The organism is Bacillus mycoides, assembly GCF_001757995.1.
GTDB classification, from domain to species: domain Bacteria; phylum Bacillota; class Bacilli; order Bacillales; family Bacillaceae_G; genus Bacillus_A; species Bacillus_A mycoides_B.
In genome coordinates, this window is sequence record NZ_LXLV01000035.1 from 1 (window position 1) to 115,343 (window position 115,343).

General features: G+C 33.4%; 120 protein-coding genes, 7 pseudogenes, 2 riboswitches and 1 other annotated feature (1 of these 130 running past the window's edge). Of the genes and pseudogenes, 30 read left to right on the plus strand and 97 right to left on the minus strand.

The window, feature by feature from the left end; genetic code table 11:
• Positions 1–1,206 (plus strand): sensor histidine kinase (locus tag BWGOE10_RS12995; RefSeq protein ID WP_070168348.1); only part of this gene is annotated, 1,206 nt, incomplete at its 5' end.
• A 103-nt stretch (positions 1,207–1,309) separates the two neighbouring features.
• Here BWGOE10_RS12995 and BWGOE10_RS30010 read toward each other — a convergent pair.
• From BWGOE10_RS30010 to BWGOE10_RS13010, 4 genes are all read right to left on the minus strand, one after another.
• Positions 1,310–1,408 (minus strand): YjcZ family sporulation protein, encoded by a 99-nt coding sequence (locus BWGOE10_RS30010; RefSeq protein WP_016115012.1) that lies wholly within the window; start codon positions 1,406–1,408, stop codon positions 1,310–1,312.
• Positions 1,409–1,542: 134 nt separating this feature from the next.
• Positions 1,543–2,343: an energy-coupling factor transporter transmembrane component T family protein gene (locus BWGOE10_RS13000; RefSeq protein ID WP_070143183.1), complete on the minus strand. Its 801-nt coding sequence runs from the start codon at positions 2,341–2,343 to the stop codon at positions 1,543–1,545.
• A complete protein-coding gene (locus tag BWGOE10_RS13005) occupies positions 2,336–4,036 on the minus strand; it encodes an ABC transporter ATP-binding protein (RefSeq protein ID WP_070143185.1) in 1,701 nt (566 codons plus the stop codon). Before BWGOE10_RS13005 ends, BWGOE10_RS13000 begins: the two co-directional genes overlap by 8 nt.
• 10 nt (positions 4,037–4,046) lie before the next feature.
• Positions 4,047–4,595, minus strand: coding sequence for an ECF-type riboflavin transporter substrate-binding protein (locus BWGOE10_RS13010; protein ID WP_070143187.1), 549 nt, complete (start codon positions 4,593–4,595; stop codon positions 4,047–4,049).
• A gap of 140 nt (positions 4,596–4,735) precedes the next feature.
• Positions 4,736–4,855: riboswitch (SAM riboswitch) on the minus strand.
• 150 nt (positions 4,856–5,005) lie between these two features.
• On the opposite strand from BWGOE10_RS13010, the gene BWGOE10_RS13015 reads away from it, so the two are divergent.
• Positions 5,006–5,710 carry an aspartate/glutamate racemase family protein gene (locus tag BWGOE10_RS13015; protein ID WP_081338130.1) on the plus strand — a complete coding sequence of 235 codons (705 nt, stop codon included), beginning with the start codon at positions 5,006–5,008 and terminating at the stop codon, positions 5,708–5,710.
• Between the two features lie 423 nt (positions 5,711–6,133).
• Here the strand turns inward: BWGOE10_RS13015 and BWGOE10_RS13020 are convergent, their stop codons facing one another.
• The 5 genes and pseudogenes from BWGOE10_RS13020 to BWGOE10_RS13040 all read right to left on the minus strand — a co-directional run bounded on the left by BWGOE10_RS13020 (position 6,134) and on the right by BWGOE10_RS13040 (position 13,629).
• Positions 6,134–8,260: a peptidoglycan D,D-transpeptidase FtsI family protein gene (locus BWGOE10_RS13020; RefSeq protein ID WP_070143191.1), complete on the minus strand. Its 2,127-nt coding sequence runs from the start codon at positions 8,258–8,260 to the stop codon at positions 6,134–6,136.
• A gap of 184 nt (positions 8,261–8,444) precedes the next feature.
• On the minus strand, positions 8,445–10,232 hold the full coding sequence (locus BWGOE10_RS13025) for a PAS domain-containing sensor histidine kinase (RefSeq protein ID WP_070143193.1): 1,788 nt from the start codon (positions 10,230–10,232) through the stop codon (positions 8,445–8,447).
• 472 nt (positions 10,233–10,704) lie between these two features.
• Entirely contained in the window at positions 10,705–11,556 is an 852-nt protein-coding gene (locus BWGOE10_RS13030; RefSeq protein ID WP_070143194.1) for a Cof-type HAD-IIB family hydrolase, read from the minus strand.
• 177 nt (positions 11,557–11,733) lie between these two features.
• Positions 11,734–12,312, minus strand: a complete 579-nt coding sequence (locus BWGOE10_RS13035) for a cysteine dioxygenase family protein (protein WP_070143196.1) — start codon at positions 12,310–12,312, stop codon at positions 11,734–11,736.
• Between the two features lie 112 nt (positions 12,313–12,424).
• A pseudogene (locus BWGOE10_RS13040) lies at positions 12,425–13,629 on the minus strand (cytochrome P450).
• A gap of 155 nt (positions 13,630–13,784) precedes the next feature.
• Here BWGOE10_RS13040 and BWGOE10_RS13045 point away from each other — a divergent pair.
• Positions 13,785–14,282, plus strand: coding sequence for a PadR family transcriptional regulator (locus tag BWGOE10_RS13045; protein ID WP_070143198.1), 498 nt, complete (start codon positions 13,785–13,787; stop codon positions 14,280–14,282).
• 102 nt (positions 14,283–14,384) lie between these two features.
• Here the strand turns inward: BWGOE10_RS13045 and BWGOE10_RS13050 are convergent, their stop codons facing one another.
• The 14 genes and pseudogenes from BWGOE10_RS13050 to BWGOE10_RS13115 all read right to left on the minus strand — a co-directional run bounded on the left by BWGOE10_RS13050 (position 14,385) and on the right by BWGOE10_RS13115 (position 29,730).
• The gene (locus BWGOE10_RS13050) at positions 14,385–14,540 is read right to left on the minus strand and encodes a DUF1540 domain-containing protein (RefSeq protein WP_000046091.1); all 156 of its coding nucleotides are present in this window, start codon (positions 14,538–14,540) and stop codon (positions 14,385–14,387) included.
• Between the two features lie 81 nt (positions 14,541–14,621).
• The gene (locus BWGOE10_RS13055) at positions 14,622–15,242 is read right to left on the minus strand and encodes a Vat family streptogramin A O-acetyltransferase (RefSeq protein WP_070143199.1); all 621 of its coding nucleotides are present in this window, start codon (positions 15,240–15,242) and stop codon (positions 14,622–14,624) included.
• Positions 15,232–16,515, minus strand: coding sequence for an MFS transporter (locus BWGOE10_RS13060; protein ID WP_070143201.1), 1,284 nt, complete (start codon positions 16,513–16,515; stop codon positions 15,232–15,234). The genes BWGOE10_RS13055 and BWGOE10_RS13060 overlap by 11 nt, the downstream gene beginning before the upstream one ends.
• A 266-nt stretch (positions 16,516–16,781) precedes the next feature.
• Positions 16,782–18,017 carry a cytochrome P450 family protein gene (locus BWGOE10_RS13065; protein WP_070143203.1) on the minus strand — a complete coding sequence of 412 codons (1,236 nt, stop codon included), beginning with the start codon at positions 18,015–18,017 and terminating at the stop codon, positions 16,782–16,784.
• A gap of 160 nt (positions 18,018–18,177) precedes the next feature.
• The gene (locus tag BWGOE10_RS13070; protein WP_070143204.1) at positions 18,178–18,582 is read right to left on the minus strand and encodes a hypothetical protein; all 405 of its coding nucleotides are present in this window, start codon (positions 18,580–18,582) and stop codon (positions 18,178–18,180) included.
• A gap of 155 nt (positions 18,583–18,737) precedes the next feature.
• A complete protein-coding gene (locus BWGOE10_RS13075; RefSeq protein ID WP_070143206.1) occupies positions 18,738–19,742 on the minus strand; it encodes a DUF1835 domain-containing protein in 1,005 nt (334 codons plus the stop codon).
• A gap of 55 nt (positions 19,743–19,797) precedes the next feature.
• Positions 19,798–20,130: pseudogene (locus BWGOE10_RS13080) on the minus strand (DUF3995 domain-containing protein); the annotation flags it as partial.
• A gap of 88 nt (positions 20,131–20,218) precedes the next feature.
• Entirely contained in the window at positions 20,219–20,986 is a 768-nt protein-coding gene (locus BWGOE10_RS13085; protein WP_070143208.1) for a DUF3959 family protein, read from the minus strand.
• Between the two features lie 210 nt (positions 20,987–21,196).
• A complete protein-coding gene (locus BWGOE10_RS13090; RefSeq protein ID WP_070143210.1) occupies positions 21,197–23,593 on the minus strand; it encodes a pPIWI_RE module domain-containing protein in 2,397 nt (798 codons plus the stop codon).
• Positions 23,594–23,922: 329 nt separating this feature from the next.
• Positions 23,923–24,612: a thiaminase II gene (gene tenA, locus BWGOE10_RS13095; RefSeq protein WP_070143212.1), complete on the minus strand. Its 690-nt coding sequence runs from the start codon at positions 24,610–24,612 to the stop codon at positions 23,923–23,925.
• 127 nt (positions 24,613–24,739) lie between these two features.
• A riboswitch (TPP riboswitch) is annotated at positions 24,740–24,845 on the minus strand.
• A gap of 73 nt (positions 24,846–24,918) precedes the next feature.
• The gene (gene ddlB, locus BWGOE10_RS13100) at positions 24,919–25,833 is read right to left on the minus strand and encodes a D-alanine--D-alanine ligase (protein ID WP_070143716.1); all 915 of its coding nucleotides are present in this window, start codon (positions 25,831–25,833) and stop codon (positions 24,919–24,921) included.
• 4 nt (positions 25,834–25,837) lie between these two features.
• Positions 25,838–27,286 (minus strand): PLP-dependent aminotransferase family protein, encoded by a 1,449-nt coding sequence (locus tag BWGOE10_RS13105; protein WP_070143214.1) that lies wholly within the window; start codon positions 27,284–27,286, stop codon positions 25,838–25,840.
• Between the two features lie 89 nt (positions 27,287–27,375).
• Positions 27,376–28,401 (minus strand): homoserine dehydrogenase, encoded by a 1,026-nt coding sequence (locus BWGOE10_RS13110; protein ID WP_070143216.1) that lies wholly within the window; start codon positions 28,399–28,401, stop codon positions 27,376–27,378.
• 87 nt (positions 28,402–28,488) lie between these two features.
• Entirely contained in the window at positions 28,489–29,730 is a 1,242-nt protein-coding gene (locus BWGOE10_RS13115; protein WP_070143217.1) for an esterase/lipase family protein, read from the minus strand.
• A gap of 279 nt (positions 29,731–30,009) precedes the next feature.
• Between BWGOE10_RS13115 and BWGOE10_RS13120 the strand changes: the two genes are divergently transcribed.
• Complete coding sequence (locus tag BWGOE10_RS13120; RefSeq protein WP_070143219.1) at positions 30,010–30,351, plus strand: DUF3914 domain-containing protein; 342 nt, start codon at positions 30,010–30,012, stop codon at positions 30,349–30,351.
• Between the two features lie 66 nt (positions 30,352–30,417).
• Here the strand turns inward: BWGOE10_RS13120 and BWGOE10_RS13125 are convergent, their stop codons facing one another.
• The 5 genes from BWGOE10_RS13125 to abc-f form a co-directional block, all read right to left on the minus strand.
• Positions 30,418–31,089 (minus strand): lipoprotein BA_5634 family protein, encoded by a 672-nt coding sequence (locus tag BWGOE10_RS13125; protein ID WP_070143221.1) that lies wholly within the window; start codon positions 31,087–31,089, stop codon positions 30,418–30,420.
• Between the two features lie 68 nt (positions 31,090–31,157).
• The gene (locus BWGOE10_RS13130; RefSeq protein WP_070143223.1) at positions 31,158–33,089 is read right to left on the minus strand and encodes an FtsX-like permease family protein; all 1,932 of its coding nucleotides are present in this window, start codon (positions 33,087–33,089) and stop codon (positions 31,158–31,160) included.
• Entirely contained in the window at positions 33,064–33,834 is a 771-nt protein-coding gene (locus tag BWGOE10_RS13135) for an ABC transporter ATP-binding protein (RefSeq protein WP_070143225.1), read from the minus strand. The genes BWGOE10_RS13130 and BWGOE10_RS13135 overlap by 26 nt, the downstream gene beginning before the upstream one ends.
• A gap of 387 nt (positions 33,835–34,221) precedes the next feature.
• Positions 34,222–34,815 carry a GNAT family N-acetyltransferase gene (locus BWGOE10_RS13140; protein ID WP_070143227.1) on the minus strand — a complete coding sequence of 198 codons (594 nt, stop codon included), beginning with the start codon at positions 34,813–34,815 and terminating at the stop codon, positions 34,222–34,224.
• 75 nt (positions 34,816–34,890) lie between these two features.
• Positions 34,891–36,519: a ribosomal protection-like ABC-F family protein gene (gene abc-f / locus BWGOE10_RS13145; protein WP_070143228.1), complete on the minus strand. Its 1,629-nt coding sequence runs from the start codon at positions 36,517–36,519 to the stop codon at positions 34,891–34,893.
• 591 nt (positions 36,520–37,110) lie between these two features.
• Here abc-f and BWGOE10_RS13150 point away from each other — a divergent pair.
• Complete coding sequence (locus tag BWGOE10_RS13150; protein WP_070143230.1) at positions 37,111–38,100, plus strand: aldo/keto reductase family protein; 990 nt, start codon at positions 37,111–37,113, stop codon at positions 38,098–38,100.
• A gap of 90 nt (positions 38,101–38,190) precedes the next feature.
• Here BWGOE10_RS13150 and BWGOE10_RS13155 read toward each other — a convergent pair whose 3' ends face one another.
• The 5 genes and pseudogenes from BWGOE10_RS13155 to BWGOE10_RS13170 form a co-directional block, all read right to left on the minus strand.
• Positions 38,191–39,084 (minus strand): LysR substrate-binding domain-containing protein, encoded by an 894-nt coding sequence (locus BWGOE10_RS13155; RefSeq protein ID WP_070143233.1) that lies wholly within the window; start codon positions 39,082–39,084, stop codon positions 38,191–38,193.
• A gap of 164 nt (positions 39,085–39,248) precedes the next feature.
• Positions 39,249–40,232 (minus strand): sensor histidine kinase, encoded by a 984-nt coding sequence (locus BWGOE10_RS13160; protein WP_070143235.1) that lies wholly within the window; start codon positions 40,230–40,232, stop codon positions 39,249–39,251.
• Positions 40,229–40,936 carry a response regulator transcription factor gene (locus BWGOE10_RS13165; protein WP_070143236.1) on the minus strand — a complete coding sequence of 236 codons (708 nt, stop codon included), beginning with the start codon at positions 40,934–40,936 and terminating at the stop codon, positions 40,229–40,231. The genes BWGOE10_RS13160 and BWGOE10_RS13165 overlap by 4 nt, the downstream gene beginning before the upstream one ends.
• A gap of 135 nt (positions 40,937–41,071) precedes the next feature.
• Positions 41,072–41,149: pseudogene (locus tag BWGOE10_RS31530) on the minus strand (DNA-binding response regulator); the annotation flags it as partial.
• A gap of 131 nt (positions 41,150–41,280) precedes the next feature.
• Positions 41,281–42,393 carry an RNA-guided endonuclease TnpB family protein gene (locus BWGOE10_RS13170; RefSeq protein ID WP_070143238.1) on the minus strand — a complete coding sequence of 371 codons (1,113 nt, stop codon included), beginning with the start codon at positions 42,391–42,393 and terminating at the stop codon, positions 41,281–41,283.
• Positions 42,394–42,729: 336 nt separating this feature from the next.
• On the opposite strand from BWGOE10_RS13170, the gene BWGOE10_RS13175 reads away from it, so the two are divergent.
• Positions 42,730–43,158: a cell wall hydrolase gene (locus BWGOE10_RS13175; RefSeq protein ID WP_070143240.1), complete on the plus strand. Its 429-nt coding sequence runs from the start codon at positions 42,730–42,732 to the stop codon at positions 43,156–43,158.
• A gap of 61 nt (positions 43,159–43,219) precedes the next feature.
• On the opposite strand, the gene lysS is transcribed toward BWGOE10_RS13175, so the two are convergent.
• Positions 43,220–44,773 (minus strand): lysine--tRNA ligase, encoded by a 1,554-nt coding sequence (gene lysS / locus BWGOE10_RS13180; protein ID WP_070143243.1) that lies wholly within the window; start codon positions 44,771–44,773, stop codon positions 43,220–43,222.
• 83 nt (positions 44,774–44,856) lie between these two features.
• Positions 44,857–45,113: a binding site (T-box leader), on the minus strand.
• A gap of 366 nt (positions 45,114–45,479) precedes the next feature.
• Between lysS and BWGOE10_RS13185 the strand changes: the two genes are divergently transcribed.
• A complete protein-coding gene (locus tag BWGOE10_RS13185) occupies positions 45,480–46,382 on the plus strand; it encodes an SMP-30/gluconolactonase/LRE family protein (RefSeq protein ID WP_070143245.1) in 903 nt (300 codons plus the stop codon).
• The gene (locus BWGOE10_RS13190; RefSeq protein ID WP_070143247.1) at positions 46,379–47,083 is read left to right on the plus strand and encodes a class I SAM-dependent methyltransferase; all 705 of its coding nucleotides are present in this window, start codon (positions 46,379–46,381) and stop codon (positions 47,081–47,083) included. The genes BWGOE10_RS13185 and BWGOE10_RS13190 overlap by 4 nt, the downstream gene beginning before the upstream one ends.
• Before the next feature lie 61 nt (positions 47,084–47,144).
• On the opposite strand, the gene BWGOE10_RS13195 is transcribed toward BWGOE10_RS13190, so the two are convergent.
• The gene (locus tag BWGOE10_RS13195; RefSeq protein ID WP_070143249.1) at positions 47,145–48,071 is read right to left on the minus strand and encodes an NADP-dependent oxidoreductase; all 927 of its coding nucleotides are present in this window, start codon (positions 48,069–48,071) and stop codon (positions 47,145–47,147) included.
• Positions 48,072–48,304: 233 nt separating this feature from the next.
• Between BWGOE10_RS13195 and BWGOE10_RS13200 the strand changes: the two genes are divergently transcribed.
• On the plus strand, positions 48,305–49,159 hold the full coding sequence (locus BWGOE10_RS13200) for an alpha/beta fold hydrolase (protein WP_070143251.1): 855 nt from the start codon (positions 48,305–48,307) through the stop codon (positions 49,157–49,159).
• A gap of 130 nt (positions 49,160–49,289) precedes the next feature.
• Here the strand turns inward: BWGOE10_RS13200 and BWGOE10_RS13205 are convergent, their stop codons facing one another.
• Together BWGOE10_RS13205 and BWGOE10_RS13210 are read right to left on the minus strand one after the other, a co-directional pair.
• Positions 49,290–49,625: a hypothetical protein gene (locus BWGOE10_RS13205; RefSeq protein WP_070143253.1), complete on the minus strand. Its 336-nt coding sequence runs from the start codon at positions 49,623–49,625 to the stop codon at positions 49,290–49,292.
• A gap of 11 nt (positions 49,626–49,636) precedes the next feature.
• On the minus strand, positions 49,637–50,806 hold the full coding sequence (locus BWGOE10_RS13210; RefSeq protein WP_070143255.1) for a ParM/StbA family protein: 1,170 nt from the start codon (positions 50,804–50,806) through the stop codon (positions 49,637–49,639).
• 209 nt (positions 50,807–51,015) lie between these two features.
• On the opposite strand from BWGOE10_RS13210, the gene BWGOE10_RS13215 reads away from it, so the two are divergent.
• Positions 51,016–51,420 carry a hypothetical protein gene (locus BWGOE10_RS13215; RefSeq protein WP_070143257.1) on the plus strand — a complete coding sequence of 135 codons (405 nt, stop codon included), beginning with the start codon at positions 51,016–51,018 and terminating at the stop codon, positions 51,418–51,420.
• Between the two features lie 41 nt (positions 51,421–51,461).
• On the opposite strand, the gene BWGOE10_RS13220 is transcribed toward BWGOE10_RS13215, so the two are convergent.
• The 6 genes from BWGOE10_RS13220 to sleB form a co-directional block, all read right to left on the minus strand.
• Positions 51,462–51,998, minus strand: coding sequence for a DUF1697 domain-containing protein (locus BWGOE10_RS13220; RefSeq protein ID WP_070143259.1), 537 nt, complete (start codon positions 51,996–51,998; stop codon positions 51,462–51,464).
• 164 nt (positions 51,999–52,162) lie between these two features.
• Positions 52,163–52,660 carry a GNAT family N-acetyltransferase gene (locus BWGOE10_RS13225; protein WP_070143261.1) on the minus strand — a complete coding sequence of 166 codons (498 nt, stop codon included), beginning with the start codon at positions 52,658–52,660 and terminating at the stop codon, positions 52,163–52,165.
• 27 nt (positions 52,661–52,687) lie between these two features.
• Complete coding sequence (locus tag BWGOE10_RS13230) at positions 52,688–53,044, minus strand: DUF3862 domain-containing protein (protein WP_070143263.1); 357 nt, start codon at positions 53,042–53,044, stop codon at positions 52,688–52,690.
• Between the two features lie 104 nt (positions 53,045–53,148).
• Positions 53,149–53,745, minus strand: a complete 597-nt coding sequence (locus BWGOE10_RS13235) for a YhcN/YlaJ family sporulation lipoprotein (protein ID WP_070143265.1) — start codon at positions 53,743–53,745, stop codon at positions 53,149–53,151.
• Positions 53,746–53,771: 26 nt separating this feature from the next.
• Complete coding sequence (gene ypeB / locus BWGOE10_RS13240; RefSeq protein WP_070143267.1) at positions 53,772–55,112, minus strand: germination protein YpeB; 1,341 nt, start codon at positions 55,110–55,112, stop codon at positions 53,772–53,774.
• A 15-nt stretch (positions 55,113–55,127) separates the two neighbouring features.
• Positions 55,128–55,907, minus strand: a complete 780-nt coding sequence (gene sleB / locus BWGOE10_RS13245; RefSeq protein ID WP_070143269.1) for a spore cortex-lytic enzyme — start codon at positions 55,905–55,907, stop codon at positions 55,128–55,130.
• Between the two features lie 144 nt (positions 55,908–56,051).
• On the opposite strand from sleB, the gene BWGOE10_RS13250 reads away from it, so the two are divergent.
• A complete protein-coding gene (locus BWGOE10_RS13250; RefSeq protein WP_070143272.1) occupies positions 56,052–56,384 on the plus strand; it encodes a DUF3889 domain-containing protein in 333 nt (110 codons plus the stop codon).
• Positions 56,385–56,450: 66 nt separating this feature from the next.
• On the opposite strand, the gene BWGOE10_RS13255 is transcribed toward BWGOE10_RS13250, so the two are convergent.
• Entirely contained in the window at positions 56,451–57,074 is a 624-nt protein-coding gene (locus BWGOE10_RS13255; RefSeq protein ID WP_070143274.1) for a Pr6Pr family membrane protein, read from the minus strand.
• Between the two features lie 20 nt (positions 57,075–57,094).
• Positions 57,095–58,012 carry a serine hydrolase domain-containing protein gene (locus tag BWGOE10_RS13260; protein ID WP_070143275.1) on the minus strand — a complete coding sequence of 306 codons (918 nt, stop codon included), beginning with the start codon at positions 58,010–58,012 and terminating at the stop codon, positions 57,095–57,097.
• Positions 58,013–58,141: 129 nt separating this feature from the next.
• On the opposite strand from BWGOE10_RS13260, the gene BWGOE10_RS13265 reads away from it, so the two are divergent.
• A complete protein-coding gene (locus BWGOE10_RS13265) occupies positions 58,142–58,813 on the plus strand; it encodes a hypothetical protein (RefSeq protein ID WP_070143277.1) in 672 nt (223 codons plus the stop codon).
• 32 nt (positions 58,814–58,845) lie between these two features.
• On the opposite strand, the gene kynA is transcribed toward BWGOE10_RS13265, so the two are convergent.
• From kynA to kynU, 3 genes are read right to left on the minus strand one after another with little or no spacing between them, the layout of a single operon-like run.
• Positions 58,846–59,685: a tryptophan 2,3-dioxygenase gene (gene kynA, locus BWGOE10_RS13270; protein WP_002147441.1), complete on the minus strand. Its 840-nt coding sequence runs from the start codon at positions 59,683–59,685 to the stop codon at positions 58,846–58,848.
• Between the two features lie 31 nt (positions 59,686–59,716).
• Positions 59,717–60,346, minus strand: coding sequence for an arylformamidase (kynB, locus tag BWGOE10_RS13275; protein ID WP_070143280.1), 630 nt, complete (start codon positions 60,344–60,346; stop codon positions 59,717–59,719).
• Positions 60,347–60,348: 2 nt separating this feature from the next.
• Positions 60,349–61,635: a kynureninase gene (gene kynU, locus BWGOE10_RS13280; protein ID WP_070143282.1), complete on the minus strand. Its 1,287-nt coding sequence runs from the start codon at positions 61,633–61,635 to the stop codon at positions 60,349–60,351.
• 159 nt (positions 61,636–61,794) lie between these two features.
• On the opposite strand from kynU, the gene BWGOE10_RS13285 reads away from it, so the two are divergent.
• Entirely contained in the window at positions 61,795–62,406 is a 612-nt protein-coding gene (locus BWGOE10_RS13285; protein WP_070143284.1) for a TetR/AcrR family transcriptional regulator, read from the plus strand.
• Between the two features lie 35 nt (positions 62,407–62,441).
• On the opposite strand, the gene BWGOE10_RS13290 is transcribed toward BWGOE10_RS13285, so the two are convergent.
• A complete protein-coding gene (locus BWGOE10_RS13290; RefSeq protein WP_070143717.1) occupies positions 62,442–62,879 on the minus strand; it encodes an NUDIX hydrolase in 438 nt (145 codons plus the stop codon).
• Between the two features lie 93 nt (positions 62,880–62,972).
• Between BWGOE10_RS13290 and BWGOE10_RS13295 the strand changes: the two are divergent.
• Positions 62,973–63,314 (plus strand): annotated as a pseudogene (locus tag BWGOE10_RS13295) (hypothetical protein); the annotation flags it as partial.
• A 6-nt stretch (positions 63,315–63,320) separates the two neighbouring features.
• Here the strand turns inward: BWGOE10_RS13295 and BWGOE10_RS13300 are convergent.
• The 5 genes from BWGOE10_RS13300 to BWGOE10_RS13320 form a co-directional block, all read right to left on the minus strand.
• On the minus strand, positions 63,321–63,566 hold the full coding sequence (locus tag BWGOE10_RS13300) for a DUF3977 family protein (protein ID WP_002119911.1): 246 nt from the start codon (positions 63,564–63,566) through the stop codon (positions 63,321–63,323).
• Between the two features lie 113 nt (positions 63,567–63,679).
• Positions 63,680–65,530, minus strand: coding sequence for a sigma-54-dependent Fis family transcriptional regulator (locus BWGOE10_RS13305; RefSeq protein ID WP_070143286.1), 1,851 nt, complete (start codon positions 65,528–65,530; stop codon positions 63,680–63,682).
• 314 nt (positions 65,531–65,844) lie between these two features.
• On the minus strand, positions 65,845–66,183 hold the full coding sequence (locus tag BWGOE10_RS13310) for an NIPSNAP family protein (protein ID WP_070143287.1): 339 nt from the start codon (positions 66,181–66,183) through the stop codon (positions 65,845–65,847).
• A 27-nt stretch (positions 66,184–66,210) separates the two neighbouring features.
• Positions 66,211–66,753: a GNAT family N-acetyltransferase gene (locus BWGOE10_RS13315; protein ID WP_070143289.1), complete on the minus strand. Its 543-nt coding sequence runs from the start codon at positions 66,751–66,753 to the stop codon at positions 66,211–66,213.
• A 12-nt stretch (positions 66,754–66,765) separates the two neighbouring features.
• The gene (locus BWGOE10_RS13320) at positions 66,766–67,536 is read right to left on the minus strand and encodes a DeoR/GlpR family DNA-binding transcription regulator (RefSeq protein WP_070143292.1); all 771 of its coding nucleotides are present in this window, start codon (positions 67,534–67,536) and stop codon (positions 66,766–66,768) included.
• A gap of 250 nt (positions 67,537–67,786) precedes the next feature.
• Between BWGOE10_RS13320 and BWGOE10_RS13325 the strand changes: the two genes are divergently transcribed.
• Positions 67,787–68,278 (plus strand): hypothetical protein, encoded by a 492-nt coding sequence (locus tag BWGOE10_RS13325; RefSeq protein ID WP_070143293.1) that lies wholly within the window; start codon positions 67,787–67,789, stop codon positions 68,276–68,278.
• 49 nt (positions 68,279–68,327) lie between these two features.
• Here BWGOE10_RS13325 and BWGOE10_RS13330 read toward each other — a convergent pair whose 3' ends face one another.
• Positions 68,328–68,954, minus strand: coding sequence for a DUF4085 family protein (locus BWGOE10_RS13330; protein ID WP_070143295.1), 627 nt, complete (start codon positions 68,952–68,954; stop codon positions 68,328–68,330).
• 220 nt (positions 68,955–69,174) lie between these two features.
• On the opposite strand from BWGOE10_RS13330, the gene BWGOE10_RS13335 reads away from it, so the two are divergent.
• Complete coding sequence (locus BWGOE10_RS13335) at positions 69,175–69,771, plus strand: hypothetical protein (protein ID WP_070143297.1); 597 nt, start codon at positions 69,175–69,177, stop codon at positions 69,769–69,771.
• Positions 69,772–69,850: 79 nt separating this feature from the next.
• Here the strand turns inward: BWGOE10_RS13335 and lpdA are convergent, their stop codons facing one another.
• From lpdA to BWGOE10_RS13360, 5 genes are all read right to left on the minus strand, one after another.
• A complete protein-coding gene (lpdA, locus tag BWGOE10_RS13340) occupies positions 69,851–71,230 on the minus strand; it encodes a dihydrolipoyl dehydrogenase (protein WP_070143299.1) in 1,380 nt (459 codons plus the stop codon).
• A gap of 15 nt (positions 71,231–71,245) precedes the next feature.
• The gene (locus tag BWGOE10_RS13345; protein WP_070143301.1) at positions 71,246–72,445 is read right to left on the minus strand and encodes a dihydrolipoamide acetyltransferase family protein; all 1,200 of its coding nucleotides are present in this window, start codon (positions 72,443–72,445) and stop codon (positions 71,246–71,248) included.
• A 27-nt stretch (positions 72,446–72,472) separates the two neighbouring features.
• The gene (gene acoB, locus BWGOE10_RS13350) at positions 72,473–73,507 is read right to left on the minus strand and encodes an acetoin:2,6-dichlorophenolindophenol oxidoreductase subunit beta (protein ID WP_070143302.1); all 1,035 of its coding nucleotides are present in this window, start codon (positions 73,505–73,507) and stop codon (positions 72,473–72,475) included.
• Between the two features lie 17 nt (positions 73,508–73,524).
• Positions 73,525–74,523 (minus strand): acetoin:2,6-dichlorophenolindophenol oxidoreductase subunit alpha, encoded by a 999-nt coding sequence (acoA, locus tag BWGOE10_RS13355; protein WP_070143304.1) that lies wholly within the window; start codon positions 74,521–74,523, stop codon positions 73,525–73,527.
• A 169-nt stretch (positions 74,524–74,692) separates the two neighbouring features.
• Positions 74,693–75,172, minus strand: a complete 480-nt coding sequence (locus BWGOE10_RS13360) for a DinB family protein (protein ID WP_070143306.1) — start codon at positions 75,170–75,172, stop codon at positions 74,693–74,695.
• Between the two features lie 270 nt (positions 75,173–75,442).
• On the opposite strand from BWGOE10_RS13360, the gene BWGOE10_RS13365 reads away from it, so the two are divergent.
• Positions 75,443–76,288, plus strand: coding sequence for an oxidoreductase (locus tag BWGOE10_RS13365; RefSeq protein WP_070143308.1), 846 nt, complete (start codon positions 75,443–75,445; stop codon positions 76,286–76,288).
• A gap of 194 nt (positions 76,289–76,482) precedes the next feature.
• Here the strand turns inward: BWGOE10_RS13365 and BWGOE10_RS13370 are convergent, their stop codons facing one another.
• The 5 genes from BWGOE10_RS13370 to BWGOE10_RS13390 form a co-directional block, all read right to left on the minus strand.
• Positions 76,483–76,866 carry a DUF4181 domain-containing protein gene (locus BWGOE10_RS13370; protein WP_002142055.1) on the minus strand — a complete coding sequence of 128 codons (384 nt, stop codon included), beginning with the start codon at positions 76,864–76,866 and terminating at the stop codon, positions 76,483–76,485.
• A 165-nt stretch (positions 76,867–77,031) separates the two neighbouring features.
• The gene (locus BWGOE10_RS13375; RefSeq protein ID WP_081338133.1) at positions 77,032–77,349 is read right to left on the minus strand and encodes a DUF4181 domain-containing protein; all 318 of its coding nucleotides are present in this window, start codon (positions 77,347–77,349) and stop codon (positions 77,032–77,034) included.
• Positions 77,350–77,411: 62 nt separating this feature from the next.
• The gene (locus BWGOE10_RS13380; RefSeq protein WP_070143719.1) at positions 77,412–78,200 is read right to left on the minus strand and encodes a PP2C family serine/threonine-protein phosphatase; all 789 of its coding nucleotides are present in this window, start codon (positions 78,198–78,200) and stop codon (positions 77,412–77,414) included.
• A gap of 31 nt (positions 78,201–78,231) precedes the next feature.
• Positions 78,232–78,723: an HIT family protein gene (locus tag BWGOE10_RS13385; RefSeq protein ID WP_081338137.1), complete on the minus strand. Its 492-nt coding sequence runs from the start codon at positions 78,721–78,723 to the stop codon at positions 78,232–78,234.
• Between the two features lie 104 nt (positions 78,724–78,827).
• A complete protein-coding gene (locus tag BWGOE10_RS13390) occupies positions 78,828–79,001 on the minus strand; it encodes a septum formation initiator (RefSeq protein ID WP_070143312.1) in 174 nt (57 codons plus the stop codon).
• Positions 79,002–79,229: 228 nt separating this feature from the next.
• Between BWGOE10_RS13390 and BWGOE10_RS13395 the strand changes: the two genes are divergently transcribed.
• Complete coding sequence (locus BWGOE10_RS13395; RefSeq protein WP_070143314.1) at positions 79,230–79,466, plus strand: hypothetical protein; 237 nt, start codon at positions 79,230–79,232, stop codon at positions 79,464–79,466.
• Between the two features lie 47 nt (positions 79,467–79,513).
• Here the strand turns inward: BWGOE10_RS13395 and BWGOE10_RS13400 are convergent, their stop codons facing one another.
• Both BWGOE10_RS13400 and BWGOE10_RS13405 read right to left on the minus strand, forming a co-directional pair.
• On the minus strand, positions 79,514–80,350 hold the full coding sequence (locus tag BWGOE10_RS13400) for an ABC transporter permease (protein WP_070143315.1): 837 nt from the start codon (positions 80,348–80,350) through the stop codon (positions 79,514–79,516).
• A complete protein-coding gene (locus BWGOE10_RS13405) occupies positions 80,343–81,548 on the minus strand; it encodes a quaternary amine ABC transporter ATP-binding protein (RefSeq protein WP_070143317.1) in 1,206 nt (401 codons plus the stop codon). The genes BWGOE10_RS13400 and BWGOE10_RS13405 overlap by 8 nt, the downstream gene beginning before the upstream one ends.
• A 173-nt stretch (positions 81,549–81,721) precedes the next feature.
• Here BWGOE10_RS13405 and BWGOE10_RS13410 point away from each other — a divergent pair, with 173 nt between their 5' ends.
• Positions 81,722–82,579, plus strand: a complete 858-nt coding sequence (locus BWGOE10_RS13410; RefSeq protein WP_070143319.1) for a glycine betaine ABC transporter substrate-binding protein — start codon at positions 81,722–81,724, stop codon at positions 82,577–82,579.
• Positions 82,580–82,625: 46 nt separating this feature from the next.
• Here the strand turns inward: BWGOE10_RS13410 and clpP are convergent, their stop codons facing one another.
• Positions 82,626–83,207, minus strand: a complete 582-nt coding sequence (clpP, locus tag BWGOE10_RS13415) for an ATP-dependent Clp endopeptidase proteolytic subunit ClpP (RefSeq protein WP_070143321.1) — start codon at positions 83,205–83,207, stop codon at positions 82,626–82,628.
• A gap of 20 nt (positions 83,208–83,227) precedes the next feature.
• A complete protein-coding gene (locus BWGOE10_RS13420; protein WP_070143323.1) occupies positions 83,228–83,914 on the minus strand; it encodes an RNA polymerase subunit sigma-70 in 687 nt (228 codons plus the stop codon).
• 143 nt (positions 83,915–84,057) lie between these two features.
• On the opposite strand from BWGOE10_RS13420, the gene BWGOE10_RS13425 reads away from it, so the two are divergent.
• The 4 genes from BWGOE10_RS13425 (at position 84,058) to BWGOE10_RS13440 (ending at position 86,377) form a co-directional block, all read left to right on the plus strand.
• Complete coding sequence (locus BWGOE10_RS13425) at positions 84,058–84,378, plus strand: 2Fe-2S iron-sulfur cluster-binding protein (RefSeq protein WP_070143325.1); 321 nt, start codon at positions 84,058–84,060, stop codon at positions 84,376–84,378.
• A gap of 4 nt (positions 84,379–84,382) precedes the next feature.
• Positions 84,383–85,045: a ribose-5-phosphate isomerase RpiA gene (gene rpiA, locus BWGOE10_RS13430; protein WP_070143720.1), complete on the plus strand. Its 663-nt coding sequence runs from the start codon at positions 84,383–84,385 to the stop codon at positions 85,043–85,045.
• Positions 85,046–85,150: 105 nt separating this feature from the next.
• Positions 85,151–85,585, plus strand: a complete 435-nt coding sequence (locus BWGOE10_RS13435; protein WP_070143327.1) for a GNAT family N-acetyltransferase — start codon at positions 85,151–85,153, stop codon at positions 85,583–85,585.
• Positions 85,586–86,179: 594 nt separating this feature from the next.
• The gene (locus BWGOE10_RS13440) at positions 86,180–86,377 is read left to right on the plus strand and encodes a hypothetical protein (protein ID WP_070143329.1); all 198 of its coding nucleotides are present in this window, start codon (positions 86,180–86,182) and stop codon (positions 86,375–86,377) included.
• Positions 86,378–86,560: 183 nt separating this feature from the next.
• On the opposite strand, the gene BWGOE10_RS13445 is transcribed toward BWGOE10_RS13440, so the two are convergent.
• The 13 genes and pseudogenes from BWGOE10_RS13445 to BWGOE10_RS13505 form a co-directional block, all read right to left on the minus strand.
• The gene (locus tag BWGOE10_RS13445; RefSeq protein WP_070143331.1) at positions 86,561–87,757 is read right to left on the minus strand and encodes a macrolide family glycosyltransferase; all 1,197 of its coding nucleotides are present in this window, start codon (positions 87,755–87,757) and stop codon (positions 86,561–86,563) included.
• Positions 87,758–87,849: 92 nt separating this feature from the next.
• Positions 87,850–88,527, minus strand: coding sequence for a formylglycine-generating enzyme family protein (locus BWGOE10_RS13450; protein ID WP_070143333.1), 678 nt, complete (start codon positions 88,525–88,527; stop codon positions 87,850–87,852).
• A gap of 58 nt (positions 88,528–88,585) precedes the next feature.
• The gene (locus tag BWGOE10_RS13455) at positions 88,586–89,092 is read right to left on the minus strand and encodes a DNA topology modulation protein (protein WP_070143335.1); all 507 of its coding nucleotides are present in this window, start codon (positions 89,090–89,092) and stop codon (positions 88,586–88,588) included.
• Between the two features lie 23 nt (positions 89,093–89,115).
• Positions 89,116–89,502 carry a DUF2809 domain-containing protein gene (locus BWGOE10_RS13460; RefSeq protein WP_002127740.1) on the minus strand — a complete coding sequence of 129 codons (387 nt, stop codon included), beginning with the start codon at positions 89,500–89,502 and terminating at the stop codon, positions 89,116–89,118.
• A gap of 92 nt (positions 89,503–89,594) precedes the next feature.
• Positions 89,595–89,948 carry an MmcQ/YjbR family DNA-binding protein gene (locus BWGOE10_RS13465; RefSeq protein WP_070143336.1) on the minus strand — a complete coding sequence of 118 codons (354 nt, stop codon included), beginning with the start codon at positions 89,946–89,948 and terminating at the stop codon, positions 89,595–89,597.
• Between the two features lie 15 nt (positions 89,949–89,963).
• A complete protein-coding gene (locus BWGOE10_RS13470; protein ID WP_070143338.1) occupies positions 89,964–90,368 on the minus strand; it encodes a GNAT family N-acetyltransferase in 405 nt (134 codons plus the stop codon).
• A 35-nt stretch (positions 90,369–90,403) separates the two neighbouring features.
• Positions 90,404–90,820: a GNAT family N-acetyltransferase gene (locus BWGOE10_RS13475; RefSeq protein ID WP_070143340.1), complete on the minus strand. Its 417-nt coding sequence runs from the start codon at positions 90,818–90,820 to the stop codon at positions 90,404–90,406.
• 34 nt (positions 90,821–90,854) lie between these two features.
• Positions 90,855–91,226 (minus strand): hypothetical protein, encoded by a 372-nt coding sequence (locus BWGOE10_RS13480; RefSeq protein WP_070143342.1) that lies wholly within the window; start codon positions 91,224–91,226, stop codon positions 90,855–90,857.
• A pseudogene (locus BWGOE10_RS13485) lies at positions 91,223–91,423 on the minus strand (hypothetical protein); the annotation flags it as partial. The gene BWGOE10_RS13480 and the pseudogene BWGOE10_RS13485, both read right to left, overlap by 4 nt.
• Before the next feature lie 178 nt (positions 91,424–91,601).
• Positions 91,602–92,114 carry a GNAT family N-acetyltransferase gene (locus BWGOE10_RS13490; RefSeq protein ID WP_070143346.1) on the minus strand — a complete coding sequence of 171 codons (513 nt, stop codon included), beginning with the start codon at positions 92,112–92,114 and terminating at the stop codon, positions 91,602–91,604.
• 74 nt (positions 92,115–92,188) lie between these two features.
• The gene (locus BWGOE10_RS13495) at positions 92,189–93,196 is read right to left on the minus strand and encodes an HAAS signaling domain-containing protein (RefSeq protein WP_070143348.1); all 1,008 of its coding nucleotides are present in this window, start codon (positions 93,194–93,196) and stop codon (positions 92,189–92,191) included.
• Positions 93,183–93,530, minus strand: coding sequence for a PadR family transcriptional regulator (locus BWGOE10_RS13500; protein ID WP_033729277.1), 348 nt, complete (start codon positions 93,528–93,530; stop codon positions 93,183–93,185). Before BWGOE10_RS13500 ends, BWGOE10_RS13495 begins: the two co-directional genes overlap by 14 nt.
• Before the next feature lie 168 nt (positions 93,531–93,698).
• Entirely contained in the window at positions 93,699–94,031 is a 333-nt protein-coding gene (locus tag BWGOE10_RS13505) for a DUF952 domain-containing protein (protein WP_070143350.1), read from the minus strand.
• 82 nt (positions 94,032–94,113) lie between these two features.
• On the opposite strand from BWGOE10_RS13505, the gene BWGOE10_RS13510 reads away from it, so the two are divergent.
• Positions 94,114–94,530, plus strand: coding sequence for a hypothetical protein (locus BWGOE10_RS13510; protein WP_070143352.1), 417 nt, complete (start codon positions 94,114–94,116; stop codon positions 94,528–94,530).
• Between the two features lie 83 nt (positions 94,531–94,613).
• Positions 94,614–95,342 (plus strand): hypothetical protein, encoded by a 729-nt coding sequence (locus BWGOE10_RS13515; protein WP_070143354.1) that lies wholly within the window; start codon positions 94,614–94,616, stop codon positions 95,340–95,342.
• A 65-nt stretch (positions 95,343–95,407) separates the two neighbouring features.
• Here the strand turns inward: BWGOE10_RS13515 and BWGOE10_RS13520 are convergent, their stop codons facing one another.
• The 4 genes from BWGOE10_RS13520 to recQ form a co-directional block, all read right to left on the minus strand.
• Entirely contained in the window at positions 95,408–97,483 is a 2,076-nt protein-coding gene (locus BWGOE10_RS13520; protein WP_070143356.1) for a HelD family protein, read from the minus strand.
• A gap of 242 nt (positions 97,484–97,725) precedes the next feature.
• Positions 97,726–98,013 (minus strand): hypothetical protein, encoded by a 288-nt coding sequence (locus tag BWGOE10_RS13525; protein ID WP_070143359.1) that lies wholly within the window; start codon positions 98,011–98,013, stop codon positions 97,726–97,728.
• Positions 98,014–98,307: 294 nt separating this feature from the next.
• Entirely contained in the window at positions 98,308–98,688 is a 381-nt protein-coding gene (locus BWGOE10_RS13530; RefSeq protein ID WP_070143361.1) for a gamma-glutamylcyclotransferase, read from the minus strand.
• 27 nt (positions 98,689–98,715) lie between these two features.
• Complete coding sequence (recQ, locus tag BWGOE10_RS13535; protein ID WP_070143363.1) at positions 98,716–100,833, minus strand: DNA helicase RecQ; 2,118 nt, start codon at positions 100,831–100,833, stop codon at positions 98,716–98,718.
• Between the two features lie 1,334 nt (positions 100,834–102,167).
• On the opposite strand from recQ, the gene BWGOE10_RS13540 reads away from it, so the two are divergent.
• The 3 genes and pseudogenes from BWGOE10_RS13540 to BWGOE10_RS13550 all read left to right on the plus strand — a co-directional run bounded on the left by BWGOE10_RS13540 (position 102,168) and on the right by BWGOE10_RS13550 (position 103,868).
• Positions 102,168–102,791: an acetylglutamate kinase gene (locus BWGOE10_RS13540; protein ID WP_070143365.1), complete on the plus strand. Its 624-nt coding sequence runs from the start codon at positions 102,168–102,170 to the stop codon at positions 102,789–102,791.
• Between the two features lie 131 nt (positions 102,792–102,922).
• The gene (locus tag BWGOE10_RS13545; RefSeq protein ID WP_000606233.1) at positions 102,923–103,279 is read left to right on the plus strand and encodes a hypothetical protein; all 357 of its coding nucleotides are present in this window, start codon (positions 102,923–102,925) and stop codon (positions 103,277–103,279) included.
• Between the two features lie 136 nt (positions 103,280–103,415).
• Positions 103,416–103,868: pseudogene (locus BWGOE10_RS13550) on the plus strand (hypothetical protein).
• Positions 103,869–103,920: 52 nt separating this feature from the next.
• On the opposite strand, the gene BWGOE10_RS33415 reads toward BWGOE10_RS13550, so the two are convergent.
• Complete coding sequence (locus BWGOE10_RS33415) at positions 103,921–104,112, minus strand: hypothetical protein (protein ID WP_081338134.1); 192 nt, start codon at positions 104,110–104,112, stop codon at positions 103,921–103,923.
• Between the two features lie 642 nt (positions 104,113–104,754).
• On the opposite strand from BWGOE10_RS33415, the gene BWGOE10_RS13555 reads away from it, so the two are divergent.
• Positions 104,755–105,096 (plus strand): YolD-like family protein, encoded by a 342-nt coding sequence (locus tag BWGOE10_RS13555; protein WP_070143367.1) that lies wholly within the window; start codon positions 104,755–104,757, stop codon positions 105,094–105,096.
• A gap of 190 nt (positions 105,097–105,286) precedes the next feature.
• On the opposite strand, the pseudogene BWGOE10_RS33420 reads toward BWGOE10_RS13555, so the two are convergent.
• Positions 105,287–105,553: pseudogene (locus tag BWGOE10_RS33420) on the minus strand (N-acetylmuramoyl-L-alanine amidase C-terminal domain-containing protein); the annotation flags it as partial.
• Between the two features lie 17 nt (positions 105,554–105,570).
• Complete coding sequence (locus BWGOE10_RS13560; RefSeq protein ID WP_070143369.1) at positions 105,571–106,029, minus strand: DUF6884 domain-containing protein; 459 nt, start codon at positions 106,027–106,029, stop codon at positions 105,571–105,573.
• 316 nt (positions 106,030–106,345) lie between these two features.
• Here BWGOE10_RS13560 and BWGOE10_RS13565 point away from each other — a divergent pair, with 316 nt between their 5' ends.
• Entirely contained in the window at positions 106,346–106,534 is a 189-nt protein-coding gene (locus tag BWGOE10_RS13565) for a DUF4017 family protein (protein WP_070143371.1), read from the plus strand.
• 131 nt (positions 106,535–106,665) lie between these two features.
• On the opposite strand, the gene ppaC is transcribed toward BWGOE10_RS13565, so the two are convergent.
• The 8 genes from ppaC to BWGOE10_RS13605 form a co-directional block, all read right to left on the minus strand.
• Entirely contained in the window at positions 106,666–107,595 is a 930-nt protein-coding gene (ppaC, locus tag BWGOE10_RS13570) for a manganese-dependent inorganic pyrophosphatase (protein ID WP_070143372.1), read from the minus strand.
• Positions 107,596–107,813: 218 nt separating this feature from the next.
• Positions 107,814–108,329, minus strand: a complete 516-nt coding sequence (locus BWGOE10_RS13575) for a DinB family protein (protein ID WP_070143374.1) — start codon at positions 108,327–108,329, stop codon at positions 107,814–107,816.
• A 275-nt stretch (positions 108,330–108,604) separates the two neighbouring features.
• Entirely contained in the window at positions 108,605–109,108 is a 504-nt protein-coding gene (locus BWGOE10_RS13580) for a GNAT family N-acetyltransferase (RefSeq protein WP_070143376.1), read from the minus strand.
• A gap of 461 nt (positions 109,109–109,569) precedes the next feature.
• On the minus strand, positions 109,570–111,060 hold the full coding sequence (locus BWGOE10_RS13585; protein ID WP_070143377.1) for an alanine/glycine:cation symporter family protein: 1,491 nt from the start codon (positions 111,058–111,060) through the stop codon (positions 109,570–109,572).
• Positions 111,061–111,319: 259 nt separating this feature from the next.
• Positions 111,320–112,804 (minus strand): aldehyde dehydrogenase family protein, encoded by a 1,485-nt coding sequence (locus BWGOE10_RS13590; RefSeq protein WP_070143379.1) that lies wholly within the window; start codon positions 112,802–112,804, stop codon positions 111,320–111,322.
• 18 nt (positions 112,805–112,822) lie between these two features.
• Positions 112,823–113,719, minus strand: coding sequence for a 4-hydroxy-tetrahydrodipicolinate synthase (dapA, locus tag BWGOE10_RS13595; protein ID WP_070143381.1), 897 nt, complete (start codon positions 113,717–113,719; stop codon positions 112,823–112,825).
• 22 nt (positions 113,720–113,741) lie between these two features.
• Entirely contained in the window at positions 113,742–114,683 is a 942-nt protein-coding gene (locus BWGOE10_RS13600; RefSeq protein ID WP_070143383.1) for a proline racemase family protein, read from the minus strand.
• Positions 114,680–115,343 carry the 3' portion of a proline racemase family protein gene (locus tag BWGOE10_RS13605; protein ID WP_070143385.1) on the minus strand. Its footprint extends 374 nt past the window's final position, so the window shows 664 of its 1,038 coding nt (coding positions 375–1,038); the start codon falls outside the window, past its right edge; it ends in the stop codon at positions 114,680–114,682. The genes BWGOE10_RS13600 and BWGOE10_RS13605 overlap by 4 nt, the downstream gene beginning before the upstream one ends.

Consider the following 115,343-nt stretch of genomic DNA (forward strand, 5'->3'; position numbering starts at 1 on the left):
GTTTTTTATTTTATTTATGATAGTGGATACTTTAGGAAGAAATATAAGAAACTACTTATCATTCTTTGTACGAGCATCCCACTAATTTTATGTATGCGGTACCCCATCTATATGGATGAAAATTGTATTCACGATTTAAGACAAATCCCCTTTTTAATTGGTACACTTTATGGTGGATTTCCTGTCGGTATTGCATTACTCATGATTTTATTAATTACACGTTTTATGTTTTATGGTTTTAGCCTGTTAACAATCATTGTTTATGGAACGATGTTAATAATAACAGCATTCGCAACATCAAAATTTAAAATATACAATCGGAAAATGAAAGTAGCTTCATCTATGTTTTTAACTTTTTTCCTTGCAATATTTACAACAGTAATTGTTTTAACTCTATCAGATTTTGAAGTGAATAATTTGTACATTATTTATTTCATTCTATTACCAACTATTTTAATATTATTTATGATCTATTTTAATGAAGTTTTAAAAGATGCAACATTCATGCGATCAAAATTAATAAAAGTTGAAAAGATGGAGATTGTCAGCCAACTCGCTGCAAGTATTTCACATGAAGTAAGGAACCCATTGACTGTTGTAAAAGGATTTACACAACTTTTAAAAACGCCCAATATAACTCAACAATCCAGAGATGAATATATTGAACATATACTTGAAGAATTAAATCGTGCACAGGCAATTATTGATGATTACTTAACTTTTGCCAAACCAGCTTCAGAAAAATTAGATTGTATTTCAGTGGAGCATGAGTTACATCGAGTTATTAATATGATATTGCCTTTATGTAATATGAATAATATTAATATTACACAAGAGTTCTCTGAGGGAATAATTATTGGTAATACACAGCACTTCCATCAATGTTTTTTAAATTTAATAAAAAACAGTATAGAAGCAATGCCAAGTGGCGGTAATCTAATTATTTCTACAACTGTTAGTAATAATAAGGTCATAATAAGGATTCAAGATAGTGGAATTGGAATGTCGCAAGAGCAAATTAATCGATTTGGCGAACCATATTTTAGTACAAAAACGAAAGGTACTGGTTTAGGAACAATGGTTGCTGTAAAAATTATCGAAACGATGCGAGGTACATTGAAAATTCGAAGTGTTATAAATAAAGGAACTACTTTAACTATCACATTACCTAAATGCAGTAATGAGGAGATTTCGTATAATAAATGAAAAAGGAGCTATTAAGCTCCTTTTTCATTTATTACGATACAAAAAGTACCTACTATGTTTTTTAAGTTTACATTTTGTAAAGACTAATTAGAAATTAGTATCCTCAGCCCCAACAGCTGCATCCAACGATTATTAATAAAATAAATAATACAACTAATAAAGCGAAACCTCCACCAAAACCACAAGAACCACCGAAACTCATATTTTCTCCTCCTTTTGGTTTGAAAACTAATAGGTAGTTGATCATTTTAACTGGTTCGTATTATACAGTATGTGCATCCCCTTTTTTTGAGCATGTCCGCATAAAATTAGTAAAAGCACTCTATTGAGAGTGCTTTAAAATGGGTACCAAAAGCTTTGGAATACATTCAGTTTTAAGTACACTGCAATAATCAAAATAATAATACCAACAAAAAGTGTGATGTAATCCTCTTTTTGTGCGTCCTTTGCATAGTACCACGTACGTTTGTCTTTCTTTCCAAATCCTCTTAAATCCATTGCATTTGAAACTGTATCGATTCTTTCTAAAGAATGAATAATAAGTGGCCAAAAAATTAAAACACGGTTTTTCATACGAATCCACAAGCTCGCTTCTCCTTTTTCAAAAGGCGCACCTCTTGCTTCCTGTGCATGTTTAATGATTATATATTCAGATTGAATGTTTGGTATATAACGCAGTGCAATATTTATTGCATATGTAATTTTGTAATGAATAGCAAATTTATTTAAACTACTGACAAATTCACTTGGATGAGTTGTATAAATAAAAAGAAGTGTAAATGGTAATAACGTAAAATATTTTAATGAAAGTGTAGCGGCAAAAAATAATGTTTCGTATGTAATTGTTGCATAACCTATATGAAAAAAAGATGTGTATGTTCCTGTTAATTCTGATCCATGTGTTGGCGTAATAAAAAGAATCATAACAGAGTTTAATAAACTAAATGTAAATATAACGCTGAAAACAACAATAATTTTACGTAACTGAATTTTTGCAATTAAGAGGCCGATACATCCAATAATAAATAAAATTAGCAATATACGAAAATCAAAAAATAAAAAAGTAAGGGTCATACAAAATATAAATAAAGATAATTTAATTGCACCATCCATACGATGAAAATACGTATTATGCATACTCCTCCCTCCTATTAACCTCTATATAAAGTTTCACAAACATTTCCGGAGATGAAATTCCGCTTAGTTTCGCAAGCTTTATTAATGAAATCTCCCGTAGATTCGCTCTTTGTAACGTTCCTTGATCCCAAAATACAGTGGATACAGTATTGTCCGCTATAATTTTCCCTTCATGCAAAACTACCGCTCGATTTGCGTATTCTAAAGCAAGATTCATATCGTGTGTAATAAAAATAAAGGATATTCCTTTTTCAGCCAGTTTTCTTATAAACGACATAAATTGTTTGTAATGATAATAATCTTGTCCAGCAGTCGGCTCATCTAATATAATAAGTTTTGGGTTTGTTGTAAGTACAGAAGCAATAGTTAATCTCTTTTTTTGCCCGTAACTTAAAGCCTGAATTGGCCAATTACGAAATGGGTATAATCCACAAATTTTCAAAACATCTTCCACTCTACTGTTAATTTCTTCTTTAGAAACCTTTTTTAATTTTAATGTGAATGATACCTCTTCTAAAACAGTACGTTGTGTAATCATTTGATTTGGGTTTTGCATAACATATGAAATAACTTCCCCGCGTTTACGAATAGACCAAGAATTTATATTCTCTCCATTGAACATAATTCTCCCATTCTTTGTTTTATTTATACCTATAAGACTATGAGCTAATGTCGATTTACCTGCTCCGTTATGACCGAGAAGTGCTACAATTTCACCTTCGCCTATTGAAAGGTTAATATCTTCTAATACTGTATGTTTGTTATGGTACGAAAACGATAAGTTTTCTATTTGACATACTGCTCTTTTTTTATGCGTGTTTTTAATTGAAACTTGTTTCTGCATCCAGTTCTTTATTAGGCTATGAATGCGGTTATTATGAAGGTTTTCAATTGGGAATATCGCAACACTCTCATTGTCAAAATTTAATTTCTTTAATGCCTCTATATAAATAGGTTCTCTTAGCCCGATATTTGGTAATATATTAGACGCTAAAATTTTATCCGGTGAATCAATTGCAATAATTTCTCCCTCATCGATCAAAATAATTTTATCCACATCAAGATTTAAAATTTCTTCTATTCGATGTTCAATAATTATAATTGTTTTATTATATTTCTCATGTATATCTTTAATAAGATTTATAGTATTCAAACTGCTTGCAGGATCTAAGTTAGCTAATGGTTCATCAAATAATAATATATCTGCATTTACCGTTAGGAGCCCTGCAAGAGAAACTGTCTGTTTTTGACCTCCTGACAATTCATGAGGACTTTGTGCATGGAAATCCTGCATATGTACCTTTTTTAAAGAGTCAGTAACAATTCTTTTCATTTCTTTTTGATTTACACATTCATTTTCTAATAAAAATGCTACATCTTCTTCTACGGTAAGGCCAATAAATTGCGAATCTTGATCTTGTAATATTGTTCCTACATGTTTACTCTGTTCAAAAATACTGCCTTCTCTCGGATCCTTTCCAGCTATTAAAATGTTACCAGTACTTATCCCTTCATAAGAAAATGGGATTGGCCCATTTATACAATGAGCTAATGTTGACTTCCCTGAACCACTTCGTCCAGCTATTAGCACTTTTTCCCCAGGATATATTTGAAATGTAATATCTTTTAAAGTAGGCTGCGTGGCATGCCCATATTGAAAGGTAAATTGCTCAAAAGAAATAATTGGTTGCATGTATACATCCCTACTTTTCAATTTTTAAATGTGCATGTTTCTTATTCGCTTTAGCTAAACCGATTGTGATTGGTAAGCCAAGAACTAAAAATACGATAACGTCTGCAATGGTTGCTCCTAGTACTTGTATAACGATTTTATCGAACGGTTCTCCCATCACAATAACATCGAATGCCCCTGCAAATATAATGGCAATTACAATACCGAATAACCCCGCAATTGCAAAATAAGAAATATCACGGTTATTATACCTTCCATTTTTTACACTGAAACTAGATTTTTTTTGTATGAGCCCCATTGCAAAACCGATAATCCCTGAACTAAACACCCATCCCCACCAAATACCCCATCCAGCGATTGTATCTGTAACTGTATGACCGATGAGTCCTATTAATAGTCCTGCTACTGGACCGAATAACGCACCAAAAACTGTTAATATAACCAATGCTGGTTTAATAAATGTATTGGGTGCGATAGAAAATCCCCAAAGCCCTAATACTCCGTATAAAGCTGCTCCAATTCCGATTGCTACTACTAGTTTTGTCGTTAATTTGTTCATTACAATTCCCCTCTCGTATTATTCAGCTTTTAATACTCTATATTTGTTTTGAAAATGAATTATGCATCGACACGTCCTTTCTATACAACAAAAAATGACCCCTTAAATTAAGAGGCCATTTTCTTTCACGTACAAGAATCCTCTTATCTTTCAAAAGACATATAAATGTCCTCCGCGGAATTAGCACCTTCCTATGTGTAAATTACATAGGGGTTGCTGAGGTTTCATAGGGCCGTTCCCTCTACCTCTCTGGATAAGTATGTATTTGTAATCTGTATTATGGCATTAACAACAATTAATTTCAATACTTTTCTTACTATTTTTATTTTTCGATAAATAGCTCGTTTAAATCATTGTATTCTTATCGGAATTACGAAATAATGAATTCAAAATTACTACGGGAGGAATGCATGATGAAAGTAATTGGCTTAATTGGCGGACTAAGTTGGGAATCAACATCGTTATACTATAAACATATTAATACACTAACTCTCTCTCAATATGATCAAAATGCGAAGCTTGTTTTATATAGCATGGACTTTGGTGAGGTAACTACATTATTACAAAATCATCAATATGAAGAAGTGAAAAATGAATTAGTCACAGTAGCCAAAAAGGTAGAAAACTCTGGAGCTGAATGTTTACTAATGTGTTCTAATACTGTACATCTATTTGCTGAGGAAGTAGAAAAGGCAATATCAATACCACTCCTCCATATTGGAGATGTAAGTGCTAAAAAAGTGATAGAATATAATATTAATCGTATCGGACTTTTAGGAACAAAACAAACGATGGAACAAGACTTCTATAAATCAAGACTAGCAAATTACAACATTGAGACGATTATCCCAAATAAAGAAGATAGAACTTTCATCCATCATGTCATTTTACAAGAACTCAGTAGAGGAATTATTTCAGAAACATCAAAAGAAAGGCTATTACAAATCACAAATACATTAATTAAAAATGGTGCTGAAGGAATACTACTTGGCTGTACAGAAATTCCTTTGCTCATTTCACAAAGTGATCTATCGGTTCCTGTTTTTGATACCGCTTATATACATGCGAATACAGCTGTACAATTTGCGGATAACAATTTAACAGTGAAACTTTAATCAACGGCGGTTTTGTCCATACCCATTGGGCTTTACAAGCAATTGATTTCCCACTTAACTTCCTCACATTCACCGAATTTTGAGCTGGGAGTTTTATTGTCCAAAATAGCGAGATAAATAATTATCAAGCATTAACATAAAAAAGGCATCTACAAAAGTAGATGCTCAGCTGTGATAAGGAGTGTTCAGTGAGGTAAGGTACAAGCTTTTTTGCTTGTCCTATGCTATCAATATATGCATTTATATATAAAAGGTGAATACTTAATAGAATACTCTTGAACTAAATTACTTTATTCTTTTCAGTTGATCAAATGGATAATAAATTTTTTCTACTTTACCTATCAGATTTGATTCATCAATAAGTACGGGGGGTATTTAAAAACGTCTCTAGTCCATTGAAATACTAGAGACGTTTCATATTTTCTAATCCTCTTTTGGATTATCTACTTTTGTAGCCTCGCCATTTAATCGCTTATTTTTCAATTCAAAATAAGCATCTAAAACATCTTTCCCAATATCAGAGTTAATACCCGACTTATCATTTATAACCCATGGCACAACAACAGAAAATGCTACTTCTGGATCGTCATATGGCGCATATCCTGCTAATGTTAAATTATAACATTTCATACGTTCACCTTTATCATTTCTACCTATGTCACTTTCTCCACCATATACTGTCTGTGCTGTCCCCGTTTTACCAGCTGGTTTATATGGTACTTTTTGGAACGCCCTTACTCCCGTTCCATCTCCTTCTTGGAAAACTCTTCTAAACCCTTCTTTTACTTGATTTATATAATCTTCTTTCATATCCACTCTATTTAAAACAACTGGTTCTAATGAATGTACGACTTTACCGATTTCATCTTTTTGCACAGTTTGTTCTCTAATCTCTTGAATAATTTGCGGTTTCATACGATAACCACCATTTGCAATAGTAGAAATGTACTGTGCAAGCTGAAGTGGTGTATACGTATCGTACTGGCCAATAGAAAAATCTAATAAAAATCCCGGTTGATTATCTTTTCTCCCGATTTGTCCAGCTGTTTCATTCGGTAAATCAATACCCGTTGGAACACCTAAACCAAATTGCCTGAAATAATATCTCATTTTATCAAAATATTCTTGTTTAATATCTAGTGAACTATTTCTAACATAATCCACACCTGCAATTTTTAATGCTGTATTAAACATATAAACGTTAGAAGAAACTTGTAAAGCTCTTAGATCATCAATATTCCCGAAATCTTTCCAAGACTTCTTCTCCTTAGTTCCTTTAAATTTCATAGGCGCATCATAAAAGTAAGTACCTGGTGTTATAGCTTTCGTTTCGAAACCAGTCAATATTGTCGCACCTTTAACAGTTGATCCAAGCTCATATGAACTTGTCATCGTACCTAAAGCATAATCTTCAACTTCTGTTTTCCCGTCTTTTTCTACTAACTTTTTCCCTGCCATTGATAATACTTGACCATTTTTCGGATTTATCATTACAACGAAAGCACGGTCCAACATCGATTCTGAACCTTTATAGGTCTTTAATATTTTTTCTATGCTCTCTTCTACTTTTTTCTGTAATTCCATATCTATTGTTAAAGTTAAATTCTTACCGCTTTTCCCCTCAGAAACTGTTTCTGTTCTAATTGTATTACCTTGTTTATCAGCAATACTTCTTACTTCTTTTTTCGTGCCATGAAGCACATCTTCGTATTGCTGCTCGATGTAACTTTTCCCGACCCGATCATTCCGGCTATACTCACGCACTAAATAATAATCTAATCGTTCACGTGGTAGTCCTTCATCAGTATTCGAAACATTTCCAAGGACTGAACGGAATAAGCCATCATTTACATAGAGCCTTTCCCAATCAACGGATGCGTCTACACCTGGGAGATTTGCTAAATTTTCACTAATCACAGTATATTCTTTTTCACTAACATCTTTTTTAATAATTTGAGGTGCCATTTGATAACCTGAAGACATTTTACTTTTAATAGCTAACACTTCTATATCTTTTGCTGTTAATTCTTGAAGATTTTCATCTGTAACACGCTTTCTTTTTAACTCTTCTATTTTTTTGTCTAGCTCTTTTCCGGTAATATCCTTTTCTCTAAACTTATCTATTTCTTTTTTAGATACTAAATTTTGAGTAATTTTTGGATTTAATTGCATCCAAAAATCTTTTTTATCAGTCTCAGTTAACTTATCAATATCTTCTTGCGGCATTTCAATTCTTTCTGCAAGTTGTCTTGCAGTTTTTAACATTTCTTCCGCTTTTACACCTTTCACCTTTGTATATGTAATCGTACGTAAAGACTTATTGTCAACAACTGGATTACCCTCACGGTCATAAATTTTACCGCGTGGTACTGTAAGACTAACAGTTGCATTCTCTCTTTTTTCTACTTCGTTTTTATATGTTTCTCCATCGAAAATTTGCACTTTACCTAACTGTATTATAATTCCAGAAAATAATAAAAACACACAAAAGAATAAAATATTTAATCGTATAGGTAGCGCTCTACCGCTTTTCTCTTTTTTCTTTTTCACCTCGTAATAATCTCCTTCCAACTAAACTTTTATTATATTATATAAATATTAATATAATGTTTAAAACTTAATAGAAATTTAAAAAATAGTTAAGAAAAGGTAAAGTTTACTAAATTAAATATAAAAATATGCGATAAGAAAGGGCTTAGTTAACTAAGCCCTTTCTTATCGCATATTAAATTTATTAAGAGTTAGCAATAGAACGTAGCGTTACACATCTATCCTTACTCTTGGATTTAGATTTTTCACTTTGAATTTTTGGTAAAAAAATAGTTACCGTTGTCCCAACACCAACATCACTCTTAATACTAATGGTTCCTTGATGACTTTCGATAATTTTGTAACTTAACATCAATCCTATTCCAGTACCTTTTTCTTTCGTACTATAAAAAGGTTCACCCAACCTTTTTATTCTTTCCTTGGGTATTCCTATTCCTTCGTCGACTACATCTATAATTACTCCATCTTCATTCATTTCTTTCATGTGAATAGAAATTTTCCCACCATCTGGCATTGCCTCGATTGAATTTTGCAAAATATTAATAAATACTTGTTTCAATTGATTTTCAGAGCATTCAATAATAGGTTCATTGGAATCTACAAATAACTCAACTTGAATATTCGTCATAATTGCTTTTGTGTTAATTAAAGACACAACATTTTTAAATACTTGATAAATGTTATTCTTTTCAGTTGGGATTTCATCTGTTTTAGCAATCGATAAAAACTCTTGAAGTATCGCTTCAATTCTCTCAATTTCAGAAAGCATAAGGTCAAAGTATTTTTCTTGATCTTCTTTGTTGATTTGGAATAGTTGAATAAATCCTTTTATTACAGTTAACGGGTTCCTCACTTCGTGTGCTACACCAGCTGCTAATTGTCCAATTGCAGCAAGGGTATCAGATTTACTTAGCAATTCTTCTGCTTTTTTCCGCTCTGTAATATCACGTACAATAATCATAATTTTATCTTGTAATAATGGTAAACATCTAGCTTCAAAGAAATCGATGCTTCCATTAAGTGTTAAAGGATATTCTACAATTACATTCTTTCCTTCTTCTTTTAATTGGCGAATTGCTTCTTGAAATTGCTGTGCTACTGGAGACGGTAATATTTCGTAAAACTTTTTTCCCATAAAAGCTTCTGCGGGTACGTAAAATTTTGTAGGGGATCCTGCTTTATAATCTATAATTGTCCCATCATCTTCTGTTAAAAAACATAAATCTGGTAAAGCTTTAAAAATTAATTCTAATTCAGAGGTTTGTTGTTTTAATTGCTCTTCTATCGCTTTTAAATGTGTAATATCTACCCCAACAGCCCAGTAACTAAATCCTTTTACAGGAAACTGCTCTGATATATTGGACCACATTATCGTTTTAATTTCACCATTTTTACATGTTAAACGCATTTCCCAATCTCTAAAATTTTTTCCACGAGTTAAAAATTTATTTTGTATTTGATGGCGATAATTATGGTCAGGATACAGTAATCGAAGAGCGTTTGGGTTCCCAATTATTTCTTCAGCAGTATAACCTGTTACAATCTCGCATTCTCGATTCCACAAAACAAAATCTCCATTATAGTCAAGCGCATCAACCATAACAGGCATATTTTGTAAGATCGTATGTAATTCTTCCTCTTTTCGAGAAAGTAACGATGTATTTTTACTTTGAACTACTTTTTTCACCCCACCTATAATGAGGTTAGAAAGCATTTCAAAATATTTTTGGCAATTGAAAATTTCGCTTCTTTTGGACCATACAACAAAAGATCCTAAATATTGATTGTATAAGAAAAGGGGGATTTCAATTTTGGGAAGTTTACATACTTTCATTTCATTAATTCCAAATGAAAATATACATTCGTTTTCAGCATCAAGAAGTTGATGTGATATGTTGGTTAATTTATAAAATTGTTCTGCCATGGTTTCTATTGTACTCACATCAATAAGTTCCATTAGCCGCGCATTCATTCCTTTTTCACCTCGATATGTAAAATTTATACAAATTCAAAATTCATACTTCTTCATTATACGAAGAAAGTGCTCCTAGGTATATAGCTGTAGAATAATTATTCGAACAAATTCTATTTTTCAATTAAAAGCAGAAAATAATATACGTATGAACTGAAACTTTAATCAGTAAGTATTATTTATCTCTCATACATTATTAGCCAAACAAATCGTTATTATATAAACAGCGCGCGAACCTCCCTACATTAACCAAATTTTGATATGGGAGTCTTACGCGCCGCTAGTAACAGTATAAAAACACAATAAACATAAAGTTCACAAAATTTTCACAACTAACTTGAAAAATATAAACATTTATTCCAATATATTCTATATAATGAAGTGTAATAAGGCTTCTATGAATCTCATAGAATACCTTACCCCTAATAAAAAGAAAAAAAGAATCTATTTGGATTCTTTTTTTCTTTTTTTATTACATCACATATTTATATAAAGCATGTGCGACACCATGTTCTTCATTTGTTAACGTTTCGTATTGACACATCGCTTTTATTTCTTCAACTGCATTCCCCATTGCAATTGATATATTTGCTTTCTCCATCATAGAAACATCGTTTAAGCCATCGCCTATTGCTACAGTGTTTTCAACTGGAATATTAAGATGTTTTGCTAAAGTATATAATCCATTTCCTTTTTGAGCATCTCGATGATTAATCTCTAAATTATGCCAATATGAAGATGTAATTGCTAAATCGGTATTATGCAGAAACGTTTCTTTTAATTTTTTTAATTTCTCTATGTCATAAGAAAACGGTAAAAGTTTATGCACATGTATATCCATTTCTACAATTGGTTTACAACTTTCTGTACTATGAAATGCTGTATGCTCAAGATATAATGCAGCAATCGTCTCTAACTCTTTCAAATCGAAATTTTCTTTTGCATTCTTCACATACTCGATTTCATTACGTACACTCTCTACTCCATAATCCGGTACATACACACCTTTATTAGTATAAAGCTGATAATACAAGCCATTCTCTTCAAGATATTCTACAATCTCAAGTGCTTGCATATTTTGAATTGGATATCTCTTCATCATTTTTTTATCTTTATATATAAGTGCACCATTTTCCGCAATAATCGGACACTCTAAATCAACTTCTAACAATAGTCGTTCAATATCCACAATAGAACGTCCTGTACAAATTGCTACAACATGGCCAGCTTCCTGACATTTTCGAATTGCTTCTGCATTTTCTTTACTAATCATTTTATTCCCTGAAAGGAGAGTTCCATCTAAATCAATTGCGATTAATTTCATTATTTCTTCACCACTTTCTATAAATACACGAGTTTTTATTAAATAAAAGGTATCGTTTTCATACGAATCTCGTGAAGTACTCCTTATTTATAATTTATGAAAAGCGTTTCAGGTCAAGAAATAATTAAAAATAAAATCCAAAGCTGTTCTTTTTAAAGAAAAGCTTTGGATTTTAAGCTATGAATTATAACTAATATATTTTGTCTCACACATGTATACGTTTTTTTCTTCTGTTGGGATATATACTTTAAACTTTTCTAAACGTTTTCCGTATATATGAATAGTGATTACGCTTTCATTTTTGGCTATTTCTAGAATATGACAATCAGCTGGTGGAATTACTTTATCTGTTTCGCCTTCTCCCAAATAAAGATTTCCTGTATGTGTTAAATAAGAAAGTGAATTTCCAAGCTGCTTCGTTTGAACAAAGTTCTGCACCATTATCTTTCCTGAAAAAACGCCTTCTACTCCCCATGTGCCATCATGATCATGTAATGGTGTAGATTGTCCATCTTTCCATACGAGAGCTAATACTTCAAAACGTTTTAACGGATCTTCATACAGTAAGTGTCGTGCATATTGAGCCGAATTCGCCTTCTGTTTATCTAACGGAAGCCATGTTTTCTTTTCTAAAAGTTCTTCTAGTAATGTTTCAATTTCACACACGATTTGTTCTTCCAATAAATCACCATCTATTAAATCAGTTACAGCTTTAATAAATGTTTGAAACGTTTTACTCCCATTGCACGTTAACATAAGCATCCTCCTCTACTCTTTTTTCACACACCTCCATACTATAAAACACACTAAAATTTTACAATTGAGAAATAAAAAACAAGGTACAATACAATGTACCTTGTTGAACGTTTTATTGAGTTTTTAAGCGAATAGGTAAGTATTTTAAGGTTTGCTCATTTTCCAATATACATGTTTCTAAATTAAAAGATGGAGATAACTCTATTTTTTCGAAAGCATTTATAAAGGTACTTAATGCAATCTCAGCTTCTAAACGTGCAAGCGGTGCCCCTATGGACCTTTACCAAAGGTTAAATGTTTTTCATTTCCTATGCGGTGTAAATTATACTTAGAAGCATATGAGAATGTGTTCTCATCTAAATTTGCTGCACTAACCCACGCAACAATCATCTGATCCTTTTTCATTAAAGGTCCAAATATATTTGTATCTTCTGTAATCCTCCGAGCTAATGTAACAGGAAAGCGATAGCGTAATACTTCCTCAATCGCTTTTGCAACTAATTTAGGTTCTTCTCTTAATTCTTTATAAATTCCAGGTGAGTCCACTAAAAAGCAATAAAAACTATTAATAATTAAATTTGTAGTAGTTTCATTACCAGCCGCTAATAAACCTAATGAAAAAGTTACAATTTCTTCATCGGTTAATCTTTCGCCTTCATATTCAGCTCGTATTAAATCTGAAATAATATCATCGGTTAAATGATATCTTTTTTCTTGAACGATCGGTAAAAGATATGCTTTAAATTCATTTAATGCTATCCCTTTCTCGGCATCCAGATCATTAAACTTTTCTTTACTATACGGCATAAATAAAATATCAGACCATTCTTTAATTTGTTTACGGTCTGTAGTAGGTACTCCCAATAGATCTGATATAACGGTCACAGGTAAAGGTGCAGCAAATTGATTAACAATATTAACTTCATCATACTTTTTTATATTTTTTACAAGTTCGTCTGCAATAGCTTGTATACGAGGTTTCCACTGTTCTAAACTTCTTGGAGTAAATGCTTTAGAAACAATTGAACGTAAATTACGGTGTTCTGGCGGATCTGTAGAGTTTATATTTATTCTAGTTTCTAAAGGAGGGATTGAGAATTGTCTCCGCTCCCTTCTACTTGAAAATAAGCGATAATCTGATAAAACTCGATTTACATCATCGTATAAAAAAACATTCCATACATCTTGCTCTTCATCATAATGTACCGGATGATCATCCCTCATAAATTGATACCATCCATACGGATTCCACAACTCTTCTTTTGTTTTCAGCTTTGAAATTTCATGAACTAAAATAACATTTTCAGGTGAAGCCATAGTTCTTTCCTCCCTTTTCTTTTACAATAAAAGTGATAGGTCGGCAGTTCAAAGTTGTATAAACTAACATATGTTAGTTTAACATATGTTAGTTTAACATATATAAAGCGAAACTTTACAAATAAGAACTTGAGAAATATATGGGGAGGCTTTTTATGTACGTTGATATTTTATTACTTGCAGAATTAACGACAGGGCCAAAACATGGCTATGAAATAAAGAAAAATATTCAAAATCGGTTAGGCGAGAATTTCGAATTAAATCATAACATGCTTTACCCCACTCTTCGGCGTTTTGAAAATATGGGGGCTATAACGAAAAATGTACATAAACAAGTCGGAAAACCAAACCGAAATATGTACGACATAACAGAAACAGGAGAAGAAATTTTTTCTGAAATGTTAAGAGAATTTCCCGAAAAACTTGCGACAAACAATGCTGAATTCCTTGTGCGTATCGCACTATTTGAAAAACTGGATTATGATGCTAGAAAAGAAATTTTGAATATACGCCAAGACGTACTACATAAACAAATTACTGCTATTCAATCCCTAGATGTTTCTTCACCTTTTATTAATGAAGTCATTGCATTTAGTAAATCACGTATTGAACATGAATTACATTGGATTACATCACTCATGAAGAAAATATAAAAAAATAACAAGAAAAGTTAAAAACAATGAATGAAAATGAGATTTATTATCAATACTAGTATTAATAAAAGGGCAACCACGATTTGGCTACCCTTCAAAAATTTATACTTCTGGATCGAAAGTTTTACAATCTGTTTCTTCCGTTGTAGATGCTTGTTTACCTTTATGACTTACTACATAAATTGCATCTGCACTACATTTATTACCGTTAGCCCAAAATTTACAGTTGTTTACTTCACATAAAACGTCTTGTGCCATAGTATCACACCTCCTTGTTCTATTATCATTAACAAAATTCGGAGGTATGATACTCTTTGTCATCTATTTTTTATTACCTTTTTAGCTTCTTAATGATTCTATATCTCCTCGTACAATAGCATCGATATTTTCTGTTATCTTCTCAATGTCAAAATGCCACCATTGTATTTGCAATAATTCTTCTATTATTGCATTTGAAAATCTCTCTTTTATTTTATTTGCAGGGTTTCCACCAACAATTGTATATGGTGCGACGTCTTTAGTCACAACAGATTTAGCTGCAATTATTGCACCATCTCCTATTTTAATTCCGGGCATAATCGTTGTATCCATACCGATCCAAACGTCATTTCCTATAACTGTATCTCCTTTATACGGTAAATCAGACAAATCCGGTGTGAATTTCTCCCAGCCATTCCCAAAAATATTAAAAGGATATGCCGAAAACCCATCCATTCGATGATTCGCTCCGTTCATAATAAAGGTAACTCCAGATGCAATACAACAAAATCTCCCAATAATGAGACGATCTCCGATGAATTCATAATGATACAATACTCGATCTTCTAATGTTTCCCCATGTTTCGCATCATAATAAGAATAGTCACCAACGAGTATATTAGATTTCGTTATTGTATTTTTTATAAAATGAACATTTTGATTTCCTTCAATTGGGTACTTAACGTTTGGATTAGGATTCATGTTGCACAGCACTTCCTTTACCATTCATTTCATTTTCTACAGCTATTGCTGGTTTTAAATTGTATATAGGTAAAATAAATATTAATCCAATGATAAATAGTAGAGCCGTTCCCTCATACATCGTGCTTAATGAGAACATCTCCTTTAATGAACCAGCTATACTCATCGTTACTACCATTGATCCTGTAAATAGTGGACTTAAAATGCCGTTTACGCGACCAATAAAATCAGTATCGCTATTTTGAATAATGAGCGTATTAATACCTATTTGGATACATGGTAGAGCTAAACCACTAAATAATTGTGCTGTAAGTGTCACCCATAAATTTGTGGAGTAACCTATAATACCAATACCAATTGCCTGACCAAGCATACCGATAATTAACATCTTTTGCGGGGCAACGTTTTTCGCAAACATCATCGCTAAAGCGCCGCCGACAATCATCCCTGCGCCATTTACTGTTAATAACCATTGCAAGCTTTCTTTTGATAATCCTAATTGCTCAGTCATAATAAATATACCTAGTGGTTGAATTAATCCTATACCTAGTCCTGCAGCCATAAAACATAACCCAAGCAAAGTTAATGCTTTTTTCTTTTTGACGTACTTAATACCATCCTTCATTTCCTGTAACAAAGTGATATTTTTCCTTTCTGCTTCGTTTTCAAGATCTTTCGGAAGAAATAACAATACACCTGCCGCAAGTAAAAATGAGATACCTGTTATAATGATTGAAATATAAATTCCAAAACTATGAAAAATAAATGTTCCGAGAATTGGTCCTAACACCATAAATATTGCAAATATCGTTTGATATATTGACATCGCTAATTGAATTTGTTCCGTTGATAAATGCTGTTTAAACAACTTCATTCCAGATGGCTGAGAAAACTGCGAAAGGATTGCAGAAATAAGCGTCACAAAAAACACGATTTTCCACGTTCCAAACATGAGAGTAATTAATACAGCGAATACTGAAATAGAGCTTAACGTTTCACACCATATCATTGTCTTCTTTGGCTTCCACCTATCAGCAAAAGTTCCACCAATAAATGAGAAAATAAAAATCGGGGCAAATTCAGCAACTGAAATCATCGAAATAGCAAAAGCATCACCTTTCGTCATTTCCATTACATACAGTAATACCGCAAAGTTTCGAACCCATATTCCAATTTGTAAAAATAATGCTGATGCTAGAATCCCTTGCACAAATCGATTTTTTAATACTTGTGATACCCCATGATTTTGTTTCGTTTCTGCAGTCGTCGACATAAAAAAGCCTCCTATTTCGTGTTCTGAACAGGAGGCAGCACAAATCATATGAAAAGACTATATATTCGCAGTGCGAAACACATCCCTTTTCTATAAATGTACATACTAATCCTATTCAAAAGAATATTTCGTTTTTAACGAAGATCTCTTACAAATAGAATTAGTTGATCATTGGGATGTTTTCACCCTTCCGTTTCGAATTTAAATAACACATACATACTCTATGTGAATCATTTGTCGTGTATGCATGTCTCAATATAACTATTCTAAAAAGACAATGGTAATTCCTCTAAAGAACGCATTAAATAATTGCCTTGCCATTTAATGTCTTCACGATCGCCTTTTATTTGTAGTTTAGGCATCCGTTGAAACAGAGTAGTAATAGCAATCTTTGCTTCTAACCTAGCAAGTGGTGCTCCTAGGCAGAAATGACTACCATGCCCAAAGGCAATATGACGGTTATTTTCTCGTGTAATATCAAATACTTCTGGGTTTTCAAATACTGTTTCATCACGGTTTGCTGAAGCTAATGAAATAATAACCATGTCTCCCTTTTGTATTGTTTGGTCGTGAATTTGAAAAGGTTCAGCCGCCCACCTTGCAGTTGTAATCTCAACTGGAGAATAATATCGCAACCCTTCCTCGATAGCTGAATCAATTAGTTTTGGATTTTCTTTTAATAACTGTAATTGATCAAGATTTTCGAGAAGTGCTAATACCGTATTTGTAATTAAATTCACAGTTGTCTCGTGTCCCGCTACGATAAGTAACATAATCATTGAATATAGTTCTGGGGCACTAAGTTTATGTCCCTCACTTTCCGCAAGTATTAACGCACTGACCAAATCCTCTTTAGGATCTTGTCGTTTTACATCAACTATATATTGAAGATATGTAATAAACTCAGATAGTTGTTTTTCGGTTTCTTTTATTTCTTCAGATGTTTCTGGCGATGCAATGACAGCATGAGACCAAATTCTAAATTTCGCTTGATCCTCTTTTGGAATTCCAAGCATCTCACTTATTACAATAATCGGTAATGGGAATGAATAATCATCCACAAGATTTAATGTACCTTTTCGCTCTATCTCACTTATTAAATCATCCGCTACTCTCTGAATTCTTCCGTCTAATTGTGAAATCATCTTTGGTGTAAAAGCTTTTTGAACTAAAGATCGTAAACGACTGTGGTTAGGTGGGTCCGAATTTAACATGTGCGTTGTTAAATGATCACTATTGTCAACGGAAAGATACATGTTCTTTGTATCTTGAGGAAACACATTTTCCTGATCTTTTTTTAAGCGATTATCTTTTAAAAGTGGCAGAGCATCTTCATATCTTGTAATGAGCCATTCTTTACCCATTTCAACTTGATTTACAAATAATATAGGCTGCATTTTTCTCGATTCTTTATAAATTTCATACGCATCTTCTTTAAACTGAGCTGAAGCTAAATTAATGCCATCCTCTATTTTTCGGCCAACCTTATTTTTTATTGACATTGCATTCCCTCACTCTCAATTATTTGTGTAAATCAACCCAACATTTGAATTATACTTCAATAAAAACTAGAAAATTGTAAATTTTTAATTAAAATCTTACTTCGTATATTGAAAAATAAAAAAGTGAGAGAGTAAAATTATTCTACTCTCTCACTTCCTATTACGCGAAGCACATAAAATTGCTAATTTGTTGATATCGGTAACTTACTTTACGACGGCGACCACCTTGCCAAGTGTAACCTGAAACCCCGTTTCTTCTTACCTCAGTTGGAAAGAACCATAAATCTCTTCCGAAAGGACCAGGTCGATGTAAACGTAAATAGCCCCATCTTCCTAGACAGTTACACATCCATGATTTCATATTACCTGCTTGTGCTGGAGAAGCAAATGTGGACGGTAACGACGGAGCTTGTGACGGTGGTGGTGACGTTGGAGCATCTTCCGCATCATCTGGTCTGTAATCTTCTTGTTCAATATCTCTAAATTCATTTGTAGATTCATATCCGTAGTCTTGTGGGTTATAATACATCGTTTGATCATATGGATAATTTTGTTGGTTATACATATTAACAAATCACCTTCTTTTCATTCATTACCTTTAACATTCATATGTGATATAACACCTATAGGAAGCTTATGTATAGCCCAAATTAAACTAAAAAAATAAAGCTCGTATCTTTTTTTCAAAAATACGAGCTTTTTTATAAACGGAATATATTATTATTTTTTCAACTTCACACTATAAAAACGCATTTCTTCTAATAAACCTTCAAATTCAAATACCCCTTGTTTAATTAATACTTTCAAGCGATATTCTAAAAACGTATCCCCAACTAATTGCTCCACAAGCCCAAGTACTTCACCAATTACTCTTGGAGCTTTAAGGAAGTCTTTATCAGCATCTAGTCTTTTCGCGCATTCAATAATGAATGGATCAAAATAGTCTTCTTTCACTGAATGTACTACATTGTCTTTCCAAATTCTTAAAACATCTGTACTATTCGATAAACTATCCCATTCATGTTCAAACTTTTCTCTAGTCTCTTTAGTTAAATACGATAACTCTACAGAATTCCTTAAGAAAGTAGCTAAACTTTCGGGCGACAATTCACCAGTTCCACGTATATCATACTCTTGTTTTAATATTTCTCTATTCGCTTCGGATGTATTAATAATACGAATATTTTTCTTATCTTTTAATTGAGCCATTACAAAACAAAGGCCTACATATTCATGTGCGTTATCCGCCTTCCAGATGGTAATTGGTGTTTCATTTGGAATAGAATGTAGTTCTTCTAAAGTTTCCATAAAATTCAGTAGATATTCTTCTTCAAAATACCTATCGTAAGTGGTTAAATTGTTTAATAACCATCGCTGCCTTGCGATTTGTCCTTTATTCGTATGTAATTGATGTATCGGTCCAATTGAAAAGAATTCAGAGAATGAAACAACACTCTCCTCAAATAGTTCTTCTTGACTTAACATATGTTTTAAACATCCGCCTGTTGATTCATCAAAAGTGATATGAATATGTGTACTTTCTTTTACATTTTTTTTATACGATGTATTATTAGTCAGTTGCTTAGGTATACTCATCAAGTGTTTAATCGTATCTTCACTATAGTTCTCTTCTAATAAATCTAATTGTATAAGAATGCTTTGCAGTAAATGTTTTGCTTCATCCTCATACATTTCATCGACAACATTTTTAATTTTATCTATCATGTAAATCCCTCTATTCATTACTAAAATAACGTAGATTATAGTGTATCATATATTTTCACTTTATTATTACTATTAGGAATGTCAGAGTTAAAAAAAGACAAAGAGGAATATATAAAATAGTATCCATTCTAGCAAAATGCGTATCTTTTTTTCGTTTAAAGATACCAAAATAATAAAACTCACCAATTACTCTTATGAAAAACACAATCATACAAATCCAGGAACCCGTTTGAATAATTAAATGAGTAACTGCAAAATGAACAACATTTACTTGTTGTAATAAAATTATTGCTGCTATATTTAATAGTAACGCAATGAATAATGTCATTCCTCCCCGAGGCGTAAACGCTTTTTCTCCAGATTTAGTTGGAACAACACTATTTGTCCCCAACTAGCAACCTATATTTAATTACATAAAAAACCCCTTAATGATTAATCAATTTTAAGATAAATCATTAAGAGGTTACTAAATTTCATTATGCATTATACCTACTTCTTCGGCGTTCCATCCTTGTTTGCCCTTGAACAGTGCCTTCATTGTATTGATCTATTTGCTCTGTCATTTCATATTTCGCAACTGGTTCTTCGTAATTATGCTCATGGACTCTTTCTGGTGTTTTATGTTTAGATGCTTTTCCACGAAACTTAAATAATTTCATTTTAAGTTTCGGTAATCTTGGAAGGCGAATTTTAAAGGATAGCCTTTTACGTTTCTTTTTTTGTTTAAATAAATTAGTATTTTCTTTATCAGTGTCTTTCTCTTTACGGTGTAATAACGTCGCAAGTAATCCACCTAATATAAGTCCTCCAACCAAGAGTAGAAGATATACGTAATTGCTTGTCATTAAACTCGTCATACGCTCAAGTATGACTAACGACTGTACTTCTTTTATATCCCATAATAAAGCGGCCCATAATGAGAATAAACCTAGAGTAAGCCCGTATGTACGAAAGCGGAATATACAAGGTATTAAAGCGATACAAGCGGCAATTTTGGCATTTGCTATTATAGCACTTGTTGAAATATCCTGATTCCAAATAACTAACAGTAGTGTTATAAATGGTGCATATGCTATCCAGCTACATATACGTGAATATATCTTTTTCGCAAAGTAACTACCGAAACTAGTAAAAAATAAAAGTCCTCCAATATATAAAGATTGTTCAAGAGGGATTTGCTTTAACATTCCTGCAATTGGAAAGAGGCCGCTCAGTAGCATTAATAATACATCTAATTTCTTCACAATTCCCCATTCCTTTCAAATTTTCTTTTCAATTAATAAAAATTGCTTTTCCATATGATGTAGTTTTTGTATTTCTAAAAAACATCTTAATCCTGTATGTAAATAAAGTAAATACGTAAAAGAAAAGATACATGACAAAGGATAGCCTTATTTACATGAAAAAATGACAAATCCTGCTCATTATTACTAGCAGGATTTGTATACTATTATTTATATTAATATCAATGCATCTTCTTTTTCTAAAATTATTACATCTTCATCTAATTCGTCATTGAATTCTTTAAACTCCCTTGAATCAATATCGGTAGTATAATTTTTAATTAATTTAACCATATGCATTACATGCGTATTATGAATATTTTGTTCCGAGAGCAGGGTTGATTTACAGCACATGTAATGTATCATTTTGGCTATTTCTTCTCTTTCTTCAGATTTTACACCAAACGGGATAACTTCGAGTATGTACTGCTGTACTATCTCATTACAATTTAATTCGTATGCAGCCGTGCTATAGTAAATTCCCATTTGATCTACAAATAATCTCGTTTCATCCATAACATATTCTTGGTCTCTAACAATATAGTTCGGTACATCTGAGTTAGTATTAATTCTAATTATGTTTATATCCTCTTTAAAATTCGAGATTATTTCAGGTGAAACCCCAATATTAACGCTTTCATTTTGTAATTCCTCTATCCAATATTTCCTCATATTTGCATCTGCAATAAAATAAACTTCTTTATTTTGTTTATGTGCATCTTGCGAAATTCCAACTAATGTTTCTGACATAAATTGTTTAAAACTGACTCCTATATCATTCCTTTTTGATGGTTGTGGTAAAAACACTTTATTATTACCTATATTTAATAAAGTATGATCAATTGTGCCCCATTCTTCTTGACCATATAATTTATATACTATTTCTCTCCCATTTATTTTTGAAAAAATAGGTAAGAAATCATATTTAGACATTTTCTCAATTGATAAATTTACAATTATCCCCGGTAATTTTATCTTATTCCAACTACGCTTTAAGAACCCCTTTTGTTCTAACAAACTAAGAATGGCATTAATAATTTCTTTTTTAGATACACTTTGTCCGATAAATAAATTAATAAATGCTGAAATACGTTCCGTTCGAGCGAATCCTTCCCGAATAATTTGCTTTGGATTAATTTTTTCGCGACCATCACAATTTTTCATTGCAATTAATGCTAATTTCATTTCATATTGCTCACCTGCCGTAGCATGTACAGCTTTTACGACATCGTCTACTAGTTTCTTTTTGTTTTTATGGCTATATTGCATTCTATATGGATTTTGTAACACGTTTCCAATGTTATATCTAACTATTTTTAACAACACCGGATTGTCTGCATTTAATACATAGGAGGAATCCCTATTTTGAGCTAAAACTATTTTGCTACCTAATAACGCTTGTTCTATCTCTATTACTATATCATCTGACCATACTTCTAACGTAATTGAGTCTAATCCCTTTGGGGCAAATAAAGGTAATAACTCATTCTCATTATTAGTTAATACATTTTCACATTCTGGAAGTAATGTGAAATATGGGAAGCTTCGTTGGAATTCATTAAAAAGGTCCACTTTTTCTCTTACTTTTATACCAAATTTTATTTTTGTTCCTTGAACTTTATATATATTTTCGTTATATGGAAGAAGCACTCTTACATTAGTTCCTCTTACATTAGTTCCTCTAATATACTCTTTCGGACATTGGAGAATGTGCTCTAATTTAACCTCTCCCCCTATCCTATAATCATCTTTTAAATTTCTAAAACGTTTAATCCACTTTATTCCTTTTTCAGCTTGTTGCACTTTTAACTTTACAAATCTTTGCTTTTTATTATTTGATTCAAATTCAGGAGTTGAAATCAGTATTTGGCTCCGCTTTCGCCCTAAAAGTATAGAGATATCTTTATGATTATATTGTTGATAAAACCTCCTAATCCCTACAGATACTTTTAATAGCGGAATATTCTCACCTCCACGAGTTACGCATTCAAACCGATATACATAAGCAAAATAATCATGTGTTTCTTCATCTTTAATTGGCTCAGACATCGCTTCAGAAACATATTGTGATCGCAGTGGCGAAAAATATATTTCTTCCTCATTTTTATTTTCCATACGTAAAGGCTTTTCGCAAAAAATATGAGTAATTAGAGCTGGTACCCATTTAGAAAACGTTTTTTTATCATGTAATACTGGTAAATTACTAATTAAATCATGCTGCCATTCTAAATGTGGTGGATCTATTAATTTATTCGGTTTCCAATCATGAATAACCTCATACCAGCTTTGGAAAATATAGTCTAACTGTTCTTGTTTCATTGGTTCTTTTGCTACAATCCAGGGCGTATCTTCCTTTAATATATATGGATTATGCTGAATGAATAATATATCAGAAAACATTTCATACAATCTTTCATTTAAAAGTTTTAATTTGCTCGTTAATAAAAATGTTCTATAATGTATCTCTACAATCTCAAGCCATTCAATAGGAAAATAAATATACGATACTTTCTCATTATAGAGGGGTTCTACTATATTTTTAAATGCTAATAACCGTAATTTTTCCATATTATTAATACTTCCTCTCTTAATTTATATTGATCATGAATAATACTAGAAAAGATACTAATTTTTTAAGCATAAACGAATCAAATTTAAACCAAGCGCATTAAAGGAAATAACTAAATTTAATTTTAATATACAAATAATATGTTGTTAAAATATAACTAATAACAAGTTACTATTAACATATAACTACCTCCTTATGTCACTCTTTATATTACAAAATCATTATAATGCATTATTATTTTTTTATCTATGATTTACAAAAAAATTACAGAAACTAAATATTATAAAAGGTATCACCTCTTGATATAGCGATACCTTTTATATACTCTTTATCCAATTACATTTTTTACTTCTGTATTCACTGGCCATTTTTCTAAAGTGTAAGCCATTTCCCAAAATGAATATTCATATTGACTACTAATAATGAAATGTTGTCTCATACGATTACGGTCTGTCTCTGTTACTTTTTCAGCAATAGTATCTAATCGTGTGATTTGCTCTTCTACTAGAGTACGGAACCAATCAGATCCATATGCAGAAATCCATTCTTGATAAATTGGCTCTTCTGGCTGACACTCTTTTAAACGTTCACCAATTTCATAATATAACCAATAACAAGGTAAAATAGCTGCAATAATATCCCCTAAATGTCCTTCATACGCAGCTCGATACATATGTGAAGTATACGCATATGCAGTTGGAGCAGGGATAAAATGATCTTTTTCTTCTTTTGTAATCCCTAGTTTCTTGGCAAAATTCTCATGTAATGATAACTCAGCTTCATATGTATTTTGAGCATGATGTGCCATACGAGCTGTTGTTTCTAATTCAAGAGCCTTTGCAGCTCCTAAAGTTTGTACTCTAGCAAAATGACTTAAATAATACGAATCTTGAAGCACATAATAACGGAAACTAGCTAAATCTAACGTTCCTTCGCCAAGTTTTTTTACAAAAGGATGATTAAAACTTGCTTCCCAAATTGAATCTACTTCTTTACGTAATGATTGTGAAAAAGTCATTTAAATCCCTCCAATAAAGTATAAAATATAAGTATTCATCCACAATTATTAAATCTATAAAACAAAAAAACTTTCTTTACAGGCGTAAAGAAAGTGAAATTGACAGTATTTATATATTCATTAAATAGCAATGTCTTTCCCACTTCCCTACGCTGGCATTAACCAGATCAGGTACTAAGAGTCTCAAAAATTCATTTGATCTCAGCCTATAATAGGCCCCCCTAGTGGATAAATATTTAGTTGTCGTATTGTAATCATCATAGCATACTTCGTGGAACTATCAAAAGTTTTAATTGTACAATTATCTTAAAAACCTTCTTCTTTCCTTACTTTTAATGAAGTTTCAATTATCATATCTAATAGTTTACTATAATTAATTCCAGCCGCATCCGCACTTTTCGGCAGTAAACTTGATTGTGTCATTCCAGGTAATGTATTTACCTCCATTACATATGGAATTCCGTCCTTCACCATCATATCAACCCTTGCATAAACACTACATTTTAATGCTTTATAACAAGCCAATGACGCTTTATTTACACGTTCCTTAATTTCTGCTGGTAGTTCGATAACTTCCTCAACTGTACTAGTATCATCATATTTTGCATTGTAGTCAAAGAACTCGGCTGCATGTCGAATTGAAACTATAGGTAACTGTTTTCCATCAAAAATTGAACATGTAATTTCGTCACCTTTTATATACTTCTCAATTACTACTTCAGAATCCCATTCGAATACAGTTTCTAGCATTGAGATCAATTCATTTTTATTGTAGACGATTTTTACCCCGACACTCGATCCGCCAGAGTTTGGTTTTACCACTAATGGAAATCCTAACTTATCTAACTCTTCAAGATTTAGATCCTCCATTTTTGTAAGTTCAATCCAATCTGGTGTTTCTACACCTTCATAACGTAAAATCTTTTTCGAAATATTTTTGTCCATACATATACTGCTAGATAACATATTGCTTCCGCTATAAGGAATCCCTAAACTCTCCAGTGTTCCTTGAACTGTCCCATCTTCTCCGTATTTTCCATGTAATGCGAGCAGCGCAAAGTCAATGTCTTTCGCTTTTTCAATTAAATCCATTTTTTCATTTAATGTAATTGGAACTATTTCATACTTATTTTTATCTAAATGGGAAATCATTTCATTCCCCGTCATAATTGAAACTTGTTTTTCAGACGATACTCCGCCCATAATAACACCAATTTTCATTTTCTCAACTCCAAATTTCATTTTTTAATGTATCACCAATTATTTTAATTCCCCGAACTATTTCTTCTTCTTTCAAGCGTGAAAATCCTAATCGGAAAGTGTTCGCTCCTTCTCCATCAGAGTAAAAAACATCTCCAGGTGAAAACGTAACTCCTTCCTCATAACACTTTTGTAAAAGTGTGCGGGCATTAATATGCTCTTCTAGCTCTATAAATAAATGAAATCCACCATCTCCAGTCATTCTTTTGAAAGGAATGTACTGATTACATGCCCCGACAGCTAATTCATATTTTTTCTTATAAACAGATCTTGCTTTTTTTAAATATTTTTCAAAATATCCTTCATGTAAATATTGAAACAGTACAGCTTGATCTAGCGTAGAAGTGTGAATCGTTCTTGCTCTTTTTACACTTTCTAAATAATGTATCAGTTCTTTATCTGCAATGATCCAACCTACACGTAAACCAGGGAAAAGTACCTTTGAAAAGCTACTAATATAAATCACATTATTACCGGCCCCAGCAAAAGTTAATAATGGCGCTAAATGTGAACCTGAATAACGTAATTCCTCATTAAATCCGTCCTCTATAATAGGAATCTTATATTTTGAAAATAATCTCATCAATTCCGTTCTTTTCTCTGAACTCGTAACAATACCGGTTGGATTATGATAAGAAGGAATCAAATACGCAAAATCAAAATCTTTTTCACGTAAACTTTTTTCTACTTCATTCGTATCAATACCATCATCATTCATATTAATCCCATGAACTTCAAGTCCATGTAAGCGAAAAAGCTTCAGTGCAGCATGGTGAGTTGGATTCTCACAAATAACACGCCCTGATTTCTTCGATAACGAAGATAGTACAATATCTAATCCTTCTGTAAATCCATTTGTAATTAGAATATCTTTGTTCGAAATATCTACACCTTTCATTTCCATGTAATGTAGTAAATAATTCATTAACGGTCTATAACCTTTTGCATATCCGTAGTTCAATACGATATCCCCTTCAATGGACATGCGAGTAAGAAAAGCTCTTTTGAAATTTTCAACATCAAATAGCTTTTCATCCGGGGCTATACTATTAAAAACAATCATTCCTTTTTCCCAGCGAACACCATGTTTCATTAAATCTAATTCATCCGCTAATGTGGTAACTGTATTAAGTTTATTTTTCCAATCTATTTCAACAGACGAGGTGTTACTTATATCCACCTTCGCAACAAAATTTCCTTTTCCTTTAACTGCATAAATTAATCCTTCTTGTTCTAAATCTGCATAAGCAGCGAGTACTGTATTTCTGCTCACAGATAGTAATTCACTCAGTTCCCTTGTTGATGGGATTTTTTGGTTCCCTAACAAATGCCCTTTCATAATCATCTTTTTCAAATAATCCTTTAGTTGAATATAAACGGGACGATCTTTTACAACTTTAAAATCCTTAAACAATTCCTTACCCCCTGCAATTATTTTTGCATATTTATTTCATTCTCAAAAGGTCCACTACATATGTATTTTTTATTAATAGCGGTACGGTCTTACAAATCTTTACGATATAAGTTAATTACATCTTTTAAAGCTGCAGCAGCAGCTCCGCGTGGATTAGAGGCCCCACCTATTGTAGTAACTTGACCCATTGAATCTGTAAAAAATGTAATTCCTTTTTCTGTCCCATTTACTTTTGCTAACGGATGTTCTTTATCTATTTCATCCGGTTCAACATTAAGGTTCAAATTACCATCCTCATTTTTATACGCTGATGCAATTAATTTAATCACTTTATTTTCTTCCTTAGCATTTCGAATTTGTTGTTTTGTAACGTTCTCTATACCTTTTACATGTATATCTGTAAGCGAATTCTCTACTCCCATTAAACTGTTTGTCAAAAGTAACAATTTACACGCACTATCCGAACCACTTATATCTAATGTTGAGTTCGTCTCAGCAATCCCTTTATTTTGCGCTTCTTGTAAAGCCTCTTCAAATGCCATATCTGCTTCATACATTTTTGTAAGAATATAATTAGTTGTTCCATTTAATATTCCTTCTATTTTTTCAATATTGCAGCCAGCTAAGCTAAATTGTCCAATATCTAATGTCGGTAGAGCCGCGGCAGTTGCCCCACTATATCGAATGCGTACATTCGCCATTCTTGCTGCTTCATTTATTTCTCTCCAGTTTGTAACAAGGGCACCTTTTGAAATTGCTACTATATCCATCTGTTTCTCAATCGCTTGTTTTATATATTGTTTTCCTGGATTTCCATCTTTAAGGTTTGTAACTGTTGATTCTATCAATACATTACCACTTATGCTATTTGTTGCACGTTCCTTCGGATGATGTTCTATATATTTTTCAATTGCCGCACTACCGCTACCATACATTAATAAATGCTGAATAGATAATCCTTCCTCATTATGTATTGCAACATTTCTACCTAATACGCCGCTTACCACTAAATCTATTCCATATGTTTCATTTATATATAAATATTTTTCATTTAATAATTTTATAAACTCTCTTCCTACTGTCCCATATCCTGATAATACAACTTGAATTTTCATAATATCCCCCCATATCTTTCTACCAAAACCCTCTTTCAATATAATATAAAGCGCCCCCGAATTCCATCGAGAGCGCTTTATTATTACCTATTTCGGTAAACGTGATAACTTTTCTGCAATTGTTCTATAAAACTCTTGAATATTAGAAAAACCTAACGTGTCTGAAACGCTAAGTCCTACCATATCGAGATGGTCCCAATTTTCTTTCGTTTCAATATGATTCCATTTTCCAATCTGTAAAGACTCATTATTATTAACAGCAGTATTAGACGAAGGCGCAATCATAGAATTTGTATTTACTACACCGTCATTTTGCCACCAAGAAGTATCTATTAATGGTCGATTCTCTTCATACCTTACATAGGAACCTAAGAAAAATGCATTACCCATTAACACTTTGTTCATCGTAATATGAGGTAGTTGTAAACCTGTTATAGGTGCTGCTTGTGATGCATGTCCACTATACGATAAGTAATACACATCCGGTTGCGTCTTTACCCAATTATTTAACTCCTTTGCTCCATCAGTACTTAAATCCCATTGACTAATATCTTTTGTATTTCTCCAAATTGAACTATTTAGAATACGATCACTATATTGGAAAAAGGACTCTCCAGCATTCTTTTTTATACCCCATTGATCCAATTTAAAGTCATATAAAGATAAATTATTGTTTCCTCCTAAACTTGCAGCTGTAATGAGTAAATCTTTAACGAACGGCAACAGAAGACTTCCATCCGCAAGTGTTGTACCGTTGTGAGGAGTTGCTAAAGTGGTAACACTATGAACATATGATTTTCCACCCTCAAATAGCGGTGATATATTTGCGTTCGGATGATTTTTCACATGATTTTTTTCTTCAAAACTTCCTTCTTTTAATAGCTGTACTAATGTTCTCGTCGTTTGTCCTCCCATGCTATGTCCAACTAAATGAACTTTATTTATTTCACTCCAATCCGGCGCAAAGCCACTATAAGTTCTACCAAAACGATTATGTCCATGTTTCTCAGCATGCGCGGCACCGTAGTCTACTGTTCCGCCGTTAATTTGTGCATACAATTCACATGCCCGGTCCCAGTTACTAGAAACAGGCCCAACAGCAGCAGTATGTACTGTATAACCATTTCGTTTCAAATCTTCCTGTATATCATGAACACCACCCCAATATTTTACCCCTAGCATTTCTTCCCTACCCCATCCAGCAAATCCATTCACTAAAATGATAGGATAATTATTTTGTTGTCTCTCTTCAGCGTAAGTTGTTTTCGCTGCGAATGAACAAACAGTCACTAATGTGAAAAAACATACTTTTAAAAATAACTTCCCCATACTTTCTCCCCCTAATTAAACGCTTTCATTTTTCTGTGAAAAAGATTGACACAATCAGTTTTTAACTTAAACATAATGTAAAGTATTTTATATACGTTGTATATATAGACAACATACACAAATGTTGATAAATATTAATTCAAGTAAACATTTTCTTTTTACAATACAACTTGTAAATCTGATTATTTAAATTTATAATTAAACATAGTTTCCTCATGTTTATGGATTTAAAAATCATAAGAAAACTAATTTCATTGCTTGAAAAGGTGGAAAGAAAGCATGCAAATCGGATCAAACATTCATACATTAGCTAAACCTACTAAAATAACTCCATCTAATCTTGAGCATAATACTATCTCTTCTACTAAACTTGAAGGTAAGAAAGCAAATGATCCTATCAAGTTCGATATTCGTTCATCTGAAAAAGATATGAAACAGCCTGAGCATAAATTTAATGAATTAGATTTATGGAAGATGTTGAAAGATAAAGGTGTTCCTTTATGGATCATACTTGAAATGCTACAAAAATCCCGTAAAGAAAAAGAAGCTCAAAATAATTCGGTTCAAAATCCAATTGCGATTGAAGAAACGAGCGAAACTCGATTAAATGAAGTAATGTAATCTAAATGGCCTATAACTAAAAAGAGTTCAAGATTGATAAAGTTTTTATCAATCTTGAACTCTTTTTTAAGATTTTTCTCCAATAGTTACAAACTGAACTGATACTTTTCCATTCAAACCTTTCAATAGATTTCTTACTTTTATATTTTCATTAATCAATGTATTATCTGTCGACATTTTAGGTTCTTCATCACCTAAAGACTTTTTCAGATGTAGCAGTTGCATATTCGTTTCATTTGCTTTTATTTCTTTATACACACTATTTTTCGCCACAATTATATACCATAGTGCTCCATAGTTACGTTTATTACCAAGCCAAGCGTCACTATCATATTTAACTGGTATCTCTTTTCCTTCTATTTCAATACTTTTTATATTCTTTTCTTCTTCATTTATAAATAATAGTGAGCTTTCTTTTGGAAAATTCGGTAACGTATCTAACGGTTTAAAAAAGGATACATGATCACTTTTACGAAAAACCTTTGCTTTAATCATCGCTTGTGCAGTAGATTCATTTAATATTAGTACCTTCCCTTTTTCAAATCTACCTGTTTTCACTGGGAAAATTTCATGTTCTTTCGTATTTTCCTTATAACGATTCATAATTGTTGAAGTATAATTCTCATCTCCAATGATTAATACACCGTTAGCTGGAAATAATTCTTCATTTTTAGCACATGCACTTAAACTTATTAAAATTAATATACTTAATATAAAAATAGATAGTGTTTTTTTCATTACAGTTCCTTTCATAACTCACATTGTTTTTTTACATGCTTTTCTGCAATGTTACTTGCTGATATTCTCTACTGTGCCATAGTTTTATAAAGCTTTTGTAGGTAACGCCAACGAGTGATAAAGAAGTATAAAACTTGTATACATATAAATGAAATTAAAATAACGATAGAGCTATTTATTATAGAAAAATCGACTAATTGTTGTAATGCCATATAGGCGACTACAGTATGAATCACTGCAACGATAATCGGTAAGAAGAACATTAATAATAACTGTCTCGTTACAACTTTTTTCAATTCTCGTTTACTTAATCCCATTTTCGAAATCATTTTATATTGCTGTTGATCGCGATCCAAATCAGTATATAATCGGAAATAGATAAAACTAGCAGCAAAGGTAAAGAAAACAATTCCAACTAAAATACTGACCATAAGCAATAATCCATTTGTTTGCTTTGCACTCAACAAATCTATTGTTAGAGCCCGAAATTCAAAATTCCTTTCTCTAGTATCTTTATCGAATATACTAATTAATTGGTTTGAAATCTCTTTCGTTTTTATCCAATCGTCTACAACAAACCCATAAGTTCGATTTGGAGCACCTATATTCTCTGAGTCACTACTATAAGGAATTCCATCATACACATGATCTTGAACAGCAATATAAATACTTTTAGTATCATGTGGTAAAACTAAATTATCTACAGCTTTTTTCACACGAAATGTCTTTGTCCAATTTTTATAAATGACTTCAATATTCTTTTTATAATCACCATTTTTAAATTCTTGTTTTTGCGATACGACTCCAGGGATTAATAAAATTTCATCTTCTTTTTCAATCGTTTCTTGTTTATACCCAAGTGCCCTCGCAAGTTCGTTATATTCACTTAGCTTCATTATATATACATTGCTTTCTGTATATATATATGAAGATGAAGCCATTCGATACGGAATATTAGCATCAGAAAGATGTTTTTTTATAATAGAGAGATTTTTCTCTACCTCTTTGTCTTTTTCAAAACTTTCATACAAAAATGTATACGGATTTGTCATCCTTACCAAATCCTTATTTCCAAGAGCAGCTGTTGTACCAATTGCTGTAAATGCAACTGCTGAAATAATAGATACTATAAAAAACATTACTGCGTTATCTTTCATCCGATAAATTAATTCTGAAAATGTTAATATATTTGTTCTCTTTAAAAAGAAAGATTCACTCCTTTTAACAAGATGTAATATATAAACGCTACACTGCGTAAATAAAAAGTACGTTCCTATAATTACTAGAAGTACACCCATTCCGAGCGTAATAAAATTAGTACTTGGGATAAAACGAAATACTGAAATATACCCATATCCTATACTAATTAAAGAAAGAAGCGATAATAAAATTGACGATTTCGGTTCAGGCTTTGGCTTTTCCTCTGCATGAATAAGTTCCACAAGTTCCGTCACTTTTATCATTTTAAAAGTAACAAGCGAAACAATTAAAAATAATAAAAGAAATGTGATGACTGTTAATAATACAGCTTGCACTGGTATATAAAAAGGTAAGCCATTACTAATCATTAATACACTTGCACTTATCAATAAAACTAATTTAGAAAATATGAGTCCGATGAGAATACCTATACAAATCGAGCCAACTCCAATCAACATATTTTCAATTAACAATAATTTTTTAAGTTGTCTCATTGACATACCTTGCATCATTAATATGCCGAATTCTTTCTTACGCGTTTTTAAAAATGAACTGACAGAATATAAAATAAAGAAAAATGAAAATACAAAAATCAAGCCTTGCGAAACTGTAAATCCCAATGTACCAAATGCACTTATTGTTGCACTTGTCGATTTTAACTCACCCTGTAAATCAGGATGAAATAATAAAAGTGCATACGTAAAGAAAATCATAATAGAAAATGCACTACTTAAAAAATGAGCAGCATATGTACGCTTATTTCGAAGAATATTATTAAATGCGAACTGACGAAAAGTCATGCCTTTTCCCTCCTAACAAAGAAAGGACATCCATAATCTTTTGATAAAAATTTTGCCTGCTTTCACCACAATAAATTTCGTTATATAATTGACCATCTTTTATAAATATAACTCTGCTGCAAAAACTCGCTGCATACGGATCATGTGTAACTAACATCATCGTTGCTTTTTCTTCTTTATTAAGAGCATCTAGCATCTCCATTACATCACTTGAAGATTTAGAATCCAAGTTCCCTGTTGGCTCATCTGCAAGTAATAATTGCGGCTTATGAACGATAGCACGAGCGATTGCTGTTCTTTGAGCTTGTCCTCCTGATATTTCAAACGTTCTTTTACTCAATATATCTGTAATGTTTAATTTCTCTGCAATTTCCTCCACTCGTTTGTTCATTTCTTGAACAGAAACACCATCTAAAGTCATCGGCAATACGATATTTTCTTTTACTGTAAGTGTGCTAAGTAAATTAAATGATTGAAAAACAAATCCTAATTTTTTTCTACGGAATAAAGCTAAATCTTCTGATGTCAACCTGAAAGGATTTGTACCATTTATTAATATTTCTCCCGATGTTGGAGAATCAATAGTAGATACCATATTTAATAACGTTGTTTTCCCACTTCCTGATGGCCCCATAATCCCTACAAATTCACCTTCTTGAATTGATAAATCAATATCTACCAATGCTTTAAAAGGTACTTTCCCTTTATATACTTTACTAATACTTTTTGCATGTAAAATTTCCATTTATATTCTCCCTTCATTTGCACTGCTCACTATAAAGTGTAAATGAATTGTCTTATAGCACATATTGATTCATCTTTCATTTATCTTACACGCTTGTAAGATTTCTAAAAAAACTGATAAAAAACCTATTTTCAAGCTATAATCGATGTATATCTATCTTATAATATTTATATAGTGGTATAAAATACATTACTGTATATTTCTAGTCACCGTGACAACTTGTATTCTTTATTTGCAACATGCAATATATTATAAAGATTAACTATACAACTTCAAAACGATGAATAACAACTTATAATTCACCAGTAAAATCAAAAAGTAAATAGCACGTAAAAAAGCTCAGAGTTTTAGCTCTAAGCTTTTTTAATGATTTCATTTTAATTCCTTTTACAGAGCAATATTTTTTATCCATTCGGATTTACTCAATAGATAATGATTATATAGTTGATTTTCTATCGTCTGTTGACTCAAATAAGTAAACCCGCATTTTTCAATAACTTTATTTGATGGCACATTGTTAATTAAAGCAATTGCGTTAAGGACATCTACATTTGTATTTTTAAACAAATAATCAATTAACCCTTTAGTCGCTTTCGTGGCGTAACCATTATTTTGATACTCGCTTGAAATAGCATACATAATTTCTCTATTCGGTGATGGAAGTTCTTCTTTAATACCTGTACAGCACCATCCAATAAATTCATTGGTATCTTTTATAAATACTCCCAGTTTTAAAAAATGACTATCTATGTTTGATGAATTTGTAGCAGCATCAAGAAATACTTTATTTGCTGGTATTTCATAATTTGTAACCCAATCCATCCTTTGTTCTTTCGTTGATTTCCAGTCAGGCAAAAACTTTTCTATTTCCGGTTGATTCGATATTTTATAAATACTCTCCGCATCTTTGGTAGAAAACTCTTGTAAGTATATATCACCACAATCTAGTTTAAATAACTTAGTCGAACTCTCTTCTCCCATGCTAATCCCCCTTAATTACGTTTGAAATTGAAAATAATTATAGATACCTCCTAGCTAGAGGTACCCATAATTACATTAAAGCGCCTTAATCTGCTTCGTAAGTTCTATAAATCGTTCGTCAAGTTCTTTATATCCTTTATCCTTAGAAGTTAAAAAGCTTAATTTACCTAATACTTCTTGTCTCTCTGTTTCTAACGTTAAACGTAGCTCTTCAATGTCATCTCTTGTTTTAGTAGACTCTTCTAGCTGCTTTTGTATCGTGTTATTTGAAAACACTAATTTCGTGTTAGTTGTTTTCTCCAGAAAATATCGATCGTGAGAAACAATAATTAGTGTTCCATTATACTCAGCTAATGTATTTTCAAGCTGTTCACGTGAAGGCAGATCAAGATGATTCGTCGGCTCATCTAAAATGAGCACATCTTTTTCATCTAAAATATAAGACATTAACTTACATTTTACTCGTTCACCCATACTCATATGCTGAATAGGCTCTTTCCATTGAGAAGCTTGGAATCCTAAATGTTTCATTAAATTTTGGACTTTTCCTCTTTCTTCAAACGTCTCTTTAAAAAATAAATCTTCTGGTGTTTTATCAAGTGTTAAATCAAATACTTCTTGTGTTAAATAACCGATGTTTGCAGATGGTGAAATCCATATTTCTCCTTGAGCAGTTTCTGTTTCCATAATCATCTTCAATAATGTTGTTTTTCCGCTACCGTTTGGTCCAATAATCGCAACCTTCTCACCGTGCTGAATTGTAAAATTAACGTTTTCAAATAATGTTCGTCCATTAAATTCTTTCCTCAATTGTTTCACTTCTAAAAAGCGTTTTCCTACTTTTTTACTCGCTTGAATAGAGAACTCAACTGAATACTCTTCTTTCACACGTTCTACTTTCGTTTTCTCCAGCTCTTTTTCGAGACGTTTTCGTTTTGACTTAACTTGCGCATCCATTCGCTTCGCTTTTACACGATAAAACTCTTTAACTCCTTCTTGTTTTGTAGACTGTGCATGTGCCTTTTTTGACCATGAACTTAATTCTTTTATATGTGTTTCTGCTTGTTCAATCTTTTTTTGCTGTTTTTCATATTCACGCTGCTGCGTCATTCTTTTTTGCTCACGTGCTTTCATATAACTCGTATAATTACCGCTATGCTCAATTAATTTTCCATCCTCAATTGACCATATTTTTGTTGCGACAACATCTAAAAAATATCGATCATGCGATACAACTATAACAGTACCTTTCATATTTTTTATTTGTTTAATGAGAAATTCCGTACTCATCTCATCTAAATGATTTGTCGGTTCGTCTAATATTAAGACATTAGGATTTTCGGCAAACCCTTTTGCTAATCGAACTTTCAGCTTTTCACCACCACTTAAGGTTAGAAAATCGTTCGTTGGAACGCCCCATTTTGCAAGGAGTTCTGCTTCTTTTGCAATCACATCATTACTAATAAAAGATTCTATTTCTTGTTCAACATATGCGGTTGTCATATTCATTTGCTGCCATTCAACAATTCCTTTTGATGGCTCAATCTTCCCATTGATTAATTGAAGTAACGTTGATTTACCGGCACCATTTTTACCAATTAATCCGATAACATCTCCTTGTTTTACTGTAACATTCATTTTCTCTAACAAAGTATTTTCCATTATTTCAACATAAACATCATTTAATTTTAAAAGTTCTTTCATATTACCGATCCCCTTTATTAAGGGAGAACAAAAAAATCCTCCCAAAGTAATTTGGCAGGATTAGTCGTTAACATATTTGTACCCAAATAAGCTATTACGCAAAATAAATAGCAATACCGTTGAATGGAATTGGGCAGACTAATCCTATTTTTTATAAATTGAAATTTATTTAATTTCAACATTTAAAAATAAGATTAGTTAATCATCGTCCACCCATCATTCCTTTCCGTCGTTAGTAACCATATTGTACCATAATAGTACTTTATGAGTAAATGCAATTATATGTGCTGTTAAAAAGATTGCTTTCTTTTAGGTCTATTTATCCCGCTATTTACGGACAGTAAGACTCCCACCTCAAAATTCGGCGGGAGATAGTTGCTTGTAAATGCCCTCCTTTATCATTTCTGCACTTCATATCAATTAAGCACAAACAACATTTGGTGTAACACTGGCTTTAGATTCCCCTACCAGTAAACTTCTAAGCACTTCCTCTTATATAATTTTTATATAAATTTATGAGCAATTATATATTATACATATTACATTTCGGTTCTTATAATAAAGATAGCATTTTTAAGGGGGGATTCTACAATGGAATTTAGCAAACTAGGAAACAGTGGATTAACAGTAAGCAAAATTGCATATGGGAACTGGATAAACCATGGCGGAAAAGTAGATGAGGATACTGCAAATGATTGCGTGAAAGCCGCACTAGATGTCGGTATTACAACGTTCGATACTGCTGATGTTTATTCGGACACTTTAGCCGAGGAAGTGCTTGGCCGGGCTTTGCAAGGTGTACGAAGAGAAAGTATAGAACTATGTACAAAAGTATGCCATCCGACTGGACCTGGAAAAAATGATCGTGGCTTATCAAGAAAACATATTTTAGAAAATTGTAATGCATCTTTACACAGGTTACAGACAGACTACATCGATGTCTATTATGCACATAGATTTGATAATACAACTCCTCTTGAGGAAACAATGTTAGCTTTCGCTGATCTTGTAAGACAAGGTAAAGTCCTTTATATCGGTGTAAGTGAGTGGACATCAGAACAAATCACCCGCGGTGCAGCACTTGCACGAGAATTGAAAATTCCACTTATCGCTAGCCAACCTCAATATTCGATGTTGTGGCGAGTTATTGAAACCGATGTGATACCAACATGTCAACGTGAGGGGCTTGGTCAAATCGTATGGTCCCCCCTTGCACAAGGTATTCTCACAGGAAAATATCAACCTGGTAAACCAATACCGACTCAATCACGTGCTAACTCCGATGCTGGTAAACCATTTTTCCACAAACTCGTGCAACGTTGGATGAGTGATGATGTACTCACTGCAATTCAGAAACTTAATCCCATCGCTCAAGAAACCAATCTTACCCTATCTCAACTCGCAGTTGCTTGGGTGCTACAAAATCCAGCTGTTTCATCTGCTATTATCGGCGCCTCAAATCCGGAGCAAATAAGAGAAAACGTAATTGCTTCTAGTGTTAAATTGCAACCAGAAATTATGGATCAGATTGATAATGTACTAAAAGGTTTCGTTGAGTACGATCCGAGCAAAACAGGTTGAAACATCAGTGAATTGCTAAATAAAAAACACAACTCTGACTTTAAAATAAAAATAGAAATCTTCCTTTCCAACTTCTAAAAGCCCATCCCATCAAGATGGGCTTTTAGAAGTCGTATAAACCTCTCTAACAACTGTTAAGAAGTTCTCTAACACTACAGATTTTTCATCTAGTCTCCATCCAGCATATAAATTTATTTTCGGTGTATTTTCTTGAATTTCTTTATATATGACTCCCGATTTTTTATAACTTTCCACTGATGATGGAACGACAGAAATCCCCATTCCTGCTGCAACTAAATTCACAATCGTTTGCATTTGAATCGCTTCTTGAACAATATTTAAACTTACTCCATGTTCCCAAAAATAACTAATAATTAAATCGTAAAAGTTTGTACCGAAATGACGAGGAAATAAAATAAATGGTTCATCAACTAATAATTCGATTGAAATGTTAGGCAACGAAACTAAAGGGTGATCTTGATGCAAAACCAATTTTAAACACTCCTCAGAACAAACTTCGGAAGATAATATTTCATTATTCTGCTTGGAACGAATAAATCCAATATGAATTTGTTTTTCATAGAGTGCTTTTATTTGCTGGTCTGTTGTCATCTCGCGTAATATGAGCTGTATTTTAGGAAAACGTTCTCGAAATTTTTTTAATATATTTATAACGGTTTCTGTAGAATCGACAAAACCAATTATTAAATGTCCTATCTTCCCTTCATCCGCAAGCTGTGTTTCTTTAATAGTTCTATCTACTTGAAGCAACGTTTGCCGCGCGCCTTCTAAAAATATTTTCCCTGCACTGGTTAGTTCAACCATTCTTTTTGTTCGATGAAAAAGTTGAACTCCTAATTCTTCTTCTAGTTTACGAATTTCCTGACTTAAAGGTGGTTGCGCCATCCTAAGCCGTTCTGCTGCACGACTAAAGTTTAATTCTTCTGCCACCGTTATGAAATATCTCATTTTTCGAATATCTATTTTAATTCACTCCTTTCATTAACAAGTAATAAAAGACTCTCTTTTATCTTTAACGGTATCGCTTTGCTTCTCTTATGTAAATAATCTTTCATTCTGGAAATTTATCAATGGTACAAAATAAGGCTAAAAAACTTTAAATATAAGTTTTTTAGCCTTATTCGCTTTTACACATTACAAAATTTAATTCGTACAACGGTACCTTTACCAACTTTTGAATGGACTTCTACACTATGTCCTAATTGTTTCGTAATTTCATATACAAGATATAGCCCCATTCCAGTTGATTCTTTAAAATCTCTACCGTTTTCTCCTGTAAAGAAAGGTTTAAATACTCTTGGCAAATCTTGCTTCGGTATCCCTACGCCACTATCAATAATTTCAAGTACAACTGTATTACCTTCCTTACATGCTTTCACTTTAATCTTTTCTCTACTACCTGATGAATATTTAATCGCATTCGATATAATTTGTCCAATTAAAAATTGTAACCATTTCGCATCACTTTCTACAGTAATACCCTTATCAATTTCAAGCACTGGATATACAAAATTCCGAATAAAGAAGCGTTTATGTTCATGCACGGAATCATTTACTATTTTATGTAGTTGTACTCTTTCTACATAAAAATCTTGTGTAAATGCTTCTAAACGCGCGACATACAAAGCCATCTCTAACCCCTTTTTCAACCGATCTGTTTCCTCATTAATACTTTCAAAACGTGCATCCACTTCATCCTGTGTAATTAATTCTATTACAGATAAAGGTGTTTTCATTTGATGAATCCACTGATTCATAAAGGTTAAATGATCATTATTTTTTCTTTCTTGTAATTGCAGCTGATTTTGATAATGGCGATATTGCACCTCGAGCAGCTCTTGGAGAGCAGTAGACAAAACTGCATAATCAGATTTTTGAACAGATTCATCCAATGATTGCATTGGGTTTGCTAAACGCTCATAAAAAGAACGATGTGTAAAATAACGAAATAATAAATAACTTACCATAAATATAACACCTAAAAACATTGCATATAATGCCGTTGAAATATGATTATGCCCATCAAACCAATAAACTAGGAATATGGATAGCAGTTGGATCGCTGTAAAACAAATAAGTGGTATATGATCACGTATAAACAGCCTTATCATTTTTCCATACCAGTATCCCAAGTAATATGTAATCTATATCCAACACTACGAATTGTTTCAATTGCTCCTTCAATATGTAACGTTTTTAATTTTTTACGCACCCGTGTTGTATTTACACTTAATGTATTATCATCAACATAGGATTCACTATCCCATAATTTATTTAATAGCACTTCTCTACTCACAACACGTGGATAATTTTTCATTAGTGTCTCTAATAAAATAGCTTCGTTTCTCGTTATATCAATCTCTTGATTACGCAGCTTTAATACAAGTCTTTCAGGATATAAACAAAGACTTTGTTGCTCAACCATTCGTTCTTCTAGTTTCGGTGCATAATCTCCGTAAGCACGTCTTAAATGGCTACGAATTTTCGCCACCACAACTTCATAATGGAAAGGCTTCGGAATAAAATCATCGCCACCATTTTCTAACGCCATAACTTGATCCATCGTGCCTTCACGAGCCGAAATAAATAAAATCGGACATGTGGAAACCGCACGAATTTGACGACACCAATAGTACCCATCAAAACTCGGTAAATTAATATCTAATAAAACTAACTCTGGTTGTTCTTCTAAAAATATGTCTAACACATTTTGAAAATCTGATACAATAATTCCTTCGTAACCGTATTTCGCAACATGTGTTGATAATAACTCTGCAATTTTCATATCATCTTCTACAATCATAATTTTAACCATTTGTTAACTCCTTTTCGATCCACAATCTCAAATATACTTATATAAATAAATACTACCTCTTTTCACAAAATCCGTAAAATAGAAAAAGAATACTTTTTCTTATTTAATATGAAATTCACTTAGAGAAAATCCTAACTACTCCACATATTCCCTTCCTAGTTCCATCCGCGCCGTTTTTAGTGGATCCACAACTTGACAAACTTGTGAACTACCCTCCACTTAGTATCTCTTACGAGCTTACTTGAAGTGGGGGCTTCTCGGTTCATCGTTACTTTTGATAGCTAACGAATTTGTCTTAAGACAGCCGAGCTAACTCCCTTGTTCCAAAGGTTATTTCTTACAATCTATATCAATGCTAATAATCGTATGGCTTCCTTTTTGATATTGATAGCTGCGTTATAGTCACGACTTAGTGTTAGTCCACACGAACACTCATACATGCGTTCAGATAATGAGATTTCTTTTCTGTTTCCACAACGACTACACATCTTTGTAGAAGGAAACCATTTATCTATTTTTACAAGCTGTTTTCCTTGCTCTTGTAGCTTATATGCTAAAAATGTCGTGAACATCCTCCAACCGTTATCCGCTACACTCTTACCAAAGCGAAGTGATCGTGACATTCCTTTCATATGTAAGTCCTCTATTGCTACAACGTCAAAATGAGTAGCCAATCCTTTCGATTTATGATGAAGGAAATTTTTACGTTGATTCGCGACCTTTTCATGCAACTTCGCTACACGGATCCGTTGTTTATTAAAGCGTGCTGAATCTTTCACACGTCTTGCTAATACTCGTTGCGCTTTTGCTAATCGGTCCAGCATCTGACGATAAAAGCGAGGATAATTGGCTTTCTCATCTTCACTACTCACGTATAATTCAGCCATTGCGAAGTCTAATCCAACTACACTTTCTACTTCTTTCTGAACAATTTCCTTTTCATATTCAGTTAAGACAGACACATAATACTTGCCAGTTGGTGTCATCGAAATCGTGCATGATTTGATGATATGGTTTTGCGGTATCTCTCTATGTTGTTTCAATCGCACTAATTTCAGTTTCGGTAATTTGATATAACCATGAAATAACATAATATTTCCGTTTACTCGATTCGTTGTATAGGATTTTCTACTCTTCCTACTTTTGAATGTAGGAAAATCACTTTGACCACTAAAAAAATTCTTATACGCAGTTTGCAAGTTTAATTGAGCGTTGGCCAATGCCAATGAATCGACTTCTTTCAACCATTCATACTCTGCTTTGTATTTCGCAGGAGTAGGAAATTTTTGTTTCTTTAGTTCTTCTTTATTCTCTTTGTACGTTTCGTATACTTCTTTCCGCTCAGCCAGCATCTTATTATACACAAAGCGTACACACCCGAACGTTTTACGTATCAAATAGGCTTGTTTTTCTGTTGGATACAGACGAAATTTGTACGCCTTATTATGCTTTGTCATATCCGTTCATCTCACTTTCCCATAAACATTTCTACTTTATCTATGGCGGTGATAACACTACATGATTATCTCATTTCATTGTCATACCAAACGTTACCTCTTATAAGACTGATTATAGCGGAGGCGAAATAAATAGGAAAACCAATTTTTTGGCTACGCCAAACCGCAATTCATCTCCCACCTACCGCTTTGCTATCGTCCTTCACACGCTTGAGGAAGGAGACTTCTTCCGGATAATGCGTTAAAATTAAAAGTTATTTTCAAATTACAAAAGCACTTAGCTCATTTTGAAACATACACTCTTTACTATAACAGGTAAAGAAAGGTGGTATTACAATGCCCCTTATTCCATACAACGAAAGTGACGTTGATTTACTAGCTCGTTTAATCCGTGCTGAAGCTGAGGGCGAAGGACGGCAAGGTGAACAACTTGTTGGCTGCGTTGTCGTAAATCGTGTGTTTTGTGATTGTTTAGATTTTAAAGAGCTTCGATCTGTGCGTGATGCAGTATATCAAAGCCCTGGCGGATTCGAAGCAGTTCAATACGGTTACTTTTATCAACGTGCCCGTGAATCAGAAAAAGAAATCGCAAGAAAAGTTTTACAAGGTGAATGGCGCTGGCCAGCACGATGGGCTCTTTGGTATTTTCGTCCAATTGGAGCTTGTCCACCCGAATGGTATAATCAGCCGTTTGCCGGGCAATTTAAAAGCCATTGCTTTTACGAACCAAGTGGTGATGAATGTCCAAAAATGTATTCAAGATAGTAAAAATTAAGCAACGCAAGTACTTATTCTATTGAGTACTTGCGTTGCTTTTAACTATATTTTAGAAATCTAATAATGTGACGAATTTTCTGGCGCCTACCACATGTATTAATAACGGTATACGTGGACCACTTGATTGATTCATAATGAGCCTATATATAATGGTAAATAATTGTTTTTGATTTTCTTTCATTATTTTTTTATTTTCATGATGACAAATCGTATACAATTGCTCCATTAGTTTAGAATGATCGTTATTAGAACGAAGTATTTTACAAACTTCTACTAGCCATTTTTTCTGCCTTTCATCTAATGTGTTATAAAACTCCGTATTTTTCTCTTTATTTACGGCAATTAATTTTTTAGATTGAAAGTTTCTTATCCAATACTCAGCACGATTACTTATCGCTATCATTTCAGGTAATCCATAGCTCCTATCTATTTTCTCTAATATATCTTGTAAAATAGATGAATCAAAATTTAATAACGGTAAAGTTCCTGCTACTTGATTAAACTTTGGATATTCTTTAAATCGGCTATCAAATCTAGAAAGTTTAATTGCATCAAATAAATCTTCATTTTTGAGTGTTTTATTTTCATAACTATCCTTCAATCTCTCATACTCTGTATAATTGCGAATCACATCTTCATCAAGTCCAATATGAAATGCTGCATCAGGCTTATATTTTGCAAACATAAAAAGAATTACTTCTGGTACATACACTTTTAATAAGTCGCTAGGTGTAATACTATTCCCTGAAGAACTGGACATTTTTTCATGATGCCCTTTAATTCCAATGAAATCATACGCAACGTATTGAGGGGCTTCACAATTGAATATTTTCCGTGCAATTTCTTTTGATACATTATAACTACCAGTTTCCGATGAATGATCTCTTCCGCCCGGTTCGAAAATAACATCCTCTATCATCCATCTCATCGGCCAATCGATTTTCCAATTCAGTTTCATTTGACTTGTATTTAATACGGATAATTTATTTTGATTTCCACATTCACAGTCATACCGAACTGTTTTTAATACTTCATCAAAATGTGTAATTGTTGTTGCATCTTTCCCGCAGCTCTCGCAATATAACGTAACGGGATAAAAGTTTTCTCTATCTTCTTCTCGGTGTACCCCTGTTTTAAAATCCATTAAAATATCATATATTTCTTTCCTTTTATACAAAGCCTCTAATATGTTTACGTTATACCTTCCGCTTCTATATTCAGCATGTTGATATATGAATTCCACTTCAATCCCAAATGCTTGGAGCGATTTCTCAAACTCTTTTTCAAAATGATCCGCATATGAGTTATGACACCCATGCGGATCAGGGATATTACAGTACGGCATACCAATGTATCTTCCAAAAGATGGATCAATATTTTTAGGAACTTTTCTAAACCTGTCATAATCATCCCATGAAAAGATGAAACGAGTCTTTTTCCCTAAATTTTGCAGAGCCTTTACAACGAAATAAGTCGTTACTATTTCACGGAAGTTCCCAATATGAACAGAACCAGATGGACTAATTCCAGCTGCACAAACAAAAGTTTCTTTGTTTGGATGTTTTCTAATTAATTCATGTGCTACTTCATACGCCCAATGCATATGCCACTCACCTCAATTGTAATTTTGTTTTCACATTTTCAGTTTTATACAACAAAAAAACTCCCACCCCCAAGATTATTCATCTTGAGGACGAGAGTTATTAGCTTCGCGGTACCACCTCAGTTTGTTAATACGTCACCATATTAACCTTTTCAGGTACGGCAAAATATGCTTATACCCTATCTCTATAACGGGAGAACCCGTCGCACCATCCCTAAACAAATTAGTTCCTTGCGCAGCTCCAAGTCTTTTTTCATTAAGATGTATACCGCTCTTTCTCAGCTACCAGAGCTCTCTGTACGTATTCTTTCTTAACTACTCTTCTCTTCAATGCCATTTTAAATATTGATTTTTACATATGATAATTTATTGTGCATTTATTGTCAAATTTTTCTGAACAGAAATTAATAACACATTTTTTCCCTATCTAAAAAATATATTATTCCTTCAAGTTGAATGTTGTGACTACACCATCACAATATAATGTCACTTTCGGTTTCTCTTTAAATCACTTATAATTTTCACTCCCTTCATATACTCGCAATACATTTTCACATAAAACATCATATACTTCTTCCTCCTCATAGTTACATGAGAAGTCCTTCGTTTTTTCACAGTACATCTTTTTTATTCCAATCCAGCAAAAGGTTTACCTCCATTTTCATCGAACTTTATATATATCTTTAATAAATTGAGGTGAAACATTTTGCTTAGAAATATTGAATTAGTCGTAGATGCAAAGGCAAGTTTAGGTGAAGGCCCTTGCTGGGATGAGAAAAGACAAATATTATATTGGGTTGATATTATGGAGAAGAAATTATGCCTCTACAATCCTGCTAGTAATATGAACCGAGTGATTACTCTCGACCAGCAAATCGGTTGTGTCGTTCCATATCTAGATGATGTAGTACTTTTAGCTCTAGAAAAAGGGTTTTATTCTTTTAATCTAAATACAGAAGAGCTTACACATATTTTTGATCCTGAACCACATTTAATAGAAAATCGTTTTAATGACGGGAAATGCGATCCGGCTGGCCGCTTTTGGGCAGGCACTACTGACTTATATGGTATAAGTGGCGCCGGTTCCTTGTATTCTTTAAATAATAATCTCCAAGTAGAGAAAAAGGTATCACATGTAAATACATCAAACGGCATAGCATGGTCTCCTGACGATACATACCTTTATTTTATTGATACACCTACAAAAAAAGTAGTCCGTTTTCATGATGATATACATACTAGTGTAATTAGCAATCCAACAGATGTTATCATCTTCCCTGAAAATGAAGGTATACCCGATGGCATGACAATTGATGTAGAAGGTTGTTTATGGATTGCACATTGGGGAGGCTCGAAGATTACTAGATGGAATCCCTTTACTGGAAAACAAATTTTAAGTATTCCGATTCCTGCTTTATATGTAACGTCGTGTACATTTGGAGGACCTAATTTGACCGATTTATACATCACAACAGCCAGAACAAGAATGACGGATGAGGAATTAAAACAGTACCCACATGCTGGTGGTATATTTCGAATTCAAACAAACGTTAAAGGTTGTCCAACATATTCATTTCGCTGTGAAAACATTGGAGCTGAAACACTATGACCAGAATCGATTACATAAGACAAGAAGAGAAAAAATATCATGATTTATGCTATGAACAATACAAATTATTCGAAGCAGGATCATGGCTTTATAAACCTGTTAAAACAGTTATGGACTTGATGGATTATTTTGAGGGACAGAACTACCTGCAAGTACTCGACCTTGGCTCTGGTGTTGGTAGAAACAGTATTCCGATTGCACGAAAAATCCTGAATGCTGGCGGTACTGTTACTTGTGTTGATCTACTTGATTCGGCTTTAACGAAGTTACAAGTTTATAGCAAAGAACATGGTGTAATTGAATACATAAAAACAGAACAATCAGCAATTGAAAACTACTATATTGCTCCTAATACTTATGACTACATCGTTGCAGTATCAAGTTTAGAACATGTCAGATCAATAGACGATTTAAAAAAAGTGCTTCACTCTATGAAAAATGGGACAAAAATTGGCGGTATCAATTGTTTAATAGTTAACTCTAACATTCAAGAAATAGATTTAGAAACAGGAGAAGAATTAGATGCTTTAATTGAAATTAACCTTTCTACGGAAGAAATGATACGTACACTAAAAGGCGTTTATAACGAATGGCAAGAAGTAAAAGTTGAAATGAAAAATTTAGCGTATGATATTGTACGAAACGGTAAACACATTCAATTAAATACGAATGCGATTACTTTTGTCGTGCAAAAATTGTAGTTTATATGAGTGGTGACAATTTTTATTTTTTATAGTCACCACTCGTATATTTATGTAAAGATTATTCCATCGTAATTACAATTTTCCCTCTAACATGCTGACTTTCACTCAAAATATGAGCTTCTCTAACTCCTTTTTCATTAAACGGAACAATTTTACTAATGATTGGTTTAATTTTTTCAGCTTGGATCAAACTAGTTAATTCGTCTAATTGCTTCCCGCTTGGTTTCAACCATAAAAACCCTGATTTTATGCCCTTTACTTCATGAAGTGGTTCATGAACGATAGAAACTAGAACACCACCAGATTTAATAATTTGAAAACTTTTTTCTTGTACTTCTCCGCCGATTGTATCTAACACAATATCATAATCTGATAGTAGCTCTTCAAATTTATCTTTTTTATAATCAATAACAAGGTCAGCCCCTAAACACTTTAAAAACTCTTCATTTTTACTACTTGCAGTTGTTGCGACAAAAGCCCCAAATGATTTCGCGATTTGAATTGCAAAACTTCCTACTCCGCCCGCTCCAGCATGAATGAATACTCGGTCATTTTCTTTTATTTGTGCATAATCTACAAGGCTTTGCCAAGCTGTAAGTCCTGCAAGAGGTATAGATGCTGCTTCTTCAAAACTAATATTATTTGGCATATGTGCTACTAAATCTGATTTTACTGTAATGTATTCAGCATAAGAGCCTTTCCCTATATTTTCGGGTTTTGTAAATACTTTATCACCTATTTTGAAATGATCCACACCTTCTCCAACTTCTTCAATTACTCCAGCAACATCTAAACCTAATATAATTGGAAATGAAAATTGCAGCTTTTCTTGTAAGTCTCCCTTTCTTATTTTCCAATCAACAGGATTGACAGATATTGCATGTATGCGTATTAATACTTCATTACATTTAACAACCGGCTTTGGAACTTGTCTTTCTTGTAATTCTCCAACACTACCATATTGATTAATAACAATTGCTTTCATTTCCTCTCCTCCTTGTTGTTTATTTTAATAACTTATAATTATTTTTCAAAATATTTTGTTTTGAATGAAAATAATTATATTTGGAGGTGATATTTATGCTACTCTACTAATTAAGTAAGATGAATATAAAACTTTCACCTTACTTTAATACACTCTAATTTAAGGTTAAGAAACTCCCCAAGTTATATTTTCTTTATTTGTTAATGAACTTTAAATGAAATGGAGAGAAAACTATGAAAGAGAAGATTTTCAAAGTAAACGGTATTGATATATGTACAGAAAGCTTTGGCAACCCTAATAACCCAGCAATTTTATTAATTATGGGAGCTACGTGTTCAATGGTTTATTGGGATGAAGAATTTTGTGAAAGGTTGGCTAGCACAGGAAGATTTGTCATTCGCTATGATAACCGTGATGTTGGGCGCTCTGTTACATATGAGCCTGGGACTTCCAATTACACTGTAGCAGACATGGCTGAAGATGCAATCGGGGTACTCGATGCGTATCATATTGACAAGGCACACCTTTTTGGCATGTCATTAGGAGGTATGATTGCTCAAATTGCTGCAGTACAGCACCCTGAAAGAGTATTGACATTAACATTACTAGCAACAAGCATTATTGGATCTGATAACAATACTCGTGATTTGCCTCCAATGGATGAAAGAATTTTGACACATCATGCTAATGGTGCAAATTTAGATTGGACGAATCAAGATGTTGTAGCGCAATATTTAGTTACAGGATCACGTCTACTCTGTGGATCAAAGCGTATATTCGATGAAGAAAGGGCTTACAAACAAGTAAGGCAAGAAATAGAGCGAGCTGACAATCTACTAAGTATGTTTAATCACGCTCTTCTTACAGGTGATGATTCTTATGAAGGTATACTTAAATCGATACAATTACCTGCTTTAGTAATTCACGGTACGGACGATACAGCTTTACCACTTGAACATGGACTCGCACTTACCGATGAAATTCCGAATTCAAAGCTATTAACCCTTGAAGGTACAGGGCATGAGAATCATTACGATGACTGGGATAAAATTATAAATGCAGTTTTAGAACATACTTGCGAAATATAAAATTAAGCAACTAATAGAGGGACACAAATTGTATTTCACTCTTCTCTTTATAGAAATTACGATACAATAACAAAAGCCCATCACTTCATCCTTATGTATAGTGATGGGCTCTACATATGATTTTATATGTTCAAAAGAATGGACAATCTAATTGATCAACAGATTCCCACGATTTTTTTTTTACGTTTTCGGTGGATTTACTATTTTCTAGTGGTACGTTTTTAAATGGATTCATTTCAACTTTTAGTAGAGATGATGGTTCTACATATAAACAAAAAACATGGCTACTTGGCAAGGTTTTCGATACATCAATATCTCCTACTTGTTTAAATAATTGCTGGGCTGCAAAGAAAAAGAAATTAGTTGGATTGGACTGTTTATTAAGCCAAGCAATCATTTCAGGCGATACTGATTTATTAATATTAATTTTCACTCGATCACCACGTCTATATCGCCTAGATCGCATACTTCCACCAACTAACTTATCGTTAAGTTTGTAAACCCTAACTCTTTTTGCTTATGCTCTCTATATTTTGGTGAGCATGTATATACTAATAATCCACGAGCATTGGTAAATAACGGGTTATCTACAAAAATCACATTTTTCAAACGTCCTTTTTGTTTTAAAATCATTTTCAAGCTATTTTTAATAATAACTGCACCTCCACCATAAATAAATACATATGGATCGTCTTTCATATCATCAATTTTGTTAATAATATCCGTTGCGACACGTGCTGCTAAACCTAAAAACGCTGGTTGCGATTCCTCAACTAACAATGCATTTCTTGGGTGCTTTTCATTTAAATAAATTTGATTAAATTCTGTAATACTATCAATTGTTTTCGTAGGATATTTCCGATTCCATCTCGTAATAATTTGTAGTAACGTTTCTTTTACACCATAAGATAATCCTTTACTTAATTGTGGACGGAAATTTACTCCTAACGAAACAACTTCTTCCGTTGTCCCCGCGCCAATATCAAAAGACAATAAAGTTTTATCTACAAAATCAATTTCTGAAACTTGATTTTGTTCACATTCTATTTTATGTTTCACAACATTTCCTTCCTCATCATATACAATCCCCCACGTCCCAGAAGCGCCTTCAGGTAGACATTTACAAAACTCAATAGAAACATTAATCGTAACATCGCGCCCATTCGGATAGTGAAAAATGACTTTGTGATTACCCATGTACCGTTTCGAATTTTCAGCAGCAATTTCCTGTGTAATTAGTTGCATTGGAAGAGCCACTGATAAATCATAACGAATATTAATATGACTGGAAGTTGGGCTTTGACGCATAGCACTTATCGCTAAACCCGAAAGGATTGTAATAACCATTAATTCATCCGTAGATTTATTTGATTTCTTCTCTACTTCAGTACCTTTTAATTGATCTTGAATCACTTTTTCTCCAACGATGTATCGTACGTTATTTAACATTAGCGATGGAGAACTAATGGTCACATCAATGTGATTCTCTAATTCTGACGATGAAACATCACCCTCATCTAGCAACCCCGTAGGCTCACCTATATATAAAGAATATATACTCGGAATAAAAATAGGTTCCTGCCCTTTCACCATTAACTTCAAACCATTATTTCCTGCATCTGCACCAGCTTTTAAAAGAATAGACATAACTACCCCCTAAATTAATCTGACATCCCTTCCAAATATATGCGAGCCCATTCTTTTACATTCAAATGTAATGTAATTTTTTATTTATCCCAAAAACAAAATATCATAAACATTCACTTCATATGTAAAAAACATTTGACATGAACCTTTTCCAATTTTATACTATGGATGTAAAGAGTTTTTTACAATGCTGGAGGTGCAATTATATATTGAATACTAAAAAGATTATTTTTGTAATCATTGTTTTATCGTTAATCGCGATACTCGGACATGGCGCATACAAATACGCAACTGAAGGTTCAATTTTGGGCGGAACGATTTTCGCTGCTTCTTTAATACTTAGTAATTTAATTAATCATATTACATGGGGAGATCCAAACGGAGTATCGAAAGAAAGTCAAGATGAGATGGGACAACAAATTACATATAAAAGCTTTAAAATCGCGTATTTTGTTCTTATAGGTGTTATGTTTCTTATATTATTCTGGTCAGAAGGATTTTCTATGGGTTCCAATTTGGATGGTGTAAAAAACCTTCCCCTTTTCATAGCACTTTGTTCTTCATTCTTTATTTATCCTATCGTTGAACTCATTGCCGCAAAACAATATAAATAAAAAAAGTGGTTTTCTATATGCAGAAAACCACTTTTTTATGTTTAAATACCTTCTGCTATTGCTTTCAGCTTATTCACAGTCCGCCAGTTCCTTACTGTAGCTGGCGTATGTAATTTTTGAAACTGGTTCATTACTTTAGAATTCCGAATGCTTTTTTTGAAAAACAAATACACTACTCCTCCTTCAATATGGCAATCTTCTATTTCGCTTTTAATCGTAAGCAACTGATTACTGTCTTCTTCAGAAAGTACATTGGCTAAGAAGGCAACATGTATGCTTTCTCCTTCTAACAATACATCGGCTTCATAAGGACACGTTTTTATAATATTTATAAATTCATCTTTTGTTCTTAACATGACTGGAACATTGAAATCAAAAACGTTCTTAATTTCACATTCAATTCGTTCCTTTAAAAAACTTATCTCTGCTTCTGACTCAAACACTACATTTCCACTTTGAATATATGTTTTCACTTTTTTTAACCCTATTGATTCAAAGACTTTTTTCAAATCCACCATTTTAATTACTTTATGTCCACCTACGTTAATTCCCCGTAGTAGTGCAATATAAATTGTCATATGATTACCCCTCACGTATTTAAATGCTTAGCAATCGAATTGTTTTGCACCTTCATACTTCTCGAATACTTACTTTAATGCCTCTAACATATCATGTTTGGAAAATATCTCAAATAAAAAAACTTACTACATGATTTTTTTCAAGAGTAAGCTTTGCTATCTCATTATCTCGTTATCGGTAAATGTAATATTAATTGTTGTCCGATTGGTCCCATTCTTCTATACCCTTTATCTTGAAACCCAACTTTTTCATATAACTTTTGTGCCGGAATATTTTTTTCATTTACAGCAAGAATCACTTCATTTTTTATTGGATAATAATATTTTACAAAGTCTTGTAATAACGCCAATGATTTTTTAGCATATCCTTTTCTTTGTTTATTATGATTAACGGAAAAGGAAGTTAAAAGTATGGCATCCTTATTTTCTGTAAACTCCTGTACTCTGTCACCTGTTTGTAATGCGAAAACACCGACAGGTACTCCGCTATAGTCCAAAATAACAACTACATTTTTAGTTCGATCATTTTTCGCTTTCTCCAGTAATTCACCTGGATTCGCTGTGAATTGAACTTGTTCACTTGGTAAAGTAAATGATTGTATTATCTCTTTATACTGCTCCTTATACGGAACTAATTGTATTTCCCCTGTATGTATGTTCATGCTTAACTCTCCCATTCCTTCGAGTTGTTAACTTAAACCTTGCTGTGTTTTAGAATGCACCTTTCCATCCAAAAATGTAATCTCAGCAAATGATTTTGGATCGCTGCCTTTCCAAGCAAAAATTTGCTTAATTTGTGTAGAATGTTCTATCCCTTCTTCTATGAGTAAATCCCCTTCAAAACCGATTAATTCTTTCACTTCTAAATAAGTCATTCCTTCATTAATATTTGAGAAATGATTTATATTAATGGACTCTTGCTTTTTATTTTTCGTTATAGTAGAAGACGTAGCTGTTTTCTTCTTCACTTCTTTCTTCTGGTCACACGCTGTCATACTGAAACCTATGCATAAACTACCTAATATAAGTGCGCTCTTTTTCATCATAACGGTTGTCCCTCCCCTCATTATTAAACCATATATCCCCTTAAAAATAAACTGAATATTTAATCTTGTAGAAAAATCCCGTACAATTTAGTACGGGATTTTCACTATTTTTTCAAATGGTTATTTGACTGATCTTCTTGTTCTTTTCGTAGTTCTTGTTCTTCATCTTTTGGTAATTGTTTATCATTATCTTTAATTGGATTCGTTTCTCTATTTTCAATCATATCATTTGGAACTTGTGGCATTACTCGGCCAACAATTGCTGCTAATTCATCAAGTATACCTTCACCCGTTTTACCTTTTTTAATTTGCTTACCGATTTGTTTTAATCGTTCATACGTATCAACATCCGCTACAACGACTGCATTAGCTCCATTTGGGTCATTCTTTAAACTTTCTGCTACAGAATACTTAATAGACTCAACACGAGTTCGATCAAGTTTCGCTTTCACATCAATACCTACAACGGCATATTTTCCGACTACTACTGCTGTCGCATCGTTTACACCAGGTACACTTGCAGCTAATGACGCTAAATGATCAGCTGCTTTTTCATTCGGCTTATTTGATTTGTTTGTATAATTAACATTTTTCATCGAGACATTTTTTTGTTCTGGCTTTTCATTAGGATTGTCCTTTTTTCCAATGCTACATCCAGTAATAACGAAACAAAGCATTAGCATATATATAATGATTTTCATTATTTTCACCACTTTATCATTGATGTTTAATCATAAATTTTCTCAACAGCTTGCATCTTCTTCACTTTTTCTTCTGCACCGCTATTTGCGTTAATGAAAATTTGGTACGTATCTTTCCCTAAAGTACCAATAAATTCATAACAAAGTACTTCATTATGCAAGTCATTTACTACTACAGCTTTACGTTCTTCCATAACTTTTACATCGGGGTTAATTTTCTTTCTCGCCTCAGCGGCAGTTAGCTTCGCACTTGGAATTGTTCGTTTTTGATGCGATGCTAAATATTCCTTTGCGGAAAAACCAACAATCGACCCATCATCTAAAGCAATTTTCATTTGAATTGCTTCTGGATAAATACGCACTCCATTTTCATTTACAACGTACGTAAACACACCGATATTATCATATTGAGAACTATCAAACAGCTCCATATTTGTAAACTTGTGATCCTTTAAAAACGTCAATCCTTTACTTCCTGCCTCGTTTAAACTAATTTTTTGCTCTTTAATTTCTCGGTTATTCATTACCCAAATTGGATATCCACCTTTTCCTGTAATATCCATATGAAATTCGTTATTTGTTGCTGGGTCTTTAATTTTCACACTGTAGAAAGATTCTTTTGCACCTTTTCCACTTTTCTCAACATCTACTTTTTCATTTCCTTTTAAATTTAAAAATGATTTTGCGATTTTTGCAGCCTCATCTTTAGAAATCGCTTTACCCTCTGCTTCAAATCCGCCCTTTTTATTTTTTTGTGCACTTGTAAAAGTAGGATCGAAATTAGTAGATGAGTATGACGTTACATTCTTCTCTACTGTTTTTAATCCATCAATAATTGTGTTATCTGCTGGATCTTGATTAGACGCAAGTGCCAGTTCTACATCCATCCAGCGTAAATTATTTTTCAACACAAGATGCTGTACTTTTCGCAGTTCATCTTGTATGTTTCCTGCATTTGAATATAAAGTTTGTAATGTTTTATATTCTTGATCATTTAACGGTTCTTTCTCTAAATCACGGATAGCCGCGCGATAACTAAAATCACCGATATTCGCAAGAAATTCTTCTGTTTTATTAAATGGCATTAATGTTAAAGGTAACTGTCCTACATCAGAACGAGCCTCTGATGTTAAACGCCACACATCCGCTAATGCTGGAGATAAAGACGCACGTGAATTCATTGCAAGTGTTGTTCCGATTTTATCGTGTAATAAGTCAACCTCATAAGCTAAATCGTGAAACGCACGTTGATAACTATTTTCCGCTCGAATTAGTACTGCATTTTTCTCTTGATGTTCTTTATAGCCCCAATATCCTGTGCCGACTACACCAATTGTTAATAATACGATTAAAAAACCTCGTAACATGTTTCCACCTCCGCTCTATTTACAGAAAATATGTTTACCAATTTTTTTAATTTGTGGACGAGTCCAAATCCATTTGCTTGTCGCAGTATCTGGATTGAAATAATATAGTGCATTCCCTGTTGGATCCCATCCATTGATTGCATCTAATACGGCTTTTTTCGCATTTTCATTTGGCGTTAAATAGATTTGTCCGTCTGCTACTGCTGTAAAAGCTCTCGGTTCAAAGATGACACCTGAAACGGTATTTGGGAAGGATGCACTTGTAACACGATTTAAAATAACCGCCGCTACTGCAACTTGTCCTAAATATGGTTCACCACGTGATTCTCCATATACCGCATTTGCCATCAGCTGAATGTCATTTTGAGAATAACCATTTGGAACATTTGTCCCTTTACTTTGCGGTGGTTTATTTTCTTGTGTACCTCCACCACTGTTCCCTTTATTAGTTGTTGTACCTTTATTAGCGGTCGACTTATCATACTTTGTTGCCTTTACAAGCATTTGCTTCGTTTTAGCACCCGCTAAACCATCAACTGGCAATCCGAATTTTTGCTGAAAGTTTCGAAGCGCCCAATATGTACCCCATCCGAAAACACCATCAACTTTTCCCGTATAAAATCCGTTATATTTTAAACGAGATTGTAATTCAATGACATCTTCTCCAGATGCTCCTCTTTGGATTACCTGATTAGAAAAGGCTTCTACATTTTTGGTTTGTATACTACTTACCATTAAAGATAAGCCAATAAAGGTAAGTAAAACCGCTATCTTCAAAAAACCTTTTTGAAGCATATATTTCCCTCCTTAATTACAGTAATGAATTCATGGTTATGTTTTGTAAATGTGAAGCTTTTATGTAAAGAAGACAAAAAAAGCCAAGCTTATATGCTTGAAGATATATGCACACAATATTAAAAAGAGTAAAAGGAGCTTATTATGAAGTATTTCTTCACACGTATAGCATTCGCAAGTTTTTTACTAACAGCATGTTTAAATATATATACTGGTCCATCTATTGTTCACGCGCAGCCGCCCTATGCAAAATGGGGCAAACTGGCCGTTGAAAAAACGAAAGAACAATATCCGAAAGCAGAGATTATTGATTACCTTCATATTGGTAGAAAGCCAAAGACGGTTCAAATAACAGTTGAAAAATTTAAATTGTGGCTGCGTGAGGATGGAAAAGAATATGGTGTTTTTGTTGATGTGGAATTCGATACGAAAACAGAGAAGTTTTTAAAGATGTCATTTCAGAAAACAAATCGATAGAACAAATAAACCCCTCTGTTTTACTTAAAACAGAGGGGTTTATTTATACACATTTAATAATGAAAGTTATTGTTTTAAACTTAAAAATCGATTCCCTAACATTTTCACTAATCCACAAATACCTCCAATTACAACTGCTATCCAGATACTATATATAAATACTCTACTATATCCACCTATTCTCGGATCTAGAAACGGATATGGGTACCAATCAACGAATGGGCCACGTATTAAACTATATACAACATATAGAAGCGGGAAAATAAGCCAAGTTGAAGCTTGTTTCCATGTGATTTTCTTCGTAGGCGGATTCATAACCCAATCTAATATCATTGCTATCGGCATGATGTAGTGAAGCACGGTATTTACCCACGGTATCGGTGTTTGAAGTGACTCTTCTAATCCTCTTAATAACAAAAAATAAATAAGTCCTGTTGTCAGTATGTATACTGTAGATGCACCGCGAAGAACTCCAAACTGCTCGGAACGTCCGAATGTGGCTGTCCCCAAGCTACTAAATAGTAGAATTACCGCCACTAAAATATTACTTTCAATTGTGAAGAAACTAAAAAAGTTAACTGGATTGAACGGTTTCACTTGTGCCCTTGTAACAAATTGTGTAATAAGTGCGCTAAACGCTAAAAGACTTAAAAATAATCTTAATATCGCTATCGTTTTAGCACTTCTCATAACACATCTTTCTCCTGTCCTTATATAGAATTAGAATTCTCTTGTACATGCTCTATAAATAACTTTAATGGTACGAGGCCACGTTTGGGCATGTGACTACTAATAACAGCTACGAGCTCTAACTGCGGAATGATAATAATGTATTGCCCTCCGTATCCCATAGCAAAATACATACAATACGGTATGTGAAATCTTTCGTTATTTAATACCCACCAGTGATATCCATATGCACCGACATGTTCATACGTTTCAAATAGAGCCTCACTTGATTCTTCTAACCATTTCGATGATACAATTTCATTCCCCTTCCAATATCCATTCTGCAAACATAATTTTCCTAATTTTAATAAATCTATAGATTTCATTTTCATACCGAATCCGCCGACATATATACATTGCGGGTCTTGTTGCCATTCATATTCCGTAATGTTTAATGGCTCAAATAAATAATTTTTCGCGAACTGCTCCGTCGACATTCCAGTTGCTTCTTGAATGATGGAACTAAGTAAATGAGAAGAACCTGAATTATAATTCATTTTCGTACCCATTTCTTCAATGAGCGGCTTTTCTAAAATGTATTGCACCCAATTGTCTGATTCCACAAAATCATTTGGGAAAACAACCCCATTTCCGAACTCTTGCCAATCTTCTCCTGTTGTCATCGTTAATAAATGATACAGCGTTAGTTCCCTCTTTTCCTCCGGTACATTGGGAATCCATGTTGTGATTGGTGTATGTATATTATTTATAAATCCTTTATCAATTGCGATACCAATTAATATAGATACGATACTTTTTGTAATCGAATTTATTTTAAATAAGTCATTTGCACAGTCTATCGTTTTATAGTACTCAGTCGTTAATTCCCCCTTTTGATAAACAAGAAATGTATTAACTTTTTTCTTTTTAAATTTATTTTCTAGTTGCTCAAAATTCAAGAAATCTTCCTCCGTTTTAATCGTTATTTGACTATATAGTATTTGTTGTTTATGTGATTTTATCTCTCTTTCTCTATTAAAACACATCCTTTTATTGTATGTTTGAATTTAGAAAGGAGTTTTTATACGATGACAAATAATTTAAAGGGGATTATTGTAAATTATAGTTATCCTAGTTTAAATGGAGTGTATTTACGCCCTGGACTATATTTAAACCCTGACACAAACCCAAACATATTTCTGGTCGGATATAATCCAGCAACTCCAATTCATAAAAACGATTTGAAGCAAAGCGAATATCGAAACTTAATTTTATCCCATAAAAAATTCATTTCTTATTATGAAGCGCTACGAATAAAGAAAGGTAAAAGAAAACTATCTCCAACTCGAAAAAGAATTAATGATTTGGTTACAAAAGTTTTTACAGATACAAATGAAGTAATGTTCGAAACTAATATTTTCTCTTATCCAACATCAAAAGAAAAAGAATTACGAGCATTACCTAAAGATATCTTAGAAGAAGTAAAGCAACCATTTATTGAGATGTTACATACAATACAACCTTCTATAATCGTTGTACACGGAAAAAGAGCACTTTTAAACCTGATTTCAATCTTACAAAACTTAAATTTCCTTTCAAAAGATTTCATTTTTCATAAGCAATATACATTTAAATTCCTTTATCCAAACTCAAATAAATGCTGTACAATCATACCTTACCGCCATTTAAGCCGAATTGAAAACCAATCTTATCAACAATTTCAAAAACGTCTAATAAACGAAATTAACTCTAAAAAATAAAACCTGACTGCTATAGCAGTCAGGTTTTATTTTTATAACTTAGTTCGCACATTCCAAAGTTCAGGGAAGAAACGCTGATCAAGCACACGTTTTAAATAGGATACACCAGAAGAACCACCAGTTCCCATCTTAAAACCAATAATTCTCTCTACCGTTTTCATATGACGGAAGCGCCATTGTTGTAACCAATCTTCAATATCAATTAACTTTTCTGCAAGTTGATATAAATCCCAATATTTTTTCACGTCCGCATATACTTCTAACCAAGCTGCTTCTACTGTTGCATCCTCTTCGTAAGGCTGCGTAATATCACGATTTAACACATCTTTATGAATTTGGAATCCTTCTTTAACAAGCGCTTGTATCGCCACATCATACAAACTTGGTGCATGAAGTGCTTTATGAAGACGAGCATGTAATTCTGGGTCTTTTTCATAAATCTTTAATGCATGTGGTGTTTTATAACCAAGTGCATACTCAATCATTCGATATTGATACGATTGAAAACCTGAAGCCTGACCAAGTGAATCACGGAACTCAATATATTCTGATGGCGTTAATGTCGCAAGAATATCCCAAGATTGAATAATTTGCGACTGAATTTTTGATACACGTGCTAACATTTTAAATGCAGGTGCTAATTTATCTTGTTTAATAGATTCAATTGCTGCATTCAGTTCATGTAAAATTAGTTTCATCCAAAGTTCACTCGCTTGGTGAATAACGATAAATAACATTTCATCATGGTGATCCGATAATCTTTGTTGACTAGATAATAAACTATCTAGCTGTAAATACTCTCCGTACGTCATATTCTCCTTAAAATCAGTGTGAATCCCTTTTTCCATAATTACCTTTTCGTTTTCTTTCATGTTAGCCAAACACCCCTTTTTACTATTCTACTTATATTGATCTAATAACAGCGCGAACTGGACTTCCATCTGCATCTGTTAATGCAAGTGGTAAGGCAATAAGTTCGTAATCGCCGTCTGCTACGTGATCGAGTACGACATTTTCTAAAATGTGAATTCCGTGTTTAAATAATTGATGATGTGCTGCTAGTTCTTTATCATCTAAAGGATCAACAGAAGGTACATCTACCCCAATTAAACGAATGCCCTTACTTGATAGGAAATGTGCAATATCAGCACGTAAATACGGGATTTCTTCTGGGAATTCTTGCGCTTTACCATGTGAAGATGTACGTAATAATAATCGCTCTACACCTTCTAAGTTAAAACTTTCTAATTCCTTTTTACCGACACTCTCCAGCCCTGAAACATCGATAACTCGTGCTGCGCCTACATATACGTGTATATCTAAATCCAACACCTTCTTACCGTCATTATCGAAATGAAATGGCGCATCAATATGAGTACCTGTATGGATACTCATCGTTAACTTTCCGACATTTACTGAACCACTGTCTTCTTTTGACCATGAAACTTCATATGAGAACGGTGTATCCCCTGGCCACGTCGCGATATCATTATTTAGCGGTTGTGAAATATCAATCCACTGCGATGTTTTCATGCTTATGCCACAACCTCTCGCTTATTTTCAAAGTTTTTATATTCTTCATTTTTCATAATTTTCTTTAAGATTTGTACAGAGTTCCATACTTCCTCATACGTATTGTATAAAGCAACAGGCGCAAGTCTAACTCCATTTGGAGCTCTAAAGTCTGGAATCACTCCATTTGCTTTTAACGCCTTACATATACGCGCCGCCTCAGCATGTTCTAAATAAATATGCCCGCCTCGTTTTTCATCCTCTAGCGGATTTCCGATTGTAAATCCCATATCATTTAACTCTAATTGAATTAAATCGAGCATATATCTTGTTATATGTAATGACTTTTCACGTAATTTCTCAATACGGGCATCTTTAAAAATTTCAAGAGAACCGATTAATGGTGCAATACTTAATACGTGAGGTGTCCCTATTTGATAGGCCCCAGCATGATCAGCCGCAGTTAATGAATGTTCCATATCAAACTGCTTATCCTTTCTAGAGCTAAACCAACCAGATAATCCTGGAAGTCTATCGAAATGTTTTTTATTCACATATAAACCTGCAACACCACCAGGACCTGCATTTAAATATTTATAATTACACCATACAGCGAAATCTACATCCCATTCGTTAAAATGATGCGGAATAGAACCGATTGAATGACATAAGTCAAAACCGATATGAATACCACGTTTATGAGCTTCAGCTGTTAATCGCTTCATATCAAGAATTTGTCCACTTCTATATAGTACAGAAGGCAATAAAATTAAAGCGATATCATCGGTCATCGCATAAATAATATCTTCTTCTGAAAGTCTTCTACCATCTCTACTTTTCACTTGAACTAGATGTTCCTCTGGATCTAATCCTTTTAAACGAATTTGACTTTGAAGCGCATATATATCTGACGGGAACGTTAATTCATCCGCAAGAATTTTTGTTCGTATTCCTTTCGGCTCATAAAACGTCGCAATAACCTGATGTATATTCGTAGTTGTGGAACCGGTTACAATTGTTTCTTCCGGTAAAGCCCCAATAAGAGGTGCTGTCAATTCACCCAATTTCTCCGAAAGGAAAAACCACGGATGCTCACCTTCAGTCCATCCATCAATTCCAAACTCTTTCCATGAATCTAGCAAAGTAAGTAACGATTTCTCTGCTCTTTTTGAAAGCAACCCTAAAGAGTTACCATCTAAATATATTGTTCCTTCTTTTTTATAAAATTCGGTTTGAAAATCTTTCAGTTCATCATGTTTATCACATTCAAGCGCATACTCATAAGTTGGTTGAAATGGTTCTTTATACATGGTGTCACCTTCTTTTAATTTTCTTTTTATTCTAACTAATTGAAATATATCACTTAAATTGATATAACGTCAATGATATTATGTCAGTTGACTTTATATACTAACTTCTTTTACAATACAGTTATATTTTCAGATATTTCAGTATAAAGAGGTGATTCCTTGAAAAATTCTACTCTTTCAACAAGAAAACACCGCTCCTTAGAAACAAAAAAGAAACTATTACATTCCGGTTATACTATTTTTATAAAAAACGGATTTCAGAAAACTACAATCACGCAAATTATTAAACATGCAGAAACTGGTTATGGAACAGCATATGTATATTTTAAAAACAAAGATGCTCTCCTCGTCGTTTTGATGGAAGATGTGATGAATCGGTTTTATGATATTGCAGATCGCTATTTTTCCCCTCAAACAAAGGCCGAAGCACGCGATATGATTCAAAATCAAGTGCGCGCTTTTTTACAGTTAGCACAAGAAGAAAGAGCTATATTACAAGTTGTGGAAGAAGCAATAAGAACCTCAAAAGAAATATGTCAAAAATGGGATGAGATTCGTGAACGCTTTATAAAAAGTATTACACAGGATATTACTTACTCTCAAGAAAGTGGATTGGCGCAGCCTGAATTAAATAGAGAGATTGTTGCACGTGGTTGGTTCGCGATGAATGAGATGTTTCTTTGGACGATTGTGCAAAATGATAAAAAGATCGACTTAGAAGAGGTTGTGCATACATTGACAGTGATGTATACGACAGGTCTATATAAATAGCACACCCTTTATTCATAAGGTGTGCTATTTTTCATCTATAAAAATATTTTATCAGGATACGGTAATGCTAAAGGTGGCTTTTCAGATAAAGGGAAATATTTTAGTTTTACAGATTCTCCATCAACTGATTTTAACCCACCTCCGATAATTTTGCACTCAAATACAACAACAATATACTCTACTTGATCTCCATTCGAATATGTATGACGAAACTCTTTCCCTCCAAATACCCCTTTTTCTTTTTTCACTTTTATTTTTAATCCTGTTTCTTCCCACACTTCTCTAACAACCGCTTCTTCTGGTGTTTCTCCTGGTTCGATTGCCCCTGCTGGCAAACTCCAGTATTCTCCTCCAGGATATTGAAATAAGATTTCCCCTTGCTCGTTTTTAATAACAGCAGCTATACTCGGCATAAAAATAAGTTCAGATCCTAATTTTTCACGAAGTCTTTTATAATATAATGACATCGGTATTGGACTTTCTCCCTTCATAATAAATAACTGTATTTTCTAATAATCATTATATAATATTATTAATATCAACTTCTATAAAGAAAGGAAGATCAAATGTCACAAGAAAAACTAACAAATCAGTTTCTATCGTTTTTATCCGTTACAAAAAAGCCTGTAAGTTTAAATTTTTTAAATGAACTTGTTAAAGCTCATCAAGAGAAAGTAAAGTGGGAAACTCTTACTAAAATAATTGACTGGGAAAAAGGTAATAAAACCGGTAATTACTTTCCTACCATCAAGACATACATAAATCGAATTACAACTAAAGGTATGGGCGGTACTTGTTGGACTCATTCTATTGGATTTCATTGGCTATTATCAAATCTAGGTTTTTCTGTGCAGTATATGTATATGGATCCTGGGCATTTATGCTTACGTATTAACTTAGAGCAACCTTAGATTCTATTGTTTTAACCTACTCACCATTCCAACAATAAACTTATACTCAGCTCTACTTTTTCTTACTTTCTTAAAACCTTCTTTCGTATCAAAAATAAAACATGTTTTCCGAAACCAAATTCGTACATATAAAGACTCAAAATAAATAGGTTTTATAATTCCTCGTTCCTCAAATTCAGTTCCATCTTTATTTTCAGTTTCTGTTCGAACGAACCACCTATTTCCGATGCCAATTTCAATATACTTCACATAAGTCCCCCTTTCGGAAATTAATTTCTAACTATTCTATTATTTCCCCGGTAAGCGCACATTCCGACAGAACGTGAGCCCACAAAGAAAAAGTAGATTACAAAAATCTACTTTTATAGCCTAAATTTTTGCATTCGCTTATAAAATGTACTACGAGGCACATCTAATAGTTTTGCAGCTAAAGAAACATTTCCATTCGTCTTTTCTAGCGCTTCAATCATACTATCACGCTGTATTTTTTCACGGAAATTGAATGTATGCTCTGTTTTATTTTCTGCTTGCAATTCAAGTTGATGTTGATTTCCCATCATTGTTTGTAATAAAAAAGAGATTTGTTTTTCGCATATTTCCCGTCCTTGCGACAAAATGTAAATACGTTCTAATACATTTAATAATTCCCGAATATTTCCGGGCCATGTATGCTGTAAAAATTGCTTACAAATACTCTTTGGAAATACGATATTCCAATTCTTTCGTTCACAAAAATGTTGTATGAAGTACGGAATATCCTCTTTTCTTTCTATTAATGACGGAACATATAGCGGATAAACGTGTAAACGATAATATAAATCTTGACGGAATTTCCCTTCTTCTACTAATCGCAGTAAATCTTTATGTGTCGCAGTAATAATACGAATATTTACTGGTACCTCTTTTGAACTGCCAATTGGGGTTACTGTTCGCTCTTGTAAAACGCGCAATAGCGCTACTTGCATCTCTGGTGGTACTTCACCAATTTCATCTAAAAATATTGTGCCTCCGTCTGCTTGTTCGAATTTCCCTTTATATCCTTGGCGCCGCGCACCTGTAAACGCTCCTTCAGCATAACCGAATAATTCACTTTCCATTAATTCTTTCGGTAATGAACCGCAGTTAACAGCTATAAAAGGACCATTTTTTCTTGGACTATTTTCATGAATCGCTCTCGCTACATATTCTTTCCCTACACCTGTTTCACCACAAACATATACACTAGCGTCAGTTGGTGATACAAGCTTAATTTCTTCTAAAGTATGTTGAAATGCATTGCTTGTCCCAATAACTCCAGGGAAAGTAATCCCGTTTATAAATGGGGAAATAGAAAATAAATCCTCTTGTTTATTTTCCTTTATATAAATACATTTCCCAATCATTCTGTTATTACTGTATACTGGTACTTCTAATTTAGGTTTCAATCCATTGTGCATTAAATCTTCAAGTTTCATTCGTGACCAATTAGATACTCGTTCCCGAACCCTCTTGCTCGCAGAAACGATAACATCTCGATGATTACAAATAACAACTTGTTCATCACTGTCAATTACATCTAAAAAACGATGGATTAAGTGTAGTTCATTTTGATGCACTCGAATACTACATTCACGTTCAATCGCATGTGCAAGCGAAGTTACCACCCCGAGCATATATGGATGTGAAAATTCAATTGGACAGGAGAAATCTAGAACACCAATTAATTTCCCATCATCATTATGAATGGGAGCGGCCGCACAGCTCCAGCTATGAGATGCGACAGAATAATGCTCTGTACCACTTATCATAATAGCTTCTTCAATCTCTAACGCTGTTCCTATCGCATTTGTACCAACAGCTGCTTCCGTCCATTTCACACCTTCAATGAAGTTAATATGTTTCGCTCTTTTCAACGTTTGCTGATTTCCACTTAACGATAGAACGTAACCGTCTGGATCAATTAATAATGCCATCATTTGCAGTTCATCAATGGTTTTCCTCATATTTTGTAATTGAGGTATTGCTATATCAAGGAAGATTTCACTCTTTTTCTTTTGATCCTGAAAAATATTAGAAGACAAAATTTTCTGACCTTTATTCATATGAGGATTCACACTTGCTTGTTTACATCGATGCCATGACTCTGAAATTCTTTCATTTATGCGGTTCGAATCAAGGACTCCTTCATCAACAAACTTTTTCCATGTATGTAAGTAAAACGGTGAAGCTAACATTGTATCATCTCCCTATTAATTGTTTTGGAGATCTGTAAAAACATACTTTTATTATAGAACTGAATAAAAGCGTTTTCAATAAAAGTAGAAAGACGACACAAATATGTTAATAATCTGAATATCTTAATGCGCTTCTTTATTCTTTTTTAGCAGAACTATATTTTGTATAATGGACGCAAAGAAAATACATAACCAAAACCACTTTTGCGGATTGTCATTTATAAAGAAAACTATCATCGCTATTGCAAATAAAATAGTGGATGCTAAACTAAAATATAATTTTGTTTTAACTCTCATTATCCCTCACTCCTCTATCACTTTACAGTACATACTAACTCTGCATTTTTTAACTCTAATATGTACTCCTGTAAAACATATTCTTTCCCGCCATGTTTTTCATACCAATCATGTATTCTTTTAACATGCATCTCGTCACTTCTAATTTTCGATTCAATTTCTTTATACTGTTCATAACTATCATATTCCCATATGGCGAATATTTCAGTTGTACCATCATTATTATCTTTCATCCAGCGTCCTATTAGCCTAGAACCATGCTTTAATTGGTTAGGTAAATTAGTATTATTAAAATGCTCATTAAATATTTCTATAAATTCATTCTTTACTATATAGTACTTCCTTCTATAAAACATACATTTTCACCTCTTTTATGTACAGACTCAAATAAAGCATCCCATTACTACCGTATTATAATACTTCCCATCTGACATCCTTTTATCATTTTTCAAAATACCTTCTACTTCAAAACCTATTTTTTTATAAAGCTGAATGGCTTTTTCGTTTGACTCTAACACTTGTAATGATATCTTTTTCACTTCATTTTCATCAGCCCAATGAATAGATTGTTGCAATAGACTCTTACCCATTCCATATCCCCAAAACTCTTTTAAAATACAAACGCCAAATTCTACTTTATGAGATAATCTCTTCAAATTTGACCCTTCGCATCTTGAAAATCCAACGATTCGATTGTTCACTTCTGCAACTAAAAAGAGATTTTTCGTCTCTTCACTATCTGTTTTTATTAATTTTTGGAAACCTATCTTATCTATAAATCCCTCTCCAGCTTCTCTATCCATATTTTCAGTTTCTCCATCGATCTGAACTCTAATTTCCGATAACTGCTCAGCATCCGTTTCAGCTGCAGAACGAATTGTATAAACTAATCCATTTATATGAAACTCTTGCTCTTTTATAATCATTTTAAACTCCTTTTAAATGCAGTCTATTGATGCTATTACAATTTCTTTACCTTGCTTCTCAAATTCTTGAATCGTTTCTTTACTAGTCTCTTCATCTGTTATTATAAGGTCAATTTCTATCAGTGACTCTCCTTTTATAAAGCAGTCTATTCCAAGTTTATTATGAGGAGCTAAACAAATATTTCTTCTAGCAATTTTACTTACTGTTTTTCCAAAATAAGCAACTTCTGGTGTTGCAGTACTTATACCATTCAATGAAATGCCACCACCTGTAGAGAAATAAAGATCAATAGATAATCTACTCATCATTTCAGAGGCAAGTGTATCTGTCATATTTCCTGATGGTTTCACCTTTCCACCAATTAAGTACGTATCAATGTTCTTATATCCCCGTAACGTACTAGCAATTTCTATAGAATTCGTAATCACTGTAAATGATGTTTCAGGTAAATATTTTAACATGGCATAATGAATGGAAGTCCCGCCAATAAAAACGGAATCTCCTTCTTGTATATAGGATACAGCAACTTTCGCAATCGCATCTTCATCTATTGAACTATCACGATAACGTTTCGATGGTTCGGCAGCTAAGTTTCTCACTCGCGTAAGTTCAACTGCACCTCCGTGCGTTCTTTTTAATAAGCCATCCTTCTCCATAATAGACAAATCTCTTCTTATAGAATCGATAGACATATCAAAACTTTCCGCAAGATCCTTTGCGATTACTCTTCCAGCTTTATTAAGTAACTCTGAAATTTTCTCTCTACGCTCTTCAGTAAACATGTTCTCACCACCATTATTGAAGATTCAGAAATTTAATCTTTATTTTAATTATATGCATGCCTCTTCCGTTTTACAATATTTTCAATTCTTATTTATTCCGTTTTATACAGTTTCCCCCCTCTTTCTACCCCCTAAAATTCAACACCGAATAAATGTATATTTGCATATTCTATTAAAATACTTCTATTTTCCACTTCATTGTTGTAAAATTATTCCTATGTTTTATTTTTTAATACAGAAAGGAATTACTATGAAATCTTTAATGAAGGTAACTTGTACAGCATTATTATTTACAGGAATAATGGCAGGATGTAGTGGGAATACTACACCAAAACAAGAAAAAAGCGCCCTCGAAAAGAATGCAATGCATTATGGGGAAATATTTAAAAACGAATACTATAGAGCAACTGTTGAAAATGCAAAATTCGATAAAATAGACAAAGAGTGGCGTCTCACAGCTCGTGTTACTATAAATAATGCTCGTGCTGACGGACAAACGATAGATCTTTCAGAAATAAAATATTTCATAAAAGATGAAAAAACGGGTGAAAAATACGAAGGTGAATTTATACAAAATGAAAATGCTAAAAAGGTTCCATCTGAGTTTTCTTTAACTACCGACATTGTATTTAATATGAAAACTTCTCCAAAAGATTTAAATAATATGTATTTATACATAGATAGCAAAGCTGCGCCGTTAACAGATACATATTGGAAGCTTGATAATTTAGTATCTAAATAAAAAACAGTCATGTAAGACTGTTTTTTTGTTTGTAAAGTTATAAAGTTTACTAGTTCCCTTTCTCAAGCAATACATCTTTTGCACAAATAGACACTTCTTCAAATGGGCAATCAAATAAAATCCCCAGTCCAAAACCATCTTCAGCAAGATCTATTTCATGACATAACCACCAAGCACCTTCAAAATTTTCCGGAATAGAGCATTTCGAAACTCCTGTAAAAGTTACTTGTAGTTTATCAAATTCACTAAAAGTACCACTGCAATCTAAAGTTATAATTAACGTATCTTTTGATCTTCTCTCAACTGATTTAACTACACTGTCATGTAGTGAGCAATCATGTAACTGCATAACATTTGTTGGGAGTTTTTTCTTAATCGAATGGAAGTGCTCTAAGTAGAATCGATCTAAATGAGCCCTTCTTTTCTCACAATCCTCTATCCATTCTTTCATAAGTTTTTTCAATTCACTAGAAGGATATTCTGAATTAATTGTGGTGCTATGAATAAATGGGTGTATGGATTCAGGAAGGAATTTTAATAAATCTGTTTTCCTTTCCTTTATTTCCTCAATTAAACTTTGTATATCCATTTCTGACCATTCTTTTATAGACTCTATAAAACTTACAAATTCTATAATTTGCATTTCTTTATACCAATCTCCAGTGAAATACTTCAATCGCACCTCTCCTAAAACATTTTAACATCCAAGAAAAGCAATATATCCACTTATTATATCATTCCAATAACCGTTTTTTCTAAAGAATAAATGTAAAAATGTAAATATTCCGCCTATTATTTCTAAAACTTCAGAATATTTACAAAAATACGGAATTGGAATACATTTTACATGTACAAGTTTTACCTGTACAAAAATCTAAACAAAAAGGGATGGTTATATGTTGAAGAAATTAGTAGCAGGGACATTAGTAGCAGGTTTGGCATTAACTGGAGGATTAGGAGTAGTAAGTGCTGCAGAAAAAGATTATACAATTAAAACATTTGATTATTTAAAAGTTGATGAAAAAAATGTTAGTTCATTTGCAAAATTAAGCGATCAATCAAAAAAAGACATCCAAATTACTATGGTACTACCTAAGCAAAATGAAAATGGAGATTGGTTAGCTTATGGATTTACTAATAGAGAAGCATTGAATGCTTTTATTGAAAAAGATAAAAAGGCACTTAAAAATCAAATTAACCCTTTAGGTAGTGGTGCTGGTAGTACTGATTTTTATGAACATAAAGATAAAGGTGGCCAATATATTTACTGGAGCAGCGGCTTTAAAAACTTACCATCTAGCTGGAACGACAGAATTTCTTCTGTAAGTACAGCATCACCTTCTGCAAGTTATTCAACAACACTTTGGGAGCACACTTCAACACAAGGTTATGGAAAAGGTGTTGTATTTAAACACGCTGATTGGTACGGTAAAACTGCTAATTTAGCTGCCGATTGGAACGATATTACTTCAGCTATTGAAATTAAAAAATAATTGTATATTTACTAATTGAAAAAATCCAACCCACTATTCTCTTATTAATGTAGAGAATAGTGGGTTATTATATTTCTATTTAAGCATGTACAGCATGTCCTACGGCTTGCAATAACGCTTCGTGAATCGCTTCAGATAAAGTTGGATGCGCTGCAATATAATCTCTCATAATATCAGCGGTAACTTCCGTATGAATCATTACAGTTCCTTGTCCGATTAGTTCGGTTGCACGAGGACCGATAATAGAAATCCCTACAATTTCTTGATATTTAGGTTCCACAATAACTTTTACTTTCCCCGTTTGTTCTCCAATAATAAGCGCTTTTCCGTTTGCTGTAAAAGGAAATTCTCCGATTAGAATATCACCATATTGCTCTCTTGCTAATTTTTCTGTTAAACCGACACTAGCAATTTCTGGTGCTGTATAAATACAGCGAGGTACAGCATGATAGTTTACTTTCACATCTTCTCCGCTCGCGTGTAATGCTGCTGTCGTTCCTTCATGAAAGGCAACGTGAGCAAGCTGGATTCCACCAATCACATCACCCGCTGCGTAAATATGAGATACATTTGTTTGCATATGTTCATTCACAGAAATTCCTTTATTTGAAAATTGAATGCCTGCTTTTTCTAAATCTAATTCTTGTACACGTGGTTTTCGGCCTACAGAAACGAGAACAAATTCCGGATTGGCTTCTTGGATACTTCCTTCATATTCAAATGAAGCCTGCTTCTTATAATTATTTAATCCTTTTAAAGCTGCTCCTGTAAATATTTCTACTCCATCATTTTCTAGTTTCTCTCTTAATATATTTGCAATATCTTCATCTTCACCAGGTAATAATTGCGGTGCCATTTCAACAATCGTAACTTTTGTTCCAAGACGACTATAAATGCTTGCAAACTCGCAACCTATTACACCACCGCCAACGATTAATAATGATTTCGGTATATTTTCTAGGGACATCGCATGGCTACTATTTAAAATCCACTTCCCATCAAATGGAGCAAAAGGTAATTCAGTTGGTTCTGAACCTGCCGCTATAATGAACTGTTCTCCATCTACTACATCTTCCTTATCACCGTGTGTAACTCGCACACGGTGATCCGTTTCAAATTTCGCTTTACCTTGTATAACTTTTATTTTATTTTTCTTCATTAAATATTGAATTCCTTGGACGAGCTGCGATACGATTTGTGATTTCCTCGCTTGTATTTGCTTCCAATCAATTGATATACTTCCATTGTTAAGTGTAATTCCATAATTATTCGCTTTTCTCACAATGTCATGCACTTCTGCACTTTCTAACAATGATTTCGTAGGCATACAACCGACATTTAAACAAGTCCCGCCAAGATCAGCTTCATCAATAAGAGTGACATCTTTTCCATTTTGAGCCGCGGTAATTGCCGCTACATAGCCAGCAGGACCGCCTCCAATAACAACTAATTTACTCATTCTCTCACCTTCTCTTTATAAAAGAATTGTTACAGGTTCTTCTAAATAACGTTTAATTGTACGTAAAAATGCAGCTGCTGGTGCACCATCTAATACACGATGATCGAATGTTAAACTTAAAGGTAACATACTTCCTTTTCTTATTTTTTTCCCTTTATATACAGGAACATGTTCAATTGCCCCAACACCTAAAATACCAGTTTCAGGTGTATTTAATACTGGCGTAAAATATTCAATACCGAAACTACCTAAATTACTAATTGTAAATGTTGTTCCTTGCATATCATCACTACTTAAACTGCCTGCTCGTGCCTTTTGTGCCACATTCTTAATCTCTTTAGATAACTCTACTATAGATAGATTATTAGCAAAGCGAATAGCTGGAACGACTAATCCATTTTCTAGAGCGACTGCCATACCTAAATGAACATGTTCAAATTGATGAATTTCATCATCTATATAGGCGCTGTTCATTTCTTTATGCTCTCTAAGCGCTAATACAACAGCACGAGAAACGAAATCAGTAATAGTTAGTTTGTTATCGTATCGTTTTTGTACAACTTCCGCTATTTCTTTATGTAAAGCAACTAAATCTGTAACATCTACTTTCATCGTTAATGTTAATTGCGCACTATTTTGTAAGCTTGCATGCATACGGTTCGCAATTGCTTTTCGCATACCAGTAACAGGAATGACTTTACTTTCTTCTTGTTCAAGTACTACTGGAATTGCTACTCTTTCTTCAAGCGCCTTTAATACATCTACCTTTGTAATTCTTCCGCCAGGTCCTGTACCAATTAATGATCTAATATCAAGATTTTCAGTTTTTGCAATCTTTTTCGCAACCGGAGATATTTTGACTCTTTGCTTCGTCACATCTATCGCATATGTTTCTGCATGTTGTACATTTTTAGGTTCTGGATTAGGTGTTTTTTCTTCTACAACATGTATATTTTCATGAACCTCTACTTTTTCGTTCGGTTTACCGATGTAGCAAATTATAGTACCAGGTGGAACTCCCTCATCTTCACTTACAGCTATATCAAGAACAGTTCCATCAGCTGGTGCTTCTATTTCCGTTTCGATTTTTTCCGAGTTAATACTAGCAATTAGTTCACCTTTTGCTACATGATCGCCTGCTTTAATATTCCAGCTCGTAATAATTCCTTCTTTCATCGCCATACCTAACTTCGGCATTACAACTTCTACAGCCATGTTTCTCTCTCCCTTCTCATCGTTTCATTACACATGCAATAAAGATTGGTCTCCGATCATTTCTGATACAGTTTCAATTACTTTCTCCGGCGTTGGTAAATATAACTTTTCAAGTGGTGGTGAGAACGGAACTGGTGTATGTGGCGCTGTAATTCGTTTAATAGGTGCATCTAATAGATCAAAACCTTTATCCGCTACAATCGCAGCAATATCAGTTGCAATACTACATCTTGGATTTGCTTCGTCAATTATGATAAGGCGATTTGTTTTTTCGACTGATGCTAAAATCGTATCTTCATCAAGTGGTGATAAAGAACGCGGATCAATTATTTCTACTTCTAGTCCCTTTTTCGTTAATTGCTCAGCAGCTGCGAGTGCAGTGTGAACTTGCTTTCCAATTGCGACAATCGTTACATCAGATCCTTCTCGTTTTATATCCGCTTTTCCTAATGGAATTGTGTAATATTCTTCAGGAACTTCGCCTTTCATATTGTATAGAGTTTTATCTTCAAAGAAGATTACTGGGTCATCATCTTCAATTGCCGCTAATAATAAACCTTTCGCATCATAAGGAGTGGAAGGAACAACGACTTTAATACCTGGAATACTTGTAAATAAAGCATATAAACTTTGAGAGTGCTGTGCCGCTGCACTAAACCCAGCACCGTGCATCGTACGAATTGTAACTGGTACTTTCGCTTTTCCGCCAAACATATAACGAAATTTCGCGCCTTGATTTAAAACTTGATCAAGACAACTGCCGATAAAGTCATTAAACATTAATTCAGCAATTGGACGTAATCCAGTTGCTGCCGCTGCCATCGCCGCACCCATATAACCAGCCTCAGAAATTGGTGTATCTAAAATCCGATTTCGGCCAAACTCTTGTACAAGCCCTTTCGTAACACCAAGAACGCCGCCCCATGCTTCATCATCTTGTAAATGATCTACTTGTGCACCACCCGCAACGTCTTCGCCTATTAAAATTACATTTTCATCACGACGCATTGATATTTTCATCGCTTCATTGATTGCAGTTGACATACTTACTGTTCTAGTCATTATTTTTCACCCTCCTCTTATTTGTAAGAAACGTACACATCTTTTAATAATTCTTCATCATCTGGATATGGACTATTTTCACTAAATTCAATTGATTTTTGCACTGCTTCATCTACTGCTTTTTCCATATCAACAAGTTCCGATTCAGTTAATATACCTTCATGAATTAAATGTTTACGGAAATTCACTATTGCATCTTTTTCATTTAAATGTTCTTCTTTTTCCTCCGCAGTTTTATACGCTTGTGCCTCTCCCTCAAAATGACCGTAGTTACGATACGTCATACATTCAATAATTGTTGGGCCACCGCCATTACGTGCGCGTTCCACCGCTTCTTCAGCAGCTTTATACACAGCTAGTAGATCTTTCCCATCTACTTGAACACCCGGAATGTTATAAGCTTTCGCTCGATCTGCAATAGAATCACAGCTTGAAGCATATTCAAATGTCGTTGCTTCACCGTAACCGTTATTTTCTGCGATAAAAATAACTGGCAACTTCCAAATTGCCGCTAAATTAACCCCTTCATGGAATGTTCCTTCATTATTGGCTCCATCCCCGAAGAAGCAAACACTTACATCTTTTGTTCCTTTATATTTAGCTGTTAATGCTGAACCGCAAGCAAGTGGAAAACCTCCGCCTACAATTCCATTTGCACCAAGCATTCCTTTATCTAAATCGGCAATATGCATTGAACCACCTTTACCTTTACATAACCCTGTCGCTTTCCCAAAAAGTTCGGCCATCATGCCATTTAAATCACAACCTTTTGCGATACAATGGCCGTGACCTCTGTGCGTACTTGTAATACTGTCACTATCTGTTAAGTGGGCACATACACCAACTGCTACCGCTTCTTCACCTGCATATAAATGAACAAAACCTGGCAGAACGCCTTGCGCGAACAATTCATGCACCTTATCTTCAAACTTACGAATCTCTAACATTTTTTCGTACATCCAACGAGTTTGTTCTTTCGTAATTTCATTCCCTTTACTTTCAGTTGTTTTTAACATGTCCAGCCCTCCTATTTTCTTGTTCATCTTTTATATTGCAAGTACTGTGCCAAATTCTAATCCCTGATTTAATAGGTTTTCTCTTTTCTTTCATAATAAAAAAGTGGACAAAACGAGACATATGTCTCGTTTTGTCCACTTTTGTTCACCTAATTTGAGAATTATTATCTTATTCATTATCAAAACTCTTCTGTAACTTCCGAATGTAAATAATTTGACCAATATGATACGCGTTATGAGTCGTTACATTAGCTAATACTTCCCACCACTTCGCAGATACAGGAAATCCAATTACATCACTTTCAACCTTGTCTTCATTTATGAGACTTTGCCACTGTAACAGTTTCTCTAATAGTTTTTCTCTTAACTCTTCAAATGTTTGATTATCAGATAGCATAAAACTTTTGTTATTATCACCAATAGCGGGCACGGCATTAACATTTGATTCTTTATACCTTGTTTGCCACGTCGAGTTCCAATACAGTAAATGTTGTACAATTTCAGCTATACTATTACTCTCTTCATTCGGTTTCCAGAAAGCTTCTCTCTCAGATAAATCCTTAACTGCATCTGAAAACGGAATATACCAACTAGGATCATTCGCATTTGCTAATAACTGATCTGCTAAAACATCTTTAACATGGAACACTTTGCTTCCCCCCATTTTAAAAACTTAATTTCATCGTCATGAATGCAATACTCACTTTTCTATATACGCTAAGTCTGTACAATTCCCTCTTTTTAGCCACATTCCCATACATATGCACCTAAAGAAACCTAAAGCACCTAATCTATAAGCCACCTCGAAGAATACAGAAATAATTCGAATTGCTATTACTTGTATAAAAACAATATGTAAGATTAATAGATTTTCTCCTTATAACTCGTTATGATAAAAGAAAAAGAAAGCGAGCGGACAATGAATAAAAAAATTGCGGTTATTACAGGTGCATCAAGTGGATTCGGACTATTAACTACACTTGAACTTGCAAAAAAAGATTATTTAGTTATCGCTACAATGAGAAACCTTGAAAAGCAAGTAAACTTACTATCACAAGCTGCTAAACTCAACTTACAACAAAATATAAAAGTTCAACAATTAGATGTAACAGACCAAAGTTCTATACATAGCTTCCAATTATTTTTAAAAGAAATAAACAGAGTAGATCTTCTCATTAATAATGCAGGATATGCAAATGGGGGCTTTGTAGAAGAAATTCCAGTAGAGGAATACCGTAAACAATTTGAAACGAACCTTTTTGGAGCTATATCAATCACTCAGCTTGTCTTGCCATATATGAGAGAACAGAAAAGCGGAAAAATCATTAATATAAGCAGCATTAGCGGCCAAGTCGGATTCCCTGGTTTATCCCCTTACGTTTCTTCAAAATATGCATTAGAAGGCTGGAGTGAATCCCTTCGCTTAGAAGTAAAACCTTTCGGAATAGATGTTGCCTTACTTGAACCGGGTTCTTATAACACGAACATATGGGCAGTTGGTAAACAACTAGCTGAAAACAAATCTGAAACAACTTCCCCTTACAAAGAATATATGGATAAAATACAAAAGCACATAAACAATGGCAGCGAAACATTTGGTAATCCGATGGATGTAGCTAATAAAATCGTTGAAATTGCTGAAGCAAAACATACTACATTACGATACCCAATTGGGAAAGGTGTAAAATTTATGATCTTTGCGAAGAAGGTTCTTCCTTGGAGATTGTGGGAGTTTCTTGTTTTGAGGAGTTTTAAGAAAATGTAACTTTAACACGAATAGTAACCATTTATCATCTTTCAGATAAATGGTTACTATTTACTTTATGATCTCAACATTTGTACCATCAATACCTATTATTATAAGTGATTGCTCTTTATATTTTTCACGAATCCATTTTAAAATTACGGTTAAATCCAAAATAATCCATCCTCTTATATTTCTCGCATCAATATTTTTTATTATGCAGCAGGTGGAACGAAGTAAAATAGCATCGAAGTCATAAAAATAAATGCAAATAATCCAATTATCGAAAAAATATATTCTTTCGATTCTCTATCATACTTCCATTCCATCCACGTCCTTAGGATCCACGTAACCCCTAAATAAGTGAAAATGATAAACCAAATATTAGTGCTTTCGAATTTAAAGATGTAAATAAAACTAATTATTAAATATACAAAAAGCAGTCCTATTTCCAATTTTTTATGCAAGCTATTTACATATTTATTATATCCCCAAAACCCGCTCTTTGGCATATTCAATTTTTTTCTTAAAAATCGATCCAAAAAGTAGCCCGCTATACAAAAAACAAAAATTATAATCCAAAATGTATAGGTTCTCAATATCATCCCTCCTATTACTTCATTGAATTGTTTAAAATAAAGTGGACTATATTAACGGTTATTGAACGAGTATTCTTGAATGATCTTCATTAAAAATGATCGCTTCTGCACGTAATAAAGGTCTTTTCACTTCTTCTCTCCTTCTTGCTTTAAATTCATAATATATTAAAGGAAGAAATATATTATGAACCCTGTTATTATTAATGCTGCAACTCCTAATAATGAAATCAAAAACTCACGCGATTCCTTATCATATTTCCACTCCATATATGATTGAAATCCATATAACGTAATAAAAAATAAAAGAGGTACATAGCCCATAAATATACGATTTAGAAGAAAAGTGCTTATAGTAATAACAACTATATAAGAGAAAATGATAATTCTATTTCCCCACTTATGTGTATCATTCACATATTGGTTATTCCATCCTTTTTGTTTCGGTATATTTAACTGTCTTCTCGCTATTCTTTCAAAAACCAATAAAGATAGCACCCATAAAATTAATAAAGCTATTTTTGTAATTGACAGAAAATCCCTCCTTTTTATTTTTTTACTTTAATTTTCTCCGGCTGATCACTCGGATACGTAGCATATGCATCATTTTCATAATCCCAACTAATAATTGTCGCACTATCTCGTCCGAATTGATGATGAACGTGTTCTAAAACATTGTGAACATGTTCTTTAAGCTCTACATTATTTCCATTCATATCATTATAAAGATTTAATGGAGTTTCATAACGGCGTTCCCCGCATTCTAATACTCCATCTGTCACCATTACAATTCGATTCTTTCCAGTACGTAGTTCACGAATTCCTGATGAATAGCATGGAATAGGTAAATCAAATGTATTTACATTACCAATCCATTCATAAAATTGACGTTGGTTTAATGTATATTGTCCTAATTTATGTAACTCTTCATGAAATACATAAATCAAGCAATCACCTATGGAAAGCCACCATATGTAATTTTCTTTTCTTACGCATATTAAGCAAGCTGTTTCACCTTTTACCCTTTCGCACTTTTCTTTAAACGAGGGGGATTGAAATATCGTAAGTATATAATTTTCAACAGATCGAAATACTGTTTTAATTGATTCTTTCATAATCGCTTTTATATTTTCATATTCTTTTTGGATTGTATTTACTACTAAATCAACACTTTCTGCACTATTATGTCCGTCTAATATAACGGCGAATTCCCAATCACCATTCGACCAAACTAATGCACCGTCTTCATTCTTTTTTGCTCCGGCACTTATATTTCCGCCGTATTTACCAATTACGATATCACCATATTGCTTGACTGAAACTTCGTCTAAACACATTTCTCTACTTCCAACCCATGAATATTGTGTATTATTTGTTGTATGCATACTCATTTACCATATACTTTCGTATTCTTTCGCATAGTTTTTTAATTTTCTCTGAATCTCCATGTGGTGCACCAGTCCAATTTGATACTTCAGTCGGTGACCAAAACTCTTTTGGTGTATTTGGATAACGCGGTATAATGTGCATATGCATATGCGGTACACCATTTCCTGAAACGAAACTGTAAATATGTTCTGCACCTTCGCTTTCTTTTAACGCTTTACTTATTCTACTTGTTATAAGTCCGAATGCTTTTGCCTCATTTTCAGTTAATTCAGCGAGACCAGGTACATGTCTTTTTATATCAATCATTACGTAACCAAGATACGTTTCTTCTGTATCCCAATGGACATGTCCAACGTATATGAGATCGTCTTCATAAATAGCACCACCTGGAACTGTAATATTTCCTTTATGTTTTTCACAAATGAAACAGTTTTTTTCTGCTTGATTGTTTATTGGCATATCCATCACCATCCTTTTCATATATAATATCACAAAAAAAGGAAAAATAGGTTTTATATTCCGAAAATTCAATCTCTTAAAACGAGAATTTTTACATTAAAATAATTTTCAACTCATTATTTCTTCAAAAGCGTAATCCCCATTCCAACTGCAATCCCAATCGCTATTCCGATTGCTATATTATCATTAAATACACCAGGAATTACTCCGATTACAACACCTATAGCGATACCAATTGTCATAGCATCATTTCTTTTTTTATTTTTAGACAAAATTGCATCTCCTCTCATCATTTCTCTTTATATGATATCTTTTTACACAAATGTATTAATATCCTAATATATTCGCTATTCCTCTTGAATATTTCCAAAAAATGTACTTTAAACTTTAAATATATTACTTTTCCATTTTCCATACATACTCCTCTTATTATGAAAAAATTTTCAAGTAACCATTAAATATACATAGGCATTTACTATAAGAAAGACCAGTAATTCATTTAAGGAGGAACAATTCATATGCATCCTCATTGGAACCCAAATTTAAATCATCAATATGTTTACTCGCCCCATACTGCAAGGAATACACTGCATTATGATTCGCAATACATGATGCAGTGTATCGCAAGTCTTGAAAGTCAATTAGCTAAATTAATCTCTTTAATCGAAGAAAATAATCATTTAATTAAATCAATGGAACAACAGCAAAACCAAGTTTGTGCACCAGCTGGAGGTTCTGTTATTGTTCGGATGTAATTCGAATTCAAAAAACACACTTTGTAGTATAAAGTGTGTTTTTTGAATTATTTTCTTTTTGTATAAAACCCTTGCGTAATTCGGTCTAATATAATCGCAATCACGACGATAGCTAGTCCAGCTTCAAATCCCATTCCGATATTTACTTGTGTTACAGAGCGATATACATCGACGCCAAGTCCTGGCGCTCCTACAAGTGAAGCTGTTACAACCATTGATAACGAAAGCATAATACTTTGATTCACGCCAGCCATGATCGTTCCGGTTGCGAGCGGTAATTGTACTTTAAATAATTTTTGTGATGCGGTAGAGCCAAACGCATTCGCAGCTTCAATTAAATCTTCTGGAACTTGTCTAATTCCTAAGTCTGTAAATCTGATTGTCGGTGGCATAGCAAAAATAACGGAAGCAATAATGCCTGGTACGACGCCTACTCCAAAAAATGTTATCGCGGGAATGAGATAGACGAATGCCGGCATTGTTTGCATAAAATCTAATGTCGGTTTTAAAAATTTTGAGAAACGTTCATTTTGAGATGCTAAAATGCCAATTGGAATTCCGACAATAATTGAAATAATAACTGACGTAAGTACGAGCGCTAATGTTTGCATCGTTTGTGCCCAGTAGTTAATATTTAAAATAAATAATAATCCGATGAGCGTAAAAATGACTAAAGATAATTTTCTCGTTGTGTACCAAATAAGGAAACATAGGAGAATAATCATCAATATGGCTGGTATTATTGTTAAAAAATTAGTGAGTAAATCAACAAATCCACCGATAATATAGGAGAATCCTCGGAACAAGCCTTCAAAGTGCTCATATAAACTTGCAACAAATGAATCAACCCATTCGCCTAACGGAATGCGCGGAATATTATTCATCGTCTTTCACCTCTTCCTCGATGTTTCCTGCAAGAGCTTGAATGACACTTTCACGTTTAATAATTCCTCTTAACCTTTTCTTTTCATCAATTACGGGTAATGGATATTTCATCTCCGCCATTTTTGCATACGTTTCTTCCAGTAATGTATCTAAATAAACGTGTGGAATATCGTTAAGTAATAAATCAGCAATTGGCCATTGTTTTTTCATTGCTTTACTTGCATCATCCGCTGTTAAAATACCTAAAAACTCATACTTTTTGTTCACAACATATACCGTAGAAACACCTGCATTTCTCATAATTTGCAGAGCTACACGCGGCCCACGATCGATTAATAACGTTTCTGGTCTTTTTAAAATAGATTCTGCCGTAATTACTTTTCCTAAATTCACATCCGCAACGAATTTCTCTACAAATTCATTTGCAGGGCTCATCATAATTTCTTCCGGTGTTCCAATTTGGACAATTTCTCCATCTTTCATTAATGCAATACGATCACCAATTCGAAGAGCTTCATCTAAATCATGTGTAATAAAAATAATTGTTTTCTCCATTTTGTCTTGTAGCTCTAACAATTCATCTTGCATTTCTTTTCGAATAAGTGGGTCTAATGCACTAAATGATTCATCCATAAGTAAAACATCCGGGTCATTCGTAAGCGCTCTTGCAATACCAACTCGTTGTTGCATCCCGCCACTAAGTTGACTTGGATAATTATCTTTATGGTGATCAAGTCCTACTAACTGTAGCGATTCTAACGCTTTATTTTCTCGTTCTTCTACTGGAACTCCTTGTATTTCTAAACCGTATGCAACATTTTGTATTACCGTACGATGTGGAAATAAAGCAAACTTCTGAAAAACCATACTCATTTTCGTCCTTCTTACTCTTCGCAATTCTTCTTTTCCCATCGTTGCGATGTCTTCACCATCTATGTATATATGCCCTGCTGTCGGTTTAATTAATTGATTTAGCATTCGAACTAACGTAGATTTCCCGCTACCGGATAAACCCATAATGACAAAAATCTCTCCTGTGTATACTTCAAACGTCGCTTTTTTTACCCCAACGTTCATTCCTGTTTCTTTTAATATTTCTGATTTACTTTTTCCTTCCTTTAATAAAGCAACTGCCCTTTGAGGGTGTTTCCCAAATACTTTTGTTACGTTTTCAATACGTACCTTTGTATTATCCATGTCACTACTCCTTTTCTACCCATCTATTCACATAGTGTTGCGATTTTACAGAGAAATATTACATAAAAATGACATATATAAGATTTCTTTAAAAATTCTTGTTTCCGTTCATAATAAGAAGGTTCACTTATAAATTAATTTATAAAAAGCAAATGCTTCACAGGAGGTTTTGAATGCGACAAAAAATATGGCTTATAAGTCTTTTGTTATTTATTAGTATGATTTTCACTTCTTGTAATGCAACAAATGCGAATTCGAAAGGAAAAATTAAACTTGGTGTAACAAGTTGGAAAGAAAACATCGCAACCGCAAATATGTGGAAAGTTTTATTAGAAGAAAAAGGCTATAAAGTTGAACTCATGTATTTAGAAAAAGCTGCGATATGGACTGGCGTCGCACGTGGTGATGTTGATGCGAATCTAGAAGTATGGCTTCCTGTTACGGATAAACCATTAAATGCCCGTTACAAAGATGACATCGTCTTAAAATCAAAATGGTATGAAGGTACCGGGCTTGGTTTAGTCGTCCCTTCTTATGTAAAAAACGTTAACAGTATTGAAGATTTAAATGCACATAAAGATGAGCTAGATAATAAAATTGTTGGGATTGAACCTGGTAGTAGCCTTATGAATTTAACGAATAAAGCAATGAAGGAATATGATATAAAACTAAAACTTGTCCAATCTTCAGAAGCTGCGATGATGAGCGAACTAAAGAAGGCATATACGAAAAAGAAACCAATCGCTGTTACGCTTTGGAATCCTCATTGGGGCTTTTCAGAATTTGACTTAAAATATTTAAAAGACCCTAAGAAAGTATATGGTGAAAAAGATGACATTTATTACTCAGTTCGCAAAGGTTTTGAAAAAGATCATCCGGATATTGTGAAATACTTTGATCAATGGAAAATGAACGATGAACAACTAGGTACTTTAATGGTCATGCTAAATAAAACGAAAGATCCGGAAGAAGCCGCGCGAAAATGGATTAAAAAGAATCAAGCTTTAGTTGATGAATGGATAAAAGAATGACAAAAACAGGCTAGGGAATTTATCATATTCTCTAGCCTGTTTCATGTTATTTTTTTTCAATAACTGCATCAACAATTCCATATTCCTTCGCTTCTACTGCCGTCATAAAATAATCTCTTTCTGTATCATGAGCTACCTTTTCTACTGGTTGCCCTGTTCGATCAGATATGATTTTGTTAATATCATGTTTTAACTTTAATATTCTTTTTGCTGTAATTTCAATCTCCGTTGCTTGCCCTTTTACACCGCCAAGTGGCTGATGAATCATGATTTCACTATTAGGGAGCGCAAATCTTTTTCCCTTTGCGCCAGCTAATAGTAAAAGCGCACCAAATGATGCCGCAAAGCCCATACAAAGTGTTTGCACATCTGGTTTAATAAGGTTCATCGTATCTAATATTGCAAATCCCGCTGTCGTTGAACCGCCCGGACTATTGATATACAGGAATATATCTTTTTCTGCATCTTCCGCTTCTAAAAATAATAATTGCGCTACCACACAGCTTGCAACTTGATCGTTAATTTCTGAACCAATCATAATAATTCGGTCTTTTAATAATCTTGAATATATATCATAGGAGCGTTCTCCTAATTTCGTTTGTTCTACTACGTAAGGAATTGCATTCATATTAAATCCCTCCATCTATTTTATGCCGCACTAAGCATACAACTGTAAGAAGAAGGTTTTTTCATACTGAATAATAACACCGGTTGTATTGATGGTAACTTAGTAAAGTCTATTGTTGGGAGAAGTTTCGTCAACAATTCAGGTCTTTCTTCACGAATAGAAGTTACAACGATTTCAATATCATCCGTGTACTCCACTATTTCAATGCCTTCTTCACTTACAGTTTTCAGCCTATTTCTACTCCTAAATAACGATGCTTTCACTGCACCTTCTGATACCGAACATACTTTAGCAATATCCGCGATACTATACTGAAAAACATCCTTCAATAATAAAATTACAGATTGTTGCACATTTAACGAAGACAATACTTTCCCTACCATTTCATACAAATCTGCAATTTTCCCATGTGGTTCTTCAAATGTATTTTGCTGTTCTAACTTTTCTTGAACGGATTTTGATTTCATTTGATCTAACCATTGATTTCGAGCAATTTTATACAGAAGCGTTATACAAATTTTCTTCTCACTATACTTTTGAAGAACTTTGCAAATTGCTTCTTGGGCAAGGTCTTCCCCATCCCATTTGTTTTTCGTCAAAAACGTACAGTATCTTTTTACCTCTGCATAATGTTCAATTAAAAAATTTATATTTGAATGATTCATATCGATATGATTCTTTAAAACCTGAGTTACTTTTGTGCACAAAATAACCACTCCTTTTCAGCGCTTACTTATTAAACGATTGAACAAATAAAAAAGTTACGGGGCTTATAATAAATTTTATGTTTATGTTCATGAATACGGGTCATAAATATGTTATATAGCATTTTACATGAGGAGGAATCAATTTGCCAAAATTAACAGTGGAAGGTACCGGAACTTTTGATATTAAAGAAGGAACGAAATTAGTATTAGCACTTGAAGATAACGGTGTACACATTCTTCATCGTTGCGGTGGCAAAGCCAGATGTACAACTTGCCGAATTGAAGTCATTGCAGGTGATTTTTGTGAGGCGACAAATGATGAAAAACAAGCTATTACGGAAAAAGGAATTGAAGACCACTTACGATTATCGTGCCAAATGCGTGTACATAAAGATATTGCTGTTCGCCCTATACTTACAGTTGAAAATTCCGGTTTAGATGCTGGACCACGTCCGGCGGAGTAAAATGATGAATTTAAAACAGCTAGCCGGTGAATATGCTGCTGGCTTTGTAAAAGATGGAATGAAGGTTGGACTTGGTACGGGTTCAACTGTATATTGGACAATACAAAAGTTAGGGAAATGTATGCAAGAAGGTTTATCCATTCAAGCTGTACCAACGTCAAAAGAAACTGAAGTATTAGCTAAACAACTATCTATTCCGTTAATCTCTTTAAGTGAAGCCGATATACTCGATCTCACAATCGATGGAGCAGATGAAATCAATAATGATTTACAATTAATAAAAGGTGGCGGTGGTGCGTTACTTCGAGAAAAAATTGTTGCCTCCTCCTCTAAAGAACTTATTATTATTGCAGATGAATCCAAACTCGTTTCACATTTAGGCACCTTTCCACTTTCTATTGAAATCATCCCCTTCTCTTGGAAGCAAACTGAAAAGAGAATTCAATCCTTAGGATGCGAAACACGTTTACGTATGAAAGATGGCGGACCATTTATAACTGATAACGGCAATTTAATTATTGATTGTATTTTTCCAAATAAAATACTGAATCCAAATGATACACATACAGAGTTAAAGATGATTACCGGTGTAGTTGAAACAGGATTATTTATCAATATGACGAACAAAGCGATCATCGGAACAAAAAACGGTATAAAAGAATATTAAGCATTTTAAAGGCTGACTTTTGCAAATCAGTTTTTTCTTTTATAGCATTACAGTATGATATACTATGAAAACACATTCATATCACACTAGAAAGGGCTGAACAATTTGCAATCCAAACTCATAACAGAACTTATTGATCTAGAAACTGCCTTTTACATTCGAAAAGAAGTATTTGTAAAAGAACAAGGTGTCCCTCTTGAAGATGAATTCGATAAATTTGATGAAATCGGTGAGAAATGTAAACATATTTTAGTTTATTATAATAAGCTTCCTGTAGGAACTGGTCGTATACGATTCGTTGACGGAATGGGTAAACTAGAACGAATTTGTATTTTAAAAGACTATCGCAAATACGGATTAGGCAAAGTAATAATCAAAGCACTAGAAGAAATTGCTCGTAACAAAGAAGCAAACAAAGTTAAACTACACGGTCAAACACAAGCTGAAGGGTTTTATGAAAAATTAGGCTATCAAACTTCTTCCGACGTATTTATGGAAGATGGAATTCCGCACATACTTATGATGAAAGAATTGGCGTGATAAATAGGGTATTATATGAATCTGCATTATGGATTCATATAATACCCTTTCTGTATCTTATTCGTTTCAAAGTCTCTTTGATTAATATTCTAGACAGAGATTTGTAAGCATTTAACTTAATGGTAATTTAGTGCTATCCCAACAATACTATGAATAGAGATGTATTCGATACATACTCTTATACCGCTAAATTTACGCTTCTTACAAATAAAAAAATGATGATCCTTGCACACTCAGGAATCATCGTTTTTTATTTGTATAACGTTTAATTTGATTTTACTCTTGTAGAAGAGGCTTCGTTATTCCACATTCTAAATCCATCACCCATACTGTAATTCGTCAAATTATAGACTGCACAAGTATTTATAAGTCCAAGTATACGCTCCGTTCATAAATGAATGATCCAAGCGGTGTTTTTTAAAACAATAGATTCTTGGAAAAAGACATTCGCATTTTAATAATTGATATTTCTTGCAACTCAATATATCCTATTATTAGAAATGAGTTGCATAATTAGAAATCATCACAAAGAGAATCTGCAGGTGTGCAGGTTCTTTTTTATAACATAACTCAAACAAAGCAGAGGTGAAAAGAATGGGGACATTAAAATCTTTAAAGCGTGACGTATACTTATTTATTGCAGGATTAATTTATTTTTCTACAATATGTATTTCAATATATATTACAGAAAATACATTTAACTGGCTGAGTTTTATTCCCGCACTAGCAATGTTATGTGGCTTGGTATTAAGTTTATTAGATATAAAAAATAAAAATTACAAGATAAAATAAAAAGCAGCCTCTTTAGATGTTTTACTTTCATTTCCCAAATAATTTTGTCGCCCATAACCATACAGTTACCGCATACAATACATATTAAACAAAATTCATTCTTTCCATTTAATCAATCCCTCTATTCATATAACATCAAAGTGTCTATATCTTTTAATATAGACACTTTTCACATGTATTGTGTTAATACCTACCTGTAAACTTAAAAATCTCATCAACAGCATGCTTATACCCACCTGATTTTCGGAAAGACTCCTTCATATTCAAAGCAGCCTCTTTAAATGACGGATTATTTAATAATAGCTCTACACTTTCACGTAGTTGATCCTCAGTTAATTCTTTCATATGTAACTTAATTCCTGCCCCGAGATTCTCCACTTGATTCGCGATTACTGGCTGATCTGCACTTTGCGGAATTACAATGAGCGGAACACCGTTATATAGTCCTTCATGCGTACTGTTCATACCGCCGTGTGTAATAAATAGTTTCGTATATTTGAGAAGTTCAGTTTGTGGTACATAGTTTTTCACAATGAAGTTTTTAGGGATATTACCTAAATCACTTATTTCCGTTTTGTTGCCAATAGACATAACAATTGTATGCTTACTATTCTCGAACGCCTTCATACAAAGTTTATAAAAATCAAGCGCTTCATTAAAAACAGTACCTAATGAAATGTAAATCAGGCTTTTTTCTTCAATTGAAGTGTAATCAAAACCTTCATTTTTCACTTGTGTAGAGATAGATGGACCCACAAATTTGAATGTTTCATTAAATGTATCCCCAAAAGGTTGGAACTCCTTAATTGTATACACAATAGTAAGTGAAGCTGGATTACAGAAAACTTCATACGGTGAGTTTATATCAACACCATATTTTTCTGTAATTCCATTAGTTAAGTTTTCAAAATCATTATGTATTCTATCCTGAACTTCCAGTGGGATATTTTTAGAAAGATGGTCTAACATTTGTTTAAATGATTTTTCATCTTGTGAAAAAGATGTGCATGAATTTATGGCCGGAAGATTAAGAATTTGGGCAATTAAATGACCACAGCCAAACATAGAATCATGAATCATGTAATCAAAATGTTCTCCTTCAATTTGTTCTAAAACACTAGGTATTACAACATCCGTTGTATGTAGAAGGCCGTTTATTCTTTCCTGTAAATAATTTCGACCACCGGAAAGAAATGCTTGTATAAATTTTTGATCATCAATCGTTCGTACAGTAGCACCTGTCTTCTCTATACGCTCCCTGAAAGCCTCTATTGAAAAATAAACTACCTCTTCACCGCGAGAAATCAGTTCTTCTACAACCTGTAATGTTGGATTTATATGTCCTTCTGATCCAGCGTTAATGAATAAAACACGTGCCATTCAAAACACTCCTTAAATTTTAAAATTTCTATGTTGTAAAGAGTATGGATACTTTCCATACTCTTTACGGTGTTATATGTATCATTTTCCTGCTAAATTGACCTAGCAAGCCTAAAACCGAGATCATCTATATGAAATGTAGGATGACTACGACGGCGACAAGTGGCACCACACCCTCTCGCTTCTTCAGCCCAGCTACCGCCCCGGAAAATCCGGTACGATCCATACACCTTTTCATCATACAAATCATAACACCATTCCCAAACGTTCCCTAACATATCATATAATCCCCATGCATTTGGTTCTTTTCTCCCGACCTCATGAATATGTCCATCTGAGTTTTCATTATACCAAGCAATCTCTTTAAGCCCTCCATATATGTATCCAGTAGTTCCTGCCTTACACGCATATTGCCACTCTGCTTCAGAAGGTAATCGGTAGCCGCTTGAATCTAAGTTACAACTAACCTTTTGACCGTTATCACTAATAGAATAATACTCTTTTAATCCCGCTTTTTTTGAAAGTAAATTACAGAACGTAATGGCATCATTCCATGAGATATTTACAACTGGTTTATTATTATCTTTGAATATATTTGGTGTACTATTCGTAATAGCATCATATAATTCCATTGTTACAGCATATTTTGCAAGAAGAAATGGTTTAACTTGAACTTGCCATTTTTTTTTTATTCGATCATCTCTTAATGTTACTTCTCCTGCTGGAATTTCCACCATATAAGAATCAATCGAGCGAATGAATTTATTCAATACTATCCCTCCATATTACAGCCATTTAAAATCTAACTTTTCATGTAGATTTTTATACTTATCGTACTTCTTTTAAAAATCGATGTACTTCATTTGGAGATTTTAAAATACTTATCTTTTTATCCATATTCAATTGATTTAGCCTTTTTAAAATGGTAGGCTTTTTCGTCTTAGGATATTCCCATATCCATTTAAAAAATTGCAAGTCAAATCTTTCTTCACATCCAGTGCCCATATCCGGTCTTGTTTTATTCCGATATTGTACAATTCTTTTAAAAGCACGATAAACACATATTGTTCTATGAATATCAAGGAAGATAATTGTATCAGCTGCGTTAATTCTTATGTCCATTGTCCCGCCATAATTCCCATCAATAATCCACTTTTCTTCTTTAATTAAGTCATTTTGAACTGTTCTTTGTTCCTCCCTCGGAACACCTTCCCAATTCGGTTTCCAAAATAAAGCATCAAGATGATACACCTTAATATTTAGTTTATTACCTAACTGCCTTGCTAATGTAGATTTTCCTGAACCACCAGAACCAATTAATATAATTTTTTTCATAAATGACCCCTTTTTAAAATCCCTTATTTCTTCCGTAGCATAAACTCACCAAGCATTCCTACTCCAACACCAATTGTGTAAGCCACTAAATCACTCCATAAAAATCCGTAACCTAATACGAGTCCACCTAAAGTCGTTGCTCGAATGCTATCTATCCATTCCGCATGGTACAATTGACTAATTTCAATCCCGTAGCAAAATATCAAACTAATAAAAGCTAATTTCTTCATTTCTATTTTAGGAAACAAAAATCCGAATCCAGTAAAAATCATTAATGCCCATAAAGCATCACCTAAGTACTCATTTAACAAATCTGGTAACGCAAAAGCAAACTTTCTTGAACTAAGACCTAAAATAATAACAACTATAGTAAACACTGCATATAGTAATCTATTTCGTTTCGTATTCATTTCAAAATCCCCTAATATATAATGTAAAACTGCAAATAGCTAGTAAAATATAATCATTTTACTAGCTATTTATAGTCGACTTCACTTTGTATTTAATCCAATAACTCTTGCTGCTTTTTCTTTGAAAATGATTGTAGTACTAAATCATACGACCAATCTATCATCTTATTAATTTGTTCTTGTCCTACATCTTTATGTATGTACACTGTATTCCAATGCTTTTTGTTCATATGATATCCAGGAATTATTGTTTCTGGGTAATCTTCTCTTATTCTTAATGCGAGTTCTGGATCACATTTTAATGTAATCGCAGCTTTTTCACCTTCTTCATGGTTCACTATCGCAAATATTTTATTATTGAGCCTCATACATGTTGCACTCCAGCCATCTGGAGAATCTTCTGTCGCTTTTCTTTTCGATAAACAATACTCTCTTGTTGCATTCATTCTAATTGGCACCTCTTATTCTTTCACTATTTGATTGCGGTGCATTACAATTTGCTTCGTCGCTTGAAATTGCTGTTCACCATAAAACTTTATTAGTTTCTCTCCGCAAAATAGACTAACAATATCAATATGAGATATCTCTTTCAGTAACATTGTAAGCATATTCTCACCAATGCCTTTATTTCTTACACTTTCATGTACGACAACATCTTCAATATACGCCCGAAAAACACCATCTGAAACGACTCTAGCAAATCCAATTAATTCGCTTTCTTCCCATACTCCAATTGCTATACTATTCTTTAACATTTTTTCAATATCGACTTCTTTTCTTTCTGGCCACCAACCGACAGAATCGTAAAGCTTCTTTATTTTTGCTACACAAATAGGTTGTTCATGTTGTAATTTATACGTGTACATTTTCTTTCTCCCATCAACTAGTATACATAATATTATTATAATCTCTTTTCTAAAAAGTGTTGACTATGCCCGTTAGGATGATCTTCAACAACACCATATTCTCGGTATCCGTGCTTTTTATAAAATTCTGGCGCTTGGAAACTAAATGAATCTAGTAAAATGAGTCTACATCCTTTTTCCTTCGCAATTTCTTCAATTTTATGTAGCAGTTGACTGCCATAACCATCATGGCGAACTGATTCATCAACCCATAAAAAATCGATGTGTAGATGATAAAAATACATCGTTCCTGTTACCCCGCCAAAGATTTTCCCTTCCTCATCTTTCACTACGAAACTTACTTGTTCCATTAGCTGTTTTACTTCATCCGTTAAGATGGACATGTTATATTGAATTAATTTATTTTTAATGTATTCTCCTTCAGTGCGAGTACCGTTTTCTATATGTTTCATTTATATTTCGTCCTTTCAAGTTCGCAAACTACATTTAATTTTTATTCCTTCTCTTTAATAGACTAATGAATACAAATCCGCCATATGTAACAAAGCATGAAAAACCAATCATTCCTGGTACAGAGACATAGCGTGTTCTTACATAACTTATAACCGCAAAACTAGCGATTGATAATAAAATAGATGGCCAAAATATAAGAGCCGTTTTTCTTCGTCTTTGTTTCGATGTACGTTCTTTCTCTTCAGAAACACGTGTGCCAAAAAGCAATACAATACAAATAAGAATCACTGCAAAGTAAATTGTATCTAATGACAAAGTGTGATCGTATAGTGCGATTCCAACTTCAAGAGCAATAATCGTTACAATTAAAATAATAATTGTTGAAGTCTTTAAGTTTCGTTTCAATCGCTCACTCCTAGCATGCTTTCACTATATGCTTTGTATATGTATTTCAAAGCTGTTGCAATAGTTTCATCAACCTCTATATTATGAACTCGCTCGGGTAAATCTTTTCCTCCAATTACATAAAGAAACGGGAGTTCATTAAACATTCCCATTATACCAATATTTATTGTAGCTGTGGGCAATCCACCTGTCATATATATTCATCTCTATTTTTATATTGTTTTATCACCTCTGAAAATTCGATATAAAATGTAAAAAACCTTTTTTGTTTAATTATGTTGGTGAATATAAAAAGATAGCATGAAATTTCTTCATACTATCTTTTGAAATATATACAATTTCTTTTTAAATTTATTTGTACAGTAATAAATATCTCTATTCTTCTATAGGATTTTCAGGCCCGTTAAACTCCAATTGATAAAAAGCTAAATCCAGCCATCTATTAAACTTATAACCAGCTTTTTGTATTGTTCCGGCATGAACAAATCCATAATTTTGATGCAAGACAATACTTTTCTCGTTTTCCGCATCGATTCCAGCAATTAAGGTCATATATTCTCTTTCTTTTGCAGTTGCGATTAATTCTTCCATCAAAGAGGACCCAATTCCATTTTTTCTATAATCCTTATCAACATACACAGAATGTTCAATTGAATATTTATAGGCTGGCCACGCTCTAAATGGACCGAATGTTGCAAATCCTACTACTTTATTATCTAGTTCGTATACTAAAATTGGATAGCCATCAGCCTTTTTTTGTTCATACCAATCTATTCTATTTTCAAGGGTTACAGGTTTATACGCATATACAGCTGTTGTATAAAGTATCGCATCATTATAAATATCTAAAATATATGCTAAATCTCTTTTAGTTGCTTCCCTTATCATTGTTTTCTTCCTTTCAAAATGTTTATCTTCTTTCACTATCTTTTTAACACTTGTATTTTACCGAAATTTCCGATTTATTTCCCCGTACTAATACTAGCTTTTCGAAAACCATCAAGTATATTTATCGCAGCAGACAAAGTGTAAATGAAAATTCCACCGCCAACTAACCACGTTTTAAATCCCTCTGAGGAAATAGTAAACACATTTGCCATATACGTAATAAATCCCTCGTTAAATAAATGCGGATTTACTACAATTACAATGAATACTATTGTTCCGGCTACTTGAAGAATAGCATTACCAATTGCCAATCTTTGCGTCCATTGTCCCTGTACTAACTTATAAAGAGATATAGCTACTTCGAAAACGATCATAACCACAACGATTGGCCAGTATTGAAGTAAAACATCTTGATTAAACGTTGGCGCGACAAACTTTAGTCCATTTTCAGTACCTTCATATACGCCTACAAGATGATTGGCATAAAAATAAAGCGTTGCCCATACTGCCGTCCACATCAATCCTCCAAACACTTCAAACTTTGAGATCGACTTTTTCTTTGGAACATACGAGATATTTTTCAAATCATCAGGAGTCCATTTTTTTAAACTTGTCGTCAACGGTTGGGTACCTTTGTCTTTATCTGTTCTTTCTAAAATAGCAAATACAAGTGTCAACCAGAAAAATACATGGAGGCCTACTTCGACAATTTCCCCAATGCCTTTACCTATCAATTTTAAAATAACATCTAATACTGCTTGATCACCACTATAGCCTATAAAATTTTCTGCAACCATTGCAATTAGTGCGATAACAGCTGCAATTGGTATAATCATTTTTAATAATGTCGTATATACATCAAAATATCGTGGTCCAATTAAATGCATCGGTCTATCCAAATACCCATTAGCCAATGAAACTGGGCTCCCCAATTTTTCAAGGACACTCTTTACATCTTCCTCATTGTACTCATCAGGTAACATATCCTCTATAGTTGACCGAAGTTCTAGTGTAATATCTTCACGATTTTTTTCAGGTAATCTCTTCGCAACCTCCTGAATATAAACCTCAATTAAATTCATTCTCGTCCTCCTCCTTTAATAAGTTATAAAGTTCTTTCGAATCCTTTATCCATTCCTTTTTCAATTGCAAAAATATATTTAATCCATATTCACTTAAAACATAATACTTACGAGGTCTACTCTCAGTTTTATCCCAACTACTCGTCACTAGCTCCTGCTTTTCTAATCGGCGAAGTAGTGGATATAAAGTACTTTGATCTATCATGATTCCTGATTGCTCCAATAATTGGACAAGCGAATATCCATACTGCGGCGTTCTTAGTTGGCTTAAAACCGCTAATGTCAATGTCCCTCTCCTTAGCTCAGTAATTAATGAATTTAATAAAGTATCCATTCACCCACCTCATTTCCATTACTATATGTCATACAGTATGTGTTTTATACTATGTATCGTACAGTATTAGTGTGACAAAAACAATAATTTTTCACAAAAAATATACAATAAAAAGCACAAACGATATGATTTGTGCTTTTCTAGCAAACTTAAATACCAATAATACTTTTAACTATGTACATCTGGTAATATAAACTCTCCTTTTTCTTTAGGAAATGGGACAACATCTACAATTGCCTCAATATTAATTACTCCGTATACATGCGGATATTTTTGACTGTTAGAAGCAAGTTCATATTTTATTTCTGCTTTTAACAGGGATGGATCAATTGTAAGTAATAAAACATCTTCTTCATGGCTGAAATGTTTTTGAGCAACTTTTAAAGCTTGGTCTAATAATGAACAATGAATAAATCCCTCTTCTTTAAGTGAGGCTTCATTAATCTCTCCAATGTTTTTCGCGATTCCCCAATTTCTTTTTGTTATTACTTTTGTAATCATAGCTATTCCCCCTTTTTAATATATGTAATGATATAATAATACTAAAATTTCCAACACATGATTAATAGATTGGAGACTTATAATGGATAAAAAATTAGAAGAGATAATTGTAAACTCCTTTTTTACTAAGCGACTTAAAAATAGGATCATGTTTGAACTTTCTTCAACTAAGAAACGTAAAAATGCCATAGGTCGCCTTTGCCATAATTACAGAACTACGCTACGTGAAGAATATATGATTGAAATTCCTAAACCTAATTCGTGTCCAATTGATATAGGTCGTCTGTTAAAAAAGCATGGGGCCGATGATTCTTGCTACGCCATATCATGGGACACAAAGATTGATGGGAAAATCCTCCCTTTGCTAGACGCATTAGAGGCTGCTGTTGGAATGGGAATGCCTTCTATTCTATACTCAATTACAAATCAAGTTGCGTATTTTGAAGCAGAACAAGAAACACTTCCATCACCAAGATTTATACTTAAACGCACATATTAAAGCATATAACTCCAGTGAAATTTTTCTATATGCTTACGTTATTCAATTAAAATAGCATTTATCGGGATGGAGATACATAACTAATGAGTAAAAATCACACTGTACTACAAGCCATTATTATACATATGAATACAAATGAGAACTGGTATGATTTTATTTCATACTGTCAGCAGCTCGAAGTAGGACTACGAAAATTAGCTTTTAAGCATTTAGATACATTTATTACAAATGCAAAGAAATGGGAATACAAAGATCAACAAGAGTTTGCTATTACGCTTTTTACTATTTTAGATACATCAAACGTAAAAAATGAAGTATTAACTTTCCCGTTAAATTGTTTTCTAATAGACATTCTATATCAATGGTTAGAAAAGGATCCATCTGATTCAAGACCTTTTAGATGGATGGGACTTTATATGGTGTCCGGAAATACTGATGAGGATTTGGAACAACTTCTCCGAAAAGCCATTAAAGTAGGTGGCGATACAGAACAAGAGGCAATGATACATCTTGTTTCTTACTATATAAATAGCTTAGAGTTTGGTACGCATGAATTTCCATCAGATTATTGCGGTGATTTAAACGAATGTAAAGAAAAACTTCCCTATATGATTCAATTAATTGAGAGAATTCGGGATGAGAACATAAAAGAACAAATAATGTGGCAAATACAAGAGCAACTAGACTTAATTCTAGATTGGTTAAAGAATACACAAAATCCGGTAGATGCTGTTCGTCTATGGGAAAAAGAGCAAATTAAAGAATTTGAGAATATGATATTTTATCATTTAAACAACAGCTCAGGGTGTTAATTTACATACCTTTCAAGTATAAAAAAGAGGATTTTCATGAACTGCTAGAAAATCCTCTTTTTTATTTATTTTAATCCCTTAATTAAAGGCGATACTTCCCCGCTATAGAAAATCCATAAATCATGAAGCGACCTTGTACATCCGACATACAATAATTTCGCATCCTGTTTTGTATTTTTGTAATGTTCCTCATCAACGTCGATTAGAAGTACGGCATCAAATTCTAACCCTTTCGCCAAATATACAGGTACTACCGAAATACCACCTTCATATTTGCTTTGATCTGCTTCAATGACATTAACAGTCAACCCTGCATTTGTTAACTTCTCATATATATCACGGCATTCATCATCTGTTCTTCCAATTACCGCGATTGTTTTCACATCTTCATTTTGCAAATGCTGTAATGTCTTTAAAACTTCAGTAAATTGGTCCTCTGCCCGAATTACTTTCACGTCTTCACCACTACGGAAAACTGGTGTAGCAAGCCCTACAGGAATCTCTGCATTTTCAATTATTTCATTCGCGAATTCAATAATTTCTTTTGTAGAGCGATAGCTTCTCGTCAATTCATAATAACCTGTTTCTTGGAATACTTCCTTAAAAGCATTCCAGTCTTCAATTCCTTGATAATCATAAATCGCTTGAGATAAATCACCTAATATAGTGAAAGAATTACCTAGTGTAATTTCTTTTAATACATAAACTTGGAATGGTGAAAAATCTTGTGCTTCATCAATAACGACGTGATGGAACTTCTGTCCGATTTCAATTCCTGTTATGCGATGATGTATGTAAATTAAAGCTGGTAAGTCTTCTACATACACTTCTTTTTTACGACAATTCTTTTCTGTTTCTTGAACAAGCTCTTCAGGTAATACTTCGAGTATTTCTTTACTCTTCATCATTGAACTATACAGTGAAAGCGGGCTCATTTTCGGCCAAAAATTCATATATGTGTTCAATCTCTTTGTCGCTTCTTTTTTTAGTAGCTTTTTCTCGTTTGTTTCTCCAAATTTTTTCAGTTCAATTTCAATCCAGCGCTTCATTCTTCCGATTAAACGTTCTCTTCTTTTCTTTAATGGATAGTGTTTATATTCAACCTGCATCCATTTTTTAACGTCTTCCACTGGAATAACTGCTTTATCCCATGCCTCAAAATCTTTTGTCGGTACTAATTCTTTTTCAAATTGAATCATTCTTTCTTCAATAACCGACTTGAATTTCAGCGTGCCTTTTAATTTACCGAGCATAACCTTTTTTTCATCGCGATTAATTGAAAAAGCTTCTTTCAATTTTTCTTCTGTCTGCTTCAGTTTCACCGAACCCTCTAACGTACGTAATGCCCAATCTGGAAACGTTGTTTGACTAATATTTCCTACCCCTAACTCAGGAAGTACACTCGAAATATAGTCTAAAAACAAACTGTTTGGAGCGAATACGATCATTCTCTCCGCTTCAAGTTGTTCACGATATTCATAAATTAAAAAAGCAAGGCGATGTAAAGCGATTGTTGTTTTTCCGCTCCCTGCAACCCCTTGAATTAATAATGGTAAGTTTCTTTCCGCACGAATAATATCATTTTGCTCCGATTGTATAGTCGAAACGATGTCTTTTAATTTATTATCTTTATTCTCACCTAATCGATATAGAAGAAAATCATCAGCGTGCGAGACATCTTCATTTCCTTTCACATATGTATCAACAACACGTTCTAGTTCTCTCTTTCGAATGGAAATGTTTCGCTTTAAATAAACATCGCCTTCTACTAATCCGTCTGGTGAATGATAAAATGCTAATTCATCACCACCGGTAAATGAATAAAACATACTTGCGACAGGTGCACGCCAATCAATTACAATTGGTTTCATCGTATCTTTATCTGAAACACCTACTTTACCGATGTAAATCGGCATAACTTCTTCCTTGCCATCCTCCTGAAAGTCTAATCTTCCAAAATACGGCTCATGTACACCAATACGTAAGCTTTGTCTATTAGACTCCCTCATACTTTCAAGAATTTGCTCTTTAAAATCTTCTCCATAATAAACCGGAATTTTTTCAAGCTGTTCTAATTGATCATCCATCGTACTTAAAGTATCTTTCATTTTTTGTAACTCTTCTTCAAAAATGTTGTTCATTTGATGATTCCCTCCTGTCCGTTCCAATTTTTTCAGTCAAGATATAATTGTATTAAAAATCCATTCATAAAGTCAATAGTTTGATTGAGAATTTTCCGAAATAAAGAAAAATACAAAAAACTTTCCTCTTTATCTAAGATTTTGAAGTATCCTTAAAATAAAATTTTCTCTCTCTTTATTTTCTTCACTTCATAGATTGCTTACAAAAAATCTAGATGGCACTGTATGTAAAAATAATCATTCTAGTTATCCGAATCATTCCACTGACGACTTATTTCTAGGCCATAATCCATATCGTAAACTTCTTTTATAGCTTTAACTTTTTCAAGACTTGCATCGCTAAATACAGGTTTATTTTCAAAAGAATGTAGAACGATTCTTTCAAGAAGTACGCCTAATGAAATATCATGGTATTCTGCCATCGCTTTCAAAACTTTTACCATTCTTTTTTCCATCCTAATTCCAGTTTGCACACGTTCAACTTTAATTTTTGTATTTTTTTCATTTATTTGTTCATTATTTTGTTTCATAATTTCACATCCTTACCGTAAAAAATGATAACTTGTTACCTTGGTAACAAGTTATCATTATAACAACGATGTATGTTTTGTCAATTGTGTCATTATATTATTGATTAAACATAATAGATTCTCGCCCTATTATTATTATCAAGATAATGTAAATTTGTATCCATATAACGAAAAAAACGCTATTCTTTTTATAGAAATATAAAAAAATGAGAATTTCAACTGAAAACACAATAAAAAGCAGATAATGAATTATTCCATTATCTGCTTTCCAATTTTTATCCCTAGCTGCTTTAATTATACTTTTTGATACACGAGCCAATCCCCAGAATCAATGATTTTCTTTAACATCTCTATATCCTGAGCAACATACACATATGCATGTATTTCTTTATCAGCAAAATATACTGTTTGCGTTATCCGGTCATATAAATCAGTCTCTGCATTACCTGTATATTCTTCAAGTTCATCTAATTTTTGTAGAACATCACTATTTACTTCATAAACTTCCCCATATACTTTTTCCTCGTTTGAACAAACCATTGCAGGATACCCTTCGTTTGTATCAAATAATTTGCCATACGTCCATGCTCCGTCTGCGATGCATGTTGCACCTTGCATATAATGAGCATTCGTTTGCTCTTTTCTTAACGTGCCATACACGAAAACATGATGCATATGTCCCTATCCCCTTTTTATTGCTCTCTACTTTCTAATTTGTAAATATGCACGAATCATAAAGTAACTCACTTCACCTGGAAGCTGTTCTTTAATAGATTTCAAACCACCTTCTGCATTTTGTACGGCAGTTTCAATAAGAGCTTCATACTCTGTTGGAACAAAGCTTTGCCACTCTACTTCCATACCATCTTCAAAAGAGCGGATTAAGTGGTTTTCAATCGTTTGTCTTGATAGACCTCTATCTTTCGCAATCTCATTTAAATCAATGCCTTGTTTATACATTTCATATGTTTCTATATGAGAGTTCGCTGACGCTTTTCCTGATTTTTTACGCTCTGAAACAACTTCAGTCTTAATTGATTCAGCATAGTTTGGATTATCTTCAATGAAGTGCTGAACTGCTTGTAAGAAGTGAGAGCCATACTTCACAAGTTTGTGTTCTCCAATACCTTTTACAGTTAGGAGTTCGGAGTCACTTTGTGGCATTTTTGCACACATATCTTTTAACGTTTGGTCAGAGAAAATAACAAACGGTGGTACACCTTCTCCTTGCGCAATTTCTTTACGCACTTCACGAAGCACTTCAAATAAAGGATGATCTTGAACAATTTGTCTCGTTTCTACTCGTTCTTTGCGTAAAACATTCACTTTACCAAGTAGTGCTTCTTTCCCTTTTCCCGTTACTTTTAATGTCGGATATGTACCATGTTCAACTGCAATTAACTCGTCTGAAATTAAAAACTCAATAAATTCACTGACTTCTTTTACACTACGATTTGATAGTAGTCCGTACGTTGGTAAAGTATGAAAATTGAATTCAATGACTTTCTTATTTTTCGATCCAGTTAATACTTGTGCAATCATTTGCTTTCCGAATCGTTGGTTCGTCCTAATCATACAAGATAGTACCATTTGTGATTCTCTCGTCACATCGATACTTTCACGGTCGTCCGTACAATTACCGCAGCGGCCACAATCTTCCTTCGGCTCTTCTCCGAAGTATTGCAAAATAAATGATTGTAAACATTGTTCTGTATGACAGTAATCGGTCATATTTTGGAGTTTTTCAAGTTCGTTTGAAAAACGTGATTCTCCAGTTGATTGATCGATTAAAAAGCGTTGTACTTGCACATCTTGAGAAGAATATAACAAAATACATTCACTATCTAATCCGTCACGACCAGCACGTCCTGCCTCTTGATAGTAACTTTCCATATTTTTTGGAAGTTGATAATGAATAACGTAACGAATATTCGATTTATCAATCCCCATTCCAAACGCTGATGTCGCTACCATAACACTGATTTCATCTCGTAAAAAGAGTTCTTGCTGTTCATTTCGATCATGATCACTCATACCAGCATGATATTTCGATACCGAAACTCCTGCTTTCCCTAAATCTTCATATAACTGATCGACTACTTTTCTAGTAGCTGCATAAATAATCCCAGATTCTTTCTGATTTTGACGAATATAATCCGCTAAATACGCATTACGATCCTGTCCTTTAATTACTGAAAACGATAAGTTCTCACGCTCAAACGTTGTCATAATTGTATTTTCTTGATTAATTTCAAGCGTGTTACAAATATCATCACGTACTTGCGGCGTTGCTGTTGCTGTTAACGCTAATACGAGCGGTTTTTCTGGAAGATAGTCTAATATGCGATGTATATGTAAATAACTCGGACGGAAATCATGTCCCCACTGCGAAATACAATGCGCCTCATCAATCGCAATCATTGGAATTTTCATATCGATAAGTTGGTCAACAAACTCCATTGAATCAAGACGCTCAGGAGCCACATAAAGCAACTTGTAATGTCCTTGTTTCGCTAATTGAATTCTTTGATTTGCTTCTGTAATTGAAATAGAACTATTAATATACGTAGCAGAAATACCGTTTTGTACTAATGTATCTACTTGATCTTTCATAAGTGAAATCAACGGTGATATTACTAACGTCGTTCCTTCAAATACTAATGCGGGAATTTGATAACAAATAGACTTACCACCGCCCGTAGGCATAATACAAACTGTATCTTTCCCATCTAATACATTTTTAATTGTTTCATCTTGTCCTCTTCGGAATGAAGAATAACCGAAATAAGACGCTAAAAGTTCTTGTGCTTTTGTAAACAAAAAAGAGTCACCTGCTTTTCTATATCTTTCATCTATTCCTATTATATCATCACTTATGCGTCATGAAAGTGCTGAATGAAAGAGTTATATATAACCTATGATCAAACTGATTCTCGTCATCCTTTTACATGCTCCACGTACAATTGTTAATAATTCTTGTAAAGCTGGAGAAATCTACTTGTTTTTGTGATATGCGATTTGTGAAGTTTTCGTTGCATACAAACTATTACCTGGATTCTTTAACAAAGCACTCTCTTTAAGCCTAATAGCATGCTTTTTCATTATTCTAAGTTTCTCTTCGTTATGGATATTAATTAGTATCGGCGTTTTAGTTACTTTCTACGTTTTACAACATTTAAAACACAAATCTAGTACACATGAAGATAGAATTTCAATATAAATATTCATTTTATTCGCCTTCCTAGAATACTACTAATCGTATACATGTGAATTTGAGGAGGTTAAATTATGAAACGTAGTTACAATAGTTCCATCAAGCCTAAAGAGTCAAATAAACAACTCCAATTCTCTAATAATGATGCGTGGAAATATGAATCATTTTATAGGTATCAGCCCTTATTTTCTTATAGAAAGCTTATAAATTTCCTTTCTCAACTTTTTAAACGTTAATACATGTGCCAAATATATATCATTCAAACAAATTTTCTCAACATATAACTTATAGACTTACTACAATACAGTTGTTACCATATATAATAATCTGTTAGATAAACCCCTTATGTTGACCTGCTTAAATTAGCAGGTCTTTTTTATACTTACATATTGCAATGTATCGTAGCCTGGCTGAAAAGTCTTTTCTCCATTTTAGAACCCTATTCCGCTCTCCACAAATGATTATAATTCCAAAAAGCAAAATATAAATCCGCTACATTCATACAAGCAATTCATTTTTTCTCAATACACAAAGTGAATTTCATTTGTTACTATGAAGGTACTCTAGATGAGTTTTTGCTCATCAACATTATCTAGTTAAAGGGATTTGCTACGGGAAGCAGATCCCTTTAACTTTATTAAATAGTCTCTTTTTTATTTGGACACATTTACCAGGTTATTTTTTAAAAATTTTATGCTAATATTACGTAGTCGAGTCCGACATCTCGGCAATACCCTTTTGAGGTCCTGCAATTTCCCTTGCAGGACCTCTATTATTTTAAAATCCTTTTGATTCATATATATCATAAATGTGTTTTTTATTCCCCTTCAACCTTTAACTTTCTCCTTTTCCAACTCTCAAAAAAACTCTTGGACACGTAACTTAAAAATAACGTTTATCATATTGTGAGATATACATGTTCAAAGGAGTGTAACTATTTATGTATACTTATTGGCAATCGTATTACTCCCCTTATCATATCACTAATGGAAACTTCGATTCATTTGTACGAAATTACCGAGTTAGTAAAAACGAAAACTTTCTAAAAGGATATATGCGTTCTTTATGGGAACAACACGTCACTTGGACGCGATTAGCCATTATAGGCATCGTCTTTAACTTGCCAGACGTAAACGTTACTGTTGGACGTCTTCTACAAAATGCAACACACATGGGCCTATCACTTGAACCATTCTACGGTGAAGATGCAGTAAAAAAATATAGTGCATTAATTAAAGACCACTTAGTAATTGCAGCTGATCTTGTTAAAGCCGCGAAAGCTGGTGATCAAAATGCAGCAGCCGCTATAGAAAAGAAGTGGTACGCTAATGGTGATGAAATTGTTGAGTTTCTAACCAGTATCAACCCATATATAGAAAAAGAAGAATTTAGAAAAATGTTCTATGAGCATTTAGCGTTAACGAAAGCGGAAGCACTCGCCTTCCTAAATAAAGATTATGATGCCAGTGTAAAACTATACGATAAAATTGAAAAAGAAGCATTAGAAATGGCCGACATGATAACAGACGCAATCGTAAAACAATTTCCGCAAGTATTTCAATAATAATGGGCCGATTTGTCTTCAAATCGGCTTATTATTGTTTCTATCTAGTTCACATTTTAGGCCTCTCCTCTTTACATTTAGCTTATATCGATATATTTTATTAATATCCGTTTTTTATAGGAGGAAATAGTTTGATTAACGCCATTGGTCTCGTATTTATCCTCACAAATAAACACGAGAAAAAGAAGAAAGTTTATCTGAATGAAAAATTCGCATTAATAGACATTATTGATTCTAAAGAAGTATTTGATGATGAAGGTAACTCATTAGTAGAACTAACATGTAAATACAGCATATACTTAGATGAAAAATACTACTGTAAATCTCTCGATGATTATACCGGACAAGTATTCCCCTTCTTAAGCGCTAAAATAGGAAAAGGACTTCTTAGAAACTTAAATTATTACTTTTCTTACGTTGATGCCTATGATAAAAAACCACCTGTTAAAGAAATAAGACCGCTTATGAAACAAGTAACTAACAGATAACAATAATCATTCAAAAAGAAAGCATCTAATTTTTGATGTTTTCTTTTTTGAATCAAGACCTCGTTACCTTTCATCCTCTTCTAAATGTATGTACCCAGGCATACTTTAAATTAAAAACATTGGAGGATTAGACTGAATGAAATACTCAGAAACAATTGTTAGTAAACGGCTTCGAACACTAAAAATGTCTGGTATGTTTTTCATGCTAGTTTTAATCGCATGGCTTGGATATACAAAATTACTTTATGAAAACGGATTTCTTCAAGAAAAGAAAAATTCAGTTGAAGTGATGAATACTAGCATTACAGGAGAAATTGAAAACACTTTTCATGTAAACTTACAAGGTTATCGTAAAACGAGCCTTGATATCGTAATAGATGCAAGTAAAACCGATCCGAGCGAACTATCATTAATTGAGCTCATCAATAAATCTTGTTGACGAGATTGCATAGGTGAACCCATAACATATGTGAACTCAAACAATGGTTATATCTTTTATAAGGAATCTAACGGAACTAATGTAACTATAAAGATTAAAAAGCAAGATACATGGGAAATTGTAAAAAAATCCGTTCAAAATGGAATCTAAAAGATTCATACAAAAAAAAGAGTACTTACTTCTAAGTACTCTTTCAAAAAAATTACCACTTACGACATTTATCGTCATCATCATCATCACGTTTACGATTGCAATGGCATTCATCGCAATCACAATGACGTTTACGTTTACAACAGCAATCATCACAATCTCTACGTCTACATCTTCCAAACATTAAATCATCCCAAAATCTATTACAATCTCGGAAATGTCTACAACGACAATTATTTCCCATGAATATGATTCCCCCCTAATACATAATAGAATTCCTCATATTCTATGTTTAAAAGGATGAAATGGCTTGTTTACTAGTCTAATTAAAATGTATAAATGTGATGTAATTTGAATCAAGTACTAATTCATGCCTATATTTCCTGCTGTGCTTCCACAGCCCCCTTCAACCTCTGCAACATATACTTAATCCCTCTAGATATGTAATGAGAAATGGCTTTATTACACGGTTTATGGATGGATTCGGTTTAACTAAGCAGATAAATTTATAGGATTTGTGACCAAAATGTGACCGCTATTCAAATAATGATTTGCTATTTGACATAATTATTTCCATTTTATTTTCACATATACATCTGCTTTATTTGCAATTAAGCAGATTTTATTTTATATAAAGATTACTATACTAATCTAAAATTTCTGTGTTTACATTTTTTCTTTTTATCTCATAATTGTAATTTGGAAAAGGGACTCCACAGTAATTTCTCCTATTATATATATAAATCATGTTTAGTTGAATTAGTTTGATTTTATAAGGAGCCGAAAACCTCTAAATGTTTATTATATAATTAAATAATTAATCCTAACACCTCCAAAAATTGATATAATGATACAGTTATTAATAGCAATTAGGGAGATATACAACATGAACTATACAAGTATACCCAAAAGAATAGGTATGGTTAAGCGGACTCCATTCGCTTCGGTACCGAAGAAATTCAACGGTATTGGTAAAATTGTTAAAAAACAAACAAAAGTGGAGCGTCCTACATTAACCCAAGACGAACAAGAAATTATTGAAAACAAGTTATTATGTTCATTTCTTTCTGAAGAGAAGATATTGATTACTTATTATAGAGATGGTCATTTACTTACTAGATATATGACTGTAACTGACATAAATCCGATAAAGAATTTAATAACTTGCACTGATGCATCTTATAACAGAATCTTCCTTAAATTTATAGATATAATTGATTTGAGATAAAAAACAGACAGTTTTCCAAATATAACCGGGAATAAAAATGAAAGAATCTTGTATTCTAAGTTAAATACAGACAGAGCAAGAGTGTAATTTCTTATGAGAGTTAGCAAGATAAAGGCTGTTTGTTATGGTTATCGAATACAAACTCAATAGAGAAAGCAGAGGAAGCAGTTAGATATATTCATACCACCATTTACCACCATTTACCACCTGGTCTAGTATCCATCCACCAAGTAATCTTATCTAACTCTGCATTAGGTAGGACATCGGTTTGGATATAACATAGTCCAGAAAGTGGATCAACATTAACATTACCTTTTATTCCTCGTTCTGCCTTAGTTTGAATAACTTCATCTAAGGAGTTAGTACCGAATCCACCTGACTTAACGTATTGATATCCACCATTAGAACCGCCGTTTTCTCCACCATCCCCAACAGTTTGTCCCGTTAGAGCGTATAGGAATCCTACTTTACTTTTTAACTCTCCGTTATATCCTGCTGCGCTTCCACAGCACCCTTCAACCTCTGCAACATATACCCAATCCCTCTACATCCTTCTAACGGATATGTAATGATTTCTTCTGGATATAGCTTCGTCACTACTTTTTTATGCTTCTTCCCCGCAAGTAAGACAATTTCATCAAACTGAAGTAAGTCTTTTTCAATCATCTGTTTTTGTAATTGTTCTATACTAATAATCTCATTACGCTTTGAATCAAATGCAAGATCATAGTTTTCCTGTACAATATCATTTGGTCTTAAAAATCCATGCTTTGCTGATAATATAACCCAGTTCTCGAAAAACTCCGCTGCGTACGCCTGACATGCTTTTCCGAACGGGCTAATATATACATCTTTTGCCTCTGCCTCTCCGAAATCTGGGTACTTATCCCAAATTTTCTTTTTTCCACATGGAATAATGCATAATCTTTTCATCGTTATTTCTTACCTCACTTCTATATTTCTTATGAAATATCAATTTTCCAGTACATTTTTTTACAGAATACTATATACTAATCTTGAAAGATAAAATTACATTATCTTCTATATTTGGTTTAATTTCTTTTAGAACAGTCTATTAAGCATATATATTACATAAACACATCGTACTAAAGTCACTTTCATACAGCATGCAGACACCACATCCTTTAGTGAATTTGTAAAGATTTCGTAAAATCAAGTACACTTAATCTCCCAATATCTATTTAACAGTATAATATATAAATGTAGTATAAAAAGGAGGTGAACAACTATGAGAAATATACTCCCAGCAGTATTAGCTTATATTATTGTTTGTATCATCGCGATTATCATTCCAGCATCTGAGGGCTATAATACTGTAGGTTGGAAATTCTTTGTTGGGCAAGCGTACGCAATACCTATTTTCATTATTGCTGCTATTATTACATTTTATATAAATAAGAAACGATCTTATGAATAAACGATAAGTAGGATAGCTATTGCTATCCTTTTTTATTTCCATCCAATAGGCTCGTCTGTAATTTTATAATAAAAAAAGACAAGCAGCCAATCCGACTACTTGTCCTTTCTGTTTATCCATACTCAATAATATTAAGCTTGGAATGTTTCTGTTAATACAGGAACGATTTGTTTTTTACGAGATACAACACCCTTTAAAGTAGCTGTGTTGTTTTGTAATGTTACGTTGTATGCTTTCTCAACAACGTCTGCTGCTTTACCGATCGCAAGACCAACAGAATCGTTAGTTAAGATGTCAGTTACAACGAATAAGAATAGGTCTAAACCTTTTTCTTCTACTACTGCAGAGATAACTTTTTCAAGTTCCACTTGGTGTACAAGAACGTCGTTTGTATCAACAGCGTTTACTTGTGCGATTTCAACTTTCGCGTTACCCATTTGGAATTCTTTAGCGTCAAGGGAGATTAATTGCTCCATTGTTTTTCCGCTTAAGTCAGCACCAGCTTTTAACATTTCTAAGCCGTAGCTATCTGCATCTACACCAGCGATTTCCGCTAATTCACGTGCTGCTGCTACGTCTTGTTCTGTGCAAGTTGGAGATTTGAATAGTAAAGAATCTGAAATAATTGCAGATAACATTAAACCTGCAACTTCTTTACGAATTGCAACACCATTTTCTTTGTACATTTTGTTTAAGATTGTAGCTGTACAACCAACTGGCTCACAACGGTAGTATATAGGATCGCTTGTCTCAAAGTTAGCAATACGGTGATGGTCAATAACTTCTAACACACGAACAGATTCGATATCGTTAGCACTTTGTTGGCGTTCGTTATGGTCAACTAAAATAACGTTGTCCACTTCGTTTGCTACTGTCTCAACAAAACGCGGTCCTTCTACTTTAAAAGAGTCTAACGCAAATTGAGTTTCACCGCTGATTTCGCCTAAACGTACAGGCTCAGCATTCATTCCTAATTCTTTTTTCAATTCTGCATAAGCAATCGCAGAACAAATTGCATCTGTATCTGGGTTTTTATGCCCGAAAACTAGTACTTTTTCCATGTTTTCCACCTCTTCATGAAAAGGATATCTTAAAGAAGCAAATATGACAATATTTTAGACACATTTTTTTATAAATAATTGCAGTTTCTTCTATATTTTTCATCGTTTTCACAAAAAAAGACCATCTAAAATAATTTAGATGGTCAAAGGTTATCTTTTCATTAAAATAAAGATGGAACTTGCACTACGTTGTTAAATGCGAAATTGGCAAAGGCAGTCTAATTATCGAATAGCCCTCTTCCTCTCAGATTTGCGGAAACAGGCTCCTTTCCTATTTCACGTGCCCATATAGATAACTGGCCGATATGGTGGATTTCGTGGACAATGACATGACGTATTATCTCTCCGTGTGTACATTCAATGACTCTACGCCTGATTGGTGCGTCTCTAGAGCTAATTGGTTCTTCATTGAAATCAGTTTCTAAAAGTTTCCGAGAATCCATTTCATTTGTCCAAGATGTCACAAATGGCTTCACTTTCTCGCGGTATTGATCCGAAAGATTTTTCACTTTTTGTAAGATGTCATAATCTTCAAACAATTGATCCTCAGGTACTGGTTCACCTCGTAAACCTAAGATCCACATATATTCCACATCTACAATGTGAAATAGGGTATGTAGGATACTGCCGAACCCACCGATCCGTTTCTTTAATAGTTCTTCATCCGGCATGTCTTCGCACAATGTAAACCAATCATCACGAACTTGCCAGTTATATTGAAACAGTTTCAACATCACAGCAACCTCCATCTTTTAGATTAACATTTAATATTCACCAAAAGACTTCAAAATCCCTATTTAAATAATAACTCTAAAAAACCTGTTAAAACCTTCTACAAACTGGTCCTTTAATTGAACATTCCAGATGAAGTTAAAGGCTCAAAAGAAAAACCCTATTATACAGGGTTTTATCAAACTTTGTTTTAAATTATCAATCTTTTTTATAAATTAACACACAGACATAATAACAAATATGTCGTTTGAAATTATCTCCCTTTTCAAATAAAAAACTAAATCGTTTTATAATAAATTACCGTTGCATCTAACTCACCATTCGGAGAAATCGCATATTCTGGTATTTTGCCGGATTCTTGATAATTTAATGCCTTGTACAATCTATTAGAAGGATCTCCTTCTCTAGTATCTAATACTAAAAGAGACCTATTTTCTTGCTTTGCTCGTTCCTCTGCTTTTTGCATAAGCGAACGTCCAATGCCGTTACGTCTAAAGTCTGGATGAGTCATTAACTTACAAATTTCGGCTCTATGGATCCCGTTAGGCTTTGTAACTAGTTGTAATTGAATGCTTCCTGCCACTTCATTGTTTATTTTAGCAACATACAATATCACTTCTGGTGCTAATACAGTTTGCCAATAATTTGTTGCTTCTTTTTGTTCAAGTGGAGGTAAAAAACCAATTGATGCCCCATCATCTACTACAGTTTTCAATAGTTTAGAAAGCTCTTCAATATCATTTTCTAGTTGCTTAATTTCTTCAATTACTAAATTTTGCATTACTTTTCCCCCTTTTGTTTCATTGTAACAACTTTTAAAGAAGGAATAATGAAATTCTAAGATGAAATTATTTAAGATATGATTTTTTAGAGAAAGGATAACTATATGAAATATATATTAGATAGGAAATATGCAAGAGAAAAACAAAAGCTATCGATTATATGAAACAATTGAAACTCTTTCAAAAAAATTAGGCTAAAATAAAAAGCTCTCCTTACAAGCTTATTTTAAGGAGAGCTTTCTCACGTTTAATGACTTTGATTTTTCAATTCCACCATACACTCTTACACTAAAATCATCGCTTAGCACATTTCAGTTCTCCTGAAATTGCAGCAATAACACAACAAGCTTCTAAAATCACTTTACTAAGATCAGCTTTTTGTTTAAGACCAAACAAGGACCATATATAACTCTAATAAAAGATTGAATTTTCAGTTTTTCAATACTAGAAATTTGCATGTTTAAAATTTAACACTATCATCCGCTGATACTTTTTCTTTAGAACTTTTCATTTCAACCTCTTTACTCCGCTCTTCCCAAATCGTTAAACCTTCAATCCCTACTTTTCTAGGATCGAAAATCGGATCTTTTCCTTCTTTTTTCTGCGTTTCATAATCTTTTAACACTTTTAATGCAGTTTTGCTTAACAATAGGATTGCTATAAGGTTTAACCATGCCATACTACCAATTCCTAAATCTCCGAGGTTCCATAAAAACGAAGCTGATTCTACACTACCGATGTATACCATAATTAAAAATCCAATTTTTAATACTGGTTTTAACCAGCTATATTTGAGCCCACGATCTAAATAAGTAAGCGTCGTTTCAGCGATATAGTAGTAAGCTAGTAAAGTTGTAAATGCGAAGAAGAAGATTGCGATTGAAATAAATATTGGACCAAATCCGGTCATAACAGTTTCAACTGCTTGTTGTGTGTAAATGGGACCTGCTTCCACATTCCCTATATTTTGTACAATAGCACTTTTCCCTTCAGGTATAACATTATACATTCCTGTTATTAAAATCATGAGAGCTGTCGCTGTACATACTACAATTGTATCGATATATACAGAAAACGCTTGAACTAACCCTTGTTTTGCAGGATGCGATACTTCAGCAGCTGCAGAACTATATGTTGCTTCTCCTACACCAGCAACGTTAGAAAATACTGCTCGCTTTACACCCCAAGCAATAGCTGCACCGACGATACCGCCAAACATTTCATTTACACCAAATGCACTTGAGAAAATTAAAGCGAACATACTTGGAATTTCTGTTATATTTGCAATTAAAATGATGCATGTAACAATTACATAGCCAATTGCCATAAAAGGTACTAACATTTGTGACACACCAGCAATTCTTTTTACTCCACCAAAAATAATCGCCGCTAGTAACACAACTAAAAATATACCCGTTACATATTTACTAATACCGTTAGAATTTTCAAATCCAACAGCGATACTACTCGATTGAATACCTGGTAATAAAACCCCATATGAAAGTGTTACTACCACCGCTACAATGACTGCAAACCATTTCATTTTCAAACCTTTCTCAATGAAATAGGGTGTACCACCGCGATATTCATTTCCTACTTTACTTTTATAAACTTGAGCTAATGTTGATTCAATAAATGCGCTAGCTGCTCCTAATAGAGCCATCATCCACATCCAAAATACAGCTCCAGGTCCCCCGAAAGCTATTGCTGTTGCTACCCCTGCGATATTACCTATTCCAACCCTTCCTGATAGAGCCAAACAAAACGCTTGGAAGGATGATATTCCAGTCTCTGAACTTTTCCCTTCAAAAAGTAGCTTAATCATCTCTTTAAAATAACGAATTTGTAAAAAACGAGTCGCAATGGTGAAATACACCCCTGCCCCTAATGCGAAAACAACTAAACCAATACTCCATACTTGCCCTACTAACCATTCTACTAACTTCTCCATCCAAATCCCCCTTATCATTCTTTTGAAAAAGTAATTTTATATATAAGAAAACGGACAACCTTTATCCTACCTACCAGTTGTCCGCTTCTCTTACTATATTTCATCATCCTTTTATCCCACTAATTGTGGATAGTATGATTCCCACCTCTAAATGCGTTGAACACAAAGGAAATAAGGTGAAAAATCCACTACCTGTAGATGCCTGATTGATTCAACTACTATTCAGTGGGGATTAAAAAATTCCCGACTGAATAGAGTATCACTTAATATTTACCCAAACACTTTTCACTTCTGTATAATTATCAAGTGCATATGAACCTAATTCACGTCCGATACCAGATTGCTTATATCCACCAAATGGCGCAGCAGCATTTTCTAGGTTATAATCATTAATCCACACTGTTCCTGCCTTTAATTTATTGGCAACTTGATGCCCTGTTTTAATATTTTGTGTCCATACACCCGCAGCAAGTCCATATGAAGAGCGATTTGCTCTTTCAATTACTTCTTCTGTCGAATCAAATGGAAGTACAACGACAACTGGTCCAAAAATTTCTTCCTTAACAATTGTCATATCGTCTGTAACATTTGTGAATACTGTTGGCTGTACAAAATAACCTTTTTCAAATGCGCGTTCACCGCCGGCTGCAACAGTAGCACCTTCAGCTTTTCCTTGTTCAATGTAATTTAGCACACGCTCTTGTTGTTTTTTAGATACGAGCGGTCCCATTTCAGTTTCCGCCTCCATACCTGCTCCAAGCTTCACTTTATTTGCCATTTTCACAAGTTCATTTACGACTGTTTCATAATGCTTTCGATGAACGAAAACTCGAGATCCTGCGCTACAATTTTGACCATGATTATACATAATTCCTTGGAACGCACCGTTAATCGCTTCTTCTAAGTCAGCATCTTCTAAAATGATGTTTGGTGACTTACCACCAAGTTCTAACGTTACATGTTTAATTGTTTCTGCAGACTGACGCATAATATATTTCCCTGTAACTGTTGAACCTGTGAAAGCTACTTTATCAATATCATGATGGTTTACAATTGCCGATCCTGCTTCAGGGCCAAAACCTGGTACAAAGTTTACGACACCGTTTGGAAAACCAGCTTCTTTAAAAAGCTTCGCTGTATATAGTAAAGATAAAGGTGTTTGCTCTGCTGGTTTTAATACAATCGTACAACCTGTTGCAAGTGCCGCTCCCATTTTCCAAGAAGACATAACGAGCGGAAAATTCCACGGAATAATTTGACCTACAACACCAACCGGTTCATGGCGTGTGTAATTTAAATAATCTTTTGAAATCGGAATTGTTTGCCCGATAATTTTTGTAGCCCACCCCGCATAATATCGGTAATTTTCTACTGTCGCTGCAATATCATCATCAAGTGCTACTTGATATGGTTTTCCATTATCTAAAGCTTCTAGTTGTGCTAATTCTTCTCTATGCTCTTCAATTAAATCTGCTAATTTATAAATAAGATGCGCTCTTTCAGCAGTAGGCATTTCCGCCCAAGGACCGGTTTCAAAAGCAAGTCTTGCCGCTTTTACTGCAACATCGATATCTTCTTCTTGTGCTTCACATACGACAGCCAGAACATCTTCTGTTGCTGGATTGTATGTTTCGAACGTCTTTCCACTTATTGAAGGAACAAATTCACCATTAATAAACATTTTAATCTCTTCATTTAAAAACGCTTTCACTTTTGGTTTCAGCTCAATGTTTGTCGTTAACATATATGCTCTCCTCCTTATTTAAACAACTGCATGAGCTGCAATTTCTGATAAAATCGTTTGAAGCTTTTGATCTTCTTCTACAGTTAATCCTAATCTCGGATAACGTGAAGGTCCTCCGACCTGCCCATGTAATTCCATTGAGCGTTTAACTATTTGTACATATTTCCCTGAGCCTTCAAGAAACTCACAAAGAGGTAAAATAGCATCGTTTATCTCCCACGCTTTTTCTAATTCACCATTTTGAAAATGCTCATACATTTTCGTAACGAGTCCTGGAACGATATTTCCTGCTACTGAAACCCATCCTGTTGCACCAACTAAATAAGATTCCATAACTAAATCCTCAGATCCGCAGAAGACTTGGAAAGCACCTTCCCCTTGTCTTACTAAATCTCTCGCTTTGCGAATATCTCCGCTAGATTCTTTAATATGTGTAACATTTTCAAACTCTTTTCCAATACGGAGCATTAGCTCTGTACTCATATCAACACCAGAAGTAAATGGGTTATTGTATAACATAATTGGTATGTTTACAGCGTTTGAGATTTCTTTAAAATGAAAATAGATTTCCTCTTCTTTCGGTTTACAATAATACGAGTTTATAATTAATGCACAATCCGCTCCGTGTGCTTCCGCATGTTTCGTATATTCAATCGTTTCTTTCGTCGTCTCCGCAGTAGTTCCCACAATGACTGGAATACGGCCATCCACTTCTTTTAATACTGTTTCTACCATGTTAAATCGCTCTTCTTTTGATAAACTAACAAATTCCCCCGTACTTCCATTAATAATAATTCCAGCTACTTTTTGCTCAATAAAGTAGTTTACGTTTTGTTTTACACCTTTCCAATCAATTTCTTGAAATTCATCCATCGGTGTTATTAATACTGGAAATGCCCCTTTAATTTTTTGCATCTTTATCTCTCCCTTTAACATTTTATTTTAATAAGAAACCTGTTGGAAACGGATCAGTAGGGTCTAATAGAAACGTCTGCATTCCTGTAATAAACCCTCTACTTTCAAATCGAAAAATGTATCCTAGTTCTTCTTTCTTCACTTTTTCTACTGTTATAAAACTATTAAATATACTTTCGTTTTTAAAAGGTTTATCCGTTATATAATCATTTTTAAATAAAGCATGAACATAGGACACAATAGTAGAAACAAAACCTGGTGAACGCACAATAAAGTTATCTTCATGAAATGTAATCGACTTTATATGGTTCTTTTCTTTTTGCGTAGAATCAACTAAAATAAGTCTTTTTATAAGTGACTGTTTTTGTATAGCTTGAAGTGTAGCTTCTCCCCATTTTTTTAATTCAGAAATATTTTCAATACGAATATCTGGTGAAGACGTATCCTTTTCTACAACTGCATATACTTTATCGGCTTGTATGAGAGAGTAACTTATATTACCAATCTTCAAATCTTTCTCAACCATATAACAAAGTTTGCTTTCAAACGAAACAGATATAACTTCATCATTCTCTATATACGCATGGACTGAAAATATTCCGGATAACGTTTCGATTTTGTATTGATTAGACTCTCTCTTTTTTAAATACCCGCTTTCTAGTAACATCGTTATTACTGCGACAATGCCTCCGTAATGAAGAGGAATGGATCCTTCATGATTAAAAAACAATACAGCTGCATCCACTTCCTTATGAATAGAAGGAGCGACAATACATCCATTTAAACCGATAAAACCACGTGGTTCATTTAATAAAAGCTTCATTTCTTCTGCTAATTCACCAGTAAATTGTTCATTTAAATGTTCTAAACTGTAGTAGTATTTGCATGGTACGTCTTTAATTACACGAAATGCTTCGCCAGCTACGTGCACATCTACTGCTGTATACATTTTTTGAATGTTCATTTTACATCCTCCGTTTCATGTTCCATCGGCGGAATTAGCAAAAATCCTTCTTTAAGTGGATCCTTTTCATTGTAAAAAAATCTATGCATACCCATAAGCCAAGCTGAGCCCGTAATTTTCGTTATTACAGCCTCAATATTCTCTATATTTGTCGCGTTTATGACACACCCTTTAAATAAAGAGCCAACGATACTCTCATGAACGAACTCTTCATCGATTTCTATTTCTTTATGAGCGTATAATACAGCTAGCTTCGCTGATGTTCCTGTACCACATGGAGATCGATCAATTCCTCCTGGTGGTACAACAACTGTATTTTTCACATGTGCACTTTCATGAGTAGGATCTGTGTAAAATTCAATATGTGTTAATCCACTTATAAACGAATACTCTGGATGAATGATTTCAAACTTCTCATTAATTGTATTTCTAATATGAATCGCCTTATCAATGATTGTAGAAGCATTTTCTGGTACTAGTTCTAGACCAACTGCCTTCGCATCGATAATGGCATAAAAATTCCCTCCATATGCAATATCAGCCTCTACAGTTCCAATGTCTTCAACGTGTACAGAAATATTTTTCAGTAAAAAAGCTGGTATGTTACAGAAAGAGACTTCTTTCGCTTTACCATCTTGAACAGAAATATCTACTTCCACT

Coding starts and splice junctions, on each gene's coding strand:
- BWGOE10_RS13030 (WP_070143194.1), bottom strand. CDS start 11,556: ATGAAATTAATCGCAATTGATTTAGATGGAACTCTCCTTTCAGGGAAT.
- BWGOE10_RS13220 (WP_070143259.1), bottom strand. CDS start 51,998: ATGACAATTTATATTGCACTACTACGGGGAATTAACGTAGGTGGACAT.
- BWGOE10_RS13555 (WP_070143367.1), top strand. CDS start 104,755: ATGAACTATACAAGTATACCCAAAAGAATAGGTATGGTTAAGCGGACT.
- BWGOE10_RS13015 (WP_081338130.1), top strand. CDS start 5,006: ATGATGAAAGTAATTGGCTTAATTGGCGGACTAAGTTGGGAATCAACA.
- BWGOE10_RS13160 (WP_070143235.1), bottom strand. CDS start 40,232: ATGATAAGGCTGTTTATACGTGATCATATACCACTTATTTGTTTTACA.
- abc-f (WP_070143228.1), bottom strand. CDS start 36,519: ATGAAAGAACTTTTAAAATTAAATGATGTTTATGTTGAAATAATGGAA.
- BWGOE10_RS13410 (WP_070143319.1), top strand. CDS start 81,722: ATGCGACAAAAAATATGGCTTATAAGTCTTTTGTTATTTATTAGTATG.
- BWGOE10_RS13465 (WP_070143336.1), bottom strand. CDS start 89,948: ATGAATGCAACAAGAGAGTATTGTTTATCGAAAAGAAAAGCGACAGAA.
- BWGOE10_RS13125 (WP_070143221.1), bottom strand. CDS start 31,089: ATGAAAAAAACACTATCTATTTTTATATTAAGTATATTAATTTTAATA.
- BWGOE10_RS13090 (WP_070143210.1), bottom strand. CDS start 23,593: ATGGAAAAATTACGGTTATTAGCATTTAAAAATATAGTAGAACCCCTC.
- BWGOE10_RS13010 (WP_070143187.1), bottom strand. CDS start 4,595: ATGAACAAATTAACGACAAAACTAGTAGTAGCAATCGGAATTGGAGCA.
- BWGOE10_RS13510 (WP_070143352.1), top strand. CDS start 94,114: ATGGATAAAAAATTAGAAGAGATAATTGTAAACTCCTTTTTTACTAAG.
- BWGOE10_RS13200 (WP_070143251.1), top strand. CDS start 48,305: ATGAAAGAGAAGATTTTCAAAGTAAACGGTATTGATATATGTACAGAA.
- BWGOE10_RS13115 (WP_070143217.1), bottom strand. CDS start 29,730: ATGGGGAAGTTATTTTTAAAAGTATGTTTTTTCACATTAGTGACTGTT.
- BWGOE10_RS13210 (WP_070143255.1), bottom strand. CDS start 50,806: ATGTCTATTCTTTTAAAAGCTGGTGCAGATGCAGGAAATAATGGTTTG.
- tenA (WP_070143212.1), bottom strand. CDS start 24,612: ATGACTTTTTCACAATCATTACGTAAAGAAGTAGATTCAATTTGGGAA.
- BWGOE10_RS13325 (WP_070143293.1), top strand. CDS start 67,787: ATGAAATCTTTAATGAAGGTAACTTGTACAGCATTATTATTTACAGGA.
- BWGOE10_RS13380 (WP_070143719.1), bottom strand. CDS start 78,200: ATGTGTTTAGACGAAGTTTCAGTCAAGCAATATGGTGATATCGTAATT.
- BWGOE10_RS13445 (WP_070143331.1), bottom strand. CDS start 87,757: ATGGCACGTGTTTTATTCATTAACGCTGGATCAGAAGGACATATAAAT.
- BWGOE10_RS13235 (WP_070143265.1), bottom strand. CDS start 53,745: ATGAAAATCATTATATATATGCTAATGCTTTGTTTCGTTATTACTGGA.
- BWGOE10_RS13505 (WP_070143350.1), bottom strand. CDS start 94,031: ATGATTACAAAAGTAATAACAAAAAGAAATTGGGGAATCGCGAAAAAC.
- BWGOE10_RS13395 (WP_070143314.1), top strand. CDS start 79,230: ATGCATCCTCATTGGAACCCAAATTTAAATCATCAATATGTTTACTCG.
- BWGOE10_RS13320 (WP_070143292.1), bottom strand. CDS start 67,536: ATGTTTACTGAAGAGCGTAGAGAGAAAATTTCAGAGTTACTTAATAAA.
- BWGOE10_RS13310 (WP_070143287.1), bottom strand. CDS start 66,183: ATGTTTTATAGAAGGAAGTACTATATAGTAAAGAATGAATTTATAGAA.
- BWGOE10_RS13475 (WP_070143340.1), bottom strand. CDS start 90,820: ATGAAACATATAGAAAACGGTACTCGCACTGAAGGAGAATACATTAAA.
- acoB (WP_070143302.1), bottom strand. CDS start 73,507: ATGACTAGAACAGTAAGTATGTCAACTGCAATCAATGAAGCGATGAAA.
- BWGOE10_RS13400 (WP_070143315.1), bottom strand. CDS start 80,350: ATGAATAATATTCCGCGCATTCCGTTAGGCGAATGGGTTGATTCATTT.
- BWGOE10_RS13165 (WP_070143236.1), bottom strand. CDS start 40,936: ATGGTTAAAATTATGATTGTAGAAGATGATATGAAAATTGCAGAGTTA.
- BWGOE10_RS13520 (WP_070143356.1), bottom strand. CDS start 97,483: ATGAACAACATTTTTGAAGAAGAGTTACAAAAAATGAAAGATACTTTA.
- clpP (WP_070143321.1), bottom strand. CDS start 83,207: ATGAATGCAATTCCTTACGTAGTAGAACAAACGAAATTAGGAGAACGC.
- BWGOE10_RS33415 (WP_081338134.1), bottom strand. CDS start 104,112: ATGGGAAATAATTGTCGTTGTAGACATTTCCGAGATTGTAATAGATTT.
- BWGOE10_RS13070 (WP_070143204.1), bottom strand. CDS start 18,582: ATGTATAACCAACAAAATTATCCATATGATCAAACGATGTATTATAAC.
- BWGOE10_RS13250 (WP_070143272.1), top strand. CDS start 56,052: ATGAAGTATTTCTTCACACGTATAGCATTCGCAAGTTTTTTACTAACA.
- dapA (WP_070143381.1), bottom strand. CDS start 113,719: ATGCAAAAAATTAAAGGGGCATTTCCAGTATTAATAACACCGATGGAT.
- BWGOE10_RS13580 (WP_070143376.1), bottom strand. CDS start 109,108: ATGCAAAATTTAGTAATTGAAGAAATTAAGCAACTAGAAAATGATATT.
- kynA (WP_002147441.1), bottom strand. CDS start 59,685: ATGAAAGAAAACGAAAAGGTAATTATGGAAAAAGGGATTCACACTGAT.
- ypeB (WP_070143267.1), bottom strand. CDS start 55,112: ATGTTACGAGGTTTTTTAATCGTATTATTAACAATTGGTGTAGTCGGC.
- lysS (WP_070143243.1), bottom strand. CDS start 44,773: ATGCATTGGGCGTATGAAGTAGCACATGAATTAATTAGAAAACATCCA.
- BWGOE10_RS13120 (WP_070143219.1), top strand. CDS start 30,010: ATGCAAATCGGATCAAACATTCATACATTAGCTAAACCTACTAAAATA.
- BWGOE10_RS30010 (WP_016115012.1), bottom strand. CDS start 1,408: ATGAGTTTCGGTGGTTCTTGTGGTTTTGGTGGAGGTTTCGCTTTATTA.
- BWGOE10_RS13540 (WP_070143365.1), top strand. CDS start 102,168: ATGTATACTTATTGGCAATCGTATTACTCCCCTTATCATATCACTAAT.
- BWGOE10_RS13600 (WP_070143383.1), bottom strand. CDS start 114,683: ATGAACATTCAAAAAATGTATACAGCAGTAGATGTGCACGTAGCTGGC.
- BWGOE10_RS13390 (WP_070143312.1), bottom strand. CDS start 79,001: ATGAGAGGAGATGCAATTTTGTCTAAAAATAAAAAAAGAAATGATGCT.
- BWGOE10_RS13265 (WP_070143277.1), top strand. CDS start 58,142: ATGACAAATAATTTAAAGGGGATTATTGTAAATTATAGTTATCCTAGT.
- ddlB (WP_070143716.1), bottom strand. CDS start 25,833: ATGAAAATTGGTGTTATTATGGGCGGAGTATCGTCTGAAAAACAAGTT.
- BWGOE10_RS13365 (WP_070143308.1), top strand. CDS start 75,443: ATGAATAAAAAAATTGCGGTTATTACAGGTGCATCAAGTGGATTCGGA.
- BWGOE10_RS13585 (WP_070143377.1), bottom strand. CDS start 111,060: ATGGAGAAGTTAGTAGAATGGTTAGTAGGGCAAGTATGGAGTATTGGT.
- BWGOE10_RS13025 (WP_070143193.1), bottom strand. CDS start 10,232: ATGAATGCGCGGCTAATGGAACTTATTGATGTGAGTACAATAGAAACC.
- BWGOE10_RS13055 (WP_070143199.1), bottom strand. CDS start 15,242: ATGAATCCTAATCCAAACGTTAAGTACCCAATTGAAGGAAATCAAAAT.
- BWGOE10_RS13525 (WP_070143359.1), bottom strand. CDS start 98,013: ATGAAACAAAATAATGAACAAATAAATGAAAAAAATACAAAAATTAAA.
- BWGOE10_RS13035 (WP_070143196.1), bottom strand. CDS start 12,312: ATGTTAACGTGCAATGGGAGTAAAACGTTTCAAACATTTATTAAAGCT.
- BWGOE10_RS13440 (WP_070143329.1), top strand. CDS start 86,180: ATGGGGACATTAAAATCTTTAAAGCGTGACGTATACTTATTTATTGCA.
- BWGOE10_RS13255 (WP_070143274.1), bottom strand. CDS start 57,074: ATGAGAAGTGCTAAAACGATAGCGATATTAAGATTATTTTTAAGTCTT.
- BWGOE10_RS13315 (WP_070143289.1), bottom strand. CDS start 66,753: ATGATTATAAAAGAGCAAGAGTTTCATATAAATGGATTAGTTTATACA.
- BWGOE10_RS13225 (WP_070143261.1), bottom strand. CDS start 52,660: ATGAACATACATACAGGGGAAATACAATTAGTTCCGTATAAGGAGCAG.
- sleB (WP_070143269.1), bottom strand. CDS start 55,907: ATGCTTCAAAAAGGTTTTTTGAAGATAGCGGTTTTACTTACCTTTATT.
- BWGOE10_RS13575 (WP_070143374.1), bottom strand. CDS start 108,329: ATGTTGAAACTGTTTCAATATAACTGGCAAGTTCGTGATGATTGGTTT.
- BWGOE10_RS13590 (WP_070143379.1), bottom strand. CDS start 112,804: ATGTTAACGACAAACATTGAGCTGAAACCAAAAGTGAAAGCGTTTTTA.
- BWGOE10_RS13075 (WP_070143206.1), bottom strand. CDS start 19,742: ATGATAGATAAAATTAAAAATGTTGTCGATGAAATGTATGAGGATGAA.
- BWGOE10_RS13305 (WP_070143286.1), bottom strand. CDS start 65,530: ATGTTAGCTTCACCGTTTTACTTACATACATGGAAAAAGTTTGTTGAT.
- lpdA (WP_070143299.1), bottom strand. CDS start 71,230: ATGAGTAAATTAGTTGTTATTGGAGGCGGTCCTGCTGGCTATGTAGCG.
- BWGOE10_RS13065 (WP_070143203.1), bottom strand. CDS start 18,017: ATGTCAATAAAAAATAAGGTTGGCCGAAAAATAGAGGATGGCATTAAT.
- BWGOE10_RS13345 (WP_070143301.1), bottom strand. CDS start 72,445: ATGGCTGTAGAAGTTGTAATGCCGAAGTTAGGTATGGCGATGAAAGAA.
- BWGOE10_RS13205 (WP_070143253.1), bottom strand. CDS start 49,625: ATGCGATCTAGGCGATATAGACGTGGTGATCGAGTGAAAATTAATATT.
- BWGOE10_RS13460 (WP_002127740.1), bottom strand. CDS start 89,502: ATGAATACGAAACGAAATAGATTACTATATGCAGTGTTTACTATAGTT.
- BWGOE10_RS13130 (WP_070143223.1), bottom strand. CDS start 33,089: ATGACTTTTCGTCAGTTCGCATTTAATAATATTCTTCGAAATAAGCGT.
- ppaC (WP_070143372.1), bottom strand. CDS start 107,595: ATGGAAAAAGTACTAGTTTTCGGGCATAAAAACCCAGATACAGATGCA.
- BWGOE10_RS13150 (WP_070143230.1), top strand. CDS start 37,111: ATGGAATTTAGCAAACTAGGAAACAGTGGATTAACAGTAAGCAAAATT.
- BWGOE10_RS13515 (WP_070143354.1), top strand. CDS start 94,614: ATGAGTAAAAATCACACTGTACTACAAGCCATTATTATACATATGAAT.
- BWGOE10_RS13495 (WP_070143348.1), bottom strand. CDS start 93,196: ATGAATTTAATTGAGGTTTATATTCAGGAGGTTGCGAAGAGATTACCT.
- acoA (WP_070143304.1), bottom strand. CDS start 74,523: ATGTTAAAAACAACTGAAAGTAAAGGGAATGAAATTACGAAAGAACAA.
- BWGOE10_RS13455 (WP_070143335.1), bottom strand. CDS start 89,092: ATGAAAAAAATTATATTAATTGGTTCTGGTGGTTCAGGAAAATCTACA.
- BWGOE10_RS13565 (WP_070143371.1), top strand. CDS start 106,346: ATGAGAAATATACTCCCAGCAGTATTAGCTTATATTATTGTTTGTATC.
- BWGOE10_RS13135 (WP_070143225.1), bottom strand. CDS start 33,834: ATGGAAATTTTACATGCAAAAAGTATTAGTAAAGTATATAAAGGGAAA.
- BWGOE10_RS13110 (WP_070143216.1), bottom strand. CDS start 28,401: ATGAAAATTCAAGTTGTATTATCAGGATATGGGACAGTAGGAAGAGAG.
- kynU (WP_070143282.1), bottom strand. CDS start 61,635: ATGTATAAAGAACCATTTCAACCAACTTATGAGTATGCGCTTGAATGT.
- BWGOE10_RS13405 (WP_070143317.1), bottom strand. CDS start 81,548: ATGGATAATACAAAGGTACGTATTGAAAACGTAACAAAAGTATTTGGG.
- BWGOE10_RS13140 (WP_070143227.1), bottom strand. CDS start 34,815: ATGGGAGAAGAGAGTTCGACTAAGTTATTTAAACTAGATTGTGGTGAT.
- BWGOE10_RS13470 (WP_070143338.1), bottom strand. CDS start 90,368: ATGTACACGTATAAATTACAACATGAACAACCTATTTGTGTAGCAAAA.
- BWGOE10_RS13005 (WP_070143185.1), bottom strand. CDS start 4,036: ATGCAACCAATTATTTCTTTTGAGCAATTTACCTTTCAATATGGGCAT.
- BWGOE10_RS13045 (WP_070143198.1), top strand. CDS start 13,785: ATGTACGTTGATATTTTATTACTTGCAGAATTAACGACAGGGCCAAAA.
- BWGOE10_RS13385 (WP_081338137.1), bottom strand. CDS start 78,723: ATGGTGATGGATATGCCAATAAACAATCAAGCAGAAAAAAACTGTTTC.
- kynB (WP_070143280.1), bottom strand. CDS start 60,346: ATGAAAACATCGCAGTGGATTGATATTTCACAACCGCTAAATAATGAT.
- BWGOE10_RS13050 (WP_000046091.1), bottom strand. CDS start 14,540: ATGGCACAAGACGTTTTATGTGAAGTAAACAACTGTAAATTTTGGGCT.
- BWGOE10_RS13170 (WP_070143238.1), bottom strand. CDS start 42,393: ATGACAAAGCATAATAAGGCGTACAAATTTCGTCTGTATCCAACAGAA.
- BWGOE10_RS13530 (WP_070143361.1), bottom strand. CDS start 98,688: ATGCATCATGTTTTCGTGTATGGCACGTTAAGAAAAGAGCAAACGAAT.
- BWGOE10_RS13195 (WP_070143249.1), bottom strand. CDS start 48,071: ATGAAAGCAATTGTTATTAATCAATATGGTAGTGTTGGAGAATTACAA.
- rpiA (WP_070143720.1), top strand. CDS start 84,383: ATGAATTTAAAACAGCTAGCCGGTGAATATGCTGCTGGCTTTGTAAAA.
- BWGOE10_RS13560 (WP_070143369.1), bottom strand. CDS start 106,029: ATGAAAAGATTATGCATTATTCCATGTGGAAAAAAGAAAATTTGGGAT.
- BWGOE10_RS13190 (WP_070143247.1), top strand. CDS start 46,379: ATGACCAGAATCGATTACATAAGACAAGAAGAGAAAAAATATCATGAT.
- BWGOE10_RS13500 (WP_033729277.1), bottom strand. CDS start 93,530: ATGGATACTTTATTAAATTCATTAATTACTGAGCTAAGGAGAGGGACA.
- BWGOE10_RS13490 (WP_070143346.1), bottom strand. CDS start 92,114: ATGATAAGGGAAGCAACTAAAAGAGATTTAGCATATATTTTAGATATT.
- BWGOE10_RS13230 (WP_070143263.1), bottom strand. CDS start 53,044: ATGATGAAAAAGAGCGCACTTATATTAGGTAGTTTATGCATAGGTTTC.
- BWGOE10_RS13000 (WP_070143183.1), bottom strand. CDS start 2,343: ATGCATAATACGTATTTTCATCGTATGGATGGTGCAATTAAATTATCT.
- BWGOE10_RS13060 (WP_070143201.1), bottom strand. CDS start 16,515: ATGTCGACGACTGCAGAAACGAAACAAAATCATGGGGTATCACAAGTA.
- BWGOE10_RS13175 (WP_070143240.1), top strand. CDS start 42,730: ATGCCCCTTATTCCATACAACGAAAGTGACGTTGATTTACTAGCTCGT.
- BWGOE10_RS13335 (WP_070143297.1), top strand. CDS start 69,175: ATGTTGAAGAAATTAGTAGCAGGGACATTAGTAGCAGGTTTGGCATTA.